The sequence below is a fragment of the Candidatus Deianiraea vastatrix genome (assembly GCF_007993655.1).
Taxonomy (GTDB): Bacteria; Pseudomonadota; Alphaproteobacteria; order Rickettsiales; family Deianiraeaceae; genus Deianiraea; species Deianiraea vastatrix.
This window is the reverse complement of record NZ_CP029077.1, coordinates 112,413-227,755: the sequence shown is the minus strand read 5'-3', so window position 1 is coordinate 227,755 and position 115,343 is coordinate 112,413. Positions and strand designations below refer to the sequence as shown.

Here is a 115,343-nt window from a genome sequence, read left to right as displayed (position 1 = left end):
ATTGAGAAGGATAATGCTGACCCAAGGTTAGAGAGTTGCAAAATCATTGGAGAAATCAATCCACTTGAAATTATTGATACACGAAAAGACTGGTATTTGAGAAAAAAGCTACTACTTCACGATATCTATACAAGTAAAACTCAGTTGATATATGATTGTAGAAAATCCGAGAAGCAAACATCACTTGCCATATTCAAGCCTGCAAAGATAATTAGCTTTCATATTGAAACCGCGCAAAACAAAGAATTTGAATGCGAAACATATAGACTTCCTTTCAAATTTTATTATAAGTTTGAGGATGATGCAGGAAATATAAGCAGACTTCAAATTATTGACTGGGAAATTGGCGAATTAACAAGAAAGCTTTTGACACACTATGGCAATAATTATAAGCTTATCAAAGATATTTTGAGACACAAATATTTTACAGCAATGCAAAAGCGAGATGTTTATTTATTCCTTGGCACAAGCAGAGAATGGCATATTCGTAAAAGCCCAAATCCATTTATGATTATCGGCATTTTTTATCCACCTTATGGCGATGACTTGAAAATAAAAAATAATCATTGTAAAAATATTGCAGAAATTAATTTGTGCCAAAGCCATGCAGTCCAAATATAAAATAGTGTTGTCACTTTCACAAGAGTTAAATATTCCGCTTGAAGAAATTCAAAAATATGTGCAGTGGTATAAAGTACAAACTGGAATAAATTATGACTTTGTTAATTGTTTTTCTTGCGAGCTTGAAAATGACATAAAAACCTTTATTGCCAAAGACTATTTAAGCAAAAAACGCTATGCTTTTGATTTAGAGATGAAAGATAAATTGGCGGTCCAGGGGTTAAAAAATAAAATTGCAAAAGGCGAGGAATTTGTATTGCCAAAACTGGAATTTCAACCACAGCGAGAGAAAAATACCCTATTTACAATAGGGTACGAAGGAATTTCGATTGACACATATATTAACAAACTGCTTGCAAACCACATAAAAACTCTTGTTGATGTTCGTAAAAACGCATATTCAAACAAGTTTGGTTTTAGCAAAAAGGAATTTCAATATTGTTTGGAAAAATCAGATATAAAATACATTCACATTCCCGAACTTGGCATTGAAAGTGAAAAAAGGCAAGAATTGAAAACGGCAAAAAATTCTTCGTCAAACGGCTATGATTTGTTTGGAAATGGCGTGAAGAATATTGAGAATAAACTATTCGAAGATTACAAAAACAACCTTCCATCAAAACAGAGGAACATTGAAAGACTTTTGCAAATTTTAGAACAAGATAAACTTATTGCTATAACCTGTTTTGAAGCGGATTATAAATGCTGCCATAGGCATGTTTTGGCGGAGAGCTTGAGCGAGGTTGAGGTTGTTAATTTATAGCAAATCATCAAAAACCTTGTAAATTCTTTTAATCCTCTTCTATAGTGTGTAAAATGATGTAAAAAATAGAGTAAAAATGTAAACTTAGTGTATGAGTAATGTAACGAGTGAAGTAAATAGTGATAATAATACTATAGCAGAATATCCAAAGTTATATAATGTAAATAATCTTACAGTAACTAATGCAGATGCTTCATTTGATAGAGTGCATGTCAGATTTCAATTAAGATACATTTCAAGTTTATTCTCGCAAATAGAGTATATTCTTAAAATAGTTTCCTGTGGAAACAATATGAAGATGTTTTATAGAGTTAAGTCACGAGGAAAAAGAATTGACGCAGAGGTTAATCCAGCAGATGGGAATATACATAACATGTTAAGCGGAACTAGGTTAGAGTTTATGAAGGACAAACAGGGAAACGGCTTAACTTGTACCGTTGACATGGTTATTAACCAAACAAGATTTCTTGCAGTCCATTTCAAAAATAGACCCCATGAATTGACAGCCAATACTCTTGCTTCAATGGAGGTAGGTAACGATTTATTTACTTACCAACATGAGCGACAAGAAACTTTAGATGACAAAGACAATTTTCTAAATGAAGAGCTATATAATGCTACAAGAGGTCATTTTCCGCAGTATACATCAATTATAATAGCAAAAGCGATAGAATGGCTTGATAACAAAATTCAACACCATTACTGCCAGCAGTATGATGACTGTAGAGAGCATATAATTGCAGGTCATCCGTTTTATCTTAGGCTGAACGGTCAAACAGAAATATCAATCAGTTCGATTGAAACATATTTTGAATACAAAACGACACAAAACCACGCCGTATATAATGTTTATTATCTAACACCTGTTATAAACGCATTGGTTGACGACATGACATTTGTTGACCATGCCCTTGAAGGAGAACGTGAGAGAGAAAATAGAAATATTTTTAGAGATATGTCGCTTACGGATGTGCTTTTTAACTCCAGTCAAGCAGAGCTACCGATTTCGTACCACTGCGGCGCATCTGGAGGTAAATCAAGATGTATTCAAGTGAATATAAGTGGTTCCGGGCAAACAAAAGTTTTAAAAATATATGCAAAAACAATGAATAGAATAAGATTTGAAGAAGCATTTAGTAGAAACGTGAAGCAGTTTTGCGGCGCAGAGGGGTTGAATACCTTTAACCAGCTTCCGCAGTTTATGGAAAGGGTTATAAACGAAGCAGTAAGTAGAATTAATGTTATTTTGAGGAAAATGTCCGATTATGTAAACATTAACACGATTAACAACAATCTAACGGCTTTTGAGTTACTAACAGAGCTTATTATGGAACTTTCAAAGCTGTTTCCAAACGATAAACCAAAGGTAAATGAAATAGTACAAATGCTACTCACGCAAAACCGCCTTACTGAAGCAAAAGACGGCTTATCAATTAAAAATATGATAATAAACAAAATGATAGATGCTAATATAATTATAGGAAAAAGAAGCTTAAGAAAAAAGAACACTACAGGTTTTATATCTTATCCGTTGCATCCAAGATATGCTGCATTTTCACAAAAAATGCTGAGTGTTATTAATGCTTGAAAGAAAATTTGAACACGTGTGCAAAATAAAAAGAGTAGTTGGTTGTGCAAGATAAAAAATTGGGTGCGGGATAGCCTGCAATTTAATAAATACCTCGTTTCTCCATACTTTCCACTTGCTTTTTATAAGATTGTACTTTATATTTTTATATAAAAAATATGGTCACTAATTACTTATGAGCTTTACGCCAAACAAACAACAGCTTGCTGATTTTCTTAAAAAAGTAGATGAAAAGCTTATTCAGTTACCTGATTTTCAGCGTGGATGGGTTTGGGATGATGATAGAATAAAAAGCTTGATTGTTAGTGTAGCAAAGGGTTTTCCTATTGGTTCAATCATGTGTCTTGCATACGATGCGAATTCTACAAATGACGTTAAGTTTAAAACAAGAACTATAGAGAATGTCATCAATAATCATAATAACTCTGCGCAAATGCTCCTTTTGGATGGTCAGCAAAGAATTACTTCCCTCTACGGTTCGTTAATGGCAAAACAAGCGATACAAGTTGAGGATAGAAAAGAAAAATTATTCTACTACATCAACTTGAAGGAATTTGCCGATGGCAATCTTGAAGATGCTATTTTTAGCATCCCGGCAAATAGAATACAAAAAGAAAACAATAGTCTTGAGATTAGCGGTATTGATTTATCAACTGCACAAAAAGAGTATGAAAGGGAATGCTTTCCGTTGAACAAAATTTTTGACTACAGTGATTGGCAAAGTGGCTTCGTGCAAAGTCGTGGCAATGATTGCTTCGCAGAGAGGTTTAAATTTTTTGAATATTTTAGGACAAACTTCATAGACAAAATCACAAAGTATGAAGTACCAACTATAGAACTCAGCAAAGATACACCGCTTAATGCAATTTGTTTGATTTTTGAAAAAGTAAATACTGGAGGTGTTGCTTTGGATGTTTTTGAGTTATTAACCGCAAAATATGCTGCCAGCGATTATCAATTAAGGGATGACTGGTTTCATCCGTCCGATAAGCATAAGTTCGGACACATTACAACAAAACTTCGTAAACTTCCTCTGTTAAATTTGCTTGAGAAAACGCAGTTTTTGCAAATTGTAACCCTACTATCAACGTTTAGCAATAATGAACATCCATTATGTACAAAAGAAGCGGTATTAAAATTATCACTATCTGAGTACAGCAAATATAAAGAACAGGCTTATGATGGGTTAAAGTTAGTAGCGGAATTTTTGCATAGTGAAAAAATTCTACACTGCAAAGATATTCCGTATCATAATCAATTAGTACCTCTTGCTGCAATTCTTGCTATTTTGCATAAGGAATATAAATCAGACAACATTAGGCAAAAAATTAGACAGTGGTATTGGTGTGGTGTATTTGGCGAGATGTACGGTTCTGCAACGGAGACTAAGGCAGCCAAAGATGTTAAAGAGGTTGTAAGCTGGATTAATAAAAATGGCAACCAACCTACCACAATAGAGCGTAGCAGTTTTAGAGAAGACAGAATTGATGAAGTTAGCACAAAAAGAAGTGCGGTTTATAAAGGTGTGTTGGCTTTAATTCTGCAAAATAAAGATTGTCTTGATTTTAAGAGTTGTAAAAGACTTGATACGAGTATTCACTTTGATAACCCTCTTGACCATCACCATATTTTTCCGCAAGACTGGTGTGAAAAGAATAAGATTGACCCATTTCAAACTCACTCTATTGTAAATAAGGCAATAATATCTGCTGACATCAACAGAGCGATAGGAGGGGATGCTCCTAGCTTATATTTGCCAAAGTTACAAGAAGATAATGCCAGAATTGATGATGCCTTGGTATCTCATTTGATTGATAGCGTTGCTTTACGTAACGATGACTTTCAAACATTTTATAAAAATAGAAAAAAAGAGTTGATAACACTGATTGCAAAAGTGACTGGCAAGGTTATTGTATCGGGTGAAGTTTGAAGTAATTTAATTTCAAACAACCAAACCACAACCATTTAAAACCAAAATAAAATTTGCGAAATATCAAAATTCAATGTCAAGGCTACTAATTTTGACAACAACCAAACAATTTTTTAAAAAAATTAAATCTCAATAAACCCAGTATTTTCCTTGCTTTTTAGTATATTTTCTTACATATTTATTACATAATATGTAATACTTTTGCAATATGGCGACAAGAAGCACTCACGGACAAAAAAGACCAATCGGCAGACCAAGAAAAGGACTTTCTGAAAGTAATTTAAAACAGTCAAAACTAGTATTAAGCGAAGCTACCGAGGATGACTTAGAGGGTGAGCTTTCTGACATAGAAAGAATGGATTTAACAAATCTTGAAGCCATTCAAGGTATTGCAGGTAAGTATAAATTCATAAAAATGAAATACGGCAACAGAGTGGCAGAAGAGTTCAGAATGCGCATATTAAATTCATTTGTATTAAAAAGATTTCCAAACAATGTAATAGCCTCAGCGTTTAACATTTCACTTGTGCATGTTTGGAGACTTAGAAAGCAATTAGCATCGCACATCTGTAAACAAGTTTCGCGAGTTAGCTTTAATCAGCAACTGGGTGAAAGCCTAATATTTAAAGACCAGATGCGTGCATTAGCTCTAAAAGAACATGACCAAGTTGCAAAAGCAGACGCACTGGAACTTCAACGAATGAAAATGAGGCAGTCGCTAAGACAAGAAGCACAATACCATGACGCGGCTAAATGGAATTTGATGAAATTGGCAATCGGTGATGCTAAAAAATACGAACCTGACTATGAAGGTTATAAACCACTAGATGATGCAAATGAAATAAAAGCAGTACTGGAAGCTATAATTTCTGGCGATGATGCAAGAATAGAAGAAGTAACTACAGGAAAAAGCCATGTTGGTGAAATTGCGGATGATTTTGTGATTGAGTAAACGCCGTATGTATACCCTCAACCCATTAACTTAATCATCTCTAAATATTTTTCAATTTTCTCTTCGGTTTCACTCGCAAAGATTTGAGAAACTTCCTTAATCATCCGTGCTTTTTTGGTAGTAATATCGTTTGAAATCGGGCAATCAAATAAATCCCTTAGCTCAACCGAAAGTTCATTACAAATATCAATAAGCGTTTCAATGCGTGCAAAAGCCAAACCACGCTCAATATTTGAAACGGTATCTTTCGACTTGTTAATTCTAAACGCAAGCTCTTCTTGAGTAATGTGCTTTTGTTTTCTAAAAAGTTGCACTCGCAAACCAAGCAAGCGTAATGTTTCCTTATAATCTATTTTATTTTCCATATAATGTATAATCTAACTAATTCAGAATACGAATTAATGGAATAATATACGATAAAACTGGATTTACCACGAAGACAAACCTGCTATTATTCTAATATCTTTTATAAAAGTATGGTTTAAGCATACTTTATTCTTGCATTTTAAAAAAATCATGTTTATAATCCGTTAAAGTTATGTCATTATAAATTGTTTTGGTTTTCATGAAGAATGTTAAAAAAATTTCAGCATTAAGTTTTTGCTCAGCTCTATTACTCGCAGGATGTATGACGAATAAGGAATATTTTCAAAAAATAGGTCTTAAAGAAGATGGTATGTTTGTGGCAGAATGTATTTTTGCAAAAAGCGTTAAAAATCCAAAGACAATGGTAGATGAAGTAGATTATGCAAAGGGTAAATGCAATTTAAGCATGGAAAAGATAAAGACCCTAGTGTCTTACTGTACAACAAAAAGCGCTGCCATTGACTATGAATTTGCTGTTTTGATGCAGAAAAATAGCAATTCACTCAATAAGGAAAAATTAGCCGCTAATTTCAAAATAAATTATGATGGGGAATATAAAAGACTAAGAGATATTGCGCTTGGAGATAGTATTGAAATAATATCGGCAATAGATTTGAGTAAGATTGATGAGGATGTTGCAATGAGTTATTTAATGACCGACATAGATACTCGAGCAGTATCATATTTTAGCCTTAAGGACGTTCCACGACTTTTAAGAAATTGCGATATAAAATTAATAAAGAAAACAAGTCCATACCATGAAGATAGTGGCTTCGTAGATTTTTATAGTGAGTAACTCTTTCTATATCTGATTAATGGCAATATATAGTAAATATAAATTTCATTCGTCAAGACCATTCAAAGAGTAACTCTTTCTATATCTGATTAATGGCAATATATAGTAAATATAAATTTCATTCGTCAAGACCATTCAAAGGGTAAGTGTAAAATTATGGCGTAGATGTCTATAATCGCTATAAACAAACAAATTTTATATATTTCATAAACCAAAATCATAGAAAGGGTATAAGAATTGTAAAAATGCTATGTCAAGAACTGGGAGCAAATAATTGACAAACGAAAATTTACATTTTTCAAAATTGAATACTACGCATTATTCAATCTCACCTATTTTCTCCAAAATAGTAAGAATATTTTCAATGTCTTTTTCTTTGTAGGATGAAATAATATCAATGATTTGCCTGACAAGCTCAGATTTCTTTTTAGAAGTATAGTCAACGTTTTTTAGTGAGAATAAATCGATAATATTTGTACCAAGCACATCGCAAATATCGATTAAGGTTTCAAGTTTGGTGCAACCGATACCACGCTCAATATTTGAAATTGTGTCCTCTGTTTTTTCAATTTTTTCCGCTAGTTTTGCTTGACTAAGACCAGCTGTTTTGCGTAAAAATTGTACTTTTGTTCCAAGTTCTTTCCAGACCTCGGCATATTTTTGATTTGCTCCAGGCATATTTCTAACTAATAAATACCGAATATAAATCAGTATATTAATTATGTTCCAAATAAGCTACAGAGTGGCGGTAAGTATTATTATCTTGCTTTTTTAAATTTAACTGACTATAAGTAAGTGATATGTAAAAGTATTGTGTATGAATACTAAAAAGTATTTAGTCTAAATATTGGTATGAATTTTATTAAAATATGTCCATCCTCCCGCAAATTAGAAAGCTATATGAAGTAATAACTGGCAGAAAAACATCAAGTAATATTGTTGCACTTAGTGTGTGCGTGGGTGTTTATTTTATAGTACCACTACTTACGCCAATTTTCTTGGCTTTATGGATTTTACTACCCATTTTACTGCCGTTTATAATTGCATACATAAACAAACAGGACGCTAAAAAAGAGCTTGAAGCACAAAAAGCCGAAAAGGAATTGGATGCCATTGCGATGGAACACAATACAAAATACCACGACGCAAGGTATAAGCTCGTTTTTCAAGTTCACGGATACACCTGCGGTATGACCTGCATTGCGATACTAACTGGAAAGACTTACAATGAAATATTTGAAGAAACCAAGAAGTCTTATGAGAGAACTGGTAGAGGTGAACATTCGGAAGGTTATATTCCTTCTGAGGAAATAAGAAGGTATCTAAAGAAATACGGTATAAAAACGGCAAACATTGTTCAATTTAAGATGGGAGAAATGAAAATTACAGACTTTTGCTTATCAAAACCAACTTCATCCGCAATACTGTTAGTGAAAAATCGTGGTATACGTTCTGGGCATTTTATAGTTTCCGATGGTAAGTATATTTACGACCCTGAGGAGGGAATTTTCCCAGTTAGCGAATATAAGATATTTGAGTTTATAACAAAAGCGATTGAAGTTGTGGAGTAAAAAAGTGTAGCTTGATATATATTTTGAACACGTGTTCAAAATCGTAAAACCCTTTTACTTGCTTTTTGTGATTTGCTAGTTTATAGATTAAAGAAAAAAGATGTAATGATTTTGTATTAAAAAAATGTCTACTAATTCCTTGTTCAATCCATCGTTCCTAAAAAGGAAACTTCCTGAGTACAGGAATATAGACAGCGATAAAATCAAAAATGCAAGAGAAATTTTTGAGAGGTGGAACAACTTGCTTCAAACCACTACAAAAAACGAAGAACAGCTACAAACCGATTTTCTAAATGATATATTTGGAGATATTTTAGGCTATGCTTACAAAAGAGGCGAGACAGAGACCAACCTGGAAAAAGAAGAAAAAACAGAACTGGACGGGCAAAAACCTGATGGAATTTTGGGGTTTTTCACGCACGAAAACAAAAATTGCAGGGTTGTTATTGAGTTAAAAGATCAAAAAACAAGTCTTGACGCTAAGCAAAATCGTCAAAAAGATAACAGAACTCCAGTTGAACAAGCATTTGGCTATGTTTCAAAGTACCAAGGGACTGAGTTTGTAATTGTTTCAAATTTCAAAGAAATCCGCCTTTATAAAAGCAATTATCAAGGCAAGTATCACGAATTTAAAATTGAAGAATTGGCAAGAAGTGAGGCTAAACAAAGGGAGTTTTTCTTATTACTTTCAAAAAATAACCTTTTCACAACCGAAAAATCCACTTCGCCAACGCATAAACTCCTTGAAGATAACACAAAAGAGGAAGAATCAATTGAAAAGCGATTTTATAATGATTATAAAGACCTTCGCAAGAAATTATTTAACCATCTGCGTGAGCAAAATCCAACAAAAGAACCAACAAATTTGCTTTCAAAAACGCAAAAACTCTTGGATAGAGTAATTTTTGTTTGCTTTTGCGAGGATTTGAACTTACTGCCCGATAAAATATTCACAAAACTTCTAAAAACCACGCAAGAAGCGTTTGTTGAAATCACAATTTGGCAGCAAATTAAAGGGCTTTTTAATGCAATAGACAAAGGCGGACGTGAGAAAAACATCAACAAATTCAACGGCGGATTGTTTGCAAGGGATATTGAGCTTGACGAACTTGTTTTGCAGGATGACATTTTAAAAGAAATCATAAAAATCTCCGATTGGGACTTTGGAAGTGAGCTAACTGTCAACATTTTAGGACATATTTTTGAGCAATCAATCACGGATTTAGAGGAAATTAAAGCCGATATTTCTGGCGAAACTCACGACAAAAAACAAGGAAAACGCAAGAAAGACGGAGTTTTTTACACGCCTGAATACATCACAAGATACATTGTTGAAGAGGCTGTCGGAGGTTGGCTAAACGACCGTAAAACCGAACTTGAAATTGATAAACTTCCAGAGCTAACAGAAGATGACCTAGTTAAAAAATCCAAAAAACCAAGTAAAAAAGCTCAAATTCATATCGATTTTTGGAACTCCTACGCTAAAACCCTACAAAGCATCAAAGTTCTTGACCCCGCTTGTGGCTCAGGGGCGTTTTTGGTTGCAGTATTCAACTTTCTTGAGAAAGAATGGCTAACGCTCTCTGAAACCCTGAGAAAACTAGGCGATGACGAACAAGCTGGGCTGTTTTCGTACTCACAAATTTACAAACACATCCTTAAAAACAATATATACGGAGTTGACCTAAACCCCGAAAGCGTGCAAATCACAAAGCTTTCGTTGTGGCTTAAAACCGCAAACAGAAGCGAAGAACTCACCACGCTTGATGCAAATATAAAATGTGGAAACTCATTAATTGATGATGCTAGCGTTGAAACAGGCTTTTACATAAACAACGAAGGTGAGCGTGTAAGTTTGGCTTTTAATTGGCAAAATGAGTTTTCAGCTGTGTCTGAAAATGGTGGTTTTGATGTTGTTGTGGGCAATCCGCCTTATGGGGTTGATTTTGATGAAAAGCAAAAGGAATATTTATCAAACTTTGATAGCTCAGTTCCAGATTATGAAATTTATATATACTTTATTTCAAAAGGAATGTATTTGTTAAAGAATGGTGGAAAGTTGTTTTATATATTCCCTAATACATTTTTATCCACTTTATACGGAGCAAACTATAGAAAGCAGATAATTGATAACCATTCTTTAATTTGTATTGCAAACTTAAGTGATGATAAAACATTTGATGAAGCTAATGTTAGAACGTGTATTTGCGGGTTTCAAAAAGGAATTAAAGATTATAAATGCACTGTAACTGAATATACAAATAAATTTGATATAGTTAAAACAATCACAAAACAAGATTTGCTTGATAATCATGAAAACTTGCTCAGCTTTATATCTGTTAATGAAGATGCGAAACGAATAATAGATAAAATTAAAATTCATTCAAAGCTGTCTGATTTTTTTGATGTATCTCAAGGTTATATACCTTACGATAAATACAGAGGGCAATCTGAAGAGACTATTAAAAATAGGATTTATCACTCAACTACAAAACTTGATGAAGCATACAAGATTGAAATAAAAGGAGAGGATGTGAAGCCTTATTATTTGAATTTAGAGACTGGTCAATATGTGAAGTATGGCAAACATCTTGCAAATCCTAGAGAACAAAAATACTTTATCAATCCAAGAGTGTTGATAAGAGAAATTGTGAGTCAAAAGCTTATTGCAACATATACTGAAGAAGAATGTTATAATAATCCATCTGTAATAAATGTTATTGCAAAAGACAAAAATGAGTTGTCGCTAGCTTTCATTTTAGGGATAATAAATTCAAAGCTAATTGGATTTTATCACAATGTAACATCACCAAAAGCTAAAAAAGGTTTATTCCCAAAGATTTTAATAAATGATATTAGGAATTTACCTATTCCAAATATCCCACTTACCGACCAACACCCCTTCGTTGAAAAGGCCCAAACCATGCTCACTCTCACCGCACAACTAAACGACAAAACAAAAGCCTTTGTTGATTATTTTGTTGGAAAATTCAAAGCAAAACTGCCTGTTGATAAGGAGTTTAAAATCACCCGCAACTTGGAAAACTGGCACACTCTTGAATTTGCAGACTTCATAAAAGAGTTAGCTAAGCAAAAAGTTTCGCTTTCGTCCACCGATGAATTTGATTTCAAACCCCTGTTCGATCGCGAGAAAAAGGCGTGCGTGGAGTTGCAATCTAAAATCACCAGAACCGACGCCGAAATTGATAAAATGGTTTATACTTTGTATGGATTGAGCGAGGAGGAAGTAAAAATTGTGGAGAATTTAGTTGTGTAGGATATGAACAAAATTACAACTATTAGTATACCGAATAATATAGATGATGATATAGGGAAATTCTTTAGGAATAAAAATTTTATTTGGAAAAATATACCTACATTAGCCGTTATAACGGGCTTAAATGGTAGTGGTAAAAGTAAGTTATTAAGATTTATTTATGAAAAGTATAGCTTAGCATATCACAATAATAATAAATATAATCAGGTAGATTATTTTGAAGAACAGAATCCAGATTTCTTTGACAATACTAATCTAAAAGAAGATATAGATGTGGAAAATCGGTGTAATATTAGATACCTTACTATCGCATCCAGTATGCACAATTTTACAAAAGAAAGCGGTATCAAAAACTACCTTGATAATTACAATGACGCATCGTGCGTTATTGGTGATAGAATTGAAGCACAAACATTATATGAAATATGTCAATCACGAAGACTTTATGAAGAAAACAAACCTGAGTATCATAAATATATTGGGCTCAAAAAATTACCAAAAGAACCATGGAATGTAATTAATGATATTTTTCAATCTTTTAATCTAAGTATAAGATTTCAGTTAGATATTGAAAGATACAAGAGAATAAACAACAAAGGAATAAAAGATGTGTTAATTAGATTTGTAAAGAATGATTCAAAATATACATTTTCCAACCTATCTCCAGGAGAAAAAATTGCTTACAGAATAGCATTGTGGAAATTTGGCTTAGTTAAATCTAATGAACAAAATGTAATACTTTTGGACGAGCCAGACGCTTTTTTAAATCCATCTTTGATAAAACATTTCTTTTACACACTAAATGAATATTATATTAAAGTTGGTACGCAAATTATTATTGTAACTCACAACCCAATACTGGCAAATCTTGCACCAGAAAATTCACTTTTTTGGATGCAAGATGGTAGAATAATCAAAAAAAACAAGAAGAATATTATAAATATTCTTGCGGATGGCTTATTCACAGCTAATGATATACAAGGGATATTTAAAATATTTCAAAAAGATTATAATGTTCCCAATCTCGTTATTTTATGCGAAGGTGTTGATGATGAAATTACATTGCGTGAATGGTTCCCTGATGGTGAAAAGATTGCAATTATAGACTGTAAATCCGCAGATAACATAGCGATGTTTACTAAATTACCATATTCCGCCAATCATGATAAAAAGCCAAATATTTTATGTCTCCTTGATAATGATAAAAAAGGGAGAAAAGTGGAGAAAATTATACAAAGTATGATAAAAAATAGTGGAAATTGTGGAAACTTGATATATATTTTACGAGTTTCTAATGTCGAAGGTGATCGCATGGAGGAGGTTTTGATAGATAACTCAAAAGTTCAGAATTTAAAAAGTAATATTTTAAAATATTTATGATAGAAGTTTGTAAAAATTTGTTTGTTGGCACTGAGGCCGATTATTTCAACATTAAAAACCAATCTGAATGGTTTGTGATTCATGCCTGTAAGAATTTTCATAATCAAAATTTAGGCATTTATCCGTTAAATAAAGCAATACCAAATAATCATTCAGAAAGAAGTTTTGCTATTAGAGGAAATAAGATATCTCTCAACTTAATCGATGGAGATAATTATGAAAATATTCCGCAAATTTATAAAGATGAGATTAATTTGATTATGAATAAGGCAATAGATTTTATAAATGAAAATATCAAAACTAGTAAAATATTAGTTCATTGCAATCAAGGAATATCTCGTTCACCTACAATTGCTTTTCTGTATTTAAGCAAATATACTGATATTTTTAATAATCTAAGTTTAAATGATGCAATTTTAGAATTTAAAAAATTATATCCATTTTACATCCCTAAAAATGGAATGATTGAGTATGTAAAATCGAATTACAATTTGTAAATAATATGAAAATTAAGAAAATTAAAATACAAAACTTTAAAAGTATTAAGGATATTGAGATAGAATGTAATGAAGGAATTAATGCTTTTATTGGGAAAAACGGCACCGGTAAGAGTGCTGTGTTTGATGCGATTAATATTGTTCTTGGTGAGACATACCCAACGGCGAACACGTTCCAAAAGGATTATTTTAACAACAATGAAGAGGAGATTGTTATAGAAATTGAGTTTTGTGAACCATATTACAATTATAATAGAAAAGGCTACAGCAACACCATTAAGAAGTTAATATTTAAAGCCTCATATCAAAATGGCAAACTTGAAACATCCTTGAAGAAGGGAGATAGTGAAAGTTATAATATCAATGGTGAAGATGTTAGAGACCCCCATAGAATAAATTATATAGGCTCTGATAGGACTGTAAAAAGTATTATGCCAACAAATAGCTGGAGTTTGCTTGGAAGACAGTTTTATAGCTCTGATTTTTTTACAGATGATATCAAAAAAGAGTTTGAGCAATGCATGAACAGTGCTAAATCTCAATTAGAAAAGAGCGATAAATTTCAGGGATTTATGAAGTCTATACAAGAAAAGCTTTCAAATCAAATTAATCGTCCAGATATTAAATCCGAATTTACAATGTACGATACAACTCACTTTTTAAAGACACTTGAGTTTTATGTTGAAAAAAATGGCAAGAAAATCAATTTAATAAACGAAGGTAGCGGAATTCAAAACTCTTTTATTTTAGCCACCCTACAAACTTTATCAGAAACTGATTTTAGAAAGAATGGCAAACAATCTAATAATCCGATTTTCATAGATGAACCAGAATTATACCTTCACCCACATGCGAAAAAGAGTTTATATAATACATTTAGAAAGCTTTCAGATAGTGGAACTCAAATCTTTTATATTACACATTCAGCGGAGTTTTTATCATATGAAAATTCAGAGCAAATTCATAGGTTTTATATTGATGGAGATAACGGAACACAAAATACAAAAGGTAGCAGGAGTGATGGATTAACATCAAGACAGCAAATGATAGAAACTGATAAAATATCATTCAATAATGCTTTTTTTGCTGACACGGTTTTTTTGGTTGAAGGCTATACGGATGAAATCTTTTTAAGATATATATTTCAAAGCAAAAATCCCAACAGAACAATTGAGGACTTTAATATCTCTATAGTTAATTGTGCCAGCAAGGACAACATTATAAGATTTCATAATTTATATCATGCTTTAAATATTGCATGCTATGTATTGTATGATAAAGATAGTACTTTGTCTACAACAGATAAAAAAGGAGCGGGATATACAAACGATGATATTATATCGAAACAAAAGCAGAGAGATAATAATAACACAGAGCTCAAAAAATGCAATGGTTATGGATTTGAAGAAAATTTGGAACATTTTTTAACTGGAGAGCTTACACATCATCTCGAAAATGATAAGAAGAGAGAGATTGTCCAAACATGGATTGATGGTCCATTAACCGAGAAAAAACAAACCAAAATTAACGAGATTTATAATGAGGTTACTAAATACATACCGAACCTTAAGTCCGATAATATTTTGTACGAAGACAAGTGTTGTGAAACAAGCATCGCTGAAGAGGTTGTAAGTCTTGAACAAGAAAGCGGTCAGGTGTGTACTGAGCTATTGGAAAACAATTAATCACTCCACTCCGCACACTTCCTCAAGAACCTTAACTGCAACGGATTTAACTTTCTCACTCTTGCCATCAAGTGCATTGATAACTCTTTTGATGTATTTATAATCACTTGATTTTCTGTTGCCAGCGTTTGGAAAGCTCATCAAATCATCAAGGCTCACTTCAAGAACACTTGCAATCATAACGACAATTTCAAAAGAAACAGCATTTTTTGCTCTTTCAATATTAGAAATAGTATCAACAGATTTTTCAATTTTTGCGGCTAAACTTTCTTGAGTAAAACCTTTTTGCTTACGGAAAAATGCTAATCTATCACCAAGGATTTTACGAATTTCAATGTCTTTCATATAAAATTACTAATTACTTTCAGTAATTTTGATTAAAGATTTATCTATTAACCACAGCACGAATACGGTAAATTATCCTTGACTTTTACGATTATCGTAATATATTCAGTGTAAGGGTGTAAATATTACGAATTATTTTGTTTTTGTTATGAAAGTTGTAATGATGTTGTTAAGTTTTTTATTTTTTACAAATCTAGCTTTAGCAGATAATTTTTATACAAAAGAACAATGTGAAAGCATGCCAGAACTTGGAATGAAAGTGCCATCCGATTGCGATGCTTATAAAACTCCAAATATCAAACAGAAAGATAAAAATATATCAAATTCTAGTACCTCAAATGAGCAAAAATGCACAACTTTAATATCCGATGTATGCAAAGAGTTTAAATATTTTGAAAAATTTAGAACAGATAAATTGTTTCAAGAGTATGGATTTAGTGGCGTGCAAATTGCAAAGAAGTATTCCGATTGGTCTAGTAAAATCAAGAATAAATCAAACAAAAATGATACATTTATTATGAATAATTGCACTAAAGCCTTTGACTCAAAAAATTATTTATACTCGACATACGGCTCTTTAGATTACCTCTCCACTGATGCGGCAATAAAGAATGGTATTATACCACAAACACGTCAAATGGAATATAATTTATTTGTTCAAATATGCAAATAATTAAAAGTAGTTTTAAATACATAGAAACATTAATAATTGCAATGTTTATTGCTTTAATTTTTAACATATCATCATACGCCGCAAAGCCTCGATTGCTTAAAAAAGATGCCATTGTGTGCACGAGTAAAGAAAATCTTGCAAGATTTGCTCAATACGCAAGAAATCACGATATAAACGACATGCAAACAATGATTGAAAATCAATCTTGTTATGTTGTTCCTTGTGATTGTTTGCAGTATGAAATAACCAACACATACTCTTCCGATGTTGTAAAAATTAAAGTTTGGATGCCAGCTCGTAAATCAGAAGCTACAACAGTGTGGACAGTCAAAAAAGCACTTAATGAATTTGATAATTAATATGAAAACCATCCTCACAATCCTAACAATACTACTTTCAACAAACGCACACGCCCTAACAAATGTCTGTTTTTCACCTTCAACTTGCTGTGAAGACAATATTGTTGAGCTTGTAAATAACTCAAAAGAAACAATAGACATAGCAATTTACGCTTTTACAAATCAAAAGATTTACGATAGTTTATTGCAAGCAAAAGAGCGAGGAGTTGAAATAAGAATTGTTGCAGACAAAGCCCAAAGCAAAGGCAGGTTCTCATTCATTCCAAGACTTCAAGAATCTGGTTTTGATGTTCGAATTAAGAAAAAAGTCAAGATAGAGCACAATAAATTCGGTGTTTTTGACCAAAAAATGATTATAACGGGAAGTTATAACTGGACGGAAGCTGCAACAAAAATGAACTCTGAGAACTGTATGTTAGACAAGCGAAAAAAAGTTGTAGCAAAGTATGGCAAAAGATTTGAAGAGCTTTGGAAGATGTATGATGGTAGCGAAACTGAAGAAATCACACAAGAAAATACAACACCTAGGCAAGATTAATGATGATAATATGGAGCTCTTCCCAAAACCAAAAATCATAAAACTACCAGCTTGGAGATGGAAAGAATTAAGCGATTACAACGGCTTTACAGGGCGAGAACGCATAAATGGATGGAGATTGGTAAAATTCTTAATTGCTCAAAAGCTCGTTGAAAATCCAGTGGGAAAACCTTGTGAAATCTGCGGAACAACTCACGAAACAAATTACCACAATGAAAATTACTACGAGCCTTGGAAGCCGTACATTTTATGCAAAACCTGCCATTTTGCTTTGCATAATAGACTCAAGGGTAAATGGAGTGAGTGGCAAGAACTGATAAACAAACACAGTAAAATTCAAAATGAGTGGTTTATGAAATTATCATCCGAGAAAATTGACATGGCAAAGGAATTAAGAGAAAAACACGGCGAAGATATTGCTGATATTATTAAGAATTGCAAGCTAATTCCAGAAAATATCATTGTAAAATATTAGCAAAACTTTTGACAATGAAAAAACTCCATTTTTATATAATCAATTTTCTTGAATTTCACCAAAATTTCAAAGTTAAAAAACGCATTCAAAAGACATAAAATCAAGGTTTTACAATTGACAATCAAAACTTCCATTTTTGTATAATACAAAATTTCAAAAATACAGGCACTTACAGGAGTTAAAATTAATTGACTATGAAATTGTATGTTTTTGTATAAAAGAGCAATCTACAGGCTTTGATTTTTGGTTTTAAGGTGATTTGCCTTTGTTGGCAGATAAATTTTGCACAGCTGTGCGGGTTTTAATGCGGTATAACTCAAATTTTAATCAAAACTTAGAAAATCCGCCGCCCGTGAGCAGAGATAAGTAGGGTATCGAGGTTTAGTATAGTGAGGTAGTTAATATGTTTGGTTTTTTGTTTTGCTATTTTTCTATAATCTAAAATTATTACGATTTTACCTCGTTGACAATTTTATTTTCACTTTTTGTATAATACAAAAAACAGGCAGAAAAGCCTTATAAATACTAGCTTTTCAGCGTTTGAGTTTTAGAAAGTTCCATCACAAAATGATGGATAATTTGAGGAGTGTTATGTCTATTTTGTAGGTTTTTTTACAATGAATTTATTAAGCTAAATTAAGTCTTATTTTACAGGATTGACAATTTTATTTTCACTTTTTGTATAATGTAAAAAACAGTCAATAAGTCCAGTATTTATAAGGGTTTTTAGTGTTTTATTTTTAGAAAGTTGGACACCAAAAGTGACCATAATTTGAGGTAGCATTGTGTCTATCTTTCTACTCACAAAACTTGTATTTTAAGAAGTTTTTGTTTAAGAATTTACTTAAATAAAGATGTAATTTTGATTAATGTAATGATTAAATTTAGTGAGTTTTTGAGTGTAATTGAATATATTAATAGCAGGCTTCGTAATAATGCAATCGTTGTCATTAACTACAGGGAAGACGAACTTCAATATTACTCGCATTGCGATGATATAAAAACATATAAATTTATTGTTTGCAAAGACAATGATTTTTGCACGGATGTTAATTTACTGAAAGTTATAAAATTTTTTAACTCTGAAAACTACGGATTTGATATTCATAATCTTGAGGGAAAAAGTCCATTTAAAATATTTGAATATGAAGATTTTAAAGATGAGTATATTTTGCAAATAAAAGATAAAAGAGCATTAAGAACTTTTCAAATGCTTTTGCATTACGCAAAGTCAATTTACCATAACACGAAAAAACAAGATGAGTTAATGCATGCGATTAACTTGTTAAAGCCCGAGTACGAAGATGATAAAAAAGACTTCATAGAGGAATTTAGCTTTATTTTTGATGATAAAGATTTTGTCGTTGAGGAGGTTGGAAACAATCATCAAGAATATTATGCAAAAAACACTATAGATATCGTAAAGACAATAAAAAACGATAAATTTGCCGTTGGTTCTTTAAAAGTGCGGTTACGGACAGAATGTTACAAAATAATAGAATCATTGACACCAAAATATCGCAACATTGAAAAATATTCAAAAGGAGGGTGTAGGAAGGAGATGTTTGAAGAGGCTAAAATTCAAATTGAGGAGTTGTATCCTATTTGCAAAGAACGTGAAACATTATTTACAAGAAACCTATTTGAAACAGAATTGCAAAAATTCATAGACAAAAATCCCGAATATGAGTATTTAAGAGAGCCTGGACGAAAGTATATTAAAGAAAGAGAAAATTAATCTCAGATTTTTTAAAGTCAGATTTATTTTTTTCAGCAATTAACCCAGAATTTACAAGTATAATCAAGTAATATCTAATAACAATAACTGAAAAATTGTTATTGTTATAATTGTGTCTGAATTGATTAAAACACATCTTGGTAAAAAAGAGCTAGATAGGCAAGCTATATCAAAAATAGCAAACCTACTTACTCTTTTAATCAAAGAAGACAGAGAACAACAAAAACAATCAAACAGCCATCGCAAACTTAAGCAAAACCAAAGTAATGATTTATGTAGTTCCTATGAAAAACAATCCACAAAGTCTAAATCAAAATAGTATTTCTATTTCTGAAGTAAATATTGAACTAATTAAGCCAAATGAAGGCATTGTAGCATTTGCCTCAATTGTGATTAATGATTCAATTTATCTTGGTGGAATAGCAATTCATAAAAAATTACACACGAGCGGTTATCGTATAACTTATCCATCAAAAGGTAAGTTTAATGTGTTTTATCCAATCAATAAATCAACTGGTTTGGCAATAGAAGAAGCGATTTTAACAAAGTTTAACCAATTAATTATTTTGGTTGAATTTTAGGATGTTTTTTTTATAGTGAATATAAAATATATAGAAATATATGAAAGCTATCACAATAGATATTATCCAAAAAATACAAAGAATAGAAGAAAAAAGAAAAGAAGCAGAACAATTGATTAATAATCAATTTATACGTAGTAAATTTGAGTTATTATGTAAAGAATTATCAAGTGATATTTATACTATATTATTTGAATATATTGAATCTATACCAAATATTATTAAAAAACAAGGACAGAAGATAAAATTGGAATTTCTCAGTAATAAATGTTGTTACGATGTAAAAAGCAAGGAAATAAGTGTATTGCATAAAAAAATCACAGGCAATTTTTTCTTAAAAGTTCATGAGAATCATATCAAATATGCAGATTATCTTGATGAAATGATTGCAATTCATAAAAAAATGAATTTATTTATTCCTCAATATATAAGCATACTGCCATATGAAAAAAGACAGAAACAATACACTTTATTGCCTACAGTTGGAGTAGTTAATAAATTCGATGTCGTGTCTTTGCGAATTGCGCAGCCTTTAATTATTACAAGTGATAAAGGTAGTCCAATTATTTATAATGCAAAATATTCAGATTCAAGGCGACAATTTTTAGAAAAAGATAAATTTCTTAATTTACAATCTTTTTATTCGAAAGATATTCTTAAGCCAATTTATAAAAAAAGTAAATATCAAGAATGGTTAAATAATGAGACTATCTTTAATTATTCAGGATTTTACACAATTCAATATGTAAACGATACAAATAATATAATAGGTCTTATTGAACATTTATCGAGAAAAGACATCATACTCGTATTAAGAAATAAATTTGGCGGAGTTCATAGAAGTGACATATCTAAAAGCTTTGATCAACAAAAAATTGATTTACTTTTTACAATTTTTGGCGAAGAGAGAATTATGCAATCACTTTATATCTCAATATTGTCAATAGCATATGAAATAGAATATAGTTGGAAAAATTATATATCACCCATTTTAAGTAAAATAGAATTATAAGTTTTGTACCGCAAAAATGCCTAGATTACTCGTGCTTTTTAAAAAAATCCTGTTTATATTATGTTAAGTAGTATTAATTATTTGATTATTGTATGAAAGCTGTAGTTTACGCAAGAGTTTCAAGCAAAGACCAAGAAGATGGACACTCGCTTGATGCACAAATTCAAAGTGGTTTTAAATATGCCATTGAAAAGGACTTTAATGTCCTTGAGCAATTCAAGATAGTTGAAAGCTCAACAGCAAATGGAAGACCGGAGTTTGCACGAATGGTGCAATTTGTTAAAAAACAAAGCAGCAAAACTGCCATTATTTGCTATTGCGTAGATAGGCTTCAGCGTGATTTTGACGAGCAATATGTTGAGCTTCAAAAATTAATCAAACTTGATAAAGCAGAAATTCATTACACGCAAAATGGCTTTATTGAGCATAAAAATATGGACAGTTCGCAGAAGTTTAGAAAGAACCTTGATGTCTTGCTTGCAAATGATTATAGAAATAAAATATCCGATAATGTAAAGCGAAGCAGAAACAAAAAACTTGAGGAAGGAACGATTTGCGGAGATTCTCCAGTTGGTTATCTAAACAAAAAGCGAATACAAGCCAAAAAAGAAAAAAGAAAGCCAGCAGAAGTTGAAATTGACCCAATAAGAGGACCATTAATACAGCAACTTTTTGAAATGTATTCAACTGGTGATTATTCTATGGCGGAAGTAAGAAGCTTAATAACAGAAGCTGGACTTAGAAGTAAAAAGAATTGTAAGATGTCTAAAAGCCAGATTGAAAGAACCTTAACAAATCCATTCTATTATGGATATATGGAGGCGGAAGGAATGCTTTACAAGCATGTCTACGAGCCATTAATAACCAAAGAGTTGTTTGACCAGTGTCAAGATGTAAGATTTGGCAGAAAAAAGGCAAAATACAAAAGAACCGACAAAGATTTTATATTCAAAGCATTGGTAAAATGCCAGCATTGTGGCTGTAGTTATAGTTCTTATGCAAGACCAAAGATGACAAAGAAATATGGCCAAAGAGAATATGTCTACTTAAAACCAACTAAAAGCCAAGGAGAATGCGAACATTGCGTTGAAGTAGGCGAACATATATTGCTTGACCAGTTAGCAAGCAGTTTAAAAGCAATGCAAATTCCAGAGGAATATTTACAAGCAATTAAAGACTCTGTAAAAGATAATCTTGAAAAAGAGTCAAAAGAACATAAAGTAAAGTTAGCTAAGTTTCACGCACAATATCAAGAAATAGATAACACTCTAAAAGACTTAAGACATCAAAGATATGTTACAAAAGACATTCCCGAAGATGATTATATCGAACTAAAAACAGAACTAGAGGTAAAGAAAGAAAATATCAAAAAAGAAATTGAATTACTTGAAAGCGACGATGCAGAATTTGAAGTTACAGCGTCAACTATACTAGATATTGCCTCTCGTGCCTATGAAGTATTTAAAAGTTCGAAACAAGACAAGAAAAGGGCTATTTTGAAATTGTTATTTTCGAACTTTTTTCTAAGTGGCAAAACCCTAGTATTTACCGTGGTTAAACCCTTTGATGAAGTGCTAAAATGTGGTGAAAGACCTATTTGGCTCCCCTCTTTCAACATATTTCGAAACAAACAAGACGATATTTTGTCTACAATGAACCGCCCGATGATGGAAGGAGTGAAGCTATGTTTAGCGGCGTAGAAAAAGCAAAGTTGCACAGCTGTGCAAAATTATCTTGAAACAGAGCAAAGCGTCGTTCCAAGATTAAGCTGACTTCAAAATAGAAAATATATCTTGACTTTTAGTATATACTTGTATTAACTTACATTAAAGATGTGATTAATTAAAAGTGTATGAAAACAACAATCTCAACAACAGAAGTAAAAACTTGGGGCAATAGCCTTGGTGTTCGTATTCCAAAGAAAGTCGCCGACGCACTCAAATTACACGATGGCTCGCAAATCAAAATTTCATTAGATGGTAATAAGATTATGCTAGAGTCTGAAAGTAATCCATTCTTTGATTTATCGCAAGACTTGAATCTAATGACTCTGCTTTCAAAAATCACAAGTAAAAATAAGCATTCAAGTGATGAGGATGAGTCAATAGATGACGAAGCGGTTGGGCATGAGGTTTGGTGATTTGAGAGGGTATGAAAAAGTATATTCCATCCAAAGGCGATTTAATCTGGCTTGATTTCAATCCACAAGCAGGAAGAGAGATAATGAAGAGACGGCCTGCACTCGTTCTTTCACCACAAGAATACAATAAACATGGGCTTATTCTTGCCGTTCCTATTACAAGCAAGGCAAAAGGTTATCCGTTTGAGGTTAAGATAAATAATGACAAAATCCAAGGTGTTGCCCTTGCGGATGCAATAAAAAGTCTAGACTGGAAAGAAAGAAATGCTGAATTTGCAGGCACTTCCTCAAAAGAAGAGCTGCTTGAAGTATTGAAATTATTAAGTGTGTTGCTGAAGGTATGAATATTAAAAAATATAATTTTATTGATTTATTTGCTGGTGCAGGAGGATTGAGTCTTGGTTTGACACAGGCTGGCTTTAATATGATTTTTGCCAATGAAATTGATAAAATAGCTAGTCAAACAATTTTATTAAATCACAATAACTTAAGTAAAGATAATTTATTTATTGGCGATATTAGAGTGTTAAATCAAAATATATCTTATTTAAAACAATTTCAACAAGTTGATTTAGTTACTGGTGGTCCGCCATGTCAAGGTTTTTCTATTGCCAACCAACAAAGAATAATAGATGATCCAAGAAATATATTGTACAAAGAGTATATTACCTTTATTAAACACACAAAACCTAAATTTTTTCTAATGGAAAATGTAAAGGGTATGAAAAACAAAATATCTGAAATTCTTGATGATTTTAATGTTAACCTTGACAAAAGATACAATATAAGTTATGCGATTTTAAATGCTAAAGACTTTGGTGTGCCACAAAACAGAGAAAGGCTTTTTATTATTGGCAATTGTATTAATATCGATTCTAATAAAATTTTTATTGAATTAAAACAGCAAAAACATAAACAATTTTTATTATTTGATGCAATAAGTGATTTACCACTACTGCATCCAAAGAAAATTAAAAATAATAATTCAATAGAGAATGAAAAGTTTGGATTCACGGAAATTGAATTTGAGTATAAACAAACAGAATTTGTGAGATATATTAATAATAATAGAACAATACAAAAACTACATAATCATAAAAATAGATTTAATAATGATAGAGATATTGAAATTTATAAACTTCTGCCACAAGGTTGTAATTCTACACATGATTCAATACAGCATATTATGCCATATAAAGAAAGAGCTCATATATTTAAAGATAAATACTATAAATTAAAATATAATGAAGTATCAAGAACGATTACATCGCATATGCAATATGATTGTAATATGTATATACATCCAGAGCAGCCTCGAGGATTATCTCCACGCGAAGCTGCAAGAATTCAAACATTTCCAGATGATTATTCTTTTTGTGGGCCTCAAAATAATTGGTATAGACAAATTGGAAATGCGGTTCCAGTAAAGTTATCTGAAGCAATAGGTCGTATAATTTTAAAATATTTAGTATGATTAAACATTTAGAATTGTTTTCTGGTATAGGTGGATTCCGTTTGGCATTAGATTTAGTGGCTAATGACTTTAAAATGCATTCTAAATGTATTGGATTTTCCGAAATTGATAAATATGCAACAACAACATACAATGCAAATTTTGATACCAGTGCAGATGTTGCAATGGGTGATATTGTTGATTTTTGTAGCAACCCTAACAACATAAGTTCTTTGGAAGATTTTGATATATTAACAGGCGGATTTCCATGTCAGCCATTCAGTATGATGGGTGCTCAAAATGGTTTTACTGATGCAAGAGGTAATGTTTTTTTTAAAATTATAGATATTATAAAAATTAAAAAGCCAAAAATGATTTTACTTGAAAATGTTAAAAATTTAGTAAATCATGACAAAAAGCAAACTCTGAAAAAAGTTATTGAATTAATATCATTAGAAGATTATACAGTATTTTACGATATATTCAATACTGCAAATTTTAATTTAGCTCAAACAAGAAATAGAGTTTTCATATTTGCAATTAAAGGCAAGCCAAATAAGGATTTTATATTCACAGAAAATATTGTTATTGAATATAGTAATAAAAACATTCCAAATTCAAATTTACTAAAACAAAAAGATATCTTTGATGTTTTAGAAAAGAATACAGATAATAAGTACTATTTATCAGACGTTATAAAACCAACAATATTGTCCAATGGCACTAAAAATTTTAAATCTAAATCAGAAATTAATCTTAAAATTGCGAGACCACTGACTGCAACTATGGTAAAAATGCACAGAGCATGTCAAGATAATTACTATAGTGATGATTTTATTCAGAACAATGTTCAAGAAATTAATATACAAATAGATGATTTATTGAAGAAAAAAATTAGAAAGCTAACTCCAAAAGAAGCCTTTAACTTACAAGGTTTTGATGATAAATTTTTCCTAAACGCAAAGAAAGCTGGCATTAGCGATCATCAAATGTATAGGCAAGCTGGTAATGCAGTAAGTGTAAATACAGTTTATGCAATATTACATTATTTGGTTAGTAAATTTATGAATTAATATATGGATATACAGTTTTTTGAAATTCACAGCGAAAGTAAAGTTGCATACAAGGAATTATCAAATGCAGACTTGGGGTTGGGTACGAGTCATCAAACGCATATTGGATTGTACGATGATACTTTGACTTTTTTAGATAACACAGAAGAAAAGCAAGCAATTTTTATATTTCAAAATAATGCTGATATTTTGGATATGTATTTTGATAGAATCTCCAATCCAGATGGAACATTTAGAAGCCCGAAAATTAAAACTGGAGGTAGGAATTCTGTATCCGTGACATCTGTTATTCGCGATAAGTGTCAAGCTAATCCTGTTACAAAATGGTATTTGTTATGGTTTGGTCTTTCTAATAATATGCCAGTATTTTGCTTATTTGATTCTGAATCGGAGATATATAAATTTTTACCAAAAGATAAAAAAAGCGGCAGATTGAGAGAATGGGGTAATGTTATGAATCTTTTACAAAATATTGTTAATATTAGCTCAATACATATACAAAAGGAAATTGAAACTGCTTCTCAAATAGGCTCAATTAATCAAAAATTTAAAATATATGATATTGAAAGAGCTCAGAAAATCTTTAAAGAAATTGGTAGAAAGGGAGAGGAGTTGATAAACAACTATCTTGATACATTACTACACAGTAAGCAGATTTCTCATTATAAATGGTGTAATGCAAGCATTGAAAGTGGTATGCCATACGATTTTCATCTACAGGATAAATTTGATAAAGTGCATTATATAGATGTTAAGTCAACCAGTTATGATTTTGAACAGAAAATTATTTTCAGTAGCCAGGAAATTGAATTTGTAAATAAAAATCAAGAGTATTGTTACGATATATATAGAGTATATAACTTAAATGACTCTGATAATATTTTATTTAGAGAATGCAATAACTCTAAAGATTATATGTCGCAAATGTCAACAAAGATAGATTTGTTTAGAAACAATATTGTGCAATCGATGCAGACGGATTTACAGCAATTGAAGCTTGCCATTAGTCCTAATAATAATTTATTTCAGTTTAATGAAAAACCTATTAAGTTAATTAACCAAGTTCTTGATAAATAACATTTTGTGTTTTACAACAAATCCAAAGATGTAATATTGTTAAAAAATGTCTCAAAATTTAGATTATAAAAACATAGTTTTTGATAAAACTAGATACATAATTTCAGCCGTCGGAGCTGATAAAGGTATTTATGTAGGCGAGATAAGTAGTAATACAAAGCTATTTGATATTGATGTAAATTCGTCTATTGATGAGCTTTTAAAAAGTGCAAATCAAGAAATTATAAGAAAAGCAAATAAGTCAAGAAAGCCTGGCGATAAAGAGGTTTTACCAACAGTTTGGGAGTATATTTTAGTATTACATAGCTTAGAACAAGAAGAGAAAATCACACCAGTTTATAAACAAATCCTAAAAGCACATTACGAGTCAAACAAATTTATTGCAACACCAACAGAACTCGCCAAAGATACTGAGCTTGAAAAATACGAAATAATCAACTTGCATTATGGTAAATTTGCAAAAATGGTGGGTGAGCAGATAGGATTTGAACCTACTCAAAAAATCAATGATAAACCAGTTTGGACTTTTGTTTTGTGTGACGATACTCACAAACAATTCAAGAACAAAACGCAAGAATGGACTTGGACCTTAAAGAAAAATGTCGTGAATGCAATTCGTTTTTTAGGTTGGTTTGAGGGTCAAGACATGAATACTACTCAATCAAGCCATCCGCAACTTTAAGCATTATTTTGAGATACTTCTCATCCATTTTATAAAGTCTGCCAGTGATTTCATCAATTAGTTTTTGAGTTTTAGCAGATGCTTTTGCTTCGTCTCCGTATTTGTAAAACTCATGAATTGGAATACCTAAAACCACACTCATCTTTGCAACTGTGTCTGGGCTTGGAAAGTTAATTCCTCGCTCAATCATAGACACAGCTTCAGTTGACCTTTCAATTTTACCTGCAAAATCTTCTTGAGTAATGTTTCTTTGTTTACGCCATTCTTTTATCTTGTTGCCAAGTTGTTTTTTCTTAATTGTATTCGCATTCATAGTTCTATAACGAATTAATATTACGAATATTGAATACGAGTTGCTCCTAAAAGACCACGAAGGCACGATTAATAAAACTTGACAAATACGAACTAATGCTTCATATAATATATGAAAAGATGTAGTTTGTTTGAAAGATGAAAAATAAAATAAATTCCGAACAAAAATTAAATGAAATCTTAAATGACAAAAAATTATCTTGGAACTTTTTTGCACCTCAAATTTCTAAAAATATATGTTTTTGGTATACTATATTTTATATATATTTAGTATTTTTTAAAAATTTCACACTATATAGATTAATAGCAAATTCTTTTTTAACATTTATTTCGCAATTTATAGCATATTGGGTATTTTTATTCATTTTTTCAATTTGTTATGGAATTTGCTATACATTTATTTATATTAAAATTGCAAAACTAGAATTAACAATGCAGAAAATTTTCTGCCACGGAAGAAGTTTGTCAAATCTTTCGACAATTATTAGGTTAATATTTTTTATTTTAATAAACGCATATCGCATCTTATCTGTATATCTAATTTATTTTCTAACTAAATTTATATATATGCAGTTATTTATTTTGCAAGAATAAGATTTTCTAAAACTATGCAAGTAAAAACAGTTATATTGCCAAGCTGGAGGTGGAAAATGCTTGGAGACTACAACGGTTTTACAGGCATCGAGCGAATAAACGGTTGGAGGTTAGTAAAATTCTTAATTGCTCAAAAATTAGTTGAAAATCCAGTAGGCAAACCTTGTGAGATTTGTGGCACTACAATGGAGACGAATTACCACAATGAAAATTACTACCAGCCTTGGAAGCCTTATATTTTATGCAAACAATGCCATTTTGCCTTGCATAATAGACTCAAAGGCAAGTGGAACGAGTGGCAAGAATTGATAAACAAACATAGCAAAACTCAAAATGAGTGGTTTATGAAGTTGTCATCCGAGAAAATAGACTTAGCGGGTGAATTGAGAACGAAACACGGCGAAGATATTGCGGATATTATTAAGAATTGCAGGTTAATTCCAGAGGGGATTAAAGTTGTCTATTGATTGAAAATTAATTTTATCTATTTTATGATTATTGAAAATGTTTGAAACTAAAATATGACCAATTCTCAAAAAACAATTAATGATATATTTACTTCATTTAAGTGTTTTGTTATACCGCTATATCAAAGGCACTACAATTGGGAACACGAACAATGTAAAACTTTATTTACAGATATTCAAAATGATTCTAAACATTTTACTGGTAGTATAGCTATTAAATTACAATCAAATCAATGTTATAATGTAATAGACGGTCAACAAAGATTAACAACAGCAACGCTTTTAATTTTAGCAATAAGAGATGTTTGTAATGATGTGATATTAAGGGAAGCGATAGAGAGTAAATATTTATTCACAGACGATAAAAGTAATAAAGTTACAAGGTTGCAAGGCGGTGATGTTAATAGAGTCGTGATAGATAGATTGATTAGAAGTAGTAAATTGGATGATAATGATAAACAGACGAACGCCTATAAGAACTATATCTTTTTTAAAGAAAAATTAAAAGAGAAAGATACTAACATAAATGATATTTTTAATAAATTAGAGAGTTTGAGATTTGTTGTAATAGAGCTATTTGACGATCAAGACGAGCATAAAGTTTTTGAAAGTCTTAACGCAACTGGTGTTGAGCTTAGAGAAAGTGATTTAATAAGAAACTACATTTTTATTAAAATCAAAGGTAATATGGTTACTGAGGTTTTGACACACTGGAATGAAATTGAAAAATGTGTGAATGACAATAACGGCAAGGAATTGGATAAGTTTTTCAAACACTATTTATCTTATAAATTTTGTTCTTCCTTTGATGAGCTTGGAAATTTGGCGTCAATGAAAGTTTATAGATTAAATAGATACAAAGATGAAGAAATATCAAAGCCAGTAAGCGACCTTGCGATATATGATAATTTCAAATACTTTTATAAAGATATAACGAACAATAATGTCAAAGACATAATTTTTGATATTGTGAATTTTGCAAGAATGTATGCTGTGATAACAAATGGAACAAATGATGTAAATGTAGCTGGATATAATGCCAAAGTAATTGAAAAAATTGAATATTTATCATTTCTTGGTCAAACAACAACATATCCGTTATTATTTGAAATTTTATTACAAAGTAAATCTGAGAGCGAGCAAAATATTCTTAAATCTTTGTCATTTTTAGAGTCGTATATATTCCGTAGTTTAATAGCTCGTGATGGTGCCTTAAAAAGCATGGGTGTGAATGTTATTAAAATACTAAAAGATTGCAAAAAGAATAAAAAATCTATATTTCAAAGTATTAAAGATAACTTGTTTCAAACATTTCCATTAAACAAAAGCGTTGAAGATAATTTTAAATCAGAAAACTTTTACAAAGGAATTGTACAATCAAAGGAAATATTTTATTTCTTTTTAAGAATAGATAACGCAAATACAAGCATTAAAAGAAACCCAAATACTTGGAATAAAACTATAAACAAAGAGACTGGATATACAATTGAGCATATTTTCCCGCAGAAAGAAAAATGGAGCAATGAGAACGAAAAACTGAACTGGTGCGAACAAGATAATTACAAATTTGAGGAAATATATCCAATTAGAAATTCAATTGGAAATCTAATTCCAAGCGAACAGAATTATAAAGTTGGAGATAAGCCGTTAAAAGTAAAAATAGAAAAATATAAAGAGGTGAATTCGCACTTCAAAGAGACATCTGAATTTATATCCAAGATTGAAAAAAATGGATATTCATTAACATTGATTACAGAAAGAGTGAATGAGCTACTTGAGATAAAATTCAAAAAGGAATGGCCAGATAAAGATTTCTTTTTTGACAATCAAAAAGTGTAGTTTTATATAATCAATTTTTCTAATTTTCACAAAGATTTTGCAGTCAAAAAACCAATTCAAAACACATAAAACAAAGGTTTTTGAATTGACAATCAAAAAGTAATTTTTTGTATAACAGCAATTTTCAAAAATACAGGCACTTACAGGAGTCAAAATTAATTGACTATGAAATTGTATGTTTTTGTATAAAAGAATAATCCACAGGCTTTGATTTTGAGTTTTAAGGTATCTTGCCTTTGTAGCCAGAGCTTATTTTGCACAGCTGTGCAAGTTTTAATGCAGTATAACTAAAAAATCTAATAAAAACCTAGAAAATCCGCCGCCTGTGAGCAGAGATAAGGAGGATATAGAGGAGGAGTGTAGTGATGTAGTTTGTCTATTTTAGTCTTTTGTTTTTCTATCTCTCTACAGTATAAAATTAACTCCATTTTGAACGCTTGACAATTTTATTTTCACTTTTTGTATAATATAAAAAACACCTCAAAACACTAGTGTTTATAAGTGTTTTCAGTGTTTGAATTTTAGAAAGTTGGACACCAAAAGTGACCATAATTTGAGAGTAGAGATTTGCCTATTTTGTCTTGTTGACAATTTATCTTTCGCTTTTTATATACACTTTAAAATCACTGAAAACCCTTATAAATACTGGCTTTATGAGGCATTGATAAGCCTCAACTCCTACCATTCAATATGGTGTTGCTATAGAAATTAAGGTCTTATTTCTACTCACAAAACTTGCATTTTAAGAAGTTTTTGTTTAAGAATTTACTTAAAAAAGATGTAATTTTGATTAATCTAATGAATGTTAAAACTTTAAAAATTGTTTTTAATGAGCTTTATTTAAGGCTTACAGAATACTCAAGATTAGTCTATTCAAAACACCAAAGTGCACCAATTGATGACCTTAAAACCGCTCCGCAGTTTAGTTTTAGTATAAAAAATTTAGACATTAGTAATAATAACATTGAGCTTATTTTGAATTTCTTTGCCTGTTTTGAGAATAGTCCAAACTCAAGATATGGAGTTCATTATGAAAATACAAAAGACGAATACACAATCAACACAAAAAGTCATATCAATGCCAAGGTTTTTGAAACTATCCTTTGGAATTGCATTAATAATATGAGCGATGATGATTTGCTGAAACTGTATTCTATTTTTAATGATAAATCAAAACAACAAAAGATTAAAGATACATTTAATAACGAAGTAGGCGTTTCGTTTTTTTTAAAAGAGTTTAAATTTCAAAAAATAAGAACACAAATTGAGTGTTTTAAAAAGTACTATGAGCTATATGAGGTTTATCGTAAGGAAGATTTAAAAGAACAAAGAGTAAAAAATGAGCAAAAGCGTATTGAGCAAGAAAATCAACTCAAAGAAAAGGTAAGGCGTGAAATTATCAGCAATACTCAAGGCAAAGGTGGCAAAAATAGAAATCAAAAAACAAATATAGTCAAGCTAGAAGTTATAAAACCACTTTATTTTAATAAAGAAAAAGTAAAAGGCATAACGGTTAACGCAAGAGCGAATAAAATTTCAGAACTACTAAATAACGCATACGCAAAAAACGACGATAAAATAAGGCAATTTGCTATTGAATACTCACTTGATGGAACGATTTTAGTTTCACAAGAAGCAAAGAAGTATTTTTCCGACGATAAAACATCACAAATCTACAAATGGTGCCTTGCAATAGATAAAGAAGCAAAAAAATAACGCACTCACAAAACTCAAAACCCCGCATAAATACTGATTATTTTCATGTTCCTCTGCTAGCTGAGTAAATGAATTTACTAGCTTGGCTGCTCCAATTAGAGAAAATGTGTATGATATTTTATACGAATTAATTGTTCGTGTAAAATGTGTAAATTAACTGAGTACATTGTGAGCTTGGATAGAGACTGCATCTCGCAAGAGAAGGCTAGTCTTGCGTCTGGACACATAATGGGCTTATTTCAATTACTCGATAAAATCGAAAGACGCATTCAAAACGAACAAGAAACTCAAAAACAAAAAAGTAATGAAATTTTTTATGAAGAGTCAAATGAATGATTATGTAACGGAAATAAATATTGAGATTGTAAAACCTCAAAATGGACTTATAGGCTTTGCAAATATCGTAATTGAAGGCAATATTTACCTCTTTGGAATAGCAATCTACAAGAAATTGAATGCAGAAGGCTATCGATTACTATACCCAAAAAAGAACGGTTTTAGCTTATTTCACCCGATAAACAAGGAAACAAGCATTGCTATTGAAGAGGCAATTTTCTCAAAACTAAAAAGTGTGATTAATAAAAGTTGTGAAGGTTATGATAGATACAATAGTGATAATAATTCCAGTCTATAAGGTTGTAATTACAGATTTTGTAAGATTTGGCGGTGAAAAATTGGTTGCACAGCTGTGCAATTTTCAAATTTATGGAAACTCTGAGAAGAGCACTAAAAACAACCCAACGAGCAGTGATAAAAAGAAAGGATATTTCCCACGAATAACGCTTAAAAGAACTCCATACCCAATGATTAAAGGCGATGATGAGAGTTTTTGCTGTATGATTATTGAATGTTCGCTGTCTAAAATCTTTTTTGAAAACAACATTGAGGAATTAAAATATAGCAACTTTGACGCCGTGATGTTAAAACTTCAAGAAAAGCTTGCGTATATGGGCGTTGCGGTGGATATTGAGGTATTAAAACAAGCTTATTTATCAAGGATAGATTTTAGCAAAAACATAATCATTAACACAGAGCCACGGGATATTATCACGCTTATAAGCAAGATTGGATATGATTCTAGGATTGGCAAAACAAACAGAGACTACAAAACTGAAGGCAATTCAATAAGATTTTTCACAAAAAAGTACCATGTTGTTATTTACGATAAGATTGCAGAAATTCAAACGGCACTCAATTACAGTGAAAGTAGAACAGTTGTAAAAGACAATCAATGCCAAGCTAATTTGATTAAAAAAGTTGCGGAAAGCGGGCTTAAAATACTTCGTTATGAAGTTTCATTAAAACGCAAAAAACTCAAGACTTTAGATATTCAAATTGATACGATTCAAGACGCATTTATACCTGGCGTTGCAAAGGCTATTTTACAAGGATTTACTGATAAAATACACGATAATTTAAGGACTTTACGCCTTGACAATACTGATACTTCTTTTATTATAAATCGTATTAGAACTGCGTTTCCAAAAGCCAGTTTTAATAAAGTTATGTCATTAGAATCAGTTATGAGAATTACAAAAGAAAAAGGTTATGATTACCTAAAAAATCGGTTTCAGTTAAGCTCAAGTCAGCTTTCAAGAATCAAGGGTGAAATCAAGCGTATAAACGATGTGCAAGGATGTGAATACACAAATGCAGATGACATTCAGCATGAAATTACAAGAATTCTTAACGCCATAGAGGCTTTCAAACCGATAAGACTTAAGGATGATTTTAAAATGTGTTAATTATTTGTTATTTATATGAAAAAAGCAATTATATGGGCGAGAGTTTCAAGCCAAGAGCAAGCTAATGAAGGACACTCAATTGAAGCTCAATTAAAAAACAATAGAGAATATTGTAAAAAGCACGATTTTGAGATAATTAGAGAATTTGAGGTTGTTGAAAGTTCAAAGACATCAAATAGACCAAAATTTTACGAAATGATGACCTTTATTGAAAAACAAAAAGAGAAAATACATATTATAACCCAAGCCTCGGATAGGCTACATAGAGATTATTCGGCTTTTGCAATTATTAATGATTTGAAAGACGAAGGTAAAATCGTAGTTCATTTTACTAGAAATAACGAAATATACGACCAAGACTCTGATGACATAAAATATCATCTTGACCAAGTTTTATCCAAGCATGAAATTAAAAAACTAGGCAAGAGGGTAAAAACAGTTTTACAAAGTAAACTAGAAAAAGGAGAAAATATAAGAAGATTGCCAGTTGGTTATTTAAAAATAAAAGATAACATTACAGGAGTAGAAAATACAATTCTTGACCCTGTGCGTGCACCACTAATCAAAAAGATGTTTGAAATGTACTCACTCGGTAGCTATTCACTAGGAGACCTTGAGAAATTCGCAAAGGAATATAATTTAACAAATACATTTTATGCAGGAAGCACGCAAACATTATCCAAGAATGTTATATCGAATATGCTTAAAGACCCTTTTTATTACGGTGAAATGCTTGTAAAGTCGCACGGAGATAAATTATATCCACATAAATACGATAAACTTATAACCAAAGAACTTTTTGACGAATGTCAAAGGGTAAATTCTGGAAGATGTAAAGAAAATAACAGAGATAAAGCCATACAAACTGCAAAAGAAGGTAAAGACTTTGTCTTTAGAAGTCTAATCACTTGTGCTTCAAGTGGCAGAACTGCAACGACAGACGAAAAACTTGACGATAGAGGCTATATTAACAACTATTTAATAGTTAGAAACCCCGAGGACATTAAAAAGAAAGTTTATGTTCGTGAAAAAGATATTTTAGCAGAAGTTTCAAATGTATTTGCGAAAATAAAATTCCCAAATGAAATGCTTGAAATTGTCACCGAAAACCTAAAAAAGACGCACGACTTTGAACAAGAGCATTATCAAATCAAGCTAAATGATATTGAAAGCAGAATTAAATCCGAAGAGCAAAAACAAAACAGACTTCTTGACGCACTTTTAAACGGGAGTATAACGCAGCCCATCTTTGCAAATAAAAAAGCAGAAATAGAGCAAAACATATCAAACCTAGAGAAGGAGAGAGCGATGTATAAATCAGCAGACAAAAACTTTAAAAATGCAGTAATTACGGCGTTTCAGCTGGCTTCAAGACTGCATGATATTTTCCTAGTTTCGAAAAATTGTGAAAAGAGAGAAATTATAAATTTTGTATTTTCGAAACTCGAATTAAAGGGCAAAACCCTAGGCTATTCCTTGCGTTGTCCGTTTGATATGATGCTTGAAAATGCTGGCTGTAATGACTGGCTCCCCGGGTTGGGATCGAACCAACGACCAATTGGTTAACAGCCAACTGCTCTACCGCTGAGCTACCGAGGAACTTAAAACAAGTGTCTACAAAATTATTTTTAATTGTCAAGTTTTTTTTACAGCTTAACTTTTTTGATCTGAACAATTAATTCACAAAGCTGATTTTATTTGAATTAAAAAAATAAACCCTCACCATAAAACTAATATTTTAAAAAATACCTTGCTTTTTATTTATTAGTTTCGTAAATACAACTTCAAGTTTTTTTGCAAAATGATTATATCTTTTGACATAATTCTTTTATTTATTTCGGCTTTAACTCTTGCTGTTTATCCATTTATATCAAAAAATAGAGTTGAAAATTTGTCTTTTGTGACATCTTCTCTAATACTTTTAATAGGTATTTTTGTTAATTTTTATAATCCAACTACATTTTATACAAAAATAGCAAGTTTTCATATAGCAACAAGCAATATATCGGCCATGATATATGCAGTTGGAATTATCTCGATGATTTTTGTATACATTGAAGGCAAAAAAATACAACGTAACATACCATATGAAATATATACATTAATTAGCTTTTTAACCCTTGGAACAATTAAAATTGCTTCTGGAACCGTGAATTTAATGATGCTATATCTTATCTTTGAATTTATTTCAATAACATCTGTGATACTTATAGCTGGCATGTTTGGCGAAAAAATTACGAGCTGCACTGCTTTAAAATACATTATATCAAGCTCTCTTGGGTCAATAATAATGCTAATATCAATAGCAATGTTTTATTTGCAAACTGGCGATATTATGTTACCAAAAATGGCCGATACAAAAATCTCGGAAATTGGATTTTTAATGCTTTTGATGTCAATATTTATAAAAATTGGCATTACTCCGTTTCATATTGTATTTTGCGATATTTACTCAAGTTTGCGATTTTCAGCCTTAAATGTTATAAATACTTTGCCCAAAATTGCTGGAATTTTCGGCTTATATTGGATATTCTCTTATACAAAAATCTCTCTTAAATTATCAACAATCTTGCTCTTTTTTAGTATTTTTGGCATTATTTTTACTTCATTTAGAGCAATTAGACAGGTTTGTGTGAAAAGAATTATTGCACATAGTGGTGCTGTAAATTTAGGAATAATTTTAACATACTTACTGTGTTCAAAAATTTCCATTTATATAGTAACTTACTTTACAATTTCATATATAGTAGCAAATTTACTACTATCGATAAGTCTTATATTACTTTCTGATAAAAATCAAAATTCATTTACAATAACATCCATAATTAGTGGCAATAAATTTTTATATTTATGCTTCTTAGTATCAATTTTATCTTTAATCGGCATTCCACCAATGCTTGGTTTTTTTGCAAAATTGCAAATCATAAAAGAAGTCATAATCTACCAAAATTATTGGTATATAACTGTTTTTGCAATTGTGCTGTCAAGTATTTTAGGCTCTTATTATTATTTAAAACTACCAGTTGCTTTTTCAACTAAAAATCAAAATTTAGATAAAACAGAAAAATTGGAGGAATTTCACATTATTTTAATTACAATACTTGCTTTATTTATATCGACTGGCTTTGTATTATTTATATAATGATCGATTACGAAGTTATATTTGCCATTTTTGCTGCATCATTTTTTATTGCAATTATTGGAAGCTTTTTAGTCTGGTCTAACAATGTCAACATGATACATGCAATTTCGCACTCATCAACTTTAAATCTATCTTTATCATCAATTTTCTCAATTAATTACAATCTTTTATCAATAATTACAGGCTTTATATTTTCTACAATTAGGCAATATTTATCGAAAATTGATAAACTAGATAACATTTACATCTTTGGAAATCTTGTAATGATTATTGGATTTTGCATCGAATTTTATTTTGGAAATTCTTACGCAATACAACATTTATTAATTGGTGATATTTTATTATTCCCAATTAGCAACTCAATAATATTAACTATAATCACAACACTATCACTTATATTTATTGCTAAAAATTTTAATCTAATTATAATTAATCTCGCTTTATATAGGCGAAACATTCCAATTTTTCATTCCTTAACAATATTTAACCTATCATCATCTGGAATAATTTTATTTACAAAGATTTTTGGCATTCTTGGCTCAAGTTTTATACTTGGGTTTATTCCAATTATTGCACGAAAAATATCAAATAATCCAATTGATATGCTTATAAAAAGCTTTATATTATCATTATTTATATTATTTTTATCTTATTTTCTTGCAATTTATTTTAATATATATTTCAGTTTTATAACTGTTGCTTTGGTTTGTTGTTGTCTTTTTTTCAGCTTATTTCTTTCTAAATAGTTATTTATGAGATATTTTATTATTTTACTAACTTTATTTATTGCATCTTGCAGCTCAAGTAAAAATATTCCTTTTGTTGGATTAAAGAAAATCCCGGAAGGCAATAGAATGTTGCTTGCATCTATCGGAAATATCGATGCCATAGCAGTAACTTCAAACGATACATCTTTTACAAACAATACTTCATACCCAGAACTTGACCAGCCAAGGCAAAACATTTTGGCAAGGCAAATGTATAACAATGTCAAGCCTACTGAAATTGCGCAAGATCAACTTTTGGTCGGTAAAAATGCAGATGAAACTATTGTTTTTACAAAATCTGAAAATGATCAAAATGTCAACCTAGGTAATCAAAATATTACAAATACAAAAAGTCAAAATCTTGGCAAGAAATTTGTCCATCTTGGCACATTTAAAGATAAGACAGCTGCGGAAAAAGTCGCCAATGAATTAATGCAAAAAAGCTCAATTGTCTTCAACATTGAAGAGAAAAATAATAGCTTTATTGTTAAATCAAATCAAAGTGATAAAAAAACGGCATACCAAGTTGCAAATATGGCTCTAAACCTAGGATATTACGATGTTAGAGTTTTTGAATAATTATATTTATTGAGCCTTTTTGTTGATATTCATATCAATACTGTCAGATGCAGCTATTATATCCGATATTTCGTTTGCCATTTGTCTAAGCTCTGGAACAGCTATTATTTCACCCATTTCTCCAATTAAAAGTGGCGACATAATGTGAAAATTGTCAATTTCAGACTGCATTATTCCTATATTGGTCTTGCTTTTTTTAACAATCTTCTTGCTGACAAGGTTGTGTAACAATTTATCGTCGATTTTATCAACATTCATTTCAAGCCCAAGGCAATTAATTTTTGGAATTTCAGCATTAATAAATTCACGATAATCGCCCTTTACAATTTGCAATACGCCATTTTTGATTAAATTATTTACAATATTTGCCTGAGGATTTGGCATGCGATGTCTATAAACTGAAAAAATCGAATACAATTTAGCAAAAAAACGCCCCCTATCTTTTATATTTAAGCTAAGCCACAAATCCTGCATTATAGGACGAATTGAGTCAAATCCAATTCTCCAATCTTCTAAATCTTGACATTTTTGTCGAAATTTTCTCATAATTTTACTTAATCTTGCATTTTTAACATCTTTTTCAGTTATAACTGGTGGTATTTTTGTCTTAAAATATTGCGGTTTGTGGATTTCCGGCAGCCTTCCATGTCTTGATATTGCGAAAATCTTCTTTACTTTTGGATTATTTGCAAGAGTTATACATGTATCTATCATGCTAAGTCCAGATCCAAAAATTATAACATTGTCATTTGCAATATTTGCAATGGATTCCTCATTAAAACAGCTTATCATGCCATTAATTTTCTTGGCAAAATTTCCTGGGCAATATATTACATGATCGTATTTTTTTCCTAAAATAGTAAATTTTTCATCATTTTTTGATATATCAAAAACCTCACACGGAATAAAATGCACTCCAATATTTTTAATTTTACATAATTTCACAGATTCCATAACTATACTTTCAATATAGTTACCATATATGCCACGAGGAACAAAATCGCATTCTTCATAGCTATATCCATTATTTTGCAACCAATTTAAAAAATGATATTGATTATCGGGAAAAGCGGACATTCTAAAGGCCGGCACATTTAAAAGTCTGGTAAAATCTTGTTTTTTATACGCAAGACCTCTGCCCATGCTATACGATTTATCAAAAATATCAATTTGAACATTACTTGTAAATTGAAATTTTCGTGCTATATTTGCAAAACATAAGGCACCACTATATCCCAAGCCTACAATTGCTATTTTTTTGACCTTTAACATTAATCAACAAGATTACACGTAATATTACAATCTTATTTTTAATATTCAATAAAAAAAAAATATTAAAATTAATATATTTCTATTCTTTTTTTAACGAAGAAAACAATTTATCAATTTCAATTTTCATTTTTTCTAGATTAAGTGGCTTGCGCGTAATGGAAATTTTACCAAACATATAGTCAAACGCCCTATCCTCTTGCAATCTTGACTCAACAAAATTTCTCATATTTGGATTTTCGCTATACATTTTTATAATTTTTTCATAATCCTTACCATACATCATTGCGTCATTCATTATTGCAGCCTCTACATCCTCTTTGGAAATTTCAATTTTTTCCGAAGTTATAATAGATCTGTAAATAAAGCTCATGCAGATATTTTCAATTGCTTTTTTTTCACATTCTTTTTCTATATCTTTAGCACTTTTTCTAGTTTTTTCTGGCAATTCTTGATTATTTTTTTCAAGAATTGGCTTTAAACGAGATATTTCAGATTCAAGAAAAACTTTTGGTATTGGAAAGTCAGAATATTTATCGCGTAAATGCTCCTCAACCTTCACTTTTGCATACCTTTTTATCTGATTTTCATACATTTTATCTATATCTTGTGATATTCTAGATCTAAACTCTTCAACACTCTTAAGGCCAAATTGTCCAAGAAATTCCTCATTTAAATCTGGCAATATTTTTTCATTAATTGACAAAACATTTATATCAAATTCCGCATCTTTACCAGCCATATCTTTTGCATGATAATCTTTTGGAAAGGTTACTTTAATAGTTTTTGATTCGCCACTTTTCATTCCAACCATTTGATCTTCAAATCCTGGTATTAAATTTCTAGATCCAATTTCAATAGAAAAATTATTTGCACAAGCTGATTCAACTATTTTATCGTCTATCCTACCAACAAAATTTATTACCGCAATATGTCTATTTTGTATCGCTATATTTGGATCATCTATACGCTTAGGAGTTGCAAAATTACTCAATACCTTTTCTACCTCCTTATCAAGATCTGCATCAGAAAGTTCAAGCTTTGGCAAATCAAGCTTAATTTTCTCATATTTAATCGCAGGAACTTCTGGATTTATTTCAATCTCAATAGACATTTTTATTGAATCTTTTGTGTACTTTGCCAGTGGTTTTGATTTTCCAATATGAGCAATTTTTGAAATGCCGCCTTCATCTTCAATAATTTTTTGTACTATTTTTCGCTCTAGATTATCTGAAACAATTTCAATTATTTTTTCCCCCATTCTAGTTTCAATAACGTCAAGTGGAACGGCACCCTTTCTAAAGCCTTCAATATTAACTCTTTTTGAAGCATCTTCCAAAACCGATGCATATTCTGTACCAACGATACTATTATCACAATTTATCTCATATATACGCAGACAATCTGTATTTTTAACAAGTTTAATTTTCATTTTTTTATCAAATAATAATGGTACGGATGGAGGGACTTGAACCCCCACAGCTCGCGCCGCCAGTACCTAAAACTGGTGTGTCTACCATTTCACCACATCCGCAATCAACCACCAGTGTAAAAACATTATTTTTAATAATCAAGAAAAAAATTTATTATTAAATATTTTAGATTGAAATCAAAGATAAGAATTCTACAATTACAACAAAATATACAATCACCATGCAAAATAATATGTCTTTGTTCAAATATAATAATTATAATTATATATAGTAAATTTATTTAATAACTTTTATCTTATCACGATTTTCGAATGCAATTTTGCGAGATTCTGAGATGTGTTTTTCAAATTCCTCATTTGACCAAATTTCAAAAGTATGACCTTTGCCAACGAAAACTGCTGTTTCGGTGAGTCCGAGTTCGGCGATTATGTCGTCTGGAATATTCACCCTGCCCTCTGTGTCGAATGAAAGCTGTATACTTCCGCCCAAAATTGCTGTTGAAAATGCGTCTCTTTCGCTTGAAAATGGATCGAGGCTATCTATCATTTCGGTAATTTTTTCAAGTCTTTCAAGGCTGCAGCCTTCAAGGCATTTATTGGTAATTGACCTATAAACAATGATTCCTGCAAATGAACTTTTTGAGATAACAGAGCGAAATTGCGATGGAACCGAGACCCTCAGCTTTTTGTCGATTTTATTCTTGTATGTTGATATAAAAAGAGACATAACAAGTCAATAAACAAAAAGCCAAAAGCCTAAAAAAACACCTCACTTTAAAGCTATCAGCAAACCGAAGTCTGCTCATAGTTGTACCCCTCTTTAAAAAGGCCTCCTTTAAAATGGTACTAAAAAATAACTAGCCAAAACAAACATATCAAGATTCTCTCTCTTACCTTGATATATTGTTTCAACAATTTGTTCACATTTGGGATAATATGGGTAAATTTGGAAAAGTCAAGCTTTTTTTTATTTTTTTTCTAATATTTTTTTTACAGCATTAAAAATAATAGTATTTATCGCTATTTTTTGGATAAATTTTTTTTCATTTTTTCACATTAGAATTGTCATTTATATAAAAAATTGTATTTCTTGAAGGCAAAAAATTGCTATTTTTGCATTTTTCCCATACAATCCCATGATAAAAAATTCACCTTATAAAACTATTCATCAAAAAGTAAATAAAAAAACTTGCATTTTATTTTTTTACATCAACGATTGGTTCTAGAATTAAAAAATTTTCTTAAACTTATATATGAAAACATACCCTATTGATAAATATAGAAATATCGGAATTATGGCGCACATTGATGCCGGAAAAACAACTACAACCGAAAGAATTTTGTTTTATACTGGTAAATCTCATAAAATAGGGGAGGTTCACGAAGGTGCCGCAACTATGGACTGGATGGAGCAAGAAAAAGAACGTGGAATTACAATTACATCAGCGGCAACTACTTGTTTTTGGCAAGACTGCAGAATTAATATAATCGATACCCCAGGGCACGTTGACTTTACAATCGAAGTTGAGCGTTCACTTCGTGTTTTAGACGGTGCTGTCGCAGTTTTAGACGGCGTTGCAGGTGTTGAGCCACAAACGGAAACAGTTTGGAGACAAGCTGATAAATATAATGTTCCAAGAATTTGCTTTGCAAATAAAATGGATAGAACTGGTGCCGATTTTTACCGTTGCGTTCAAATGATGAAAGATAGACTTGGGGCGCGTCCTGTTCCAATTCAACTTCCAATCGGGCTTGGCGAAGAATTCAAAGGCTTGATAGACCTCATCAAAATGAAAGCAATTTACTGGAAAGGTGAAAATCTTGGCGCGGAATATTACTACGATGAAATTCCAGCTGAATACAAAGAAAAAGCACAAGAATACAGAACTGCAATGATAGAAGCGGCGGTTGAACAAGACGAAGCTTTAATGGAAAAATACCTTGGCGGCGAAGAAATCACTGAAGCGCAAATTATAGCATGCCTTAGAAAAGGCGTTGTTTCAACATCATTTATTCCAATGCTTTGCGGATCTGCATTTAAAAACAAAGGGGTGCAACCACTTCTTGATGCGGTTGTAAACCTTCTTCCATCTCCTATTGATTTCCCTGAAATAGTTGGAACAGATGTTGATGACAGTGAAGTGAAAATTACTCGTAAAAAAATTGACTCTGAGCCATTTGCAGGTATTGCATTTAAAATTGCAACCGACCCATTTGTAGGATCAATTACCTTCGTTCGTATTTATTCTGGTAAGCTGGAAGCAGGTTCTTCTGTTAAAAACTCAAGCAATGGTAAATCTGAAAGAATTGGTCGTATGCTTTTAATGCACGCAAACCAAAGAGAAGACATTAAATTTGCATCAGCAGGTGACATTGTAGCACTTGTTGGTCTTAAAGACACTAAAACTGGTAATACACTTTGCGATCCACAAAAGCAAGTAATTCTTGAAAAAATGGAATTCCCAAAACCGGTTATTCAAATTGCAGTTGAACCAAAAACTCAAGCAGACCAAGAAAAAATGGGTATTGCGCTAAATAAACTTGGCTCAGAAGATCCATCTCTTGAAATACAAAGTGATGCAGAAACTGGTCAAACTCTGCTTAAAGGAATGGGTGAATTACACCTTGAAATCATAGTTGACAGAATGAAGAGAGAGTTCAAAGTTGAGGTAAATGTTGGTAAGCCACAAGTTGCCTACCGCGAAACTCTTGCAAAACCTGTAACTATCGAATACTTGCACAAAAAGCAGTCAGGTGGTTCTGGGCAGTTCGCTGGGATTACACTTGAATTTACTCCACTTGAACGAGGTGCAGGTTATGTTTTTGAAAGCAAGATTGTAGGTGGTGCCGTTCCAAAAGAATACATTCCAGGTGTTGAAAAAGGCTTAATTTCTGCAAAAGAAGCAGGTATACACGCAGGTTACCCAGCAATTGATTTCTCAGTTGCGCTAACAGATGGTAAATACCATGATGTTGACTCAAGTGCTCTTGCCTTTGAAATTGCAGCTCGTAATGCGTTTCGTAAGCTTGCAAGCAAATTATCACCAAAAATCTTAGAGCCAATAATGAAGGTTGAAATAATAACTCCTGAAGATTACATGGGTGACGTTATAGGTGATGTCAACTCTCGTCGTGGGCAGATTGCAAATGTAGATAATCGTGGTAATGCAAAAGTGATAGAAGCTTATGTTCCACTTTCAAACATGTTTGGATATATTAACAATCTTCGCTCAATGTCTCAAGGTCGCGCGCAATACTCGATGGTATTTGATAAATATGAACCAGTTCCAGAAAATGTTGCACAAGAGATAATTAAGGCAAATGGTGGTAAAAACTCTTCTGATGATGAAGAATAAAGGGTGAATAAGAAATTTAGAGAGAAAGATATTTAGTTTATACTGTATGATGTATTTATATCATACAGTAAACCTCTCTTTTTTTATCACGATTTTTTTAATTTCGGTTCCACGGCACGATTCAAGGACTTTTCTTTCTTTATTCTTTTTGGCTTCTTTTTTTAGTAAGTTATATTTTTTATTTTCACTGGTAATTTCATTACTAATCTTTAAATAATTGTCAATTATAAATTCATCTTTACATAATTTCGATGGATATATTTTAACAATATTATTCTTAAAAACCTTGAATTCAAAATCCTCTATATTTACATGAAAACAGATTGCTAGAATTTCTTTAAAGGTTATAGATGAACTAAGCTGATACGTAAGATATTTTTGATATAATTCATCATGTGTAATTTTTGTATTTTTCACGCTAAAGTCTTCAAAGTTGCCGATACACAAGTTGTGATTAAATATTGATGTTTCGTTTTTAGCCAAAAATTCGCTATTTCTATTTTTTAATAATTCATTAATTTCATCTGGAAAAACCATTACATTATTCTCGATGCAGGCAAGGGATAGATTGAAAATAGCCTTTATTAGCTCAATGCCATTTTGTAACCTATTTTCTTGATTCATAATTGTTGGCGAGCTACATTAAAACGCATTCAATACCTCTGGACTCAAATTTATCGCATAAATCCTGAGATGTTTTTTTATCCCCATTTTTCACCTTTCCAAAAATGCCAAAATATTTTTTATCTCCAGATTTATAGGGTTTTACGGATGTTTCCATTTTTGAGACAAGATCTTTATGCTGCAATCTTAACCTATTTAGCTCAAGTACAGCATCATCTTTATCAACAAAGCTATTAAATTTTATAGAGTAGATTTTTTTATCATCATTGGCATTTGGTGGCGAATTTGACAAATCTTGATCTAAATTGACAGATTTTGGCGTCTTTTTTGCATAAACAGACTCCAAATCTTTAATTAAATCATTTATTTCTTCAGATTTTTTGGGCTCCAGGTCAGAGTTGCTGGAAATATCATTTTTTTCTATATCTTTATTTTTTTCAGTTTTTTCTTCAATATTTTTGTCTATATATTCATATTTGTTTTTTTCATCATCAAATTTTTCATCAATAGTCTTGCTTTTTGTATTTTCTGTTTTAGAAATATGTAAGATTTTGTTATTTTGTGTGGAACTGTCTGTAAAATGTTGCGATTCTATGATAACCAAACTCATTGCGGTAACCGACAATGCGAAGGATACGGGTACTAGAAAATTAGATATTTTTGATATCTTGGCAGACACTCGTAAAAAAACAATTCAAGGAATTATAATACTAAAAAGATTATTTGCAATATGATTTTTTATAAAAGTATCATTTTTTTTTCAAAATTACTACTACCATTAATCACACTTTCATATTTAATAATATCCTCGTTATTTTTATATTTTTCAAGCCTAGATTTAAATTCAAAAATAAAGATTATAAACAATATTAAAGATAAATTTTTTAGCAACAAAGTTAATTTTAACATTAAAGACATTAATACTTTTAATGACAGAATATATGTTAAACTTGCAAATCTTTCAGTTTTGTTGAATGAAGATTTAAAGATTTCAGCACCAAATATAGAGTTTTACATATCCCCATATTCTATTTTTAAATTACAAAATCCTGTGCATTTTAGCAAACTTGAATATGCAAAAATTGAAATTCCGTTAAGTAAATTAAATTTCAACATAGATAAAGTGCCATCAAATCAAAATAAATCAAATGTTGATGTTAAAAAATATACATATAATATTATTCAAAATAGTACAATTTTTCTCCGTAAATTAATTCAAAAAGGCATTCAGGTGAGTAAAATTGAGATATTTATAACCGGTTGCAGTAAAATAAAGAAAACTACACTAGAAAATTTTACTATACAGCCATTTTGGCAAAATTTTCATAGAGGATTTGAAATTAATTATACAATCAAATTTAATGAAGTCGGCCAAATATCAAATAAATCTCGATGCATAATTGGGTATGACTATAGATTGCAAAAATGCGATACACGCCTTGAAGTGAAAAATTTACACAGTATGTATCAAGAGATAAGGCATTTATTTAGTTTAAAAAACAATGCACCAATGGTAGAAAATCTTTCAATATTTGCTCAATTTAACTTAGAAAAAGACATCAATATTGATAAATTTTCAATAAATATTAATAAATCTAAAATACATAATGACGCAATTTCAAAAAATATTGATAAATTCAGCCTAAATGGATCTTTTATTGATAATTTACTAAATTTGCATTATTTTTATCTAAAAATTGATGATTTTGTTGCAGAAACTGTAAAAAATACAAATATCACTATTGATGAAAATTTCACCATTTTTGGGAACATAGGAATGAATTTCGTAAATTTCTCTTCAGAGATATTTAAGTATTTATGGCCAGATGATATAGGCAAAAATATTAAAGATTTTTTAATTTTTAACAAGTCTGGCATAAAAAATGGAAATATGAAAATAGATTTTCCAAAAAATGACAAATGGATTGCAAATATTGATGTACAAAATGTTGATTTTTTGCTACAAAATATATTGGATACAGCGAAATCTGATTATATAAAGATTGAAATTGATAAAAATTCAACCAAGATTCAGGCAGATAATCTAGAAGCTCTTGGTATGATTGCAAAAAATACAGCAGTTGAGGTAGGCTATACCGATGAAATGAAAATCAACATAAAATCTGATAAAATTAATGGAAAAATACTCGATACAGCGACAAAATTACACCAAGTTGACGAATCTTTCTATAACTTTATACCAGATGTAATAAAAAGCATATTTGGTAAAAATGTTAATAATGATAAAACTCAATTTTTGTTCTCAAATATAGCGTTTTCAATGCCACTTATCGTTAAATCGCCAATTGATTTTTACAAACAATCACAATTTAGCGGAAATATCAAAATAAACAGCGAAAATATCCAATATTTTAGAGGTGATGCGGAAAAAATTGATCTTAGAATTTTAAAAAAGAAAGGAGGCGATAAATTTTCAATATCAGCACGAAATCTGCCAGATTTAAAGATAAATTTATTTAAAAATAAAGAGCGTATCAAAAATTTTGACTTAAATTTCTCTGTAAATAACGGCAATATTGCAATGCTAGGAACACTTAATTTTCCAAGCGATATTGTAAATTTTGATATCCAAGGCGATACATTGTTTAGTAAATTATTTGTAAAAATTGACAGTGGGGAGTTATTAAATCTTGTTATAAATGCAAAAAACAACATGAGGGATATTAAAGTATTTTTTAATGGATTTAATCTAAATTTAACAGATTTTATAAAACATTATCCAGATTTAACATTTGTTGAATCTAGCGAAAAAATATCAGATATTGATTTTAACTTGATAATAAAAGATTCTATTGCGCTCAATAATGTACTTTTAAAAAATGCAAATATAGCAATACAAACATCGTCAAGTTATAATATTTCTGAAATTAAGACACGTATTTTAGCATGTGGTGAAAAATCATGCGACGATATATTCACAAGTCAAAATGGAAATAATGTAACTTTAATAGCCGACAGTATGTCAAACATTATTAACGCCTTTACTGAAAAGAAGGATTTAATTTATATTAATGATATAACTGGTAAAATTTTACTAAACCCAAATATCTCAACATTTGAAATAAAAACTGGAAAAATTAATCTTCAAATGCCAATGGATCAATCTTTTTCATCTTCAATATTTAAAATTATAACCCCAAATTATTCAATAAATAAAAAGACTTTGGGATATATAAACTCAATTACACAAGGCAAATTCTTTTGGTCAGAAAATGATGCCATTTTAAATATAGACAATTTCTATGCAAAATCAAGCGTTTCACGAATTTCGTCTCGCGGTTACTATGATTTATCAAAGGAATTTATTGACTTGCAAGGGGCTATAGACACGGCCTATAGAATAAATAAAATTATCACTGCAGAAAATATACCAATGCTAAATAAGATACTAACGCTTGGCAGTAAAGATGGCGGATACGGCGTTATTAATTATTCATTAAAATCCAAAATTTCTGATATAAATTCAAATTCATTAAAAATTTCAGGCAATAGAGGTAATCTAATACTTGCGGGCAGCCTTGCTACAGTAAATCCATTTGCTGCTATATTTTTAGTTCTTGGAAGCGGAGAGGTAAAAGATATTGCAACAAAGAAAAGGGGTTAAATCTTTTTTTTAAATTTTGATATATTGGCTACTAATAGTGCAAATAATATTATCAATATTGACAATATTTGTCTATTTGTAATTACCTCGCCTAGAACTAAATATCCAAGCAGTGATGCAAAAATGATGTTTGCAAATCTAAGGGGCTGTAATTTTCCAATCTCAATTAACGAATATGCTTTTGCAATGGCAATTCTTTCGTACATATATCCACAAACCAATATCAAAACAAGCCATATATTGCCTTCATTGATATTTGGAATTTTACCCTTTATGACAAAAATTGATGTTACAGATATAGCAAACATTCTAAGGTAGACTATGAACGAACTTGGGTAAGAGGATGTTAATTTTTTCAGATATATAAAGCCTATACTTGCAACAAATAAATTGCTAAAGAGTATTAAATACCAAAATAAATGATCTAAATCGCGCGTAAAATCTATTGATATACACACTCCAAAAAAACATATCATCATTGCTACGATATTGCTTATTGCTATTTTCTCTTTTAACATCAAATATGCTAAAAATGTCATAATAAAAGGATGCAAATACATCAAAAGTGTTGCATTGTTAATTGGTAAATGCGACCAAGATAAATTTGCAGCATACGCATCATAAATACCACATAATGATGTAATAATTATAAATTTTATATCAGTTTTCTTAATGTGCTTGAAATTTTTTAATTGAAATGGAGTTAAAAGTATCATTGCAATCGTTGTCTTAATCCATATTGATTCAAATATTGACATTGCATTTGTTATCGCAGCATATTTCAATGTTACCATTGTTCCTATAATGGAAAATAACCCCGAAAGGTAAAGAATATGTGGAAAATACTTTTTCATTACGATAATAACAAATTTAGTTGATTACAGTGTATAATAGAGCAGCAGTAAATGCTGGTAATCAAGCAATACTAAACTTTATCCGCTTTTGATTTAAGGTAGTATAGCTTAGCTCTATTGTGCTTTTTTGCTTTTCTATTTAATTTTATAGAAATAACACTAGGATGAGAAGTAATAAAAGATCGAACTATTTGAACTCCGTGCGAAGACATTTTCAATACTGTAACCTTTGACATTATACCTTTCTTGGTCACTCCAATACAAGTTCCTACAAAGAAATTATCCTTTTGCTTTGCATTTTGTTTATATTCTACACTGATAACATCACCAGGTCTAAAATCTTCAATTACTTTACCGGACATCAATCTATCTCTTTCTATCTGATTAAATGCAGCAATTTTCATTTTTAAAGATTTCATATCAAAACTACAAGTCTACCAATTGAAATAGGTAATTTTTAATTGTCAAGCACTTTTTTGCAATAAATATATATGATGAAAATCTTAGATTTTTTCTATTAAAAAAGAAAGGGTATATTGTGGATTAAAATTTTAATCCATTTTCCATAATTAAATGATCCAAAATTGTAATTGCCGACATTGCGTCAACAATTGGAACGGCGCGAGGAAGAACACATGGGTCGTGCCTTCCTTTAATTGTATCAATTTTAATATTTTCAAAGTCAGTATTTATTGAATTTTGTGGCTTTTTTATCGTGGAAACTGGTTTAAAAGCGACTTTAAAAATAATATCCTCGCCATTTGAAATTCCCGCAACAATGCCACCTGCATGATTTGTTTTTGTCGATATTTCCCCATCAGTATTGCAAATTTCGTCATTATGCTCACTTCCTTTCATAAGACTTGATGCAAATCCAGAGCCAATTTCAAAGCCCTTAACCGCGTTAATTGACATCATGGCAGATGCAAGGCTGGATGAGAGTTTTTGAGCAACTGGCTGCCCAAGTCCAACTGGACAGTTTTTTACAACCCCGCATATAACGCCGCCAACCGAGTCCCCTTCGCTTTTCATTTGCTCGATTAAATCTATCATTTTTAATGAAATTTCTTTATCAGGGCAGCGAACAATATTTGAAAAAATGTCTTCTTTTTTAACTTCCGATGGATTTATTTCGGTTTTAATATTATAGACCTGCTGTGTGAAACTAAATATCTCAATGCCCTTTTGAGAAAGGATTTTTTTTGCAACCGCGCCAGCTGCAACCCTTGCAAGGGTTTCACGGGCAGAAGACCGCCCTCCCCCACGATAATCACGAATTCCATACTTCATTTGATATACAAAATCAGCATGCGATGGGCGAAAAATGTCTTTAATTTCACTGTAATCGTGCGACCTTTGGTCTGCATTACGCACAATCATACAAATCGGCGTTCCAGTAGTTTTACCTTCAAAAATACCCGATAAAATCTCAACTTTATCGCCCTCATTCCTATCTGTTGTTATATGGCTTTGACCCGGCCTTCGTAAATCTAAATCTTTTTGAATATCAAATTCGCTAATTTCAATTCCAGAAGGGCAACCGTCAATTACGCATCCAACTGCCACTCCGTGCGACTCACCAAATGTTGAAACGCGAAAAATATTTCCAAAAATACTCGACATAGTCTTATTTTATTCTTAGTATCTGTAATTGCTGTAAAATGTTTGTCAAGTGAAATTTTCTTAATATTTTTGACACAAAAAAAGGCAGCAAATACTGCTGCCCCTTTTGTTCTAACAAAAATAATAAATTTATCACTTTTGTTGCCCTCCTTTACCTTCTTGCTCGCGTCTTTGTTCATAAAAAGCTTCGTGTGTTTGAAAATCTTGCTTCTCAGACTGAACTTGATATTGTTGCTGCATTGTTCCTTGATATTGCTGCTGCATCTGATCTATTTTTTCAAGCTTAGCAGAATTTTTGTTACTTTGGTCTATAATGCCACGCTCTTTACGATGCAATTGATGATATTGATCATCTTTATTGTCAAGATATTGATTTGCATATACCAAACTCATTGCAGTCAAGGTTTTGTCTTTTATTCCTTGATTATTTGGTTGAGCAGCTGCAGTATAAGCAACCTTTGACATTTTACGCGCCTCAAGATAATTTTCCATATCTTGGGGATTTTTCTTGCACATCTCATCAATCTCTTTAATCGTAAAATTACCATCAAAGAATTTCACTATTCTTTCTGCTGGATTTTTCACACCAAGTGCTTCAAGCGAACTAATCGCTTTATCAGAATCACCATCAAGCCCAATAAGATAGTGTATTAAATTTTTATCATTATTTTCATTATTAAAGAGTTTCACTATTCTTTCTCCTGGATTTTCCACACCAAGTGCTTTAAGCGAACTAATCGCTTTATCAGAATCACAATCAAACCCAATAAGATAGTGTATTAAATTTTTATCATTATTTAACATTCCTAACAGTGTTTCGTTTGCCTTAATTATTCCACGTCGTTGTAATGCAAGAAATTCCTTTGATGCAGATGCTTTCTGTGCGAGACCTATACTAGGATTCTTAACATATGATGCACCTTCTAAGTCAGATAATGAACGTGTAAAATTACCTTCTTTAACATTCGCTATTTTTTTTGCTATACAACCAATTATGCTAGATGTATCAAAATATTTTTCGTATTCAATAGATCCATATTTTACTTGGTTAAAAACTACTGGAATCGATAATTCAACTAATTTTTGATTATTAAATCTTTCTAATTGTTCCTCGCTAAAACCTTGATCTTCCAGTCTTTCATGTAAAATTTGCACTCTTTCATCTTTAATTTTGTTTGCATCTAAGATTTTATTAAATTCTACAGAATACTTCTCTGCATCAACAAAGTGTCCATCATAATGATTTATAGCGTCGCCTTCATCAAGACACAATTCACGTGTTAAAAATTTAGCAATTCTCGCATCGTCCCAGCCTTCTAGAGCTCTACGCTTCAATGTTAATATTGCCATAACAATGTAATCACGAAAAAGACCCTTGTGTTCTTTTGTCATATAGAATATTCCATCTTGCTCTCTTTCTATCCTCTCTATAGTTTTTTGCTCTGCATTCATTAGGTAATCAAGTTTCTTGCCGATAAGATCAGTATCAAGCATAACAGTGTTCTCTTTCCAACTTTTAATGCAGTCATACTCTGTCTCTCTTTGTTTTTCAGGAATTGCTTTTACTGCCGGAATCAATGTCATTGCAGTTATATGGCGTAAATCTTCAGTACTAATTGCAACACCTAGAGAATTGGTAATTGCTATAATATTAGATAAAAGACTATCGATATACAGAAATGACTTTGATGCCAAATTGGCAATAAATTTAGGGTCTTTAATGAGCTCTACAATCTTATTACAAAGACGAACGCATTGCTGTGTTTGAACACCATTCTTCATAGATCTTAATGTAATAATTGCTGTAAAAAACAAGCCATGATGATTTGGATTTTCCTCTAGCAATGCTGTCATATTGTCAATATTATTCTCCACAACATTGAGCAACGAACCTTTCCCAAAATATGATATAGTATTATAATCACCTTTATTAACAGCATTATCAAGGTATTCTAAAAAGAGATTCATATTTTTACGTAAAACAATAGTCAATATAGATGGTATATTAGATATTCCTGCCGCAGATATTGATGAATGATTAAATAAAAATTTTTTCATCATTTCACTGGTCAAATATTGATCGCGTTTAATAATATCAAGCATTACATCTTCTAAATCTTTTGCAATTGATTTTGTATCAAATGCAGCAAAATAATTCGTTAGACCAAAACCATTAGTATAACTAGTCCTCATTGTCGCAAAATCTGTACCATAAAGCATATAATCTACGGCTTGTTTTGCTATTTGACTTTTTCTTTCCGTCGTTTGCGCTTCTTGAAAATCGTTGCTAAACTTGTTCATTCGTGCCTTAATCTTACCTGGGTTAAAATCTGCTTGATTCATATATAAAAAATAAAAAAAAAATAACACCCCATCCTATTTAATAAAAAACAATTGTCAAGTGTTTTTTTAAAAAATATTGTTATTGAAAATTATTTTTTCGCTTCTATATATAAATAAAGTTGTTAATTTTCCTTGTGAGTAATGATTATGATATAATGTTGCCAAATTCGGTGACGAAATTTGTGCTAAAACTTGTAAAAACATTTAGAAAATCCTTTATATTCTCGTGCATTGGATGCTGTGCTATTGCTGTTGAACACACAGCATTTCCATATATAACAAAGCTTTTTATAGACGGGCTTCAAAATTTCCACACTGGAGACAATATAATCGTAACGCTTAAAATGCCAATTATTTTACTTTTTGTAACTTGGGTTGGAAACGATGCACTATGGCGTCTTGCAGGTTTTTCAATATCTTATTTTAGATGCTCGTGCGAGGCTTATATAAAAGAAGTATTTTCTTTAAGCTTTTTATCACAAAAAAACAGCTTTTTTGCAAAATATCAATCTGGAGACCTATTTGGAAGATCTCTTCACACCGCAACGGAAGTTCCATTTTTAATAGATCAATTTTTATACTTCATCCTGCCGTGCACTTTAAACATATTAATTGCAATAACTGTAGTATTTTACATAGATTTTCGTATATCGATTTGCATTTTAGCGTGGGTTATTTTGCATATTTGGGTTTGCATATACTTCCTTAGAAAAAACATTGTTCTATCGGGCGTTTACGCAAAAGCTATGAGCAGATTTCATGGTGTTATTCAAGACTCAATGTCAAATAATTTTGTAGTTAGAACTTTTAACGGGCTATCAATTGAAAGAAAGATTTTCAAAACATATGCAAAAAGGCAAAAAAGCACCCAAAAAAACATGTTGTACACATATCAAAAAATGCTTTTAGTCTTGTCAATTGTTGCATTTGTCATAAACGGTCCAAGTTTAATATCGCTTGAACTAACCCTTTTTAATAAAGGTAAAATTACAGTTGGCGATATAGCAATGATATTTCACATGGTTTTTAATCTTTCCGCAATGCTTTTTGAAACAACTATTATCCTTGGCGAGGTAATTCAAAGCTTTGGCGTTGTAAAGAAAAATTACAACTTTATAAAAGATATGGAATACGAAGCAAGGCAGAGTTTTGATAAAATTCACCATGTTACAAAAGGTGAAATTAAATTCGAAAACATTACCTTTGGCTATGAAGAAGGGTCAAATGTATTTGAAAATCTAAATTTAACAATACCTGCTGGGCAAAAAGTGGGAATTATCGGCAAATCTGGCTCTGGAAAAAGTACAATTACAAGCCTTATTACAAGAAATAATGTCGTCGATATTGGGCAAATTTTGGTTGATGGACAGGATATTAAAGAGTTTTCGCAAAGTGAGATAATGAAATATATTTCATACATCCCGCAAAGCCCAACTCTTTTTAACAGAAGCATTTTTGACAACATGAAATATGCAAATCCAAGTGCAAATTTTGAGCAAATTGTTGAGGTCTCAAAAATGACAGGCTTGCATGATGAAATTATGGAAATGTCCGATGGATATTACACTCTTGCAGGGGAAATGGGCTCGGAATTATCAGGCGGTCAAATTCAGAGAATTGCTATAGCGCGTGCGATTTTAAAAAATTCCCCTATATTAATCCTTGACGAAGCAACTTCCGCCTTGGATGTTCACACTGAGCAAAAAATCCGTGATTTAATCGATGAAATTACAAAAAATAAAACCACTATAGTAATAGCGCACAGGCTTTCAACAGTCTCAACATTAGATAGAATTATCGTTCTTGAATACGGTAAAATCGTCGAAGACGGCTGCCCAGATGAGCTTCTTGAAAAGGAAAACGGCATTTATCGCGAGATGGTTGAAATACATGTGGAGGATTTTGTATAATCGATTATATTGGATAACATTTTCAATAAAAAACTTGACTTAATAAAATGCAACTTTAAGTTTGTATGCAATGTGATTAAAATAATGTTTTTTGATAGTCATAAGATTTTAGACCAAGTGAGTCAAAAACTACGCTTGCATATTGAGAAAAATGAAAAAATTTGCATAGCTGTCTCGGGCGGTGTGGATAGTCTTTTTTTGGCCCTTGCGATATTTTCGTATTTTGAAGTAAATCGGCTTGCAATAAATGAGTGCCACATTGTGATTATCGACCATAAATTGCGCGCAAATTCAACAAGGCAGGCGTTAGAAACTGAAGGGGTGCTGCGTAAATATGGCTTTGAAAATGTGACTGTTTTAACGTGGAAACATGCCCATATTGAAACCGGAATTGAAGAGCAAGCAAGAAAAGCGCGGTATGATTTACTGCATGATTTTTGCGAAAATAACAGTATTTATAAGCTGTTTTTAGCCCATCATTTAGACGACCAAATCGAGACATTTTTCATGAATGTTTTTCGTGGAAGCGGAACTATTGGGCTTGGTTGTATGCTTGAAAAACACGATAAAGACGGCATTTTTCATATAAGACCCCTGCTTGAAATTAGAAAGCATCAAATAATCAAATTTATGCAGGAAAATAATGTCTATTGGATGGAAGATGAAAGCAATAAAGACGATAAATTCACGCGAAATAAGATTAGAATGATTTTAGACTCAATTGGCATGGACGATATAAACGCAAGCCGCATTGGCAATACGATTTTCAGCATTCAAGGCGTAAATTCCATGATTTTTTCTGACATAAACGACATTTTATCATCAGAAAATATTATCAAAACCAGCGATAAAATCACCATAGAAACTCGCTTTTTCAACAGCCTTCACATACAGCGAAAAATATACCTTATTTTCCAGATATACAAGGAATTTCGCCTTGCAAACAAGCCACGCTTTGAGCAAATTTCAGATTTAATTAACATTATCGCAAATATTACGCAAGATCACAAAATAGTACGAAAAATTTTCCTATCAGACCTTAATATTGCTATATCAGATAACGAAATTTCATTTTCATCATAAAACAACTTACAATATTAATCAAGGGTAATAATGTATTTAATTAACCCATTTATACTTTAAACTCATATTCAATCAAAACAGCATAAAGTAAATTTGCTGGATTATTTGGATCTTGAATTTTTACCTCTTTTATACTGCATTTTTTTGATAATTCGTTTCTGGAATTTTCATCAAATAATTCAAATTTTTCTTTTAACATTATCGCCTTTATATGGGGTTTTGAACTTTTTGTTGCAATATATTCAAATACTTTGCTTGGGTGTTTTATTCCCCAAATACCACGAACCCTCAAGTATGTTATTCCAAGCGGATCTACATTGTTAATTCTGGCAATTTCATTCGTTGCGCTCAATTCAATACCTAGCTCTTCAATGCTATTTGTAATTTTGTGTTTAAGAATTGTGTAAATTTCAGGATTTGCCGAGTAGCAATCGCCATAAACAAACCAAATGCTTTGTATTTTTTTATCTTTAATTGAACCAATTATATAGCAGATATCTTTTTCATTCCAATTTGCTTCGCAACTTTTACAAGCCACGGTTATCATATTGCTATTTCTATAAAGTTTATCCTTTGGAAATGAGCTATTTAGCGCAATATCGCCATCTTTGCTTTCAATTTTTTTAATTTCAAAAGCATCTCCACCTCTAACAATCAAATCTGGCGGGTTGTTTTGATTGCCTAAATAAGAAAAATACTCATTATACATTGACATTTTAGCAATTTCATTAGATTGAAAACTATTGCAAAATGCGTCTTTCATGAAATTTTCAAATTTTGAACCCATATTGTTAATTCCTATTTTATAACTTGAATTTTCGTATTTCTCAATGCCGTTTAATTCATTATCAATAAGGTTTTTAATTCCTTGTAATATATCTGTTTTCATAAATATTTCAAAATTTGTGTTGCTATTTCATACGCTAAATTTACAGGAACAGCATTTCCTACCATTTTATAGCCATCTAAAATATTTTTGTAAATAAACTTAAAGTCGTCAGGAAATGTCTGCACCCTTGCACACTCACGAACCGAAAGTCTGCGATACAAATACTCGCTTCCTTGTTTGAAAATTCTTTTATTTTGCTCCACAAATTCCATTTTAGGTGCTTGCGGATGAAGTGGTGCGTGCCGCCCACCTGCTTGAATTGTAAAAGATTGCTCATCCCAGCTTCTCACTCTATTTCTTGACATAAAAATAGTTGAAAACCCAGCCGTATAATACTCGTGATTAAAGCGATCTAGTTCTTTTGGATTACATGGCTTTGCGGCATCTTTCAAGTCAAATATCGCATCTTTTAAAGTTATATGTTTTTCATTTGGCTTTGGAAATTCAAAATCTACATTATTTAAAAAACCAACTATAAACACCCTTTCTCTATCCTGGGGAACATTGAAATTTTTTGCATTTAAAAGTTTATATTTTACATTATAACCAAGGTCTTTAAATCCATTCAATATTTCATTAAATGCTTCTTTGTTTCTTTCGTGCAATATTCCTGAAACATTTTCGGCAACAAAAAATTTCGGTCTTTTAGCCTTTATAATCCTTATGTAATCAAAGAATAGCTTACCTCTTGAGTCATTTATTCCGCGCAGTGATCCAGCCTCGCTCCAGCTTTGGCAAGGCGGCCCACCAATTATACCAATGCAATCAGGAATTTCACTGGCTTGAATATGCCTTATATCTCTTTTATCAAGCGTTACATCTTGAAAATTATGCTCAAAAGTTGACCATATAGTTTTATCGTATTCATTGGCATAAATTGTTTGAAATCCTGCTTTTTTAAAGCCTAAATCAAGCCCACCAGCACCTGAGAATAATGAAATGATATTACTGTTTTTCATAATCCTAACCTTTTAAAACGAATTTGTGTAAAAAATTCAATACACTTTTTCTAATCAGAGAATTTTGTCAACAATTCAAGCAAACTTACAAAAGACATAACTATAATTAGTAATCCTGCTTATTTATAAATTAATGTATTTTCTTAATGTCAAGAAAAAAATGGGTTAATTAAATATATTATTACGAAAATAAATTAGCACCTTAGCCCAAACTAAGACTTATTATCAATACATTGCACAAGTCTACATCGTAAATTTTTATATCGCTCAAGCGTAATTTTCCTTTGAATATCATGGCTTACAATTTTTTCAGACTTCCAATTTTTAGGCAGCCATTTTTTGCAATATGAACCATCTGGATCAAATTTTTTCTTTTGTGATTCTGGATTGAAAATTCTAAAATACGGTGCAGCGTCAAAGCCACTTCCAAAAATCCATTGCCAAGAAAATGGATTTATCGCTGGGTCTGCATCAACCAAGGTATTCCAAAACCACTGCTCGCCAATTTTCCAATTTATAAGCAAGTCTTTAATTAAAAAAGATGCAACTATCATGCGAACTCTGTTATGCATAACTCCAGTGTGCCAAAGTTCATTCATGCCTGCGTCAATTATGTCAAATCCAGTCTGGCTTTTTTGCCATTTTTGTAAGAAAAATTTAGAATCATCCCACTGAAAGTTTTTATATTCATTTTTCAGTTCCTGTGTTGCAATATTTTGATTATAAAACATAACATGATATGCAAATTCCCGCCAAAGAAGCTCAAGAATAAATTGATGATTTATATCTATATTTTTAGATCTTACAGCATTAAAACACATTTTTGGGCTCAATATTCCAAATCTTAAATAAGGTGAAATACCAGAATTACCATTTTTACTAGGAATATTCCTGTTTTCCTCATAATTTTCAAGTTTATTGTCAATAAATTTTATAAAATTACACTCAATTTCATCATAGTCAAATGTCCAATGTTGAAGTAGATTTTGCGCCCATTTTCCTTCTTTTGCCGGAAGTAAATTAAGATTTTCAACCGTCATGCTTGAAATATTATGGATTGATTTAATTTGCTCCGGCTTTGGAAATGACTGCTCAATTAACTCTATATTCTTTAGGCATTCCTTGGAAAAAGGAGTAAAAACTCTATAAAAAGCCCCACCGGATAATGGTTTTATTTCAGATGGTTCAAAAAGTAATTTTGCCTTAAAAAACTGAATATCAAGATCTTTAAAGCATTCTTTAATGTCATTTTCAATTTGAATCTGCGATAATGTATAAGATTTATTAAAATAAATAGCATCAATCTTTTCTATACTTAGTATTTTTTTTATTTCATCTACATAATTGCCGTTTTTGATAATTAAACTAATGCAATATTCTGCGTGCAATAAAGAGTTAAAACTAAGTAAAACATTATGTAAAAACGCTTTTGCCCCAGCGCCAATAACTCTTCCAAGATATGTCTCATTGTAAATATATAACGGTATTATATTTTCATAATTTTTAACCGCATAATGCAAGGCTGGATTGTCTTTTACTCGAAAATCATCAGAAAATAAAACAATTGCAGTTCTAAATGCCATAAATATTTCATTTTTCATATTTTGCTGCACAAGGGAAATAAAAAACAACCTAAATATTGTAATTTTTACCAAAATATTGCAATAACTACCAATAGTTGCATAAATTACAATAAATAAAACAATTATCATTTTACACAAACCAATAATATCTCATTATTTTTCAATATTTTTTAAAATATCACAGATATTTACTAATGAAAAATACTGTAGAATGCAATCTTTTTCTTGACAGTTATTTTTTTTATAATATATTGGCTTGTTATTTTTCATTTAAGTTTATGCAACAAGGTTCTATTCATATCAATGAGCAGCAAGAAGTTCCTAATAATGACGGTGTGCAACAAAATGATGATAATATTAGCCATGCAAGTGTAAAAGAATTTGTCAACTTACCAGAACCAAACATACAATCCCCATTAGAAATGGCAAAAGCGCTGATCAACGATGCATACAATGGAAATAATGATGTTTGTAATTTATCAGGCCTTGGCTTAACAGATGACAATCTTCAAAATTTACTTAATGATGATAATGATATGTTGCTAAAGCTTAAAACTTTTGAAAAGTTAGATTTATCATTAAATAATTTTACCAATCTAAAAAACATAGAAAGATTAGAAAATCTCAAAAATTTAGACTTATCTGGTTGCAATATTAGCAATATAAATGGTATTTCTAAATTAACGAACCTTTGCATGCTAAGCCTCGTAGGAAACCCAAACCCTGAAAATTGCCAGGAAATAGCGCAATGCAAAAAACTTACAGGACTTGCATGCCCACAGAATATAGGTCATGGCGTTATTAATCAATTACCACAATTAACTCAACTTAGTCTTCAATGTGTTAATAATGGCGCTTCTATTTTGGAGGATTTAGATCCATCTACAACAAATGATCAAGAGGAAAAGGATCAAAGAGATCGTATTCGACAACAAATTGTTATAATAAATCTTCATGGCACCAAAATGCAAGATGAAAACATGGAGTATTTAACACTTTTTGAGAATCTTACAGGCTTAAATATCTCTAACAATCCCGATATTACTATAGATGGAATAGGCAAACTTAATAATCTTCATAACCTCAAGATATTACATATGGTAAAATATTATCCTAATAGCGATGCACCAGAAGAGGTTGAAAAAATCCTTAAGATGCCCTTTATTAGAAAATTGGATATTTTGAAAATAATAGAACAAGAGAATTGCACAAATGATATAAAAAACACTCTATTGCAATATCCAATCAGCTATAAATTCTTTCCACAAGATTTTTTAGAAGGTGAAGGTCCATCGCTACGAGAATTATTCGAGATAATTTTCAATTCAAATACAATAACAACAACATTAAAAGAGAAAATAGCATTGAGTAAACATATTGATTATTGTATGCAATGTATATTAGAAGACAAAGATGCATTATCAAAAATTATATCTTACAATGTAAATCTTGGTTCTTTATTACAAAAAACTAATAATTGGAATAAGTTAACACAAAGGACAAAGAATATGGTAATGATATTTGATATATCACAATATTATAAATTACACAACATGCAGCACTGTTCCAAGAAATTACAAGACATTATTCCACAAACAACAGCATACCCAAATCCCTTGCTCGAGAAAGTATTACATCCTCTTGTAATGGAATATCAATCAAAGAACGAGCTAGATAACAATAAACAAGATGTGATAGAGAAATCTTTGCGACATCATCATATACCAATCAATGGAAATCTTAATTTTGATGAATTTATTATAGATACGTGCATGTCGTTGACAACTAATAAAAAACTTTTCCAAACATTAGACCCTAAAACAAAAAATATGTTAGCATATCTTGAGATACTTAAAACTTTACTCCCTCAGAAAAATGACATAATAATTATGTTGTTGAATAATGCAAAAGGAAAGAATGATGTACAAGAATCGGATCTTGATACATTGGTTACAGAGATGTTAGAAGATGAAGGTGCTATTGAGGCGATGATTAAAAACAACGTAGAACCTTATACTAATTTGACAAGAAACTATAGTAATGTTTTTCAAGCACTAGAACCTAAAACAAAAAATATGTTAGCATATCTTGAGATACTTAAAGCTTTATTCCCTTGGCAAGAAAACATAATAATTGATTTTTTTAATAATGCAAAAAACAGTGAAGATGCTTCTCTTGATAAATTGGTTACAGAGATGTTAAAAGATACAAATGCTATTAATGCGATGATTACAAATGTCGTAAACCCTTATACTACTTTGGCAATAAACTATAGTAATGTTTTTAACACATTAGACCCTAAAACACAAAATATGTTAGCATATCTTGAGATACTTAAAGCTTTATTACCTCTACAAAGCGACACAATAATTGGGTTGTTGAAGGATGCACAAGGAAAGAATGATGTACAAGAATTGAATCTTGATAAATTGGTTACAGAAAGATTCGGCGAAAATAAGAATGAAGAAATCAACTTCTATATTACTATTATTACAGATGTCTCACCTGTATCCATAGCATTAGTAAACTTCGCGGAAAAAAAGCTCAAAACAATGCGCGATAATCAAACAGGGTATAATACTGAGACTTTGAATACTGAATATATAAAATTCTTTGATGCAGCAAAAGATCAATGTAGGAAAAATCTCAATACTATTTTCAAGACTATCACAAACAATAATCTTGGTCTTAAGCTTACTAAAAAAGAGGCACAGATTATTGCCATTGAATTGTTAAATCCTAAGTATGGTTATTATTCGAATGATGAGGAGAGTTTTTATCATAACTTCTTGATACCAATTGTTTTATGCAGCAAATATAACAAAAAGGCAATGAAAAATGCATTACTTTGTTTTGCAAATTTGCCAAATAAATTTACCACAAGTAAATTTGCTTCTATTGATAAAGATATGATATTTGCTGGATGTAAGGCTGCATTAGGTAACTGCCAGGTTCCACGAATATATCAATTAAACCAACTATATTGCCTATATCTTGTTAAAGACGCTAAAACGAGAGAAGCGATGATACAATACTTGGCATTAATTGAATATTTCTCAAAATCCAATGATCCTTTTTTCAAAAACATTATTGCTAAGGTTGACTATATACCGCAATATGTTAATGCAATCTTTAATAAAGAACATAATAAGAAATATGGTATATTTGAGTTGAAAAACAATATGTCAAGCAGAACAGACAATGTATTGTTATTAGCCATGGCATCTGAAATAGATGGCACACAATACAACAAACTTAAAAATTATCGTTTTAATAGAAAAAAAATTAATGATATTATTAATAATTATAAGGAAGAATCTGGCTTACTCACGGAAAATGAGCTTGTTGCTTGTGAACAAATAAAGAAGCAACGAGAAAAATGTAAAGAACCATTAATGGATGCACAACTTATATTATATGAAATTTGTGATGATACATTGGTGAACAAGGAGCTTAGCAGTATCCTCAGTGAGTACGATGCATTACTCAGTCTAAGTAATTTTAACGAATTTTGTGATAACAAGTTTTTTGATTTTAATAGTGATAAATTCAAACACAAATTATCCGAGTATCTCGATATATTTAAAAATCCTGAAAAATATCGTAGTTCTAAGAAGATAAGAGGGATATTAGATAGTTATGATAAGATAAATACCAAATTTTATGATTTCATTAAAAAGAGCTTTACGAAGTACATAAATACCACAATCGATAAGGCAATAAAGAATGCAGAAAACGAAAATAAAAAATTATTGGAGCAATTCCAAACTAATTTTAATAATTTCCAATTTGAGATTAAAGACTTTATTATCGGTTGCAAGGATTATCCTGATGTTTTAAATAAGATTAACGAGCAAAAAAATTTAGGGGAAGGTTATAGTTTGTTTAAAAACTTTCTTAATCTACAAGCCAATAATCAACAAGTGTTACCCAAGAATAGTATACAACAAAATGAACAAGATGATAGAAAAAATGAACAAGATGAACAACAAAGCGTGAAATCATATACAATGAGTATATTCAAAGGCCAACAGCAAGAACCTAATTTACAGGATTCACAGGAGTTCAATAATTCACAATACGTTTCATCTCAAATCTCCCACAATAGTTATAATAATTCAGCAGTCAAGGCGGTTGAAGCGTATGACGCGGGTTTAGATGGTACAAGACGAAAATCGAAAACCTTGATACAACATTACTACGACCGCGACAGCAATAAACACGAGGTAGACACGAATGGTGATAATCTATACATCGAACACAGTAATGGTAATGGTCAGGTACAGATGGAAATAATTCAACAAACCGTTATTACTAACAAAGGTGCAGGGGCAGTGAAAATCAACGATGAGTACAAAATTTATAACAATACTCAGAATAATCAGAGTCAATTTCGTTCAGCATGGTTAGATGAACAAGAAAGCATTGGTGAAGGTGCAGGGGCAATGGAAATCAAGGATAAGAAAATCGACGGTACATCTAATAAAGATGGTATTACATTGCTTGACTTTGATAAGGATGAAAAAATAAAACTACAAGAGGTAGCACAAATGGATAGAGAGAAACTTCTTCGTGAGAGAAAAGATGAAATAATAAAAAAAGTACGACAGATAGCACAAATGGATAGAGAGAAACGTCTTCGTGAGAGAAAAGATGAAATAATACGAAAAAAGATACCAAAAGAGGCGCGAATCAGTGATGGGCTAAACAAAGCTTTGAATCAATATACAATATTGTTGAAAAAACCAAGCAATGATATAAATCCATGTCAAAACCGGAACTCAGAAGGAGCAGCCATGAATGCAACAGATCGTTATAATACATCACAACAAAACTTGGTTGAATTACAGGTCAGTAGAAGCTTTGTTGAAATTTTGCAGAACAGTAGAAGATCAAGTATAAATGTCGAAATAGCATCTTATAATGATCGTGGCTGTTGTTGTTAATAATGTCTATAATAAGTTTTGATACTTAGTATATCAAATTAGAGATAACAAAAAGTGCCGTGAAATCAAAAATAAAATGTGATAAATTGCTTGCAAATACCGGAAATGATATTTATATGCAAAAAAAATAGTTGACTTTTATTTTATTTGACTACAAAAGATTGCAAGTTTCCCCAACATTTTGTTTTGTGATTATGAAAAAGAAGACCATAGGAAGTCATGTCATAGATGCCATTTCCACCATTGCTACTGAAAATAACATTAGTAAAAGTTTGTTGTTTTCTGCTATAGAAAATGCCTTTGTTATGGGTGCTCAAAAAAAATATGGCACAAATGTTAATATGATTGCAAGATGCGATAGAATAACAGGAGATGTAAAGCTTTTTAGAATTTTAAATGTTGTAAGCGAAATAAGCGATAGAGCAAAGGAAATAGACTTAACAAGAGCAAAAAAAATAAACAAAAATGTTGCAGTTGGCGATGATATTGAAGAGGAAATACCATCTGGTGATTTTGATAGAGTGATTGTCAAAAAAATGAGTGATGTAATTAATTCATGCGTAATAAATGCGAAAAAAGAACAAGAATATGAAATATATCACAAAAGAATTGGGCAAATTGTTCATGGTAGTGTAAAAAGTATTTCACCAAGAGAGATTATTGTCTGGATTGGGCAAACTGAGGCTAAAATGGATATTCGCGACACCTTGCCAAATGAGAGATTTAATCTTGGTGATAAGGTTATAGCTTGTATACAAAATGTTAATCAGGATATGAATAATCCACAGGTATGCCTTTCACGCAAATCTAATCAATTTCTTGAATGCTTATTTAAAAATGAGGTTCCAGAGTGTGAAGATGGCTTAATTAACATAGTCTCAATTGCTCGTGAACCTGGCTTTAGAGCTAAAGTTGCAGTTGCAAGTGGAGATTCAAGAACAGACCCGGTTGGCGCATGCATTGGTCCAAAAGGAGTTAGAGTTAAGTCAATTATGGAAGAATTGCGTGGTGAAAAGATTGATATTATTGAATATTCTCAAGACATGGAGTTATTTGTTCAAAGAGCTATAATTCCAGCAAGACCATCCGGTGTTTTTGTCAATCATAATTTAAAATCTGTTGATGTTGTTGTAGATGAGGAAAATCTTAGCCTTGCAATTGGTAGAAAAGGGCAAAATGTTAGATTACTTTCAAGACTTACTGGTTATAAAATAGATGTAATGCTTGAGTCTGAAAGACAAGATAGATCTGCTAAGAAATTTGCTGAAATTGCAGAAAGAATATCCACGCAACTTAATCTTGATGAAATTGTTGGCCAAGTTCTTGTTGCAAGTGGATTTGGTAAAACTGAAGATATAGCAAATGCTGAGATAGATACGCTTGCTGCAATTGAGGGCTTTGACTCAGATGTTGCAAATGTCATAAAAAATCGTGCAATTGAATATATTAACCATATAAACGAAAGTCAAGATAGTCAGATTAATGAACTTGGCATGTCTCCTGAGGTGTTTGAATTGCCAATTTTAACAAAAACGATGCTTGTTACTCTTGGTCAAAATGATATTAAAACTGTCACAGATATAGCAGATCTTGCAAGTGATGAGCTTGTTGAAATCTTGGGCGGTGAAGAGGTAATTTCTGAAAAAGACGCAGGTGATGTCGTTATGATTGCAAGAAAATTCGTTTATGGAATTTGATTATCAAAAAATCACAGCCCCAAATTTTGTCAAGAAAATTGATAAAACAGGTAAAGATCTTCTTGATTTTGTCGGTTGGAATTTTGCTCATGAAACCGGCATTTTGATAGATGACGAAAAAGACATAATGCCTTGGTACAATTATACAGTAGTAAAGTTTTTAAAATCACGGCTTGCAAAAAATATGTCGGTTTTTGAATACGGCTCTGGATTTTCAACCATATTTTATGCAAAACGGGTAAATAGCCTAATATCTGTCGAGGTTTTGCCTGATTGCATCTCTTGGGTGCAAAACGCTTGTAGCCAGCTTGGAATTTCGGGAAATGAAATACACCTTAAGACAGATGACCAGTTTGCATCAAGTATCTTAGAATTTGACAAACTCTTTGATTTAATTATAGTCGATAGCGTTAAAAGAAATGAATGTGTTATGCAGGCTGTATCAAAACTTTCGCCATCTGGCATTGTAATTCTTGACAACTCAGAGCGTGAAAACTATAGAAAATCCTTCGATTTTATGAAAAATTCTGGGTTTTCAGAGTTAACACTAACTGGCATAAAGCCCCTTTCAACCAAGTTGTCAAGCACAACATTCTTTTACAAAAGTGGTAATTGCTTTGGAATTTAATAAGATTTTTACAAGACGGTGGGTGAAAATTTATCTAACCAAGATTTACAACTAATGCCATAAACCTTAGTTAGATTTTCATATAAAGATGTTAATTTATGCAAAAGATTTAAAATTCAATTTAATCCTAGTTAATTGCTTTAAGTATTTCATCAATTTTCGCATTTGCAGCTTCCATACCTTTGTTAGCAGCGTCTTCGCCATAATTCATACCCTCAACATGAACAGATTTTATATCTTTTAAGCCCAAAAATTGCAAAACAGATTCAAGATAAGTGCTTTGGTGGTCAAAAGATTTGAAGTCACCTTGTGAATATATCCCGCCACTTGATGAGATTATAATTGCTTTTTTCTTTGCATCTAAAAGCCCTACAGGTCCTGTTTCTGTGTATTTAAAGGTAACACCGGCACGAACAATATGGTCAATGTATGCCTTCATTACCGATGGAACGCCAAAATTCCACATTGGCGATGCAAAAACTACCATATCGCAATTTTTGATTTCTTCTATCAATTCATCTGCCAATTTAAGAACAAGTTTTGCTTTTTCATCACGCTGTTCAGATGGGGTTCTAAATGCGTTTATATTGTCAATATTTATATGTGGCACTGGGTTTTTTGCAAGATCTCTTTCGGTAATTGTTGCACCTTTTGCTTTGAGTGCGTCAAGTAATTTACTTGCCACGGCCCTTGAATTTGACTTTTCACCCATTGGGCTTGAAGTTATGTATAGAATTTTCATAGTAATAATAAAATAGTATAAAATATATATTAAATACTTTTTTAATGTCAAGAAAAAACTTGATATTTAAAAAATTAATTTAAAGATGTATCTGGAAGGTTGGCCGAGTGGCTGAAGGCGCACGCTTGGAAAGCGTGTATACGTTAATCGCGTATCATGGGTTCGAATCCCATATCTTCCGCCAAAATAATATTTAAGTATAGCATGGGTTGTGTTGTTATATTGCTAGCGTTAAGTTTGAGGTGCTTGTGGTGAAGCGCTAATTGCGGCATGAGCTATGGCACTGACATGTTTTTCTGGTATCCTAGATAACCTCTGCCCGACAAGACCAGTTTTTCTTAAATGCTTGCATCTACCTGTCAAAAAGCCATATTGTTGTTGAGCAATTTTCTGATATTGGTATGATAACTCTTTGGCGACTTTAAATTCATTCTCTAAATTTGCATTCAACGCATTATTATTAGGAAATTCTTCTTTGTAATAGTCCTTCCATTCATTTACAGAGCTATTTCCAACTTTTTTTTTCGCTATTGCAAAATTAATTACAAATGTTATAAAGTAAATATTGTCCAAAAGAGTACCGCATTGTTGTGGATATTTGGCTTTTGTATTATTAATAGCTAATGTCAATATTTCAGACATTTGATTTATTATCAAATCGTGTGTAAAAGTTGTTTGCATACGATTTTTATTTTGTTTTATTCTAATTCTTGAATAAATATCTGTATTAATCTTATATATATCACCTTTTACATTTTTATAAATATGCAATTGATTCTGCTGCTCTAATTCCTCTTGTTGTTTCAATTTCTCTAATTCCTCTTGTTGCTTCTTCTGTAATTCCAACTCTTCTTGCCTCTTCTTTTCCTCTAATTCCTCTTGTTGCTTCTTCTGTAATTTCAACTCTTCTTGCCTCTTTTGTTCCTCTAATTCCTGTTGCTGTTTCAATTGATCTGGATTTTGCGTTTGTGGCTTATCTTGCTTTTGATATTGCACTTGATATAATTGTTGCTTGGCATTAAATTCCTTTTCAATATTATTATAGTTAGATTTAAAATAATCGTCAGGTGGGTTCTTTTGTTGTTCTGCATGGGTAACTGGAACAAAAACGTTTTTTAATGCTTCAAATTCATTAAAAGCATTCATGTTTTTCACTTGTCCATCGCCCAATGGTCCAAATTTTTTGTAATATTCAGTACAATTGTTCCTAAAACCATTTTTACCAAAAAGCCTTCCTATATCTAAACAGTCTGCTTCGTGAATTATTATTCTTGCAGCTTTGTAAAAATTATTAAATTCTATCCCATTATTCTTGTTGTATTCACTGCGTGCAGATTGAAGCCACTTAAAATCATATCCAATACATTTTTGTATTTTTGTGTGTTTCTCATTGGGAATGTATTTCTTAATGTTTTCTATATTATTTCCACTATTATCTGATAAAAAATTATGTAATTCTCGAAATTGACTATTATTACAAGTCTTTTCATCATCCTTCATCGCAATTGCAAAAGCTAACTGTATAGCCTCTTTAGCAGTCATAAGATTTTTTGTTATTGCAAAATATAAAAATAAAATTGCCGAGGAAACTTCGTCATTGTCAAACCCTTCATTAACTCTTGATGAATCGTGAAAAGCCAAGGCAATTAAGATTTTTTCAAGCTGAATGTTATCTACATTGCCAAAGATTGCCTTATCATGTTTTTTATATAACTCAAAAACTTTTCTTGCTATAAAATTTGTATGAGCTATATGCCTTGCTCCGTGCAATTCGGAATTATTGACTTCCCCTTCACCAGCTTTATAGAAACGATTTATTATGTTTTGCATTAGATCATTTCTATCCTTTTCTTCTGTTAAATCTAATGTTGGCTTTGGTTGCTCCATTTAAGACTAATAATAATGACAAAGTAATTATATATTATAAATATTTAATTGCAATATATTTTCTTTATTAAATCAAAGTATAATAATTTACACAAAAGATTGAAGGCAATGAATGTTTTGCACTGGTGCACCCGTAGGGATTCGAACCCCAAACCTTCTGATCCGTAGCCCAGAAAATATTTCTTGGATATACTTTGATTATGATTGATTAAAGTTGATTTAAACTTTTCTCAAAAAGAAATCTGAATTCATTAAGGCTGAATGAAGTTGACCTAGGCTGACTTGTGCCTAGTCCGAAAATAGTCCTCTGTGAAAAATTTCGAATACTTGACAAGGCAAAATGAGCCTATTTTAATGGGTTTTTTCACTCCTGTGAAAAGAAATCATTTTTGCATCTTTATTATTAATAGAGGGTTATGTTTTTTTAATATGAATAAAAATGAAAATTTTGAAGTTGAAAATGCGGATGAAAAGTCTTGCGTAAGAGGTCAGACATTTCTTAATTTTACAAAGAAAGCAATTTCTGAAATTTCTCCATCAAAGACGAATACAAATTATCATGATTTGATTCAAAAAGGCTTATTTATTGTTGTTTATCCAAGTGGAACGAAAGTATTCTGGACAAGAAAAATGATAAACGGACGGCAAAAGAAATTCAAAATTGGCAATTTTCCTGATATTTCAATTGAAAATGCCAGAAAGAAAGTTGCAGAATTTAGAGGAAAAATAGCAATAGGAGAAGACCCAACTTTAGCAAAATATAATTTTAGTAAAGAAAAAACATTCAAACAAGTATTTGATGAATATATAGAAAAGCACGCAAAGATTAGAAAAAGAACTTGGCAAGAAGATGTAATTGATATTGAGCAATATTTTAAAGATTGGTTTAATAGAAAAGCTTGCACAATAACAAAGGAGGAAATTAGAGATTTTCACTCTAAACTAGGAATTAAGCATCCATTTAGAGCGAATAGATTAATTCAAAAGTTAAGCAGTATTTTTAATAAAGCAATTGAGTTTGGATGGAATCACACAAATCCTGTTATCGGTATTAAAAAGTTTCCAGAGCCACCAAGAGATAGAAGCATTGACCCAAAAAGAGAATTAGAATCATTTATGAGAAGCTTGGAACTTGAGCAAAGCAGAACTGCAAAAGATTTTATTCTAATTTCAGCATTAACGGCAGTCAGAAAAAGCAATATTTTAGAAATGAAATGGTCGGATATAAATGACTTAAACACAGATGATGCAATCTGGAAGATAGAAAGAACTAAAAATGGAAAGCCTCACATAGTTCCGCTTCCAAGCCTTGCAAGAGAAATTTTGCAATCAAGATTTAATCTTGAAAATAAAGATAACGTATGGGTTTTTAATAGCGAAAGAGGCGGACATTTTACCGACCCTAAAAGTTGCTGGAGAAGAGTATTAAAAAGAGCTGGAATTAAAGATTTAAGAATTCACGACTTGAGGAGAAATGTTGCAACAAATCTTAATGAAATTGGTATTAATTACTTTACTATTAAGGATGTAATGGGTCATTCAAGCAAGGATGTAACTTCAATTTACGCAAGAACAAGAATTAATACCTTAAGAGATACTCTTGAAAAACAGCAAGAATTTTTGCTTGAAAATGCAAAAGGGATTAATAAGTGGTGGTGAAGGTTAGCGACTTTTTGAACAAAAATTATAAATAATAATATACATCCATGCAAATATCCAAAAATAAAAAAACATTCCCCACAACTCCTCGCCAAGCAATGTCAATAAACAGCAAATTGCAAAACCATACCATCCAAGTAAATAATTTAATATTTTATTTAATTTATTACCTTGTTTGTTTTTAAAATAAGAAATTTTAACCTTTTTACAATAAGGTATAATTATCACTACAATTAACATTCCAATAACTGGGGCGATAAATCTGCCAATAATTTTTCCAATTTCAGATTCTGTCATTTTAACATATCAATAATTTTATTGTGCAACGTTTTCAAGTCTACCTTTTTTTCTTCAAATCTCTTTTCGCTAATTGAAATTTGAGTTGAAATACTATCATTGCCAAAATTAAACTCATTAATGGGAATAAAAGCCCATTTGTCATTAAAATAGAATAAAAATGCCGTATTTTTCGCAGCCTGTTTATCAATATTTCCAAATCTAATAGTTTCAGCTTCTTGATTTTGTTTTGCCTTAATTTGGATTCTTAAATGCTTTTCGTTTTGATTATTGCAAATCAGCAAATCACAACCGTTATCATCACTTATCGGAAAGAATAAATCATATTTTCTGTCAAGATTACGAAGCAAATTCGAAGCAACTTCAAACTCAAACCCTTTTCCTATTCTTGATGTGTGACTGAATTGCATAACGGCAATATTACGATATTTTGAACTATGCAGTATGGTATGCGTACTGAAATTAAAAGTCAAGAAAAATCCAGCATGGCAAGCTGTGGTAATAAGTGAAAAATGATTAATCACGAGTAAAATTACGACTCTATATATGAAAAAGCATAATGAATTTATTCAGAATCTTGGTCTTGCCGTTCAATTTTTCAGACTTCAAAAGAATATGACACAGGAAGAATTAGCTTATAAAATAAACAAATCCGAAGACACGATTTCTTACATTGAAAGAGGTAAAATTACCACAAGACTTGATACTTTAATTGATATTTGTGAAGTTTGCGAGATTTCTATTCTTGAATTATTCCAATTTAACAAAATAACTCACACAACAAAGCAAAAAGCTGGCTCTGTGGCAAATATTATGAAAATTCTTGCAACTCTTGACGAACAAGAGGTCAAAATCTGCGAAGATGTAATTACTTCGGCGTTAAAGTTGAGAGGGAAATGAACGATTTTAACATACTAATCTTCAAACATTGAATCATGAGCAATTTACATTTGCGTAGGTTTGTATAATTCTACCACTTTTTTTAGAAACTGTTCTGTTTGCTTTACATAGTCTTGTTTTATGATTGTATCCAGTGAGTAAATTGCTGAATTTTGTGATGGAATTCTAAAATGTGCAAAACTATCTCGCAATTTTTTAAGGTTTTTTATATCATTAAATATTGATTCTTTGCTTATTTCGGTTAAATATGTTGCCTTGCCTAGCAAAAATAGCAATACATCTATATAACTTTTATGTTCATTGTAATACTTCCTTGAGTCGGCAAAATATTTTGCCAGTTCATCAATATCTTTTAAATATGTTTCGTATATTGACTGTGCCTTTTTATTAATTTCCTCTATATAGCAAATAACAATTAATCGACGAAATGCATCATCAATATCGTCCTTCAATGTCAATTCCCCAGTTAGCTTTCCTACTTCTGTTGCCTTCTTAATCCATTCTTTTGTATCGGTAAATTCGAGGTCTATCTCAGTCATAACTCTAACTCTTGTCCTGTAATTACATCGTAAACTTTTTTTATTCTCCTTTTAACAACGCCTCCCTGTGCCGTTCCGCCCTGTTTTGTGAATGCGTCATCTTCAAAAATACTTACATCTTCTGCTGACATTGTGTAAGTTATATTTTTATTTTTGGCAATTAATACAGCCGTGTACACGGTTTCCACTATGATATTTTTTTTACCAAGGTATTGTTTTAAAAATTCCTGAATTGCCTCATCTTTCATTATACTTTGTAATGCTTCGATTTGGGCTGTAAAATCAATTTGCTCTTTATCTACTTTTCGCAAAAATGAAGTTAAAAAATCTTTCATAGGGGCTTTATATTCAGTTAAACTGTGTGATAAAGATATTATTTTTAAAAGACTTTCAGCTCTTTCGTGGTCTGGGTATGACTTATTCTCTTTTTCTTTTTTTGGAGATATTTTGATACTTTTCTTCCAAATGTCAGTATTTGACAAATCCTTTATACTCTTTAATAACTCTGATTTATTCCAAATTGCCAATCTTATTTCACTTGGCGTCAGAGTTACACCCCCAGTATTAAGCCTTTCAAAAATATAATATATACTGATTGCATCTTTATCTTTATTTGTGTTTGGAGTTCTTATTGTAATTGCATTAAGATATGCATCATTAAATCTTTTCTTATCTTCTTCGTCAAGAGTCTCGTATGTTTTGCCTTGTCTTGGATTTAAATCTTCTTTATGATCAGGAAAATCTAATGCAAAAATTTCACTTTTAGACTCATCCCACACTCCTTTAACAAACCTTCTTATTGTTTCAAGTCTTTGTTTACCGTCAATCACGCATCTTTTATTATCTTCATTAATATACATAAAGATACTCGGTACAGGAATGTTACGCAAAAATGACTCTATTAAAAGACTTGCTTTTTGTTTATGCCACACGTATTCTCTTTGAAAGTCAGGGGAAAGCTCAATGCTTCCTTCATCAATCCATCTCACAAATTCAAGTAGCCCCCTTGAGTTTGGAATTTGCTCTATTTCAAAGAAACTGCCAAATTTATTATTAGAATTTTCATCAGTCATACTAGTATTTTTTTTTACCTTTTTACTCAAATAAAAAAGCATTAAATTAATTTGTCAAGGTTATTTATACACAATTGTCCAAACAGTATCTTTCGCAAGCAAGACTAAATTACTGAATAATTAAGTCATTTTTCCACAATCCTCATTTTTTGACCCAAAAAACCCTAGTATTTATCGGGCTTTTCTGCGGCCGTGAAAAGAAATCATTTTCGCGTCTTTATTATTAATAGAGGGGCATAGTTTTTTTGCCTCCAGTTTATTTTTTGTTTTTATGACTTTATGTTTAGACAAAATCCAGCCAAATAAGCTGGTTGGTTGCGATGAAGCAGCTAAAATCCTTAATGTTAAGGTGCAAACTTTAGCAAAATGGAGATGCAACAAGAGTGTTTACCTTCCGTATGTAAAAATTGGAAGCAGAAGAGTTTGTTATTATTTATCGGATTTGATGAATTTTTGCCAAAGAATTGAATCAAATTCAGAAAATCATAGCTCAATTTAATTTACTTTTTTATATGAATATGGATAAATACTTAATAAATAACGCACTTCCTGTTGTAAATGGTGAGAGGTTATTACAAATGGATATACCGCCACTGCAAAATATAATTGATCCAATACTTCCTGTTGGAGGAATGGGTTTGATTTTTGCAAAAAGAGGAATTGGAAAAACACATTTTTGCATAGAAATTGCATATGCAGTAGCAAATGGAATAGGATTTCTTAACTGGTCTGCAAGCAAATCAAGAAAAGTTTTATACCTTGATCTTGAAACCCAGATTGCGGCAATTAAGCAGAGATTTGAAGTAGTTCACAATAGACTCAACATTCCAAACGGAATGAAAAATATAGAGCTTTTTAATCACGCTCTTTTTGACAAAAACTGTACCGAGATGTTAAATATTGATAATGATAGGCACAGAGAGATTTTAACCAATACAATTAATAATCTTAATGTTGATTTAATTATTATGGATAATCTTTCAAGTATTAGAAGAAGCGGAAATGAAAATGATGCAAAAGATTGCCATAAAATCATCGAATGGGCACTTCTTATGAGAAAGAATGATAAATCAATCATTTTCGTTGGCCACGAGGGCAAAAAAAGTGAAGGAGATGCTAAAACTCTTCGTGGAAGCTCAAGAATGGAGGATGTTGTTGACACTATTATAAACCTTTCTGAAATTCCAAATCAAAAAGGCAATATTAAGTTAATGTTCACAAAACACAGACACATGAGTCCAGATCTTGCAAATCCAATTAATATGAATTTTAATCCTGAAAATGGGTGGTCTATAATTGGAGATTATATTCCTGAAGACGAGAAGCTAATGAAAAAGAGGAATTTAGAAATTTTGCAACTAAAACTTCAAGGAATTGAAAATAAAGAGATTTGTAGCAAATTTCAAATAAGCAAATCCGAATTTAGTAAAATTATAAACAAATGTAAATTTATTAAAGATGAAATGCGAAAAGTAATTGATTCTTTACTTTCAAGTGGAAAGACGGAATCCGAAGTTGCTAAAATACTTGGAGTTAAAAATTTAAGTGAAGTTAAACATTATTGCTATAATGTTGAAGTTGATTTTGGTTAGTTTTTTTAGTTTCCTTGTTTCTTTTCCTTTAGTGTTGGAAACGAGGAAACGGGCGTCCAGTTTGGAGATTTGAATGTATTTAAATTGACATTCCTTCCTTTTCAACTAGTCTGAAAATGGGCTGCTGGGCTTGAAAATGTATTATTTTGTACTTAAAAAAAGCTATTCAAACCACTCAAAAAACCTCGTTCGGAAAAGGTTTTTCAAACTGGTGCACCCGTAGGGATTCGAACCCCAAACCTTCTGATCCGTAGTCAGATGCTCTATCCAGTTGAGCTACGGGTGCATATATTTTTGTTTATAGTAGTTTTTTTAAATATCAATATTTTTTTCATAAAAAAGTTGATTATTATTTTATCATAATCTTAATTTCAAACAGCAATACATATTTTAGTCATGAAACGAATATTTACAATTTTGTTACTTTCTATACTTATTGTAAATTTTGAAACAAAAAAAGCTTTCTCTGGTGCAGGTGCTGCATTAATTGGGATGACTTTTGCAAATATGGCATTACAAGATGCAGATGATGACTATAAAAAAAATTGCCCTATTGATTTTGGAGCCCTTGTAAAACCAGTAATGGGATTTGCAGGCCCCCCGGAAGAGGCTTATGCATGCTTTGCAAATACTATGGGTCTTGCAATAACAACTGCTGCTGCATATGAAGCTGCAAGATTTGGTGCACGCGTAGGACTTATATTTGCATATTCATTAAAGTTTGGTGGAGCGCCACCAACTCAATTTGAAATGTCATTAATTAATGCAACTGCAGAGCTTGCAGGTACCGGCGCAGCAATAGGTGCAGCTATGGCGTATGTTGGGATATTAAATGCAGCCTCAAATGGTGCCAAGAATCGTGCAGAAATATGCAAAGATGACGTTGATAGCAATAAAAATAACTACTTTCCCATGGCTTATAGAGATTCTTCCATAGCCTCAATATTAAAAAAGAGTGGTCTTCCAGTTGTAACACAAGATAATATCAATGATACATATGGAAAGCTTTGCGTTCATGATAAAAAAAATGATAATTACATTTGGATTCGAAAAAATGAATGTATGTGGATTGGGGATGTTCAGTTTTGTGCTTATGCTTACAAAGGCGACTCTCAATTACTTTGCCTTCGCACTTCCTCAACATGCCCATGTAGACACCCAATTGACGACGGCTCAGATACAGAGCCAACAGTAAAAGCATCCAATGAAAGCCTTTATTATGACTCAAGTGGAAATATCGTCATTGAAAACGATAGTCCAAATTTTCTGAAACATTGCAGAATGATAAAATCTGGTGACTCATTTGCATTTAACATAAATAGTAATCCCATTGTTTCAAGAGCTTGCTATCAAGATGGAGATACAAAAAATCTTGGACAGATACATTTTACAGCAAAAATTGCACAATGTATAACTGAGACATTTTTTAATTTTCTACAAAAAAGAATAACACCAATTACAACACTTGCATCACTAAGCGATGATAATATTAAAAAAATGGACTCACTCGGTGATGATATTATTGTGCTAAATGGAATATATAGCAGTGTATGGAATTTTATTTCAGCACAGCCTTCAGATTTAGTTACATTTCCATCAATGGATATTATTGGAATTATTAAAGCATTAAAAAGCAATCCATCTTCCCACCAGTTAACTGCAACATTGAAAAATTACGATCTATATAAATCAAGTTTACAAAAAATACCAGATGACCCATTTATCAATGCCACTGTGCCATCTGCATCAAATATGACCCCTTTTATAAATGGCGTTGGTGCAACAGGCAATGCAATTAGTGAGGCTATAAATACAGCTAAAAATGAAAGAGACAATATAGCAACAAGTGGAATGTCATCCAGCGATGCCCAAACATTATTTACACGACTACACGATGCAATGAAGGCAACGGTATTAATGATATTTCTAATATATATAAGCTTTTCTGCCGCAAAAATATTATTTGCCGCAGGAGAAGTTAAAGCAAAAGATTTTATTCAAAATCACTGGATATTCATTATTGTTGTAGCATTTAGCTTAAATGATGGATGGAAATATATCGGCATAAGAACAATTACAATGGCAACTAATGCTGCAATGGATATGGTCGAAGAAGTCACAAGAAAAGATAGTCGTGATGGATGCTCGTATCAAGCCAAATATTTTCCAATTTCAGAACCAGTCTTTGCTTTTGCACCTCAAGGTTACAATTATTCAGACTTTAACACAATAATTAAATTACCAGATTCGGTAAAATATATTAAGGGAATCGGTGGTACAAATTTACCAAATGATACTAAGTTATATTTGGATAATTTATGCACTAATTTACAAGGCAGCGGAAGAATAGTTATAATGCCAAGTATTGGCCCAGACGGCAAATCTTATGATAGATTTTTTTGCAGAAGAGGCCCGTATCTACCTACCCCATCTTACAATTATCCATTTTTACCAATCGAATTACCATCTCAATTAATTCAAAGACTCCAAAATAATGGCATTCAAAGTAGCTATATGCCAGTGCGCTGCACAAATCAAAATGGAGATTTATTATACTGGAATGATAATAAACAAGATGCATCAACTTCAGGAAATATAAATACCCCTTATTATGCAACTTTTACCAAACGAAATGGTAGAGAGTATATGCTCTGCAATCCAACAGCAACAAGCGGGCCAACATATACAGCGCCTGGTTATCATTTAAGTGATTTAGAAGCAATGGGATATATTCTCAATAAATCTGCATTTTCAAATATATCAACTGGTTCAAATCTTTCTTTTCAAGACCTTGTAACAAAAAAAACAACGATAGTACCAACAGATGCATCAGGTGTTGTCTTTACAGCTTATTATATAGCAGATTCAAGTGGATCACTATCGCTTCCATTTAGTCTGCAAAATATACCTGGAGCATTTTCAAAAAGGGTCGAAATGGAAAAAATCAAAGATTTAACAGATCAAAGTAGAAAGAATATCAATAATTTAACAAGAGGATATCCAATAGTTTCTCAAAAAGACACAGGTGCACAGCTGGATTTATCTTATCTTGGTAGATTTGATGAGCTTGATTGCAAAATAGAAAAGTATTTCATGGGGATGATTGATGGCTTGCCTGGGGTTTTTAGAATTGCGTGGATGGTATTCTTTCAAGGTCCATCGGGGTGTTTTACTGCAATAGCAGCTTTGTGTTCAGCATTTGGAGTTTTTGTTATATGCCTTAAAGTTGCACAAAATTTTATTGTTGGAATTTCAACAGCCTATATATGTGTTTATGTTTCACCAATTACAATGCCACTTGCGTTATTTTCTTTTACAGCAGATGTTTATAAAAAATGGCTTGATACATTAATATCAAGTATAACATCATCGTGTGCGTCATTTTTAACAATATACATAGGCACAACACTTATGGATACGGCAATGTATGGAATGCCAGGTGATTATGGATATGAAAAGCTATTTAATGTAGATGGTACATATAATTACGATTGCTATAAACCAGATCCAAATTATGATGTAACAATGGCAGACATTGAATCTTTGCCATACGCATGCCTTCTTTTGCTTGCATTTGCAAGCACAACAGTTAATCCAATGTGGTTCTTTGGAATGATGCTTTTCCCAGGCGTTGGTATGTATATGGCAATTACAGCAGTTGTAACAACAATGATTATCACAACAGCAACCGGCCCAGAATTACAGTATATTTTCTTCATTAAGAGTGTAAAAATGCTTTTAGTTGTTGTTATATCGCTTGATTTTGCAAGCAAAACTGAGTCAATTATGATTAAAATGTTTGGCGGAGCTGATTTGTCTTTGAAGGGTGGTGTTGGCAATATCAATGATGCAATGAGTATATCTGGCGTCATGAGTAAAACTACTGGTGCACTTGCATTTGCAGCAAAGAATGCTAGAAATTTATCAGAAACTATGTGGAACAAAGGAAAGGCTGGATGGGCAAATTACAATTCTAGTAAAAGTGGGAGTGGTGGTGGTAATAAATCTGGCGGCTGAAGCGTGGGTGGTTAATGATATTATATGAAATATATTTTACTTGATAATTAGTTTTGTTGCTATTGGAGTTGCATATATTCTATTGCATAATGATAAAAACATCTCTGTTTAATAAACAACATTTAAAAGGTTTGTTTGGAGAAATTTTTGTTATAATGTTTTACTTTATTACTTTTCATAGATTATTATATTTTCGCTATCAATCTAAAATTGGTGAGATGGATTTGATATTTCGTAAAGATAAAATGATAATTTTCTGCGAAGTAAAAACAAGACTTGGTTTAAAGCTTGATATAGATGTAATAGCAAATTCGATAAGTTTTCATCAAAGACAGAGGCTTGCTAAGTCGTGTCAAAATTTCATTTCAAAATCAAAAAGATATAAGGATTTTGATTATCGAATTGATCTTGCTATTGTAAATTCATTTTTTAGAAAACCATTTATTATAAAGCATTTTTTATAGAAGAAAACAACCAATAATTATAGCTTTAAGTCAAAAAAATAGGCATAATTATCATTATTTCCGCATTTTGTAGAAAAAGGTTGATTTTAAAAAATATATACCTTATTATTGGTGTTGTGTTTGTTTTGGTAAAATGGATCAAAATCCTTTGGGTCTAGATATATACGAAGATGCCTTAGAGCAATTTACCGATCGTGGCCTTGCAACCGTTGCAAACCAACAGATTAAGATGCGTGTCAAAACTGAAGAAAATAAAGGCTTGCAATCAGGAGATGAAAATTTGCTAGAAAATCAAGATCAATATACACAAAGAGATGGTGCACAACAAATACCACAGTCAATTGTAAAGCAAAATAACAAGCAAAATTCACAACAGCCAATTCCAGGACAGCAGGATCAAAATAGTGCTAGAACACAGTTTAATAATTTTATAAATGGCACTGAAGCACAAGAACCACAACAAATTAAAACTGCAAGAGAGCTTAATCAAAAGCTACAAGCTCAAGGTTATAATCTAAATACACAGAACAACAATCCTAAACAACCTCAAGCCTCAAGACCTCAAAGTTCCCAATCTCAAAACTCATCAAATTCAATAGATATAAATCAGGTTCAAAGATTAGATATTAATAATACAGGCGCACAGAAACAAAAACAACCAAAGCAAAATAATTTTGTAAATCAATCACCAAGCAATTCCACTCAGAGTAATAATCTTCAAAACGTACAAAAGGAGCTTGAAACAGCAACTTTGGCACGAATGATACAGATGGAAAAAGAATATCCTAAAAAAATGCTTACCGAAGATGAGCAAAATATAGTTAATGAAATTGAGAAAAAAATGCAAAAGAATAAAAGCACTATTGATGCAACTGACAAATTTATTAGCGATAGACCAAATGACGCAACGGTGAAACAAGTATCGCAATATTCAACAAACAAGAATATATTGCAGGTAATTCCAAAATCTTTTATCGGAGGTAAGGATAAATTCATGAAGCAATTAGAGCAAGGGATATCTTCGCCTGAAAAAATTTCATTTACAGATAGCGGTATTATAAAAATTGACAACAGTAATCTTTTATTTACACAAGATCAATTTTCTACACCGCCTGAAAAAGAGGCGGGATTAAAAATGACACAGGCAATTTTTCATCAGGCTAAAAAAAATCATGCAATACAACAAAATAACGCACTAGAACAAGAAATACAAAAAATCAGAGATCCATCGCCTGAGCTAGTTGCAATACAGAAGGCTATAGATGGCGCTAACAAAACAGTTAATCGTGCAAATCAAATACTTGATAGAATAAAACAAAGCGAAGAAAATGCAAAAAACAAAAATGATGGATTTACACAACAAAAACCTTTAAGCCCACCGCGCCAATCATTGCCACCAACTCGGAACTATGAAGTGCAAGATCCATCTGGCATTAAGCCAAGTACACAGATGAGTGAAGATGAATTAAAAAAGCAGTCACAAGCAATTCAAGCTTCATTAAATGAAATTGATCAAAATAAAGCAAGTATTGAGCAAGATTTAGCAAAGATTAACGATTTAGTTGCAGAGTCAAAGAAATTTACACAAGATACAAATCAGCGTATATCAGACAATGTAGCCTCGATAGATGAAATGCAAAAGGCAATAAAGGCAATTAAGGATGCTAATAACGAAAAACAAAACAATCTTGGTGTATTATCAAAGGCTGGTGATTTAACAAATGATGATAGATATCGTAACGCTGCTGGTACCAATAGTATATCATTAGAGGAAATGAAATTGCAGAACAATATTGGAAAACTTCAGATCGAAAATCAGACAAGTAAACTAAATACACAGAAACAACAAACTTTTATTAAGGATTGCGAGAGTAGAGCATCTGAGTTAAATCAAAAAAAAGTAGAGCTTGATAAGCAAAGGCAAGGTTTAGAACAAAGTGCACAGGAGATTTCAAATGTAACAAAAGAAAAGCAGGTAAATAAAGGCGACATTAGCAAACTAGAAGATGAATTGCAAAAATTAAATCAAGAAGAAGCTGCAAATAAATTAGAGCATAATAATAACACCAAGACATATACAGATAATAAAAATACATTTATACAAGAGAGAACAGGCTTAAAAAATAGAGAAGTTTCAACGCAAGAAGAATTTGATAAATTTAAGAAAGACATTGAAGAATTAAAACAAAAGGGTGCTGATAATAAAAATGTATATTTAACAAAAGAACAAGAATTTACTCAAAAACAAGAAGAGATACAAAAGAAAAAAGATTTATTAAATGCCAAAATATCAGATTTAAAGGTAAAAAATGGAGAGCAAGTTGCTCCACCCGATCAGCAAAATAATGAAATACCAAATGAGCCTAAATCAAATCAAATACCAAAGAAAAGCAATACTAACAATCAACAGCCGAAAACAAGCGAATTAGACAGTATTCTTAAAGAAAAAGAGGCATCTTTTAATAAATTATTGCAGGAAAAACAAGAAAAAGAGGAACAGGCAAGGCTGGAAAATGAACGCCAAGTAGCAGAGCAAAAACAAAAAGAAGAACAAAGACAAAACCAAATATCAAATTTGGAATCGTCTTTACAACAAAATGAATCTGTTATAGATAAAAAATTACAAGATGGACAAGCCATTGAGGCTCAGCTGCAAGTTATAGAAAACCAAATGGAGCAAGATGGTATATCAGCTGAGGATTTTAACAAACTACGACAAAGCGGAATTGATGAAATAGATAAATTAAATCAACTAAAAATCGAACTTGAAGAGGCAAAGAAAAAAGCTCAAGATGATAGAGAGAAATTAAATGAACTTGGACAAAATCCACAAGATAATAATCAAAACAAGTCAATTGATGTTCGAGAGAAACAAGATTTTGGAGTAGTTCAAGCAAATAAACTTAAAACAAGCCTTACAGGTAAAATGGAAGGTGTAATGCAGCAATATAATGCACAATTAACAGCAACTCAAGAAATTGCAAAGCAAGGTATTGATAATCAGAATATCCCCAACATACTGCAGCAATTATCCGACATTGATAAAAATCTCAATACAATTGCACAAGATAGAAAAACAGCAATTACAGAGCTAAATAAATTGCAGTCAACTATTCCAAATTTACAAGACTATGTAAAGCAAAATAATGCAGATGCAATGAAAATAGAGCAGGAAATAGCCAAGGCAAAAAATGGCATTGCTCAGTCTATGACGAATGTATTGCAAACTATGAATGCACAAGATCTGCAATCGTTACAAGATGCCATTAATCAATCTCCAGACTTGCAAAATAATAATATAACACAGCAATTTCAACAACAGATTGATAATCGTCAACAAGAGCTTCAGCAACAACAAGATCCGCCATTAATTCTTTTTGACGATGAAAACAAAGATCAAGAAATCAATCCAGAACAGCAAAATGAAAATCAACCCACTCCACCGCAAGATAAATTAGATGGAAAAGGTGAATCTCTTGAAGCGCAAAATATTGAAATCACTTTTGACGATGGTATCCAGCAAGGCAAAGATGAACAAAAAAATAAGGTAAACGAGGCAGCGGAAGCTTTCGGCAAATTTGGTGGCGGCATAGATAAGTATCAAAATCAAGAACCGCAGCCAGAACAGCTAGAACAGCCAAAACGAATGACGGTTTGGGATCAGATACAGCTTTTTCATGAACAAAGACGAAAGCATCTTCAAGAAATTGAAGCAAAAAGAAAGGCAGAAGAGAAAGCAAAAGAGTTGAGAAGGAAAAATGGAATTCCAGAGCCTAGTATATTTGATGGTATAAAAAATTGGGCCAAGGAGAAATATCAAGGTATAAAAGATTTTTTCAGTCCAAAAAAAAAGGAAAATAAATCAGCCCTTGAAGCAAGAAAGGCGTTTGCAAATGTGTCAGATAGAAATGAATATGAACCAGAGCCAACAAAAAAAGTAGATTTAGAAAAAGATTTTCTTCCCCCAGATCAAACTAAAAAGCTGCAAGAGGCAATGCTTGCAAAAATGAATCAAGCAACACTTGGCCTTAAAAACCAAGACGTTAAAGCAAAAGGCAAACCAAAAGCTGATAATCTTGAGCAAATGATTAATAATATGAAATTCTTACAAGAAGGATCTAAAGTTCCGGATGGTCATACAGCAATGAAAATAAAAGTTAATGGTCAAACATATACAGGTATAGTTCCAACTGAAAATACTAAGGCACTTGTCAGCAATACACCAATGACATCTGTTGCACCTAGAAAAAATGGCATTGAAAATCAAAATGTAAAGATGTCACCGGAGGAACTTCTTAAAAAAGGCGAGGTATTAAAACAAGAATATTTGAACAAATTAGACAAAACAATGAATACACTAAATGAAAAGAAGTTTCGTGGTCAAGATGTAAAAGACATAGAGCAACCAGTGAAGAGTGCTGAAAAGATTATATCCAAAGAAAAAGCCACAACTACAAAAGATAATTTTGCTCGAAAAAGTAATCCAGTAGCAAAACATAGTGACGATTTTAACATTGGTATAAAACAAAATCCAAACAATAAATCAAATCTTGAACCAGATTTAACGAAAACTACTGAGATAAGACCGAGAACTGAAACACAGTTAAATAAACGGCAAAACAACTTAGACGACATTAATGATGAATTGGGTACAAACAGTGATAAAAAAGTTGCAAAAAATCCAGAAACTCAAAGTATGCCGGAAAAACAAAATAATGAAAGTATCAAAAAGAAAATAGAGCCACTCAGTAATGATGGATTAGATAAGAAACTTAAACAGATATTGGAAAGCGGAAATATTAAAATTGATCCATCAAAAAAATACAAGACTGCGGACGATAACTTTCCTCCCAAACAACAAAGTACTGGAATTACGCACTAAACTTTTAATATCCAACTGAATATCTGGTGCAACTGACATAATAATTTGCCCTTTCCCATGTTTGCCATGCTTGAGGGTCAAGATTGAACATATAAGGATTTGCAATACAACCGCCAGTTGACATCATTCCACCAGCACTTCCATAATAACCACCAGCTGGTGCAACACATGAGCAAAGTAGCAGTAATGATACAATAAATCGCATAAATTTACTTACTTGTTAAAACAATTTTAATTTCTATAATTAATACAAATACAAAAAGCAAGCATTTTTTTAACCATATTAAATAAAACTAGATTAGAAATATAAAAAAAATCTTGATTTTTAAAAACTTTAAACTGGATATTGATTAGAGGAAAGTTTTGATGTTTAAAAATGCCAAAAAAGATTGTTTCGGTAATAAATCAAAAGGGTGGGGTTGGAAAAACCACAACCGTTGTTAATTTAGCGACATCGCTTGCCGCAATAGGGCAAAAAACTTTAATTATCGATCTAGATCCACAAGGAAATGCATCAACTGGCGTTGGAATACCGCAAAACAAAAGATCTTCAACTATATATAATGTATTTTCAAAAAATGTTGAAATCAAAGATGCTATACACCATAGCGGAATATCAAATCTTGATATAATTCCATCTGCTGTAGAGCTTGCAGCAGCCGAAGTTGAACTATCTGGACAAAGAAATTTACTCAAAGAAATATTGAAAAATATTCACAACGACTATGACATTATACTAATAGACTGCCCGCCATCTCTTGGAATGCTTACAATTAATGCTTTATATGCATCAAATTCAATTTTAATACCAGTGCAATGCGAGTTTTTTGCTCTCGAAGGCTTGAGTCATTTAATTAAAACGTACGAAACTGTAATACAAAATATAGATGGCAACCAAGATCTTGAAATTGAAGGCGTATTACTTACGATGTACGATAAACGAAATAATTTGACCGAAGAGGTGGAAATTGAAGTAAGAAAGGTATTTGGAGAAGCGGTATATAAAACCGTAATTCCAAGAAATATAAGGATTTCAGAGGCTCCATCATACGGTCTTCCAGTAATGATGTACGATATTGCTTGCCCTGGTTCAATTGCGTATATCAATTTAGCCAAAGAATTTGTTCAAAGAAATGGCATTGTGATATAAAAGCTATGAATACAACAAATCAAAAACTTGGCATGGGTCTTGACAGTTTATTTGGAATGCAAAAAATTGGACAAACGCCAACAGGAAATATTGAAATTGATGTATCATATATTCAAGTTAATGCAAAGCAGCCAAGAAAGACTTTTGACACTGAGGAAATAATGAATCTTGCGGAATCAATTCGAGAAAATGGCATATTACAGCCAATACTTGTTAGAAAAATTAATGATAATGAATATGAAGTTATCGCTGGCGAAAGGCGTTTGCGAGCTGCAAAGTTACTTAACATGCAAAAGATTCCAGCTATTGTAAAAAACTTAAGCGAAGATAAGGCATTTGTTGCAAGTATTATAGAAAATATACAAAGAAGCAATTTAAGTTTAATAGAAGAAGCTGAGTCGTTCTTGCGGCTTCAAAATGAATTTTCACTGACTCAAAATGAAATTGCAAAACAACTTGGAAAACATAGAAGCCATGTTGCAAATATGCTTAGAATATCAAATCTTGATGGCGAAATTAAAGATTTTATCGAGAAAAACAATATATCATACGGGATTATTAAAGTTATTGCCGGAAGAGACGATGTCTTTAAATTACTAAAGCTGTGCCATCAAAAAGCGCTAACAGTAAGACAACTTGAGTCTTTTATCAAAAAACTTGATAACGAAAGCAATAATAATGAAAAGGCTAAAATCAATCATAGTCAAGAAGATTTATTAAAGTTGAAATCTCTGCAACAAGAAATTATGCAAAAATTTGATATAAAAATTTCATTTTCTCAAAACCAACAAAATAAATCAAACGAAGATATTTGTCTATCGTATAAAAACATTGATACATTAATCAAGTTTTTGGAAAATATAACAAAATAAGCATTACAATCTGCGTAAAATATTAAAAAATAACCTTGACTATTATTGTAATTTTTTTAATAACTGAAAAGTTATTTCATTTTATGATTAAAATTAGTCAGAAAATTAAAGATTTAAAAAACGATGTCCTAGAGTTTGCAAAGCCACACTGCGAATTTCACTATCAAGCATCATATGAATACTATAATCTTGGGTGCGGATATTTAAAACTAAATATGCTGGAAAATGCATATAAATTTTTTACAAAATCAATTAATATTTACAAGGAAAATGCCGATAGTCATTACTGCAGAGGGTTTATGGAGTATTTATTTGGGAATAAAGATGCCTCATATGCCGATTTTCGTGAGTCTTTTAAACTGCGAAATGTAAATTACGATAATAAATATGTATCAAATTTTATAAAATATGACCCATATCCAAAAATTAATAATGTCGAAAATTTCACTTTTTACCATCACACTAACGAAAATACACAATATAAAGATTTAAAGAAAATAGAAATAAATATATTATATCAACATGCCGATATTGCATTTAATGCTAAAAATTATGCAGATTTTGTGTCAATTTATGAATCTTTGATAAAGTTAACCTCAGATGCACATTTTGTATATCATGTCGATCTTGCTAATAAATATTTTGACATAGCCAGAGAATATCACAATGAAGGTTTTACATATGAAGCGATATTTTTTTGCCAAAAAGCACTCGAAACAGATGATAAAAACCCACACAATAGCGCTTATCAAAATTTATTATCACTTTGTCAAACTTCAGTAATAGAAGATCAAAGTGCCTAATGTGTTAATTATTTTTAATAAAAGGATAGCCTCTAAAATTAATTATATTATTAAATTTTTTACATGCACTAACTGTTTTTTCGCATGGCTGAATTAAATTAATTGTATCGCCTATATTAAAATTATATGCCGATAATACAGAAATTGTATTTGTTTTATGGCTAATAATTCTTGTTTTAAATTGTTTCTGATTGTTTGCAATCTGTAAATATCCACCAAGAAAAAAATCATCTTGTTTTTCAATATTAGTTACAATTTTATTTACATTTATTACATCAATAACACTTGCAATAAATGTGTTTTCAGATAGATCTTTTTTACATCTTTCATCACCAAAATCAGATGTGCACACTGGAGAAAAAAAATCTCCAATTGCGTTATCAATATTTGAAGATATGTCTGTAAAAAATATATCAATTTGATTTGCAGATATTGTATTTACCTTTATAATAAATCCAGAAAATAAAACCTCATTATTGTTTTCAAAACATACGGAAATTTGAACCTTGTTTGGCCTTGCGGATATAATAGATATAATTTCTTCTGATGGGGCAAAAATCGTTATTGTATTGATATTTTTTTGACCAATATTTTTAAAATTTATTGTAAAATCATGCAAACCACTACCGCATTCTTTGTTGTTAATTATAATTTTTTCACTTTGATTTGTAAATATATAATTTCCATCATCACTTATAATTTCGGCAATAAAGTATATTGATTTCATATTTTTTATAGCATCAAGAATTTCATTATTTTGTATCATAATTTTATAAAACCTCTATTAAATTAACATCTTTTAATTGATATGATGTATTGGTGTAAAGCATGATATTTAGGAAATCTGTATCAAAACGCATTTCAATATCAAATACAAAATCTGCTGTAATTACTTGCCCAGACGCAGGTTTGACTTTAAATTTAATAATACCAGTTGTAAAATCAACATCATATAGAGATTTATCACATACTTTATTATCTATATATATAATAACGCTTAATGGTTTTGTAATTTTCCTTTCAATATATTCGTCATCTATAATATAGCTTTTAATAATTTGGAATGAGTCTAAAATTCCATCTCCAATTGCAATTTTCTGATTTTGCGCAGAGAAATCAACGAAATCGCGAAAACGAAATGAATATTTTTGCCCCATGCAAAGCCTAAAAAATGCAGATATTGCATCAATATCTTCTTTTGAGTTAATGCCGGTTGATATATTGTATTTTATTTTTGGATATTGTAAAATACTGGTTCTGTATTCAACTCCAGAGATAGTTTGGTTAATTTTTGTTGCAAATTGAGGTCCTCCAGATGAATTTTTTGCTATATTTAATGGGAAAGTGATATTTTTGAACATATAAATCAAAATTTGCTATGTTCAAGTAAAAGGTTTTATTTTATGGAAGCATTTTTTATTTTAATCTTTGTAAAATGTCATTAAATATTATGTTTGCAATTTCATCTTTACTTTTTGATGCATCTATTATTACAAATGAATCATTTTTCATTGTTAAAAATCCATTTCTCATTTTATTAAAAATTTCATTAGACATTTTATCAAAACGAGACTCATCTCCGCGGCTTGAAATCCTTTTTTTTGCTTCCTGTACATCTAGGTCTAAAAAATATACAACATCTGGCATAATATTATTATGCAATTTATTGTGCAAATCGAGTATAAGGTCTAAATCACCTCCAAAGCCATAGTGTTGATAAGCTATAGTTGAGTGAATAAATCTATCACATATAACTATATTTCCATCTTTTATTTTTGGAAGTATTATCTTTTGCAAGTGCTCATATCTAATAGCATTTAGCAGTATCAATTGCGTTTTAACATCTATATCTTGATTAATAATTATATCAAGAACATTTTCAGCCCATGGAATAAAACCGGAGCATCTTGGCTCTGATGTAAGAAAAGTTTTTTTGCCATTTTTTTTCAGTAAGTCATTTACGAGAATGCTTTGCGATGTCTTGCCACATCCGTCAATTCCCTCAATTGTAATAAACATTTTTGTATCTTTTTTTGGTATTTAGAAAAATATTATTTTTTTTTGCAAGTAAAATCTTGACAAATATTTTTTTATGTTTTTACTGAGGTTAAGTTTAAAGTGTCTTTTGTAAATTAAGAATGAAAAGTAACGGCTCTTATTCAAGAAAAGTTGGTAGAGAAGTATGGCATGGCGACATGGGTAAAAAAAATTATCGCAAAGGTCAGCATGGTCCATCTGGGATGACAAAGAGATCTGTTTTTGGTAAACAGCTCTTAGAAAAGCAGTATGTTCGCTATCACTACGGACTTATGGAAAAGACTATGTTTAATCTAATGAAAAGAGCGAAAAAAATGAAAGGTAATACAATAGATAATATTGCTTTGCTTCTTGAATCACGCCTTGCAACTCTATTGTATAGAGCCAATTTTGCAAAAAGTATCTTTGCCGCCGGTCAAATGGTTTTACACGGCAAAGTGAAGGTTAATGGTAAAAGAATTAATCTTCGTGGCTACAATGTAAAAGTCGGCGATGTTGTTGAAATTGTTGAACCTTATAGATCAAATGAAAACTTGAATTCATCAATCACTAACCCAATTACCCAATCACCTGACTATATAGTTGTAGATAAAGATAAATATTCAGTTTCTCTTGCAAGAGAGCCTGGTTTTAAAGAAATTCCGTTCCCATTCAAAGGAATTGATAGCAACTTGATTATTTCGTATTATTCAAGAAGGTTGTAGTATTTTATATTTTATATGTCATTAAAAATTAGATTATCAAGAGGTGGTAAAAAAAGCCAGCCTTGTTACAGAATTGTAGTTGCAAACTCAACCTCACCTAGAGATGGTAAATTCATAGAAAATATAGGATATTATCATCCAACACTACCAGACACCGGAAAAAGATTAAGCCTAGACTCAGAAAGATTTTTATATTGGTTTAAAATTGGAGCAAGACCAACAGATAGAGTTGCAAGACTTGCGCACAAAACTTCAGAGCTGAAAGCTGTGGTAAGTGAGTTTTTTAATCCACAAAAAAATAAAAAGAGCAAAGAAAGTAATTAATTTATAGAAGTATGATAGTAATGAAAGTAAAAGTTTCTGCATTTGATAGCGATCTTTTGGATAAATGTGTTGGAGAAATTTTATCAGTTGTGTTTCAATCTGGGGGTATTGTAAATGGTCCAATTCCACTTCCAACAAAGCACAAAAGATATGTATTAAATAGATCTCCTCATATTGATAAGAAGTCCAGAGAAGTTTTATATTTAAACACTCATACAAGAGCAATTTATATTACAACAGATGGCGAAAATACGATGCAACACATTAAAGATATCAATATACCAAATGGGATAGGTGTAACAGTAAAAATTGTAAAGAATATAGAATCAAAAAGTCGTAATTAGGTTGTATGTCTTATCTATCTCATTGGATAAATCAACGAATCAGTGGACTATTTCTCTTAATATCTTCTATTGCTTGTATATTTTATATTCTTAAATTCGACTTAAATAGTGCAATTAAATCAGCTATATTTTCCACTTTCTTTTTAATCTTTGTAAATTCTGGAATTTTTCATGGTTTTATTGGCATAACTACAATTGCGAATGATTACATTAGATCAAAAAAGATATTAATTCTTCTGATTTCAATAATATGCATTGTCGCAATAACATCATCTTTACTATTTACAATATCTTGGATTAAATATTTTACGCTTAATTTTATAAATGAAAAGATCTAAAAAGCGTGGATTTACAATGGTAGAATTAATTATTGTTATCTCTGTTGTTGTATCCATGACATACATAAGTCTTCTTGCTGGTCAGAGACTACTGAAAGCTGCAAATGTAGCGAGGATAATATCGGAAATGAAACATTTTTCCTCTGGAATTATCGGATTTTATCAATTACGAGGTTATTATCCTGGTGATTTAAACTCAACCGGTATGCAAGCAAGCTTGTCTAGCTCTACAATCTTATATAATCTGAATAATGTAAAAGATAATTGCCCAGGTTTAACAAAATGCAAGCCTGCCACCGGTCATATATCTGGCATGAAATCCATTATTGCATTTCAACAAATGGCAAAACTTGAATTTATAACGAGTCAAATTGATTTAACAAAAACAATACAAACAAGTGGCGGATGTCCGTCAAGTGCATCTGAGAATTTATTTACACTAAGAAATTCAATGATACCAGGGTCAAGCTATAGCCGTGAAATAGGATGGATGATTGGGCGAGATTTTTCTGGCATAACAGAGCTTCTTAGCCCAAAAAATAGCATTATTTACGATTCATCTATCTATAATAATTTTGATGGAAAAATAAGGCTGATTTTATCAAATCTTTCATCTTATTCAGGAACTATGGCATCATGTGATATAGATGTTGCAAATACGAATAGTTTATTTTTTGGAAGCGGAGCTTTATCTCCAAATTACGCAGAGGATATAGATATAAAAATAGATGATGGCAAGCCAAGCTCTGGCAGAGTTGTAAGTGAAAATGATACAAATGGCAATGGATGCACTGATACATCAGCTACTATTTTAAGTAGAAAATATAAAGATTCCAGGGAAGAAGATCCAAAGAAAATGTGTATCATGACCTTTATTGTGTAAAAATTAACTGATATTAAAAATAATACTTGATTTTTATTAATATTTAAATATATTTATATCGAAATAAGGTATTTTTATGACTCAAAAAATTAGTGTTTTATCTGTTTCACCTTTTCAAAAAATGAAGCAAGAAAAAGAAAATCGTCAAAAATCTAAAGATAATGCCGCAGATATTACTAAAGCACAAAGCAATCAAAGCGGACAAGATCGCAAAACTACAAAAATTAAAACAATGCCAAATATAAAATCAAATCAAAACACTTCGGTAAAACCAGTTATACAAAAAGCAGCTCAACGAGGTAAATAGAAATATGAATAATAATATTCATATACTGGATACTTTCAAAAAAACATACTCTACAATATCCGATATAAATGCCATCTGTCTTGATTATTTGATGTTAAATAGTGCAAATATTGAAAAAATAAATTACGGCATAAGTCATGTAAATCCAAAAGTTAAAGTCTTTAAGCAGCGCGATGTAAAGTATAATATCACGGAAGAAAAAACGCATCAGATTTTAGATTTGCAAATATCAACGATAGTTATACATACCACGAGCCTGGAAAGTGTAGAAAAAGCAGTACTTGTATATCATGAATATGGCGTAAGTGCACATTTTATAATAGATGTAGATGGTAAAATTTTTCTGCTTGTGCCAATTGAACTGTGCGCATTTCATGCAGGTAATAGTTTTTTTGGAAAGCTAAATAATATAGGAATACATGGCTATGGAATTGAAACAATAAATAGCCTAAATCCGATTTCAATTGGCATAGAATTTTTAACGCCAAATCACCATATAATATCTGATAAACAAATTGCGGCATATGAAAAAATAGTAGAAAATTTAAAAAAAGAATATCCGAAAATTGAAAATATCTTATGCCATAGTACAATAGCGACAGATAGGAAAAATGACCCATCAATATTGTCAATAATGTCTTTAAAAAATGCAAAAATTGGTAATTTGACTTTATTGCCGAATAAATTGGAATATAAAAAGCATGAATTTATAAAAAAATGCTTTCTAAATCAACATTCATTATCACGAAAAAACATAGAAGAAGCTGGGCATTTTTTGGGTATTTTGGGGTATAAAATTAATGGCTGGGCAAATGACAAAACTCTTTTTACCCAAGTGATTGATGCAATTTGCGATTATTTAAAGATATTGGAGCCTGAAATATTTTTATCAGCTGAGATTTTAGAATATTTATCGAATAAAATTGCAGAGAATACATCAATCAAATTTGTTAAAAATATTATCGAGACCAAAAATATAGATATTTTAAATAAAGTACCATCAGCTTTGAGAAAAGTCTATTTATCGCTTTTAATGGTTGAAAATATCGAGGCAAAGAATTTATTTCATCAAATGGAAATAGATAGTAATACACTAAAATGCATAGAAAATTTACAAAATCCACGCATCGTCAATGAAACTTTTCTAAAATTATTTTTTGAAGAGTGAGCCTAAAAGTGGAAAAGGCGTTACAATAAATTTTTATTTCTCAAATATCTTTTTCTTGACATTAATTTTTAAATAATTAACTTATAGTTGTATTTTATTTTTTATATGAACAAAAGAAACAAGCAAAATCAAAGCGATAATAAGGCGGTAGCTGGGCAAAGCAATGCTCCCGTGAATAACAAAAGGAGTAGATTTAATAGATATTTAGCATTTCTTGGAGTTGTTGGAGCTGCCGCGTCATATGCAGCTTATAAAGGATTAAGCGGTGGAGATAATGATGATATTGAAATTCCTAAAGATGAATTAGCCAAGATCCAGAAATGTTTTAATTCATTAGACTCTAAAACACAGTCACTAAGGAGCTTGAATCCTAAGCACTATGATATAAACGGTTTGAATGCCCTTCTTTGTTCAAAGTTTCCAGATACCGTACAACATGCTATCGAATTTACAAAAGAAATAAGATTATGTAATAAACAAGAATGTGATGATTACACTAAAGAGGATACAGGCGGATTCTTTCATCTTGAGAGTAAAGAAATTATCGTTAATAAAAATGAATTAACTGGTATTGCCAGTCTTCTAGAAACCGTCTTGCACGAACTGACGCATGCTTTGCAAAATTATGAAGAAGGATACTTCAATATGCCAAGTCTTGAGTCTATATAACAATGTGTAAATTCATTTAAAAAAAAGAAGGATATCTATTTCGAAAAAATAGCTATGTATAATGATGGTAGTAGGTCTGAAAATACTATGCATATTGAAAAGCATGCTAATATGATGGGTTATGCATTATTAGAAGGTTTTGATGAAAAATCAATGCGCAATAACCCAGACTGTGTCGAGTATATGTAGAGCGTAGATCTAATATTGGCAGATATGAAAAAGACCATAGAAATACTTAAACAAATTCAACAAGCACAAGAAAAGCAAGCAAAATTGGAAATTCAACAGCCAACAAAAGAAGAATTGGAGTATTACAAAGTTAATAAATATCAAAAAGATGGAAACAAAGCGCAAATTGAAGAAACTTGCAATATCAAAGATATGTGGCGGCAACAAACACCAAAGCATAACAATAATCACAATAAAGGCAGATGAGTATGAAAAATAGGGCTTATTAATATAGCCTCATTTCAGTCAATATTTTGCGTGATTAAAATAACACTTGCAAATAATTTTTCTAAAGACACGATGGTATACAATTTGATAAAAAAATATGTTATTACAAGGTAAAAAAGGTCTTATAATGGGTGTTGCAAATGACAAATCTATTGCATGGGGTATAGCACAGCTTGCACATAAACATGGTGCGCAGCTTGCATTTTCGTATCAAGGCGAGGTCTTGCAAAAACGTGTAGTTCCGCTTGCCGAGTCAGTTGGGGCAAAAGATGAGGTTTATGAATGTGATGTACAAAATGATGAATCAATCGATGCTTTGTTTGCAAAACTTGAGCAAAAATGGGAAAATTTAGATTTTATTGTTCACGGTATTGCATTTTCAGATAAAGATGAGCTTCGTGGCGGAATAACGAATACAAGCCGTAAAAATTTCGCAATGTCTATGGATATTTCGTGCTATTCCTTTATAGCGGTTGCAAAAGCTGGCTCAAAACTTATGAAAAACGGAGGAAGTATGCTGACTATGACATATTATGGTGCGGAAAAGGTAATACCAAATTACAATATTATGGGTGTTGCAAAGGCTGCTCTTGAATGCAGTGTTAAATATTTAGCAGCAGATTTGGGCGCACAAAATATAAGAGTAAATGCAATTTCTGCAGGACCAATAAAGACTTTAGCTGCATCTGGAATTGGTGATTTTAGATCAATGCTAAATTATAACGAGCAAAATACGCCACTTTGCAGAAATGTTTCGCAAGAAGATGTTGGTGGAACTGGGGTATTCTTGATTTCAGATCTTTCAACTGGAATAACTGGTGAAAATATTCATGTTGACAGCGGTGCACATGTTATGGGAACTCCAAAAAAACTTGGTGGTGAAAATTAAAACCTATATTATAACATCAAGATAAAAAGCAAAGTAATACTGAATAGTTGTCAAATTCGGAAAGAATCTAATCAATTAATATTATCCGCAAATTATCTTATCTTAGATATGGCGTTATTTGATATACCATATATGCAGTATTTTCTTTCTACAATATGATTTTTTCCAAATCTAAATTCCCCACTGACACCAATAAAGCCGGCTTTATCATGTAATGCGTCATAGGAAAAGTTATTATTTGCAAATAATGTTAGCAAAACTCCAGTTGCGTCATAACCAAGGGCTGAAAACGTTGTTGGCTTTGTGCTATATGTCTCTTTATAAAATTTCTCAAAAACATTAAATCTTTCTTTGTCGTATGTAATAAATTTAACATCATGATTTAAAACTCCAACTTCAACACTATCCGATATTGAAATTATCATAATATCTTTTTTTAACATACCAGCGGAGTCCATCTCACTTAGCAATGTGTCAAGAAACTGACCACCTGCATCGGTAATAATTACATCTAGATTGCGAATTTCCTGATTTTGTGGCTTTTGCCCACTTTTTTCCATTTTTTGCAAATCTTTTATATTCATTAAATAAGGAGTGCCATCTTTTGCGATATTGAAGGTTACAGATCTGCTTTTTAAAATTGTATTTATTGAAGACGAAATGCGTGTTTGGCTATCATCGTAAAAGCCAATTGATAAAAGTGCAGATTTTGTAGATTTTACTTCAGATGTTATTGCTTTTTGAATACCTATAGATCCTGCATCACTTTTGATTAATGCTGCAAAATTTTGTCTGCCATTTTGCCTTGCATAGTCTATCGCAACTTTAATTTTATCTATCGGGGAAACGCCAAATATCTCGATACTATTGTATTTTGTTAAAGCTGCATTATTTGAAAATGTTATAATTGGTGCAGAGATTTTAATAAAACTATTTACTAAATCTTCAACATCTTGTGAAAATATAGGGCCTAAAACAACATCAACATTCTCACTTTTAATTTTTTCTGCAATGACTTTCATATCAAGGGCTGCTGTGTCAAATGGAAAAAGATTAATATTATTTGACCCACTATCAAGCATAGCCATTTTTATACCGTCAAGCGTAGACTGACCGATTGTTTTATTTGGCCCAGATAGCGGTGCCAAAAATGCTATTTTATAAATGTTTTTACCTTTCATTTTTTGCCCATCTAGCATTTTGTCATACATATTTTCAAGTTCACTTTGGTTTGCAGATTGATTTAATTCATCCGTTGCAACTTGCTTTTCTTTTTCTACACTTACAAGATCTTTGCCATCTGTATCCTTCACTCTGCCAATTTGGTTATTTTGTGACTTGTCTTTCTTTAAATTAAATAAGAAATTCCTTCCACCGCATGAAACTAAAAGTAAAGAAAGAACTAGAAATTTTAGAAATACAAACATCGCAAAAAAAAACTCTATTTTACAGTACTTAGAAAAAATTACTTTTCAAGAGAAAATTTATTTTTCTTTAAAAATATTCCATAACTTTGTTGCGTAAATATTTAATATATGATGATATTTTTGTAATTAATTTTTCGGAAAATATTTTAAGATATATTTCATCAATTTTCTCGCTTGCAAGTAATAGAATGTTATAATCAGGGGCAAGATCAAGCACCATGCCTTCTATCATGGCCATTGTTTTTTGCAGTAAAATTAATTGTGGCTGCAATTCCATTCCAAATTTTTTCGATACAAACAGCAGGGATGTAAATACTTCACCTATAGAAATTGAGGCATTATTAAAATATATATCCCCTATTTTTCTACATTCATCGGCAAATTGATAAATATCAACACTTGGAGTAATCCAGGCAATATTGCTATGTATTTTTGCAAGTGTAATATAATCTTTTTTTAAAAACGATCTAATAATTTCAAATAAAGCGTCCGCATCACTACGAGAAATTTTATAATAGCATCCAAAATCAATAAAACAAAGCTTATTATCATTTAAAACCATAACATTGCTTGCGTGTAAATCGCCATGAAAATAATTATCAATATAAACTTGGTCTAGATGTGCATTAATAATGTCTTTAGCAATTTTAATTTTTAAAGCACTTGAAAAATTGACATCATTTATAATATCAAGTATAGTCATGCCATCAATCCAAGACATAACAAGAACATCTTTATTGCTGTATTTTGCATAAACATATGGCGAAGAAATATTGTATCTATCGGCATTTTTATACCTAAAATGATTGATATTGCATAATTCATTTTCCATATCAAGCTCGCAATGCAAAGCAGCTGATATATCCGATGCAATCTGGTAAAAATTAAATCTTTTAAATGCTTTGATTTTTGCAAGGAAATTGAGTAAAAAGGTCATTTTTTTACAATCTCTACTAATTTCAATTTTTGCACTCTTTTTTACCACTTTTATAGCAATATAATTGCCATTTTTTAATTTTGCCTTATAAACAAGAGCAATAGATGCGGAGTTGACTGGTTTTTCATCTATTTTTTCTAAATCTTGCAATAGTGCATTTGGTAAATTTTTCACAATGTCAATGTAATCTTGGTTACTTTGAACACTGTATTGCAAAAGTGATAAACTACACGCTCTTTTGCTACCAATTAAATCTCCACGCATTGAAAGAAATTGACCAAATTTAATATAAAAGCTTCCAAGTTTATAAATTATATATACCCCAAATTTTGGCGTAAATCTAGTAATATATATAGCAATTAAAAATATTGATGCTTTTATAATCATAATATTTATTCTATAATTGTTTTTTTAATTTTTTAAGCTCATTATCACATTTCTTAATTTGCATCTCTTGTTTTTGTGCTTGAAGCTCAATATTTTGCTGCATCATAGCATTAAATGTAAATTGAGTATCAAGAGCCACTTTAACACCAGTTGCATCTTGGGAAAGCAAATCAATAATCTTTTTACCGCATTTGTTATTAAAGTCATTAATTGCAGCTATTTGAGTATTAACATCTGTCATTTCAGAGATTGTTTTTAATGTTTCATTGAATTTCTCAACATTTCCACCAATTGATTTTTCCCATTGTTTATATTTTTGATCAATTTTTTGCAGCTTTTTAGTATGCATCTTTGATTTATTTTCAAGTTTTGTAATTTGCTCTACAACTTCCTGTTTTTTATCATCTTTGTCTCCACCGCCTCCCATGACTAAATTTTCAGTTCCACCAACACTTGCAACTTCAAGCTCTGTAGATAAAGCTTTTGAAGCATCGCCAACTTCTTGAACTTGCAGCTCTGTAGGAAGTGGCTGAACATCATCTTTGTCCTTCTCTTCGTCTACAGCGTAATCTTTCTCCTGAATTGTATTAATGACGACATCATCAGCAACTTCTTTGAAATCATTATTTTTTTCTTTCTCATTATCATCTTTTTCCCTACTCTCATCTTTGTCATCAAATTTTAATATCAATCCACTTGAATTTTCATCTTTTGGTATATCATCAAATTTGAAATCTATAATTGGATCATATCTATTTTGCAAATCTTCTCTTTCTTGAATCATTTGGATTTCATTTTGAATGACTTTTAATTCAGCATTAATAGCGAGAATTCTTTCTTCATTGTCAGCTATTTTTTGCTTATTTTCTTCTATCTTTTTCTCATTTTCAGCTATTTTCTTGTCTATCATCTCTTGTGCAGCCTTTTTCTCCTCTTCTGACATCTTCTCATCTTTTTCTATACTTTCCTTCGTTTTCTTTAATGCTTCATTTTCTATTGCCAACTTCTCATTTTCATCTTTTAGTTTTTCATTTTCTTTTTTCAGCTCTCTATTTTCTTCTTTTAATTCATGCTCTTTTAATTGCAATCTTTCTTTATCGGTTAATTCTTGAACCTGTTTTTCAAGCTGTGTGTTTAATTCAGTTAAATTCTTCCTATCAATCTCATTAACTTCATCATTTCCATCGCCTTTTTCCTTGTCAATTTTTCCCTCAAGATTTCTAATTCTTTTCTTTAAATCCAATGCTTTATCGAGATTGCTAACCTCTTTTTCATCTTTCTCGCCATTACCTTCTAAATTGCCACTATGATCAGCAGCATCACCCATTGCTTCACCATCAAAGTTAAGTTGCACAGGTGGTTGTTCATCTTCTTTATTTTGATCGCCATCAAAATTTATTGCCATTTCTGGTTTATCTTCTTGATTTTCACCATCGAAACTAAGCACTGGAGCATCTTTATCACCTTGTTGCTGCCCACCATCAAGATCAAAATTCATTGCCATTTCTGGTTTGTTGCGTTTTATTAACATGTCACCACCTCCGCCACCTCCAGCTCCACCGCCACCACCAGATTTATTTTTATCTCCAAATAACTCTTTCATTTTTCGCAAAGCTGCATTGCCAAGTTGTTCAAGCTTTTTGCCGGCATATTCATAACCCTTACGAGCAACATATTTTGGTGCTTTTCCCACTATAGAAGACGATCTAGCTATCATACTACCAAGCATACCACCTGGATTATCAAGTGCTTTTGAGCTAACATCAACACCTGTCATTTTGCTAATTGGTTTTGCAGCAAAATCCCACATATTGCCGAATATTTTTGACCCATCTTTTAATGCGCTACTTCCACCAAAAATACTTGCTGTAAATTTTTGAATAAAATCAAAAGTCTGAGTTCCAAGAAAAACTGTAGTAATCATTGCAATAACTTGTTTAAATATAACACCAGAATCTATATTGCCAACTATTTCCCATTTGTAAAAAGTGAAAACTACAATACTAAACCATGGTTTAAAGCATGCTTCATACGATAAAACATCGTGTATTGCAGACATTACTATGTTTAGAACAATGGTAAAAATCAAAATACCCATTACACTTGTAAGCGACATTGTTATCATATTTGATAGATGGTCTTCAAATCGTTTTTGAAATTTTTCACTGTACATTAAGAAGATTACTGCAAAGGGGAATAATGCAAAATATACAGAAATTCCAATTGTTGAAAATATAAATATCATGGATATTCTAACAAGATATATAGCAGTCGATAAAATAGACCAAAATATTAAAACTGATATTAAAATATACAAGCCTCCTTCTGAGAAAAAGCCAAGACTTTTTGCAAGCATTGATGGTCCAAATAAATCTCTAACAGCGCTATCAAGCGATACAAATGGTGTTTTTGCATCAATATTTCCGGCAGAGAAGCCCGTTACCTGCATTAATCCACTTATAATTTCAGCCGATAACTCTTGTGTTCCAGTTAAGAAAAGAGGTATTAAAAAATAGTCAAATATTTCACTGTTATTAGGATTGGAAAACCAGAATACAAAGCCAACTGACATAGCTTTACTGACTATCATTTGTACGGATAGTGCATATTTACCAGTTAGAAAATCAAATGCCAATGCCATGAAGCTCCATAATCCAAACATAAGAATTGTTGCCTGAAATACTGGAGATCTTAAAATCGCATTTCTCATATTCACTACAAGTCCATCATCAGAAAACACCGTTCTGACTTCAGATTTAATAATATTGCCATTTGAGTCTTTAATATCAATAGTTTTTGTTTTTAAACCAAGTGCATATACAGTTACCATATTCCAAACTGAATTTAACATGCCTTCGCTACTTGATCCTGCATATCTTGCACCTCTTGCAAACCTTAATGTCACCTTGCCTTCATTGTCTGTATAATCAAGGTCTGCAACGGTAAAATATATTCTAAGACCTGCCTGTGGAAATGCAAATTCACACATATTTGCATGCGCGTTACTAGAGTCAGTTGGTGCAAGACTTGCATTTTTGCAATCTCCATAATAAGACATTGGATGTTCTTGTAAATCTTCTTTTGATCCATCAGTTGCCGCAAGCCATCCCGATGCAGCAGAAACTTGATAATCAACACTCCTTGTTTTTGCCGCTTCTAAATTATACACTGTTGTTGGAATAGTAAATGGCATAGCCATTGTCATTCGTATTCCGTCGCTATTTGTAACAACAGAATAGCCTGTTTGTGATTTAGGATTTGGCTCAAGCACAGGAACAGTTTTATTCGCAACATGATATGCAATTGGGGCATTGAGTCCAAGTTTCATGTATACCCCATATCCATTTGCAAGTGCACATGTAGTATATCTGTCAATTGGTTGTGCAAGTTGCGTTCTAATGCCATCATAATTTAAGCATGTTGAATATATTTCGCTCATTTGCTGGGAAAAATGATAATCTCCAATATATGAATTTTGATAATTTAGCGGAACTGTATTTTCACATGATGTTAAGTAATATCTATGCAGAGTGTCAAGTGCAAAACTTGAGTATTCCAAATATCTACATTTTCCAGTTTCTTGATCATAGCCGTAATTGCAGTAATATGGATTTGTATTTAAGTCATCTGACATATTACAAACTGCATATTCCGTTACAACTGCGTATGTGCCATCGACTGCTTTTACTATATTTGGCCTTTTTGATGTTGCATTTTTCCCCCAAGGAAACCACAATCCATTTGAATATAAAACTATCATGTCTCCTGTTGTTTCAAGGCCTGAGTCAATCCAATCTGGATTCTGGCCAGATTGATCAAGTTGATAAACTGAAGCAGTGGCACCAGAGCCTTTAATTTCAGATACATCAAGTGTAAATTCCTTTACAGCACCAAATTCAGCAGCATTATAGCATTTACCCATATTTTTACCATCACTCATGGCAAAAATCATCAAGGCTGTAAATACAATAACCGTTAGTAGCAAAAATCCTCCTAGATGCTTAGCTATTGCAAGAAAAATTTTTTTTATCATTCCATCTTGCTTTTTCTTTTGATCATCTTGCTTTTTTTTCGCTTTACCATCTGCCATATTTTACATCATAAAGCCGTGTTTCCTGAAATAAACAAGCATAGATTTTATCATAATCCATGTCATTTTAAGACTTTTATGACTCTCTCTCTTCCAAATATGTATAACTTTTGCACTTGGCACAAAAACAATTTTCCCTATATTCCAAGCCCTTTTGCATAAATCTGCATCTTCCATATATAAAAAATAATCTTCATCAAATCCATTAAGTTTTTCAAAAGTCTCACTTCTCATAAAGTAAAAACACCCCGATGCAAATGGAACTTCGCATATATTATCATATCCAATATCTAATCTTATATATTTATTATATCTATTTTGAAAATATGACATATTTTGTAGAAATTTAGGCAAAAATCTCCTAATTAACATATCAAAAACATTGGGATTATTCTTGTTTAACATCTGAGTTGTTAAGTCTGGATTAAATATTTTTGGAACGCATATAGCACATTCATCATTTTTTGCGACATAATCTAAAAGATTTGCAAGGCATCCATCTAGCATTTTTATATCTGGATTAATTATTGCATGAAACTTACCAATTTTGTTATTTTGCTGCAAATATTCAAAACCACGATTATGTCCATAGCCAAAACCACGATTTTCACTAAGCTCTAAGACTGAAACTCTATTTTCATTGTAAAATTTATTTTTTAATTTCATCACTATATTACTCGATGACTTTGAATCAACTAGAACGATATATTCTCCGCCGTTTTCAAAAAAGCTATCAATACAGACGCATAACTCGTTAAAATCTGAGTTATAAACAACTATACATGCTGAAATTTTAACCTGATATGACCTGCGCACCTGATACAACATCAATTAACTCATTTGTTATTTTTGCTTGACGTATTTTATTGCACTGCAACGTCAATTTATCTATAATTTTTTTACTATTTTTAGTTGCTCCGTCCATTGCAATCATGCGAGATGCCATTTCGCTTGTTGTACTGTTGATTTTACAATACTGAAGACAGCCTTTAATTAGCAGTGATGAGATAGAATCTATCATTAAATTTAAATCTTGCTCGATCTTGAATTTATCAATACTGGAATTTTCATCTATTGTAACTGGAAATGCCTTAAGTACAGTAGGTTTATTTTCCATAATAGATGTAAAATGTGTATATAGAAAATCGATATTTGCAAATTCTCTACTTGATATAATTTCTACAAGATTTTCGTAATCATTAGATTTTGATGATATTATTTCATATTCTTGCAGGTGCTTTCTTGCAAATTCATCAATTTTTTTACCAATTGTAAATAAAGTAATTTTCTTCTTGCAATTGGAAATATATTTTTTGACCTCCTTTTCAAGTGCATTATTGACATTGCCGCAAAGACCCTTGTTTGGTGATATAACGATCAATAAAACATTATTTGAAGCATCGTGGCCTTTGAAAACATTTACATCTTTTATATTTGAAAGCTCACTATCTTGTGTATTGAAAGACTTTGCAATAGTTGATATTTCCTTAAAATATTCATTGGTTGCAATTAGTTTTTTTCTTTCAGATTTAAGGCTTACAGAGGCAATCATTTCCATTGCTTTTGTAATTTTATTTGTAGACTTTAGACTTTTAACTCTGTCTCTAATTTGCTTTAACTTTCCAGACATTTTTCAAATATGAAAATATGTGAGATAAAATATGAAATTAACTTATTGTCAAGAAGTTTTTTTACTACATTGGCATTCTATTTAAATAGACATAATGCAAAAAAGAATAAATACTTGACTTTAAAAAATTTATTGAGATAGTTATTCTAAGATTTAATATTTATTTATGAAAAAAATTGCTTTGGCTATTTCTTTAGTTACAATTGCTGGCTGTGCGCAAACATCTACTGGCATGAGTACTGGATTGATATATAACAATATAAAAGATAAATCATATCACACAAATTTCGATAATACAGTAAAAGTATCAAAAATTGGTCGCTCTTGTACAACTGGTGTTCTTGGCTTAACTTCTTGGGGCGATTCTTCGATAGAAACTGCTAAAAGTAATGGTAAAATTACAAAAATTGCCTTTATTGATAAAGAAAATTTTGATACAAGATTTGTATGGTTACCGATTTATTCACAAGGTTGCACCGTGGTTCACGGTGAATAATAGTTTCATTAAATTTAATATATAAAAATGTTTTTACAGATGCTTTTGCTGAAATTTGTTGTTTTTATTGTAATAGTTTTTACACACAATAATTTCGCATTTGCATCTGTTTCATCTGTTAAAACCAAAGTTTATGAGTGCATCTTTGAATACGGTGTTGTTAAGAAAATTCCAATTGCAAATTCAGAATTTTTAGTACCGCAAAAAGATATGCCTATGCCATTTACTGCCGTACGCAATCCGGATTGTTTTATTTTAAAAAATAATAGACAGCAAAATACAGCTTTGGCAAATTATCATTCATCTTCATTCTTAACAAATTTTATTTTAACGATTTCAAAATCATATAAAAAATCATGCAATGGCAAGGCGTGCGAAAGCACAATAAACTGTAAAATTTTAACACAGTCAGTAGCAAATGCAATTAATCAATATATATCCGAAGATTCCAGAAATTACGGCAGACTTGCAGAAAGTGAAGAAATCGTCAAAAAAGCTGTTAAAGATGATAAAGAATGTATTAAAAAGATCTACGGCCTTTATAGCTCAAAAAGATTTCTATTTTACAAAGATCCAAAATGTATTAATTACTTATTATCAAATGAACCAGAATATATAACACATATAACAGAATTGCTACAAGGAACAAAGTCATCTTACAATAAGGAATTTATAAATTGTCTATCTGATATTAAAAATGATACACAGTGAAATAGGCAGCAAGAACCCTGAGAAAATCGTTATTATAATGCATGGATATGGCTCAAATAAAGACGACATGTCTTATGTTGCAATGGATATGGTAAATAAAAGCCAAATTATCAAGGATAAGGTTTTATTTTTATCACTTGATGCACCATTTTCCTTTGAATATGACCCATCCGGCAATGCAAGACAATGGTTTTCGCTCATGTCAAGAGATGAAGATTTTGTATACCAAGGGCTTGATAAGGCTTATATAATTCTCATTGAATATATCAATGAAATGCTGCAAAAATACAATCTTTCATATGGGGATTTATTTCTATCTGGATTTTCACAAGGGGCAATGCTTTCCTTGCATACTGGGATTAAAATAGGAAAAAAACTTTCTGGAATAGTATATTTTTCTGGTACTTTGGCAAGGAAAGACGATGTATTAAAAAATAGTATAATAAATCAAGATATTTGCATGATACATGGTGATAAAGACGACGTTTTACCATTTACATACTCAAAAATAGCACACAAAGCACTCATTGAAGCTGGATGGGCTGCAGATCTTCACATTATCAAGGATATGCCACATACAATAAATGATGAGTGTATAAAAATTGCGACAAAATTTATAGAGAAAAAGATATAACCCGAGCTATATCAACTATCTGCAAACAAGTATAATTAACCTGTATATTAAATAATACTTGATAATTTTATATAAAATTATCTGTTAAATTAATAACTTTCTTTGCAATTTCATTAATCTTTTTAATATACTCTTTAATTTCTAATTTATCAAGCTCCATCTTGTCCATTTTGGCATCAATTTCAGATGCACGCTTTTGCAACTCAATACTAAATTCAAGATTCTTCTTAAACATTTCATCAACCTCGCTTTCTTTTTTTTCAATTTCATTTTCCCTTATGTTTAGCAGATTTTCTCTTTGTCTAATGCTATTTTTCGAGACTGCAGATAGCTCGCTATTAATTCTTTCAATACTCAAAACAGTCTCATTAAAAATAGAATTTGCAATATTGAGTGCATTATCATTGAAATTTTTTATATCAAAATTAAAAACTTTCTGGAATGCTTTTTCTGTATTGGAAGATATATGTAATGTAAAATTATCAAAAAGAATCTTACATTTTGCATTATTGACATCGTTATTTTCTTTAATAAAATTTTGAAATTTAGATGCAAGGCAATAACATATATCATCAAAAACAATCTCAAGGAAAATCCTCTTTTCTTTCTCAGAAATTCCATTATGCAAGCCAATAATATTTATGTTTTCTATGATTTTATTTTTTATTTTATCAATATTTGCAACAATATTTTTCTTCGCATCATTTAAAATGTGTTTATCACATATATTTAACAGTGCATCTGATCTAATTTTTCTAGCTATATCAACATTTTGCAAATCTTGACTTGATTTACAATTCCTCAGTACTATGCTTACAAAACTAGCTCTATCTCTTGAGGAAAAAAATTCTAGAATATTTCTATCATTTACTAGAACAATTTTCTCGATATTAGAAAATAATTCATCAAAACCCATTGAATAATCTGTTTTTTCTATAATAGAAAGACAAACTAAGTAAACTTTTGCTTTTGCAATAGATACTATACTAGCGTTCATAACTAAAAAATTAATCAAAAAAGACAAAAAAGCTGACAATAAAAAGAAGTGGTTGGGGTGAAAGGATTCGAACCTATGAATGCTGGTATCAAAAACCAGTGCCTTACCGCTTGGCGACACCCCAAAGCTTAAGAAAATTAATATAGCATTTTTTTAATTTGCAAGTTTTTTTTTAAATAAAAAATAATTACTCAATATTGACAATTTATAAAGTCAATTTATTATAGTTATTTGTAATAAACTTTATTAAATCTAACGCATTCATTATATCAAATTTACTCTTTGAAATCAGGATATTTTATCATCTCGGCAACACATTACTTAAGAAAAACTGACTTACATTCTTGGCAAATACTCTGTGCACACTCAAGCAACTATAGAGCTACAAAATTTACTATTTCATGGCTACGGAACTCAGATAAAACTTGATTAAATCCTCTGTGGAAATTTCGCCATCTTCCGCAAATTTCTTCGATATAATCTGATACACTTGGGATTTTTGAAAGCCAAGTGCGACCAGTGCATCGGTTGCTTCAAGCAGGCTGTTATTTTTGCTATTTTTTGCCTGCACACTTGATACAGATTTTACATTATTTACACTCTGGGTGCCGATTTTTTTCAGAACAGACTGCATTTCAGTCACTATTCTAGTTGCAAGTTTCGCGCCAACTCCATTTGCTTTTGCAAACAGTTTTTCGTCTTGAGATAAAATTCCGCTGTAAATTTCGTCAACCGTTAGAGTTGAAAGCACGCTAATTGCAAATTTTGGACCAAGTCCGCTGATTTTTGTAAGCTCAAGGAACCAGAATTTTTCGTCTTTTGTGCTAAAACCGTATAAAAACTGCCCATCTTCACGAAAAATATGGACTATTTCAAGGCATATTTGCACTCCACATGTTATATTTGTAAGGGTGGATCTTGGGCAAATTATTTCGTAAATTACGCCAGAGACATCAAGCAGAACCCTATCTTCGCAAACTTCATGAACTTTTCCGATTAATTTTGCTATCATATAATATTATAAAGCTACAGAATTTGCGTATTTTCTTGCCATTTCATCGAGGTTTTTTACATCATCAATTGAGCTTATTTTTACACTAAAATCTGCCTCAAGGCATTTGCTAACAATTTTTTCAATATCGCAAAAACCTATTTGATCATCGATAAATTTCCGCACTGCAACCTCGTTACTTGCATTAAAAATAATTTGAGCTTCGTGACCTACTTTCAAGGCAAATCTTCCAAGGTAGAACATTTTGTATTTTTCATGAGAAATCTCGGCAAAATCTAGGTTTTTAATGGCAATTAAGTCAAGTTTTTTCGCGCTATTTTTAATGTTTAAAACGCCATCTGAAATTGCATGACCAATATGAATTTGCATGTCTGGATTTGATAAAAACGCAGTCACAGAGCCATCTTTTAAGTAAAGCATTGCGTGAATAATCGACTGCCTCTGGATTATTGCGTCAACTTGCTTGTAATTTATGTCAAAAAGTACGCATGCTTCCATTAATTCAAGCGCTTTATTTGCCATAGTGTTTGAATCAATCGTAATTTTTTGCCCCATTTTCCAGTTTGGATTGGCAATATCTTTAGCTTTTAACGCTTTTATTTCCTCTAAACTTTTTCCCAAAACCATGCCGCCCGATGCAGTAATTGTGTATTTTTCTATATCCGAATTGTTTAAAACTCCAGATTTAATGCGGTAAAGTGAGTTATGCTCAGAGTCTATTGGAATTATTTTTACATTATGTTTTTGCGCCTCATTTTTTAAAAACTTTCCAGCACAAATAATGCTTTCTTTATTCGCAATTGCAAGGGTTTTTGCTTTTGGCAAAAGGGTAAAAGTCGGCTCCATGCCGGCAAATCCCGAAATTGCAGAGACAAGGCAGTCAAATTTGTCAATTTGCGCAGCCAAATCTTTAAAACAGCCCTTTCCACCGATAAATTTACAGCCCAAATGTATAGTTTTTGTTTTAACGGACGCAAGTAAAATTTCATCCTCCATGACGACAAATTTTGGACGAAATTCAAGTATTTGCCTCACAAATTCGATGACATTAGATTTACAGCAAAGCGCCAAAACCTCGAACATTTCTGGATTTTTACGCACAATATCTAGTGTATTTTGCCCAATTGAACCAGTTGAACCTAAGATAATAATTTTTTTCATAATTACTTGCTTTTTATTAAACAGCATTTTAAAGTATAAAAAATTAATAATCAAGATGTTTGCAAAAATTCAGACAATTATAGACGATTTTGATATATTTTTGCTAGATATATTCGGACTTATTCACGATGGCGCTTTGCTTTATGACGGCGCAAAAGAAATGCTTTTAGAGATTAAAAAACAGGGGAAAAGAGCAATATTTATATCAAATGCCCCACGAACAGCAATTCAAACAGCACAAAGGCTTGAAAATGTTGGAATTACAACGGATTTATATGAAAAAATCTTTACACCAGGTGAGCTTTTCTTAAACAAGTGTAAAAATGGCGAATTTGGCGGTAAATACTTCGGATTTGGCAATAAATTAGACATTGATTTAATTGCAAATATCAAAGGACTGCAAAGGGTTTCTGATTTAAATGAAGCCGATTTTTTGGTCTCTTTTGGAATGTTTGAAACGCGTGAAGAAAACGACGAAATATCTGCAAAACTTCAGCTTGCAAAAGGGAAAAATCTAAAAATGATATGTGTGAATCCTGACATAATAGTAAAGCAAAAGGCAAAAAATGCGCAATTTACCAAAGAAGGCGAGCTAAAAGGCGTGATTGTAAAAGATAAAAACGGCCATTTAGATTTCTTATGCGCTGGTCATATTGCAAAACTTTACGAAGAAATCGGCGGCTCTGTCTCATATTTTGGCAAGCCATTTGCTGACATATATAATGAAATTTTCAACTACTTGGGCAACATAAACAAGGAAAAAATCATCGCAATTGGGGACTCTTTTGAGACTGATATAAAAGGCGCAAACGGTGTAAATATCAAGTCAGCACTGGTTTTAACGGGAATTCATGGAAGTCTTTTAAATGGCGATATTTTGGATAAAAATGAGTTTGAAAGGCTGTCAAAAAAGCACGATGCAAAGCCGGATTTTGTACTCAAAGATCTAACGTAATCGAATATGGAATTAATGATTTATCACATTGCAAATGAAGAAATTAAGGATGTTGTTGCAAACCTTGTGCTTGCAATGGAGTCTCAAAATATTTACGGCATAATCGTTTGCGACAGCGTCGAATTAATGCAAGAATGCGACAGGCGAATTTGGACAATAAGCAGCGAAAAATTCATTCCCCATGGCACTATTTTGGATAAATTTGACATAAATTTACAACATTTTTACTTAACCGATAAATTTGAAACTAAAGACGGTTTTTCATCAATCTGCTTTGCAAAGCAAAATGACAAAATTGCAGAGCAAATCCATGAAATTTGCAGTTACGAATACACAAAAGAGGTGCTAAAAGTTGCATATATTTTCTGCGGAATTGACGAAAGCGCAAACTACATCAAGGAAATTGATATGGAAAAAATAAATATGAAATTTTCTTCTTGCAAATTCTTTAAAAGGGTTAATAATGTATGGGAAAAAGTGCTTTGATATGCGAAAACTACTGATTATATCTATTTTATTGCTTTATTCAAATATATCAAATGCAGTAAATAATGCTGCGCAAAATAAACAAAAAGATGAAATTCTAAACAATGATAAAAGTTTGGACGAAGATATTAAAGATTACTTTACCGATGAAGATGGAAATATATTGGAACCAGCTAAAATTCCATTACTAAAAGCTACAATGAAAAACTGGAAGGTATTAGTTGGCAATGTTGATGGAAGAAAAATTTGCTACGCATTTTCAAAACCTTTTGCAAAAGTTGGAAATCACAAAGATTCAAGAGATGCCTATTTAATGGTAATTTACTTTAATAAAAAGCGACAAGATGTAAATATTTCAATGGGATTTTCCTTTAAAACAGGCTCTATAGTGCAAATAAGCGTAGATGGAAAACAGTTTTCCGCAAATACAAAAGAGTCAATTGCAATACCAAATCATCAAGGTATTGACAGCGAAATTGTAAAATCCATGATATACGCCAAGCGTGTTTTAGTGAAAGGTGATTCACGAATTGGAACCTACGGCGTTGATGCATATTCTTGCGATAATTTCCAAGATGTATATGCAAAATTAATTGAACTTTGTGATTTTATGTAAAATTATGCACGAATTACTGCTTATAAAATTTATAGACAGCGTCTCAAATAACGAAAATTTTTCCATACAAACTTTACAAAAAATTGCATATCAAAATAATATCAAAATCTCCATGCTCACTGCAATATTTCCAAAAGATATTATTTCGTTAATTGATATTTACTGCGATACAATTTTTAGTGATATTGACATGGATAAAATAGACACAATTCAAAGTTTTACAAATAAAGTTAAGATTTTATCAAGTAGCGTTGTTGAAAAAATGATGCAAAATGAAATATTTGCAAAGAAATTTTGCATGTATTTAATTAAAAATCCACATTACTTGGGCAAAATAAGCTATAAATTTGCTGATTTTGTTATGAAAAATGCTAAAGATGCTAGTCTTGATTTTAATTACTACACAAAAAGAGTTATTCTATCTGGTATTTTTATAAAGGCATTTATTGATATTTCAAAAGGATTGCATTGCATTGATATTGTTGATAAACTTGAATTAAATATTGCAAAAATAGGCGGAATATCAAAAATAAAACAAAAAGTATTGGGTTTTTTAAAATAATTTTATGCAAGAGAAAATACTGCAAAAATTAATACAATTTCCAAGCGTCAGCCCTAAAGATTGCGGTATTTTTGAGTATATTGAAACTTTATTGCCAGATTTTTCTCATGATTTGAAATATTTTGGCGAAAATGAGCAAAAAACTGGTAATTTATATGCAAAATTTGGAAAATCGGGGAGAAATTTCTGTTTTTGTGGACATATTGATGTCGTTCATGAGGGAAAAGCCTATAAATGGCGTTTTGAGCCTTACGGTGGCTTTTTGGAAGATGGTATAATTTATGGCAGGGGCGCAGTTGACATGAAGGGGGCAATTGCATGTTTTATTGCGGCCGTTAGTCGTTTTAGACAGCAAAACCCTGATTTTAACGAAACAATTTCGATATTGCTTACCGCAGATGAAGAAGATAGCGGACAGTTTGGAATAAAGAAAATGATAAAACACATCGATGAAATGGGAGAGAAAATCGACGCATGCGTAATTGGCGAGCCAACTTCTGATGAGAAAATTGGCGACAGCATTAGAATTGGGCGTCGTGGAAGCATTAATTTCTCGGTTGATTTTCATGGAACAGCTGGGCATGTTGCATATCCGCAAAAAGCTGAAAACCCAATTACAACCTTGGCTTTTTTTATGTCTGCGATGAAAAATCATCGATTTGACGAGGGAAATGATGCTTTTGAGCCTACAAATTTAGAGTTCGTCGATGTTTCAAGCTCAAATGAGATGAAATCAACAAATGTCGTACCAAATAAGGCTTCTTGCATGTTTAATGTGCGATTTAACAACTTACAAAGTGGCGAAAAAATAGCGGAATTTATCTATAAAACCCTTGAAATGATCGCAGGAAAAGGCAAATTTGACATGCAGTATAAAATATCAAACGAAAGCTTTTTTTACGGCAGTAATGAAATTAGCAAAATAGCAAGCGATGCTGCGGACAAAATCACTGGAAACATGCCATCTCTTGACTGCAAAGGCGGAACAACGGACGGACGCCATATTATAAAATACTGTAAAAATACCTGTGAAATTGGGCTGAAAAACGCCATGGCGCATAAAATTGACGAACATGTTTCTTGCGATGATTTGCAAATTTTGACGGATATTTATCTTGAAATTTTGAATATTTATTTTAAAAAATAATGAATAACATGGAAAACTTTTATACAAATTATTTTAAATACAAAAATAATATTTTACACGCAAATGACTTAAATTTACAAGAATTTTGCAGTAAAACAGACACTCCATGTTATCTTTATAATAAAAATGCAATCGAAGATTTTGCTTCAATAATTCAAAATAATCTCAAGCCACTAGAACCGGAAATTTGCTATGCAGTCAAGGCTTTGTCAAATATTTCCATCTTAAATATTATGCATCAGATGAATTTTGGTGCAGACTGCGTCTCAGGTGGAGAGATATTTCGCGCACTAAAAGCAAAAATCCCTGCATCAAAAATAGTATTTTCCGGCGCCGCAAAAAGCGATTACGATATTGAATTTGCATTAAAAAACAGCATTGGACAAATAAATGTTGAGTCATTTTCTGAAATTGAAAAAATTAACAATATAGGAAAAAAATTGGGAGTGGTTCAGAAAATTGCAATTAGAATACGCCAAAATACAGCGGTAAATACTCATAAATTTATTGCAACAGCTGGTCAAGATAGTAAATTTGGTATAAGCGCAAGTGATATTACTGAACATAAAATATCACAAATACTATCTATGAAAAACATAGATTTAATTGGCTTTAGCATTCACATTGGTTCGCAAATTTTCTCAAACGAAAGTTATCACTCCGCATATAAAGTTATGCGTGATGTAATGGATAGGCTCAAAAATTCTGCTATAAATATAAGAAAAATTGATCTTGGAGGCGGGTTTGGCGTAAAATATAAAGAGGATGACGGCATATTTGATTTTATAAAATATAGAGATACCATATTGGAAATTTTTGGAGATTATATAAAATCTGGTGTAAAATTAATTATCGAACCTGGAAGATTTTTAGTTGCAAATTCTGGCATTTTACTTGGTAAAGTGCTTTGCATAAAGGAAAGTGATGGTGAAAAATTTGTTATTTTAGATTGCGGAATGAATGATTTACCTCGTATTGCATTATACAACGCTCATCACGATATTTTGCCGATAAAAAGAAACAATGAAACTGAATTTTATAATATTTGCGGTAGAATATGCGAAAGTTCAGATTTTTTTGCAAAACATAGACAAATTTCATCAATTGAAGTCGGTGATTTTGTGGCAACCCTCTCAGCGGCCGCCTACTGCTCATCAATGTCTAGCGAATATAACTCATATCCATTGATATCAGAGTATCTTGTGTCAAATGCAAATGTCAAAAAAATACGAAGTTCTGTGAAAATTGAGGAGATTGTGGGAAGGGAGATTTTTGTGGAATGAGGGTAGATATCGATTTGATTTAAGGGGCAAAAGTCGCAAAAGTTGGGAGTTCTGTGAAAATTGAGGAGATTGTGGGAAGGGAGATTTTCTTATAACATCGATAAAAACTGGTTATTTTTACATCATGCTGTAAATTTTGTTAAGTTGAATGGCAAAAATTCTTTTAGTAATCGAAATTTCCCAAAGCTCACCCCCAAAAAACCCTTTCGCAGTCGAGGTAAATTGTGATTTCGGGGATGTGTTTAGGGTTTGGAAAAGATTT

At 31.3% G+C, this 115,343-nt stretch carries 106 protein-coding genes and 5 tRNA genes (1 of these 111 only partly in view); 73 read left to right on the top strand and 38 right to left on the bottom strand.

Annotation, left to right across the window (positions count from 1 at the left end; all coding sequences use genetic code 11):
- From deia_RS01010 to deia_RS00990, 5 genes are all read left to right on the top strand, one after another.
- Nucleotides 1–621, top strand: partial view of a hypothetical protein gene (locus deia_RS01010; protein ID WP_187694791.1) — the 3' portion only. The gene continues 180 nt to the left of window position 1, outside the view; 621 of the gene's 801 nt are visible here — the last part of the coding sequence; the start codon falls outside the window, past its left edge; it ends in the stop codon at nucleotides 619–621.
- A complete protein-coding gene (locus deia_RS01005) occupies nucleotides 605–1,384 on the top strand; it encodes a DUF488 domain-containing protein (RefSeq protein WP_146820315.1) in 780 nt (259 codons plus the stop codon). Before deia_RS01010 ends, deia_RS01005 begins: the two co-directional genes overlap by 17 nt.
- A 91-nt stretch (nucleotides 1,385–1,475) precedes the next feature.
- Nucleotides 1,476–2,972, top strand: a complete 1,497-nt coding sequence (locus tag deia_RS01000; RefSeq protein ID WP_146820314.1) for a hypothetical protein — start codon at nucleotides 1,476–1,478, stop codon at nucleotides 2,970–2,972.
- Between the two features lie 175 nt (nucleotides 2,973–3,147).
- A complete protein-coding gene (locus tag deia_RS00995; protein ID WP_146820313.1) occupies nucleotides 3,148–4,902 on the top strand; it encodes a DUF262 domain-containing protein in 1,755 nt (584 codons plus the stop codon).
- A 208-nt stretch (nucleotides 4,903–5,110) separates the two neighbouring features.
- Entirely contained in the window at nucleotides 5,111–5,854 is a 744-nt protein-coding gene (locus tag deia_RS00990; RefSeq protein WP_146820312.1) for a hypothetical protein, read from the top strand.
- Nucleotides 5,855–5,871: 17 nt separating this feature from the next.
- Here the strand turns inward: deia_RS00990 and deia_RS00985 are convergent, their stop codons facing one another.
- Nucleotides 5,872–6,219, bottom strand: a complete 348-nt coding sequence (locus deia_RS00985) for a helix-turn-helix domain-containing protein (RefSeq protein WP_146820311.1) — start codon at nucleotides 6,217–6,219, stop codon at nucleotides 5,872–5,874.
- Nucleotides 6,220–6,419: 200 nt separating this feature from the next.
- On the opposite strand from deia_RS00985, the gene deia_RS00980 reads away from it, so the two are divergent.
- Entirely contained in the window at nucleotides 6,420–7,016 is a 597-nt protein-coding gene (locus deia_RS00980; RefSeq protein WP_146820310.1) for a hypothetical protein, read from the top strand.
- A gap of 318 nt (nucleotides 7,017–7,334) precedes the next feature.
- Here deia_RS00980 and deia_RS00975 read toward each other — a convergent pair whose 3' ends face one another.
- Nucleotides 7,335–7,694, bottom strand: a complete 360-nt coding sequence (locus deia_RS00975; RefSeq protein WP_146820309.1) for a helix-turn-helix domain-containing protein — start codon at nucleotides 7,692–7,694, stop codon at nucleotides 7,335–7,337.
- A gap of 191 nt (nucleotides 7,695–7,885) precedes the next feature.
- On the opposite strand from deia_RS00975, the gene deia_RS00970 reads away from it, so the two are divergent.
- The 5 genes from deia_RS00970 (at nucleotide 7,886) to deia_RS00950 (ending at nucleotide 15,426) form a co-directional block, all read left to right on the top strand.
- On the top strand, nucleotides 7,886–8,587 hold the full coding sequence (locus deia_RS00970; RefSeq protein WP_146820308.1) for a hypothetical protein: 702 nt from the start codon (nucleotides 7,886–7,888) through the stop codon (nucleotides 8,585–8,587).
- A 124-nt stretch (nucleotides 8,588–8,711) separates the two neighbouring features.
- Entirely contained in the window at nucleotides 8,712–11,864 is a 3,153-nt protein-coding gene (locus deia_RS00965) for an Eco57I restriction-modification methylase domain-containing protein (RefSeq protein WP_146820307.1), read from the top strand.
- 3 nt (nucleotides 11,865–11,867) lie between these two features.
- A complete protein-coding gene (locus tag deia_RS00960) occupies nucleotides 11,868–13,244 on the top strand; it encodes an ATP-dependent nuclease (protein WP_146820306.1) in 1,377 nt (458 codons plus the stop codon).
- Nucleotides 13,241–13,741, top strand: coding sequence for a dual specificity protein phosphatase family protein (locus deia_RS00955; protein WP_146820305.1), 501 nt, complete (start codon nucleotides 13,241–13,243; stop codon nucleotides 13,739–13,741). Before deia_RS00960 ends, deia_RS00955 begins: the two co-directional genes overlap by 4 nt.
- 5 nt (nucleotides 13,742–13,746) lie before the next feature.
- On the top strand, nucleotides 13,747–15,426 hold the full coding sequence (locus tag deia_RS00950; RefSeq protein WP_146820304.1) for an ATP-dependent nuclease: 1,680 nt from the start codon (nucleotides 13,747–13,749) through the stop codon (nucleotides 15,424–15,426).
- On the opposite strand, the gene deia_RS00945 is transcribed toward deia_RS00950, so the two are convergent.
- A complete protein-coding gene (locus deia_RS00945) occupies nucleotides 15,427–15,771 on the bottom strand; it encodes a helix-turn-helix domain-containing protein (RefSeq protein ID WP_146820303.1) in 345 nt (114 codons plus the stop codon).
- A gap of 148 nt (nucleotides 15,772–15,919) precedes the next feature.
- Here deia_RS00945 and deia_RS00940 point away from each other — a divergent pair, with 148 nt between their 5' ends.
- The 15 genes from deia_RS00940 (at nucleotide 15,920) to deia_RS00875 (ending at nucleotide 27,572) form a co-directional block, all read left to right on the top strand.
- On the top strand, nucleotides 15,920–16,444 hold the full coding sequence (locus deia_RS00940; RefSeq protein ID WP_146820302.1) for a hypothetical protein: 525 nt from the start codon (nucleotides 15,920–15,922) through the stop codon (nucleotides 16,442–16,444).
- Nucleotides 16,435–16,803, top strand: a complete 369-nt coding sequence (locus deia_RS00935; RefSeq protein ID WP_146820301.1) for a hypothetical protein — start codon at nucleotides 16,435–16,437, stop codon at nucleotides 16,801–16,803. The genes deia_RS00940 and deia_RS00935 overlap by 10 nt, the downstream gene beginning before the upstream one ends.
- 1 nt (nucleotide 16,804) lies before the next feature.
- On the top strand, nucleotides 16,805–17,341 hold the full coding sequence (locus deia_RS00930) for a phospholipase D-like domain-containing protein (RefSeq protein WP_161982772.1): 537 nt from the start codon (nucleotides 16,805–16,807) through the stop codon (nucleotides 17,339–17,341).
- On the top strand, nucleotides 17,250–17,816 hold the full coding sequence (locus deia_RS00925; RefSeq protein ID WP_161982771.1) for a hypothetical protein: 567 nt from the start codon (nucleotides 17,250–17,252) through the stop codon (nucleotides 17,814–17,816). The genes deia_RS00930 and deia_RS00925 overlap by 92 nt, the downstream gene beginning before the upstream one ends.
- An 874-nt stretch (nucleotides 17,817–18,690) precedes the next feature.
- Nucleotides 18,691–19,554: a hypothetical protein gene (locus tag deia_RS00920; RefSeq protein ID WP_146820298.1), complete on the top strand. Its 864-nt coding sequence runs from the start codon at nucleotides 18,691–18,693 to the stop codon at nucleotides 19,552–19,554.
- 112 nt (nucleotides 19,555–19,666) lie between these two features.
- Nucleotides 19,667–19,873: a hypothetical protein gene (locus tag deia_RS05790; RefSeq protein WP_161982769.1), complete on the top strand. Its 207-nt coding sequence runs from the start codon at nucleotides 19,667–19,669 to the stop codon at nucleotides 19,871–19,873.
- Entirely contained in the window at nucleotides 19,839–20,135 is a 297-nt protein-coding gene (locus deia_RS00915; protein WP_161982768.1) for a septation protein SpoVG family protein, read from the top strand. The genes deia_RS05790 and deia_RS00915 overlap by 35 nt, the downstream gene beginning before the upstream one ends.
- Before the next feature lie 40 nt (nucleotides 20,136–20,175).
- Nucleotides 20,176–21,147 (top strand): hypothetical protein, encoded by a 972-nt coding sequence (locus deia_RS00910; protein ID WP_146820296.1) that lies wholly within the window; start codon nucleotides 20,176–20,178, stop codon nucleotides 21,145–21,147.
- Between the two features lie 92 nt (nucleotides 21,148–21,239).
- Entirely contained in the window at nucleotides 21,240–22,847 is a 1,608-nt protein-coding gene (locus deia_RS00905) for a recombinase family protein (RefSeq protein ID WP_146820295.1), read from the top strand.
- A gap of 152 nt (nucleotides 22,848–22,999) precedes the next feature.
- Entirely contained in the window at nucleotides 23,000–23,287 is a 288-nt protein-coding gene (locus deia_RS00900; protein WP_146820294.1) for an AbrB/MazE/SpoVT family DNA-binding domain-containing protein, read from the top strand.
- 11 nt (nucleotides 23,288–23,298) lie between these two features.
- A complete protein-coding gene (mazF, locus tag deia_RS00895; protein WP_146820293.1) occupies nucleotides 23,299–23,631 on the top strand; it encodes an endoribonuclease MazF in 333 nt (110 codons plus the stop codon).
- The gene (locus deia_RS00890) at nucleotides 23,628–24,761 is read left to right on the top strand and encodes a DNA cytosine methyltransferase (protein WP_222912635.1); all 1,134 of its coding nucleotides are present in this window, start codon (nucleotides 23,628–23,630) and stop codon (nucleotides 24,759–24,761) included. Before mazF ends, deia_RS00890 begins: the two co-directional genes overlap by 4 nt.
- Nucleotides 24,758–25,813 (top strand): DNA (cytosine-5-)-methyltransferase, encoded by a 1,056-nt coding sequence (dcm, locus tag deia_RS00885; RefSeq protein ID WP_222912634.1) that lies wholly within the window; start codon nucleotides 24,758–24,760, stop codon nucleotides 25,811–25,813. The genes deia_RS00890 and dcm overlap by 4 nt, the downstream gene beginning before the upstream one ends.
- Nucleotides 25,814–25,816: 3 nt before the next feature.
- Entirely contained in the window at nucleotides 25,817–26,890 is a 1,074-nt protein-coding gene (locus deia_RS00880; protein ID WP_146820292.1) for a protein NO VEIN domain-containing protein, read from the top strand.
- Nucleotides 26,891–26,936: 46 nt separating this feature from the next.
- Entirely contained in the window at nucleotides 26,937–27,572 is a 636-nt protein-coding gene (locus deia_RS00875; protein ID WP_146820291.1) for a hypothetical protein, read from the top strand.
- Here deia_RS00875 and deia_RS00870 read toward each other — a convergent pair.
- On the bottom strand, nucleotides 27,544–27,885 hold the full coding sequence (locus deia_RS00870; protein WP_146820290.1) for a helix-turn-helix domain-containing protein: 342 nt from the start codon (nucleotides 27,883–27,885) through the stop codon (nucleotides 27,544–27,546). The two genes, deia_RS00875 and deia_RS00870, sit on opposite strands and share 29 nt — an antisense overlap.
- A gap of 607 nt (nucleotides 27,886–28,492) precedes the next feature.
- Between deia_RS00870 and deia_RS00865 the strand changes: the two genes are divergently transcribed.
- The 7 genes from deia_RS00865 (at nucleotide 28,493) to deia_RS05960 (ending at nucleotide 35,811) form a co-directional block, all read left to right on the top strand.
- Complete coding sequence (locus deia_RS00865) at nucleotides 28,493–28,945, top strand: hypothetical protein (RefSeq protein WP_146820289.1); 453 nt, start codon at nucleotides 28,493–28,495, stop codon at nucleotides 28,943–28,945.
- Nucleotides 28,946–28,999: 54 nt separating this feature from the next.
- The gene (locus deia_RS00860) at nucleotides 29,000–30,784 is read left to right on the top strand and encodes a DUF262 domain-containing protein (protein WP_146820288.1); all 1,785 of its coding nucleotides are present in this window, start codon (nucleotides 29,000–29,002) and stop codon (nucleotides 30,782–30,784) included.
- Between the two features lie 753 nt (nucleotides 30,785–31,537).
- Complete coding sequence (locus deia_RS00855) at nucleotides 31,538–32,500, top strand: hypothetical protein (protein ID WP_146820287.1); 963 nt, start codon at nucleotides 31,538–31,540, stop codon at nucleotides 32,498–32,500.
- Between the two features lie 144 nt (nucleotides 32,501–32,644).
- On the top strand, nucleotides 32,645–32,836 hold the full coding sequence (locus deia_RS00850) for a hypothetical protein (protein WP_146820286.1): 192 nt from the start codon (nucleotides 32,645–32,647) through the stop codon (nucleotides 32,834–32,836).
- Complete coding sequence (locus deia_RS00845) at nucleotides 32,817–33,134, top strand: septation protein SpoVG family protein (protein ID WP_161982762.1); 318 nt, start codon at nucleotides 32,817–32,819, stop codon at nucleotides 33,132–33,134. The genes deia_RS00850 and deia_RS00845 overlap by 20 nt, the downstream gene beginning before the upstream one ends.
- Entirely contained in the window at nucleotides 33,097–34,245 is a 1,149-nt protein-coding gene (locus deia_RS00840; RefSeq protein WP_146820284.1) for a hypothetical protein, read from the top strand. Before deia_RS00845 ends, deia_RS00840 begins: the two co-directional genes overlap by 38 nt.
- A 15-nt stretch (nucleotides 34,246–34,260) precedes the next feature.
- On the top strand, nucleotides 34,261–35,811 hold the full coding sequence (locus deia_RS05960) for a recombinase family protein (RefSeq protein WP_410519471.1): 1,551 nt from the start codon (nucleotides 34,261–34,263) through the stop codon (nucleotides 35,809–35,811).
- Here the strand turns inward: deia_RS05960 and deia_RS00825 are convergent.
- Nucleotides 35,770–35,844: transfer RNA gene (locus deia_RS00825), tRNA-Asn, on the bottom strand. The two genes, deia_RS05960 and deia_RS00825, sit on opposite strands and share 42 nt — an antisense overlap.
- A gap of 202 nt (nucleotides 35,845–36,046) precedes the next feature.
- Here deia_RS00825 and deia_RS00820 point away from each other — a divergent pair.
- The 3 genes from deia_RS00820 to deia_RS00810 are packed head-to-tail and all read left to right on the top strand — an operon-like array spanning nucleotide 36,047 to nucleotide 38,733.
- Entirely contained in the window at nucleotides 36,047–37,387 is a 1,341-nt protein-coding gene (locus deia_RS00820; protein ID WP_146820283.1) for a proton-conducting transporter transmembrane domain-containing protein, read from the top strand.
- Nucleotides 37,387–38,133, top strand: a complete 747-nt coding sequence (locus tag deia_RS00815) for a metal ABC transporter permease (RefSeq protein WP_146820282.1) — start codon at nucleotides 37,387–37,389, stop codon at nucleotides 38,131–38,133. The genes deia_RS00820 and deia_RS00815 overlap by 1 nt, the downstream gene beginning before the upstream one ends.
- A gap of 6 nt (nucleotides 38,134–38,139) precedes the next feature.
- Nucleotides 38,140–38,733 carry a hypothetical protein gene (locus tag deia_RS00810; RefSeq protein WP_146820281.1) on the top strand — a complete coding sequence of 198 codons (594 nt, stop codon included), beginning with the start codon at nucleotides 38,140–38,142 and terminating at the stop codon, nucleotides 38,731–38,733.
- A 6-nt stretch (nucleotides 38,734–38,739) separates the two neighbouring features.
- On the opposite strand, the gene deia_RS00805 is transcribed toward deia_RS00810, so the two are convergent.
- The 4 genes from deia_RS00805 to deia_RS00790 form a co-directional block, all read right to left on the bottom strand.
- Nucleotides 38,740–40,005, bottom strand: a complete 1,266-nt coding sequence (locus deia_RS00805; RefSeq protein WP_146820280.1) for an FAD/NAD(P)-binding protein — start codon at nucleotides 40,003–40,005, stop codon at nucleotides 38,740–38,742.
- A 79-nt stretch (nucleotides 40,006–40,084) separates the two neighbouring features.
- On the bottom strand, nucleotides 40,085–41,434 hold the full coding sequence (tig, locus tag deia_RS00800; RefSeq protein ID WP_146820279.1) for a trigger factor: 1,350 nt from the start codon (nucleotides 41,432–41,434) through the stop codon (nucleotides 40,085–40,087).
- 18 nt (nucleotides 41,435–41,452) lie between these two features.
- Nucleotides 41,453–41,536, bottom strand: a tRNA-Leu gene (locus deia_RS00795).
- 175 nt (nucleotides 41,537–41,711) lie between these two features.
- Nucleotides 41,712–42,161, bottom strand: coding sequence for a division/cell wall cluster transcriptional repressor MraZ (locus tag deia_RS00790; protein WP_146820278.1), 450 nt, complete (start codon nucleotides 42,159–42,161; stop codon nucleotides 41,712–41,714).
- Nucleotides 42,162–42,687: 526 nt separating this feature from the next.
- On the opposite strand from deia_RS00790, the gene fusA reads away from it, so the two are divergent.
- A complete protein-coding gene (gene fusA / locus deia_RS00785; protein ID WP_146820277.1) occupies nucleotides 42,688–44,790 on the top strand; it encodes an elongation factor G in 2,103 nt (700 codons plus the stop codon).
- A 60-nt stretch (nucleotides 44,791–44,850) separates the two neighbouring features.
- Here fusA and deia_RS00780 read toward each other — a convergent pair whose 3' ends face one another.
- Nucleotides 44,851–45,414 carry a hypothetical protein gene (locus deia_RS00780; protein WP_146820276.1) on the bottom strand — a complete coding sequence of 188 codons (564 nt, stop codon included), beginning with the start codon at nucleotides 45,412–45,414 and terminating at the stop codon, nucleotides 44,851–44,853.
- Nucleotides 45,415–45,427: 13 nt separating this feature from the next.
- Nucleotides 45,428–46,024: a hypothetical protein gene (locus deia_RS00775; protein ID WP_146820275.1), complete on the bottom strand. Its 597-nt coding sequence runs from the start codon at nucleotides 46,022–46,024 to the stop codon at nucleotides 45,428–45,430.
- 120 nt (nucleotides 46,025–46,144) lie between these two features.
- Here deia_RS00775 and deia_RS00770 point away from each other — a divergent pair, with 120 nt between their 5' ends.
- Nucleotides 46,145–49,039 (top strand): hypothetical protein, encoded by a 2,895-nt coding sequence (locus tag deia_RS00770; protein WP_146820274.1) that lies wholly within the window; start codon nucleotides 46,145–46,147, stop codon nucleotides 49,037–49,039.
- Here the strand turns inward: deia_RS00770 and deia_RS00765 are convergent.
- The 4 genes from deia_RS00765 to deia_RS00750 form a co-directional block, all read right to left on the bottom strand.
- Nucleotides 49,036–49,893, bottom strand: coding sequence for a DMT family transporter (locus deia_RS00765; protein ID WP_146820273.1), 858 nt, complete (start codon nucleotides 49,891–49,893; stop codon nucleotides 49,036–49,038). The genes deia_RS00770 and deia_RS00765 overlap by 4 nt on opposite strands.
- Before the next feature lie 71 nt (nucleotides 49,894–49,964).
- A complete protein-coding gene (locus deia_RS00760; RefSeq protein ID WP_146820272.1) occupies nucleotides 49,965–50,312 on the bottom strand; it encodes a 50S ribosomal protein L19 in 348 nt (115 codons plus the stop codon).
- A gap of 124 nt (nucleotides 50,313–50,436) precedes the next feature.
- Nucleotides 50,437–51,516 (bottom strand): chorismate synthase, encoded by a 1,080-nt coding sequence (gene aroC, locus deia_RS00755; protein WP_146820271.1) that lies wholly within the window; start codon nucleotides 51,514–51,516, stop codon nucleotides 50,437–50,439.
- 132 nt (nucleotides 51,517–51,648) lie between these two features.
- Nucleotides 51,649–53,859 carry a hypothetical protein gene (locus tag deia_RS00750; RefSeq protein WP_146820270.1) on the bottom strand — a complete coding sequence of 737 codons (2,211 nt, stop codon included), beginning with the start codon at nucleotides 53,857–53,859 and terminating at the stop codon, nucleotides 51,649–51,651.
- Nucleotides 53,860–53,993: 134 nt separating this feature from the next.
- On the opposite strand from deia_RS00750, the gene deia_RS00745 reads away from it, so the two are divergent.
- Nucleotides 53,994–55,769: an ABC transporter ATP-binding protein gene (locus deia_RS00745; RefSeq protein WP_146820269.1), complete on the top strand. Its 1,776-nt coding sequence runs from the start codon at nucleotides 53,994–53,996 to the stop codon at nucleotides 55,767–55,769.
- A gap of 72 nt (nucleotides 55,770–55,841) precedes the next feature.
- Nucleotides 55,842–56,852 (top strand): tRNA lysidine(34) synthetase TilS, encoded by a 1,011-nt coding sequence (gene tilS, locus deia_RS00740; protein ID WP_222912633.1) that lies wholly within the window; start codon nucleotides 55,842–55,844, stop codon nucleotides 56,850–56,852.
- A 49-nt stretch (nucleotides 56,853–56,901) separates the two neighbouring features.
- Here tilS and deia_RS00735 read toward each other — a convergent pair whose 3' ends face one another.
- The 3 genes from deia_RS00735 to deia_RS00725 all read right to left on the bottom strand — a co-directional run bounded on the left by deia_RS00735 (nucleotide 56,902) and on the right by deia_RS00725 (nucleotide 60,412).
- Entirely contained in the window at nucleotides 56,902–57,741 is an 840-nt protein-coding gene (locus deia_RS00735) for an NgoPII family restriction endonuclease (protein WP_146820267.1), read from the bottom strand.
- Nucleotides 57,738–58,700, bottom strand: coding sequence for a DNA cytosine methyltransferase (locus deia_RS00730; protein WP_146820266.1), 963 nt, complete (start codon nucleotides 58,698–58,700; stop codon nucleotides 57,738–57,740). The genes deia_RS00735 and deia_RS00730 overlap by 4 nt, the downstream gene beginning before the upstream one ends.
- A 212-nt stretch (nucleotides 58,701–58,912) precedes the next feature.
- Entirely contained in the window at nucleotides 58,913–60,412 is a 1,500-nt protein-coding gene (locus deia_RS00725; RefSeq protein WP_146820265.1) for a cryptochrome/photolyase family protein, read from the bottom strand.
- Between the two features lie 149 nt (nucleotides 60,413–60,561).
- Between deia_RS00725 and deia_RS00720 the strand changes: the two genes are divergently transcribed.
- From deia_RS00720 to deia_RS00710, 3 genes are all read left to right on the top strand, one after another.
- Nucleotides 60,562–65,229 carry a leucine-rich repeat domain-containing protein gene (locus deia_RS00720; RefSeq protein ID WP_222912632.1) on the top strand — a complete coding sequence of 1,556 codons (4,668 nt, stop codon included), beginning with the start codon at nucleotides 60,562–60,564 and terminating at the stop codon, nucleotides 65,227–65,229.
- A 194-nt stretch (nucleotides 65,230–65,423) separates the two neighbouring features.
- Nucleotides 65,424–66,926, top strand: coding sequence for a transcription termination factor NusA (gene nusA / locus deia_RS00715; RefSeq protein WP_146820263.1), 1,503 nt, complete (start codon nucleotides 65,424–65,426; stop codon nucleotides 66,924–66,926).
- Entirely contained in the window at nucleotides 66,916–67,554 is a 639-nt protein-coding gene (locus deia_RS00710) for an O-methyltransferase (RefSeq protein WP_146820262.1), read from the top strand. Before nusA ends, deia_RS00710 begins: the two co-directional genes overlap by 11 nt.
- A gap of 127 nt (nucleotides 67,555–67,681) precedes the next feature.
- Here the strand turns inward: deia_RS00710 and deia_RS00705 are convergent, their stop codons facing one another.
- Nucleotides 67,682–68,296: an FMN-dependent NADH-azoreductase gene (locus deia_RS00705; RefSeq protein ID WP_146820261.1), complete on the bottom strand. Its 615-nt coding sequence runs from the start codon at nucleotides 68,294–68,296 to the stop codon at nucleotides 67,682–67,684.
- A 93-nt stretch (nucleotides 68,297–68,389) separates the two neighbouring features.
- Between deia_RS00705 and deia_RS00700 the strand changes: the two genes are divergently transcribed.
- Nucleotides 68,390–68,480: transfer RNA gene (locus deia_RS00700), tRNA-Ser, on the top strand.
- Nucleotides 68,481–68,527: 47 nt separating this feature from the next.
- Here the strand turns inward: deia_RS00700 and deia_RS00695 are convergent.
- Entirely contained in the window at nucleotides 68,528–70,183 is a 1,656-nt protein-coding gene (locus tag deia_RS00695) for a hypothetical protein (RefSeq protein ID WP_146820260.1), read from the bottom strand.
- A gap of 429 nt (nucleotides 70,184–70,612) precedes the next feature.
- Between deia_RS00695 and deia_RS00690 the strand changes: the two genes are divergently transcribed.
- Nucleotides 70,613–71,842: a tyrosine-type recombinase/integrase gene (locus deia_RS00690; protein ID WP_161982760.1), complete on the top strand. Its 1,230-nt coding sequence runs from the start codon at nucleotides 70,613–70,615 to the stop codon at nucleotides 71,840–71,842.
- 3 nt (nucleotides 71,843–71,845) lie between these two features.
- Here the strand turns inward: deia_RS00690 and deia_RS00685 are convergent, their stop codons facing one another.
- A complete protein-coding gene (locus deia_RS00685; RefSeq protein WP_146820258.1) occupies nucleotides 71,846–72,139 on the bottom strand; it encodes a hypothetical protein in 294 nt (97 codons plus the stop codon).
- Nucleotides 72,136–72,549 carry a hypothetical protein gene (locus deia_RS00680; RefSeq protein WP_146820257.1) on the bottom strand — a complete coding sequence of 138 codons (414 nt, stop codon included), beginning with the start codon at nucleotides 72,547–72,549 and terminating at the stop codon, nucleotides 72,136–72,138. Before deia_RS00680 ends, deia_RS00685 begins: the two co-directional genes overlap by 4 nt.
- A 136-nt stretch (nucleotides 72,550–72,685) precedes the next feature.
- On the opposite strand from deia_RS00680, the gene deia_RS00675 reads away from it, so the two are divergent.
- Entirely contained in the window at nucleotides 72,686–73,039 is a 354-nt protein-coding gene (locus tag deia_RS00675) for a helix-turn-helix transcriptional regulator (protein ID WP_146820256.1), read from the top strand.
- A 44-nt stretch (nucleotides 73,040–73,083) separates the two neighbouring features.
- Here deia_RS00675 and deia_RS00670 read toward each other — a convergent pair whose 3' ends face one another.
- Together deia_RS00670 and deia_RS00665 are read right to left on the bottom strand one after the other, a co-directional pair.
- Entirely contained in the window at nucleotides 73,084–73,578 is a 495-nt protein-coding gene (locus deia_RS00670; RefSeq protein WP_146820255.1) for a hypothetical protein, read from the bottom strand.
- Nucleotides 73,575–74,651 carry a DUF262 domain-containing protein gene (locus tag deia_RS00665; RefSeq protein ID WP_161982759.1) on the bottom strand — a complete coding sequence of 359 codons (1,077 nt, stop codon included), beginning with the start codon at nucleotides 74,649–74,651 and terminating at the stop codon, nucleotides 73,575–73,577. The genes deia_RS00670 and deia_RS00665 overlap by 4 nt, the downstream gene beginning before the upstream one ends.
- A gap of 271 nt (nucleotides 74,652–74,922) precedes the next feature.
- Here deia_RS00665 and deia_RS00660 point away from each other — a divergent pair, with 271 nt between their 5' ends.
- Both deia_RS00660 and deia_RS00655 read left to right on the top strand, forming a co-directional pair.
- Complete coding sequence (locus deia_RS00660) at nucleotides 74,923–75,150, top strand: helix-turn-helix transcriptional regulator (RefSeq protein WP_146820253.1); 228 nt, start codon at nucleotides 74,923–74,925, stop codon at nucleotides 75,148–75,150.
- Between the two features lie 19 nt (nucleotides 75,151–75,169).
- Entirely contained in the window at nucleotides 75,170–76,243 is a 1,074-nt protein-coding gene (locus deia_RS00655) for an AAA family ATPase (protein WP_161982757.1), read from the top strand.
- Between the two features lie 209 nt (nucleotides 76,244–76,452).
- Here deia_RS00655 and deia_RS00650 read toward each other — a convergent pair.
- Nucleotides 76,453–76,529, bottom strand: a tRNA-Arg gene (locus deia_RS00650).
- A gap of 110 nt (nucleotides 76,530–76,639) precedes the next feature.
- Here deia_RS00650 and deia_RS00645 point away from each other — a divergent pair.
- From deia_RS00645 to deia_RS00635, 3 genes are all read left to right on the top strand, one after another.
- Nucleotides 76,640–80,260 (top strand): type IV secretion system protein, encoded by a 3,621-nt coding sequence (locus deia_RS00645; protein WP_146820251.1) that lies wholly within the window; start codon nucleotides 76,640–76,642, stop codon nucleotides 80,258–80,260.
- Nucleotides 80,261–80,349: 89 nt separating this feature from the next.
- Nucleotides 80,350–80,724, top strand: coding sequence for a YraN family protein (locus deia_RS00640; protein ID WP_146820250.1), 375 nt, complete (start codon nucleotides 80,350–80,352; stop codon nucleotides 80,722–80,724).
- Nucleotides 80,725–80,857: 133 nt separating this feature from the next.
- Nucleotides 80,858–85,606: a Smc domain-containing protein gene (locus deia_RS00635; protein ID WP_146820249.1), complete on the top strand. Its 4,749-nt coding sequence runs from the start codon at nucleotides 80,858–80,860 to the stop codon at nucleotides 85,604–85,606.
- Nucleotides 85,607–85,610: 4 nt separating this feature from the next.
- Here deia_RS00635 and deia_RS00630 read toward each other — a convergent pair whose 3' ends face one another.
- On the bottom strand, nucleotides 85,611–85,811 hold the full coding sequence (locus deia_RS00630) for a hypothetical protein (protein ID WP_146820248.1): 201 nt from the start codon (nucleotides 85,809–85,811) through the stop codon (nucleotides 85,611–85,613).
- Between the two features lie 171 nt (nucleotides 85,812–85,982).
- Here deia_RS00630 and deia_RS00625 point away from each other — a divergent pair, with 171 nt between their 5' ends.
- The 3 genes from deia_RS00625 (at nucleotide 85,983) to deia_RS00615 (ending at nucleotide 88,431) form a co-directional block, all read left to right on the top strand.
- The gene (locus tag deia_RS00625) at nucleotides 85,983–86,756 is read left to right on the top strand and encodes a ParA family protein (RefSeq protein WP_146820247.1); all 774 of its coding nucleotides are present in this window, start codon (nucleotides 85,983–85,985) and stop codon (nucleotides 86,754–86,756) included.
- 5 nt (nucleotides 86,757–86,761) lie between these two features.
- Nucleotides 86,762–87,628 carry a ParB/RepB/Spo0J family partition protein gene (locus tag deia_RS00620; RefSeq protein ID WP_146820246.1) on the top strand — a complete coding sequence of 289 codons (867 nt, stop codon included), beginning with the start codon at nucleotides 86,762–86,764 and terminating at the stop codon, nucleotides 87,626–87,628.
- 83 nt (nucleotides 87,629–87,711) lie between these two features.
- Nucleotides 87,712–88,431, top strand: coding sequence for a hypothetical protein (locus deia_RS00615; protein ID WP_146820245.1), 720 nt, complete (start codon nucleotides 87,712–87,714; stop codon nucleotides 88,429–88,431).
- Nucleotides 88,432–88,435: 4 nt separating this feature from the next.
- Here deia_RS00615 and deia_RS00610 read toward each other — a convergent pair whose 3' ends face one another.
- From deia_RS00610 to tmk, 3 genes are read right to left on the bottom strand one after another with little or no spacing between them, the layout of a single operon-like run.
- Entirely contained in the window at nucleotides 88,436–89,197 is a 762-nt protein-coding gene (locus deia_RS00610; protein WP_146820244.1) for a phage BR0599 family protein, read from the bottom strand.
- 4 nt (nucleotides 89,198–89,201) lie between these two features.
- Nucleotides 89,202–89,792, bottom strand: a complete 591-nt coding sequence (locus deia_RS00605; protein WP_146820243.1) for a DUF2460 domain-containing protein — start codon at nucleotides 89,790–89,792, stop codon at nucleotides 89,202–89,204.
- A gap of 55 nt (nucleotides 89,793–89,847) precedes the next feature.
- A complete protein-coding gene (gene tmk / locus deia_RS00600; protein ID WP_146820242.1) occupies nucleotides 89,848–90,450 on the bottom strand; it encodes a dTMP kinase in 603 nt (200 codons plus the stop codon).
- 119 nt (nucleotides 90,451–90,569) lie between these two features.
- Here tmk and rpsD point away from each other — a divergent pair, with 119 nt between their 5' ends.
- From rpsD to deia_RS00550, 10 genes are all read left to right on the top strand, one after another.
- Nucleotides 90,570–91,172 (top strand): 30S ribosomal protein S4, encoded by a 603-nt coding sequence (gene rpsD, locus deia_RS00595; protein WP_146820241.1) that lies wholly within the window; start codon nucleotides 90,570–90,572, stop codon nucleotides 91,170–91,172.
- Between the two features lie 15 nt (nucleotides 91,173–91,187).
- Nucleotides 91,188–91,496, top strand: coding sequence for a 30S ribosomal protein S16 (gene rpsP, locus deia_RS00590; protein ID WP_146820240.1), 309 nt, complete (start codon nucleotides 91,188–91,190; stop codon nucleotides 91,494–91,496).
- A gap of 11 nt (nucleotides 91,497–91,507) precedes the next feature.
- A complete protein-coding gene (gene rpsJ, locus deia_RS00585) occupies nucleotides 91,508–91,840 on the top strand; it encodes a 30S ribosomal protein S10 (protein WP_146820239.1) in 333 nt (110 codons plus the stop codon).
- A gap of 5 nt (nucleotides 91,841–91,845) precedes the next feature.
- Complete coding sequence (gene sdhD, locus deia_RS05955; protein ID WP_146820238.1) at nucleotides 91,846–92,178, top strand: succinate dehydrogenase, hydrophobic membrane anchor protein; 333 nt, start codon at nucleotides 91,846–91,848, stop codon at nucleotides 92,176–92,178.
- Entirely contained in the window at nucleotides 92,165–93,061 is an 897-nt protein-coding gene (locus tag deia_RS00575) for a type II secretion system protein (protein WP_146820237.1), read from the top strand. Before sdhD ends, deia_RS00575 begins: the two co-directional genes overlap by 14 nt.
- 76 nt (nucleotides 93,062–93,137) lie before the next feature.
- On the top strand, nucleotides 93,138–93,368 hold the full coding sequence (locus deia_RS00570; protein WP_146820236.1) for a hypothetical protein: 231 nt from the start codon (nucleotides 93,138–93,140) through the stop codon (nucleotides 93,366–93,368).
- A gap of 4 nt (nucleotides 93,369–93,372) precedes the next feature.
- Entirely contained in the window at nucleotides 93,373–94,536 is a 1,164-nt protein-coding gene (locus deia_RS00565; RefSeq protein WP_146820235.1) for an N-acetylmuramoyl-L-alanine amidase, read from the top strand.
- Nucleotides 94,537–94,641: 105 nt separating this feature from the next.
- A complete protein-coding gene (locus deia_RS00560; RefSeq protein ID WP_146820234.1) occupies nucleotides 94,642–95,205 on the top strand; it encodes a hypothetical protein in 564 nt (187 codons plus the stop codon).
- 213 nt (nucleotides 95,206–95,418) lie between these two features.
- Nucleotides 95,419–95,640, top strand: a complete 222-nt coding sequence (locus deia_RS00555; RefSeq protein ID WP_146820233.1) for a hypothetical protein — start codon at nucleotides 95,419–95,421, stop codon at nucleotides 95,638–95,640.
- Nucleotides 95,641–95,758: 118 nt separating this feature from the next.
- On the top strand, nucleotides 95,759–96,550 hold the full coding sequence (locus deia_RS00550) for an enoyl-ACP reductase FabI (protein WP_146820232.1): 792 nt from the start codon (nucleotides 95,759–95,761) through the stop codon (nucleotides 96,548–96,550).
- Between the two features lie 92 nt (nucleotides 96,551–96,642).
- Here deia_RS00550 and deia_RS00545 read toward each other — a convergent pair whose 3' ends face one another.
- The 5 genes from deia_RS00545 to deia_RS00525 form a co-directional block, all read right to left on the bottom strand.
- The gene (locus deia_RS00545; protein ID WP_146820231.1) at nucleotides 96,643–97,977 is read right to left on the bottom strand and encodes a penicillin-binding protein activator; all 1,335 of its coding nucleotides are present in this window, start codon (nucleotides 97,975–97,977) and stop codon (nucleotides 96,643–96,645) included.
- 67 nt (nucleotides 97,978–98,044) lie between these two features.
- A complete protein-coding gene (locus deia_RS00540) occupies nucleotides 98,045–99,301 on the bottom strand; it encodes an ABC1 kinase family protein (protein ID WP_146820230.1) in 1,257 nt (418 codons plus the stop codon).
- A gap of 10 nt (nucleotides 99,302–99,311) precedes the next feature.
- Entirely contained in the window at nucleotides 99,312–103,391 is a 4,080-nt protein-coding gene (locus deia_RS00535; RefSeq protein WP_146820229.1) for a hypothetical protein, read from the bottom strand.
- Nucleotides 103,392–103,394: 3 nt separating this feature from the next.
- Nucleotides 103,395–104,207, bottom strand: coding sequence for a glycosyltransferase family 2 protein (locus tag deia_RS00530; protein ID WP_222912631.1), 813 nt, complete (start codon nucleotides 104,205–104,207; stop codon nucleotides 103,395–103,397).
- The gene (locus deia_RS00525; protein WP_146820227.1) at nucleotides 104,185–105,021 is read right to left on the bottom strand and encodes a F0F1 ATP synthase subunit gamma; all 837 of its coding nucleotides are present in this window, start codon (nucleotides 105,019–105,021) and stop codon (nucleotides 104,185–104,187) included. Before deia_RS00525 ends, deia_RS00530 begins: the two co-directional genes overlap by 23 nt.
- 166 nt (nucleotides 105,022–105,187) lie before the next feature.
- Here deia_RS00525 and deia_RS00520 point away from each other — a divergent pair, with 166 nt between their 5' ends.
- Genes deia_RS00520 through deia_RS00510 form a run of 3 tightly spaced genes read left to right on the top strand, consistent with a single transcriptional unit; the run spans nucleotide 105,188 to nucleotide 106,862 of the window.
- Nucleotides 105,188–105,517: a TRL-like family protein gene (locus tag deia_RS00520; protein ID WP_146820226.1), complete on the top strand. Its 330-nt coding sequence runs from the start codon at nucleotides 105,188–105,190 to the stop codon at nucleotides 105,515–105,517.
- Nucleotides 105,518–105,544: 27 nt separating this feature from the next.
- Complete coding sequence (locus deia_RS00515) at nucleotides 105,545–106,228, top strand: hypothetical protein (RefSeq protein ID WP_146820225.1); 684 nt, start codon at nucleotides 105,545–105,547, stop codon at nucleotides 106,226–106,228.
- Entirely contained in the window at nucleotides 106,215–106,862 is a 648-nt protein-coding gene (locus deia_RS00510; protein WP_146820224.1) for an alpha/beta hydrolase, read from the top strand. Before deia_RS00515 ends, deia_RS00510 begins: the two co-directional genes overlap by 14 nt.
- Before the next feature lie 67 nt (nucleotides 106,863–106,929).
- Here the strand turns inward: deia_RS00510 and deia_RS00505 are convergent, their stop codons facing one another.
- From deia_RS00505 to dxr, 4 genes are all read right to left on the bottom strand, one after another.
- Nucleotides 106,930–107,859 carry a hypothetical protein gene (locus deia_RS00505; RefSeq protein WP_146820223.1) on the bottom strand — a complete coding sequence of 310 codons (930 nt, stop codon included), beginning with the start codon at nucleotides 107,857–107,859 and terminating at the stop codon, nucleotides 106,930–106,932.
- A 49-nt stretch (nucleotides 107,860–107,908) separates the two neighbouring features.
- A tRNA-Gln gene (locus tag deia_RS00500) sits at nucleotides 107,909–107,983 on the bottom strand.
- Between the two features lie 270 nt (nucleotides 107,984–108,253).
- Entirely contained in the window at nucleotides 108,254–108,871 is a 618-nt protein-coding gene (gene ruvA, locus deia_RS00495; RefSeq protein ID WP_146820222.1) for a Holliday junction branch migration protein RuvA, read from the bottom strand.
- A gap of 6 nt (nucleotides 108,872–108,877) precedes the next feature.
- Nucleotides 108,878–110,032 (bottom strand): 1-deoxy-D-xylulose-5-phosphate reductoisomerase, encoded by a 1,155-nt coding sequence (gene dxr, locus deia_RS00490; RefSeq protein WP_161982754.1) that lies wholly within the window; start codon nucleotides 110,030–110,032, stop codon nucleotides 108,878–108,880.
- A 55-nt stretch (nucleotides 110,033–110,087) separates the two neighbouring features.
- Here dxr and deia_RS00485 point away from each other — a divergent pair, with 55 nt between their 5' ends.
- Genes deia_RS00485 through lysA form a run of 6 tightly spaced genes read left to right on the top strand, consistent with a single transcriptional unit; the run spans nucleotide 110,088 to nucleotide 115,081 of the window.
- Complete coding sequence (locus deia_RS00485) at nucleotides 110,088–110,987, top strand: HAD hydrolase-like protein (RefSeq protein WP_146820220.1); 900 nt, start codon at nucleotides 110,088–110,090, stop codon at nucleotides 110,985–110,987.
- Between the two features lie 6 nt (nucleotides 110,988–110,993).
- Nucleotides 110,994–111,473 carry a DNA polymerase III subunit chi gene (locus deia_RS00480; protein ID WP_146820219.1) on the top strand — a complete coding sequence of 160 codons (480 nt, stop codon included), beginning with the start codon at nucleotides 110,994–110,996 and terminating at the stop codon, nucleotides 111,471–111,473.
- A 1-nt stretch (nucleotide 111,474) separates the two neighbouring features.
- Nucleotides 111,475–112,089: a hypothetical protein gene (locus tag deia_RS00475; RefSeq protein WP_146820218.1), complete on the top strand. Its 615-nt coding sequence runs from the start codon at nucleotides 111,475–111,477 to the stop codon at nucleotides 112,087–112,089.
- 4 nt (nucleotides 112,090–112,093) lie between these two features.
- Entirely contained in the window at nucleotides 112,094–112,651 is a 558-nt protein-coding gene (locus deia_RS00470; protein WP_146820217.1) for a ubiquinone biosynthesis protein COQ9, read from the top strand.
- A gap of 4 nt (nucleotides 112,652–112,655) precedes the next feature.
- Nucleotides 112,656–113,798, top strand: a complete 1,143-nt coding sequence (dapE, locus tag deia_RS00465; protein WP_146820216.1) for a succinyl-diaminopimelate desuccinylase — start codon at nucleotides 112,656–112,658, stop codon at nucleotides 113,796–113,798.
- On the top strand, nucleotides 113,798–115,081 hold the full coding sequence (gene lysA / locus deia_RS00460; protein ID WP_146820215.1) for a diaminopimelate decarboxylase: 1,284 nt from the start codon (nucleotides 113,798–113,800) through the stop codon (nucleotides 115,079–115,081). Before dapE ends, lysA begins: the two co-directional genes overlap by 1 nt.
- Nucleotides 115,082–115,343: the final 262 nt, after the last annotated feature.

What these genes read in the sequence shown, in the direction of transcription:
- deia_RS00720 (WP_222912632.1), top strand. Translation starts at nt 60,562, where the DNA reads ATGCAACAAGGTTCTATTCATATCAATGAGCAGCAAGAAGTTCCTAAT.
- deia_RS00970 (WP_146820308.1), top strand. Translation starts at nt 7,886, where the DNA reads ATGTCCATCCTCCCGCAAATTAGAAAGCTATATGAAGTAATAACTGGC.
- deia_RS00730 (WP_146820266.1), bottom strand. Translation starts at nt 58,700, where the DNA reads ATGAAAAACAGTAATATCATTTCATTATTCTCAGGTGCTGGTGGGCTT.
- deia_RS00610 (WP_146820244.1), bottom strand. Translation starts at nt 89,197, where the DNA reads ATGATACAAAATAATGAAATTCTTGATGCTATAAAAAATATGAAATCA.
- deia_RS00930 (WP_161982772.1), top strand. Translation starts at nt 16,805, where the DNA reads ATGAAAACCATCCTCACAATCCTAACAATACTACTTTCAACAAACGCA.
- mazF (WP_146820293.1), top strand. Translation starts at nt 23,299, where the DNA reads ATGAAAAAGTATATTCCATCCAAAGGCGATTTAATCTGGCTTGATTTC.
- deia_RS00695 (WP_146820260.1), bottom strand. Translation starts at nt 70,183, where the DNA reads ATGGAGCAACCAAAGCCAACATTAGATTTAACAGAAGAAAAGGATAGA.
- fusA (WP_146820277.1), top strand. Translation starts at nt 42,688, where the DNA reads ATGAAAACATACCCTATTGATAAATATAGAAATATCGGAATTATGGCG.
- deia_RS05960 (WP_410519471.1), top strand. Translation starts at nt 34,261, where the DNA reads ATGAAAAAAGCAATTATATGGGCGAGAGTTTCAAGCCAAGAGCAAGCT.
- deia_RS00655 (WP_161982757.1), top strand. Translation starts at nt 75,170, where the DNA reads ATGGATAAATACTTAATAAATAACGCACTTCCTGTTGTAAATGGTGAG.
- deia_RS00625 (WP_146820247.1), top strand. Translation starts at nt 85,983, where the DNA reads ATGCCAAAAAAGATTGTTTCGGTAATAAATCAAAAGGGTGGGGTTGGA.
- deia_RS00870 (WP_146820290.1), bottom strand. Translation starts at nt 27,885, where the DNA reads ATGAATGCGAATACAATTAAGAAAAAACAACTTGGCAACAAGATAAAA.
- deia_RS00520 (WP_146820226.1), top strand. Translation starts at nt 105,188, where the DNA reads ATGAAAAAAATTGCTTTGGCTATTTCTTTAGTTACAATTGCTGGCTGT.
- deia_RS01000 (WP_146820314.1), top strand. Translation starts at nt 1,476, where the DNA reads ATGAGTAATGTAACGAGTGAAGTAAATAGTGATAATAATACTATAGCA.
- deia_RS00660 (WP_146820253.1), top strand. Translation starts at nt 74,923, where the DNA reads ATGACTTTATGTTTAGACAAAATCCAGCCAAATAAGCTGGTTGGTTGC.
- deia_RS00605 (WP_146820243.1), bottom strand. Translation starts at nt 89,792, where the DNA reads ATGTTCAAAAATATCACTTTCCCATTAAATATAGCAAAAAATTCATCT.
- deia_RS00940 (WP_146820302.1), top strand. Translation starts at nt 15,920, where the DNA reads ATGAAAGTTGTAATGATGTTGTTAAGTTTTTTATTTTTTACAAATCTA.
- deia_RS00920 (WP_146820298.1), top strand. Translation starts at nt 18,691, where the DNA reads ATGATTAAATTTAGTGAGTTTTTGAGTGTAATTGAATATATTAATAGC.
- aroC (WP_146820271.1), bottom strand. Translation starts at nt 51,516, where the DNA reads ATGTCGAGTATTTTTGGAAATATTTTTCGCGTTTCAACATTTGGTGAG.
- deia_RS00765 (WP_146820273.1), bottom strand. Translation starts at nt 49,893, where the DNA reads ATGAAAAAGTATTTTCCACATATTCTTTACCTTTCGGGGTTATTTTCC.
- tmk (WP_146820242.1), bottom strand. Translation starts at nt 90,450, where the DNA reads ATGTTTATTACAATTGAGGGAATTGACGGATGTGGCAAGACATCGCAA.
- deia_RS00960 (WP_146820306.1), top strand. Translation starts at nt 11,868, where the DNA reads ATGAACAAAATTACAACTATTAGTATACCGAATAATATAGATGATGAT.
- deia_RS00965 (WP_146820307.1), top strand. Translation starts at nt 8,712, where the DNA reads ATGTCTACTAATTCCTTGTTCAATCCATCGTTCCTAAAAAGGAAACTT.
- deia_RS00635 (WP_146820249.1), top strand. Translation starts at nt 80,858, where the DNA reads ATGGATCAAAATCCTTTGGGTCTAGATATATACGAAGATGCCTTAGAG.
- sdhD (WP_146820238.1), top strand. Translation starts at nt 91,846, where the DNA reads ATGTCTTATCTATCTCATTGGATAAATCAACGAATCAGTGGACTATTT.
- deia_RS00665 (WP_161982759.1), bottom strand. Translation starts at nt 74,651, where the DNA reads ATGACTGATGAAAATTCTAATAATAAATTTGGCAGTTTCTTTGAAATA.
- deia_RS00690 (WP_161982760.1), top strand. Translation starts at nt 70,613, where the DNA reads ATGAATAAAAATGAAAATTTTGAAGTTGAAAATGCGGATGAAAAGTCT.
- tig (WP_146820279.1), bottom strand. Translation starts at nt 41,434, where the DNA reads ATGAAAATTAAACTTGTTAAAAATACAGATTGTCTGCGTATATATGAG.
- deia_RS00815 (WP_146820282.1), top strand. Translation starts at nt 37,387, where the DNA reads ATGATCGATTACGAAGTTATATTTGCCATTTTTGCTGCATCATTTTTT.
- deia_RS00485 (WP_146820220.1), top strand. Translation starts at nt 110,088, where the DNA reads ATGTTTGCAAAAATTCAGACAATTATAGACGATTTTGATATATTTTTG.
- deia_RS00805 (WP_146820280.1), bottom strand. Translation starts at nt 40,005, where the DNA reads ATGTTAAAGGTCAAAAAAATAGCAATTGTAGGCTTGGGATATAGTGGT.
- deia_RS00975 (WP_146820309.1), bottom strand. Translation starts at nt 7,694, where the DNA reads ATGCCTGGAGCAAATCAAAAATATGCCGAGGTCTGGAAAGAACTTGGA.
- dxr (WP_161982754.1), bottom strand. Translation starts at nt 110,032, where the DNA reads ATGAAAAAAATTATTATCTTAGGTTCAACTGGTTCAATTGGGCAAAAT.
- deia_RS00890 (WP_222912635.1), top strand. Translation starts at nt 23,628, where the DNA reads ATGAATATTAAAAAATATAATTTTATTGATTTATTTGCTGGTGCAGGA.
- deia_RS00515 (WP_146820225.1), top strand. Translation starts at nt 105,545, where the DNA reads ATGTTTTTACAGATGCTTTTGCTGAAATTTGTTGTTTTTATTGTAATA.
- deia_RS00790 (WP_146820278.1), bottom strand. Translation starts at nt 42,161, where the DNA reads ATGTCTCTTTTTATATCAACATACAAGAATAAAATCGACAAAAAGCTG.
- deia_RS00990 (WP_146820312.1), top strand. Translation starts at nt 5,111, where the DNA reads ATGGCGACAAGAAGCACTCACGGACAAAAAAGACCAATCGGCAGACCA.
- deia_RS00880 (WP_146820292.1), top strand. Translation starts at nt 25,817, where the DNA reads ATGGATATACAGTTTTTTGAAATTCACAGCGAAAGTAAAGTTGCATAC.
- deia_RS00640 (WP_146820250.1), top strand. Translation starts at nt 80,350, where the DNA reads ATGATAAAAACATCTCTGTTTAATAAACAACATTTAAAAGGTTTGTTT.
- deia_RS00760 (WP_146820272.1), bottom strand. Translation starts at nt 50,312, where the DNA reads ATGAAATCTTTAAAAATGAAAATTGCTGCATTTAATCAGATAGAAAGA.
- deia_RS00480 (WP_146820219.1), top strand. Translation starts at nt 110,994, where the DNA reads ATGGAATTAATGATTTATCACATTGCAAATGAAGAAATTAAGGATGTT.
- deia_RS00980 (WP_146820310.1), top strand. Translation starts at nt 6,420, where the DNA reads ATGAAGAATGTTAAAAAAATTTCAGCATTAAGTTTTTGCTCAGCTCTA.
- deia_RS00985 (WP_146820311.1), bottom strand. Translation starts at nt 6,219, where the DNA reads ATGGAAAATAAAATAGATTATAAGGAAACATTACGCTTGCTTGGTTTG.
- deia_RS00845 (WP_161982762.1), top strand. Translation starts at nt 32,817, where the DNA reads ATGAAGAGTCAAATGAATGATTATGTAACGGAAATAAATATTGAGATT.
- deia_RS00910 (WP_146820296.1), top strand. Translation starts at nt 20,176, where the DNA reads ATGAAAGCTATCACAATAGATATTATCCAAAAAATACAAAGAATAGAA.
- deia_RS00935 (WP_146820301.1), top strand. Translation starts at nt 16,435, where the DNA reads ATGCAAATAATTAAAAGTAGTTTTAAATACATAGAAACATTAATAATT.
- deia_RS00750 (WP_146820270.1), bottom strand. Translation starts at nt 53,859, where the DNA reads ATGAATCAAGCAGATTTTAACCCAGGTAAGATTAAGGCACGAATGAAC.
- deia_RS00950 (WP_146820304.1), top strand. Translation starts at nt 13,747, where the DNA reads ATGAAAATTAAGAAAATTAAAATACAAAACTTTAAAAGTATTAAGGAT.
- deia_RS00810 (WP_146820281.1), top strand. Translation starts at nt 38,140, where the DNA reads ATGAGATATTTTATTATTTTACTAACTTTATTTATTGCATCTTGCAGC.
- deia_RS00645 (WP_146820251.1), top strand. Translation starts at nt 76,640, where the DNA reads ATGAAACGAATATTTACAATTTTGTTACTTTCTATACTTATTGTAAAT.
- dapE (WP_146820216.1), top strand. Translation starts at nt 112,656, where the DNA reads ATGCAAGAGAAAATACTGCAAAAATTAATACAATTTCCAAGCGTCAGC.
- deia_RS00620 (WP_146820246.1), top strand. Translation starts at nt 86,762, where the DNA reads ATGAATACAACAAATCAAAAACTTGGCATGGGTCTTGACAGTTTATTT.
- deia_RS00475 (WP_146820218.1), top strand. Translation starts at nt 111,475, where the DNA reads ATGCGAAAACTACTGATTATATCTATTTTATTGCTTTATTCAAATATA.
- deia_RS00705 (WP_146820261.1), bottom strand. Translation starts at nt 68,296, where the DNA reads ATGAAAATTCTATACATAACTTCAAGCCCAATGGGTGAAAAGTCAAAT.
- deia_RS00865 (WP_146820289.1), top strand. Translation starts at nt 28,493, where the DNA reads ATGCAAGTAAAAACAGTTATATTGCCAAGCTGGAGGTGGAAAATGCTT.
- deia_RS00680 (WP_146820257.1), bottom strand. Translation starts at nt 72,549, where the DNA reads ATGCAATTCAGTCACACATCAAGAATAGGAAAAGGGTTTGAGTTTGAA.
- deia_RS00905 (WP_146820295.1), top strand. Translation starts at nt 21,240, where the DNA reads ATGAAAGCTGTAGTTTACGCAAGAGTTTCAAGCAAAGACCAAGAAGAT.
- deia_RS00560 (WP_146820234.1), top strand. Translation starts at nt 94,642, where the DNA reads ATGAACAAAAGAAACAAGCAAAATCAAAGCGATAATAAGGCGGTAGCT.
- deia_RS00780 (WP_146820276.1), bottom strand. Translation starts at nt 45,414, where the DNA reads ATGAATCAAGAAAATAGGTTACAAAATGGCATTGAGCTAATAAAGGCT.
- deia_RS00535 (WP_146820229.1), bottom strand. Translation starts at nt 103,391, where the DNA reads ATGGCAGATGGTAAAGCGAAAAAAAAGCAAGATGATCAAAAGAAAAAG.
- deia_RS00685 (WP_146820258.1), bottom strand. Translation starts at nt 72,139, where the DNA reads ATGACAGAATCTGAAATTGGAAAAATTATTGGCAGATTTATCGCCCCA.
- deia_RS00710 (WP_146820262.1), top strand. Translation starts at nt 66,916, where the DNA reads ATGGAATTTGATTATCAAAAAATCACAGCCCCAAATTTTGTCAAGAAA.
- deia_RS00850 (WP_146820286.1), top strand. Translation starts at nt 32,645, where the DNA reads ATGTGTAAATTAACTGAGTACATTGTGAGCTTGGATAGAGACTGCATC.
- deia_RS00555 (WP_146820233.1), top strand. Translation starts at nt 95,419, where the DNA reads ATGAAAAAGACCATAGAAATACTTAAACAAATTCAACAAGCACAAGAA.
- deia_RS00570 (WP_146820236.1), top strand. Translation starts at nt 93,138, where the DNA reads ATGACTCAAAAAATTAGTGTTTTATCTGTTTCACCTTTTCAAAAAATG.
- deia_RS00840 (WP_146820284.1), top strand. Translation starts at nt 33,097, where the DNA reads ATGATAGATACAATAGTGATAATAATTCCAGTCTATAAGGTTGTAATT.
- deia_RS00505 (WP_146820223.1), bottom strand. Translation starts at nt 107,859, where the DNA reads ATGAACGCTAGTATAGTATCTATTGCAAAAGCAAAAGTTTACTTAGTT.
- deia_RS00820 (WP_146820283.1), top strand. Translation starts at nt 36,047, where the DNA reads ATGATTATATCTTTTGACATAATTCTTTTATTTATTTCGGCTTTAACT.
- lysA (WP_146820215.1), top strand. Translation starts at nt 113,798, where the DNA reads ATGAATAACATGGAAAACTTTTATACAAATTATTTTAAATACAAAAAT.
- deia_RS00945 (WP_146820303.1), bottom strand. Translation starts at nt 15,771, where the DNA reads ATGAAAGACATTGAAATTCGTAAAATCCTTGGTGATAGATTAGCATTT.
- deia_RS00915 (WP_161982768.1), top strand. Translation starts at nt 19,839, where the DNA reads ATGAAAAACAATCCACAAAGTCTAAATCAAAATAGTATTTCTATTTCT.
- deia_RS00955 (WP_146820305.1), top strand. Translation starts at nt 13,241, where the DNA reads ATGATAGAAGTTTGTAAAAATTTGTTTGTTGGCACTGAGGCCGATTAT.
- deia_RS00630 (WP_146820248.1), bottom strand. Translation starts at nt 85,811, where the DNA reads ATGCGATTTATTGTATCATTACTGCTACTTTGCTCATGTGTTGCACCA.
- deia_RS00545 (WP_146820231.1), bottom strand. Translation starts at nt 97,977, where the DNA reads ATGTTTGTATTTCTAAAATTTCTAGTTCTTTCTTTACTTTTAGTTTCA.
- deia_RS00770 (WP_146820274.1), top strand. Translation starts at nt 46,145, where the DNA reads ATGATTTTTTATAAAAGTATCATTTTTTTTTCAAAATTACTACTACCA.
- nusA (WP_146820263.1), top strand. Translation starts at nt 65,424, where the DNA reads ATGAAAAAGAAGACCATAGGAAGTCATGTCATAGATGCCATTTCCACC.
- deia_RS00775 (WP_146820275.1), bottom strand. Translation starts at nt 46,024, where the DNA reads ATGAGTTTGGTTATCATAGAATCGCAACATTTTACAGACAGTTCCACA.
- deia_RS00550 (WP_146820232.1), top strand. Translation starts at nt 95,759, where the DNA reads ATGTTATTACAAGGTAAAAAAGGTCTTATAATGGGTGTTGCAAATGAC.
- ruvA (WP_146820222.1), bottom strand. Translation starts at nt 108,871, where the DNA reads ATGATAGCAAAATTAATCGGAAAAGTTCATGAAGTTTGCGAAGATAGG.
- rpsD (WP_146820241.1), top strand. Translation starts at nt 90,570, where the DNA reads ATGAAAAGTAACGGCTCTTATTCAAGAAAAGTTGGTAGAGAAGTATGG.
- deia_RS01005 (WP_146820315.1), top strand. Translation starts at nt 605, where the DNA reads ATGCAGTCCAAATATAAAATAGTGTTGTCACTTTCACAAGAGTTAAAT.
- deia_RS00510 (WP_146820224.1), top strand. Translation starts at nt 106,215, where the DNA reads ATGATACACAGTGAAATAGGCAGCAAGAACCCTGAGAAAATCGTTATT.
- deia_RS00725 (WP_146820265.1), bottom strand. Translation starts at nt 60,412, where the DNA reads ATGATAATTGTTTTATTTATTGTAATTTATGCAACTATTGGTAGTTAT.
- rpsP (WP_146820240.1), top strand. Translation starts at nt 91,188, where the DNA reads ATGTCATTAAAAATTAGATTATCAAGAGGTGGTAAAAAAAGCCAGCCT.
- deia_RS00860 (WP_146820288.1), top strand. Translation starts at nt 29,000, where the DNA reads ATGACCAATTCTCAAAAAACAATTAATGATATATTTACTTCATTTAAG.
- dcm (WP_222912634.1), top strand. Translation starts at nt 24,758, where the DNA reads ATGATTAAACATTTAGAATTGTTTTCTGGTATAGGTGGATTCCGTTTG.
- deia_RS00735 (WP_146820267.1), bottom strand. Translation starts at nt 57,741, where the DNA reads ATGAAAACAGATATATTACAAGGAATTAAAAACCTTATTGATAATGAA.
- deia_RS00900 (WP_146820294.1), top strand. Translation starts at nt 23,000, where the DNA reads ATGAAAACAACAATCTCAACAACAGAAGTAAAAACTTGGGGCAATAGC.
- deia_RS00675 (WP_146820256.1), top strand. Translation starts at nt 72,686, where the DNA reads ATGAAAAAGCATAATGAATTTATTCAGAATCTTGGTCTTGCCGTTCAA.
- deia_RS00575 (WP_146820237.1), top strand. Translation starts at nt 92,165, where the DNA reads ATGAAAAGATCTAAAAAGCGTGGATTTACAATGGTAGAATTAATTATT.
- deia_RS00995 (WP_146820313.1), top strand. Translation starts at nt 3,148, where the DNA reads ATGAGCTTTACGCCAAACAAACAACAGCTTGCTGATTTTCTTAAAAAA.
- rpsJ (WP_146820239.1), top strand. Translation starts at nt 91,508, where the DNA reads ATGATAGTAATGAAAGTAAAAGTTTCTGCATTTGATAGCGATCTTTTG.
- deia_RS00670 (WP_146820255.1), bottom strand. Translation starts at nt 73,578, where the DNA reads ATGACTGAGATAGACCTCGAATTTACCGATACAAAAGAATGGATTAAG.
- deia_RS00615 (WP_146820245.1), top strand. Translation starts at nt 87,712, where the DNA reads ATGATTAAAATTAGTCAGAAAATTAAAGATTTAAAAAACGATGTCCTA.
- deia_RS00565 (WP_146820235.1), top strand. Translation starts at nt 93,373, where the DNA reads ATGAATAATAATATTCATATACTGGATACTTTCAAAAAAACATACTCT.
- deia_RS00470 (WP_146820217.1), top strand. Translation starts at nt 112,094, where the DNA reads ATGCACGAATTACTGCTTATAAAATTTATAGACAGCGTCTCAAATAAC.
- deia_RS00525 (WP_146820227.1), bottom strand. Translation starts at nt 105,021, where the DNA reads ATGTCTGGAAAGTTAAAGCAAATTAGAGACAGAGTTAAAAGTCTAAAG.
- deia_RS00540 (WP_146820230.1), bottom strand. Translation starts at nt 99,301, where the DNA reads ATGATTATAAAAGCATCAATATTTTTAATTGCTATATATATTACTAGA.
- deia_RS00875 (WP_146820291.1), top strand. Translation starts at nt 26,937, where the DNA reads ATGTCTCAAAATTTAGATTATAAAAACATAGTTTTTGATAAAACTAGA.
- deia_RS00925 (WP_161982771.1), top strand. Translation starts at nt 17,250, where the DNA reads ATGGCAAAAGATTTGAAGAGCTTTGGAAGATGTATGATGGTAGCGAAA.